Genomic DNA, 115343 nt, shown 5'->3' with positions numbered 1-115343 from the left:
GCCCTGAACATGTTGCAGGAAAAGGACCCGGAAGCGCGCCGCAAGGCGGCCATGGCGCTTGCCGAGACCTTCAAGGCCAATCTGCGCACCTTCACGCTGATTACCAATACCCTCGCCAAGGACAAGGAAATCTCCGATCGCTGGCGCGGCTTCGAGGATATCGCCGACAGCAGACACTTGGCCAACCGCGTCGAGCGCGAAGTGGTGGATGCGCTGGCAGCTGCGGTACGCGAGGCTTATCCGCGCCTCTCGCATCGCTATTATAAGATGAAGGCCAAGTGGCTCGGCATGGACCAGATGAACTTCTGGGACCGTAACGCGCCGCTGCCGGAAACGCCCAATGCGCTGATTCCGTGGACCGAGGCGAAGGAAACAGTGCTGTCGGCCTATGGCAATTTCGCGCCCGACATGGCCGCTATCGCCAAGCGTTTCTTCGATGAGGAATGGATCGATGCGCCGGTGCGCCCCGGCAAGGCGCCGGGCGCCTTCGCGCACCCGACCGTGCCGTCCGCTCACCCTTACGTCTTGGTCAACTATATGGGCAAGCCGCGCGATGTCATGACGCTGGCGCATGAACTTGGCCATGGCGTGCATCAGGTGCTCGCCGGCGGCCAGGGCGCGCTGATGTGCCAGACACCGCTGACGTTGGCCGAAACCGCCTCCGTCTTCGGTGAAATGCTCACCTTCCGCGCACTGCTCGACAAGACCACCGACAAGCGCGAGCGCAAGGCGATGCTCGCCCAGAAGGTCGAGGACATGATCAATACGGTCGTGCGCCAGATCGCCTTCTACGAATTCGAGCGCAAGCTACATACCGCCCGCAAGAATGGCGAGCTGACATCGGACGATATCGGCCAGCTGTGGCTCTCCGTGCAGGCCGAAAGCCTGGGTCCGGCGATCAGGATCTCCGAGGGCTACGAGACCTATTGGGCCTATATCCCCCACTTCATCCATTCGCCCTTCTACGTCTATGCCTATGCCTTCGGCGACTGCCTCGTGAACTCGCTCTATGCGGTCTACCGCAACGCCGAAACGGGCTTCCAGGAGAAGTATTTCGAACTGCTGAAGGTCGGCGGCACCAAGCACCACTCCGAACTCTTGAAGCCTTTCGGCCTCGATGCGACCGATCCGTCGTTCTGGAGCAAGGGCTTGTCGATGATCGAAGGGCTGATCGACGAGCTGGAAGCGTTAGATAAGGGCGCATAGAACCGATCGGCGAAGAACTGCCCAATGGCCGACGCCATACCTTACGTCCTGTTCAGGGACGACAGCACTGGACAGGTGATGATCTTTGCCGAACCGGCTGAGATCATCATTGCCCATACGCGTGCTTCGTTCTTTGATGCGCTCGACCGCATGGAAGAGGCCAAGCGGCAAGGAAAATGGCTTGCGGGCTACATGGCCTATGAGGCCGGCCATCTCTTCGAGGAAAAGCTCGCGCCCTTCACCGAGGAGAACAGGGAAACGCCCCTGCTCTGCTTCGGTGTTTTCGACGCTCCCTCTGGCGACGGTCATCCGCTTGCCCAGCCATCGCAGCGGCAGGAAAACCAGGAGTTCCTGACGGAGCCCAAAGCCGCCTGGAATTTCGAGATCTATCAGAAGCGTTTCGACAGGCTGCACCAACATCTGCGCCTCGGCGACTGCTATCAGGCGAACCTCACCATGCCGATAAGGGCACGCTGGAACGGCGATGTCCGCGCCGCCTTCTGGTCGCTGATCGATCGACAGCCAGTGAAATACGGCGCGCTCGTCGATCTCGGCGGCCCGATCATCCTGTCGCGCTCGCCGGAGCTTTTCTTTCGCACGGACGAGGATGGCTGGATCGAGACGCATCCGATGAAGGGCACGGCCAAGCGCGGCAAGGATGCCGCCGAGGACGACGCGATCGTCGCCACCATGCTCGCCGACGAGAAGACGCAGGCCGAGAACCGCATGATCGTCGACTTGCTTCGCAACGATATCTCCCGCATCACCGAAGTCGGCACGCTCGATGTGTCGAAGCTCTTTGAAATCGAGACCTATCCGACCCTGCACCAGATGGTCAGTCATGTGCAGGCCAAGCTGCTTCCGGACATGACCATTCGCGATATCCTCGCAGCCCTCTTCCCCTGCGGCTCGATCACCGGCGCACCGAAAATGCGGGCGATGGAAATCCTGCATGCGCTGGAAGATAGCCCGCGCGATGCTTATTGCGGCGCGATCGGTATGATCTCGCCTAGTGGAGCCATGCGTTTTTCAGTGGCGATCCGCACGATCACGCTTTTCGAAGACGGCCGCGCGGTGTTCAATGTCGGCGGAGGCATCGTCTTCGATTCGACAGCGGAAGCGGAATATGAAGAATGCCTCCTCAAGGCGCGCTTCGCCGTGGGGGACCGATGGATCGACCGGTAGAGGATTTCAGCCTGATAGAGACGTTGCGCTACGAGCCGGACACCGGCTTCGTGCGTTTGCGCTTGCATTTGGCCCGCCTGCAAAGGTCGGCGCGCCGTCTTGGCTTCTCCGCCCCGAAAAACGTGATCGGCGGGCTCGAGCAGGCCGTCGCAGACGCTGTCCAGCCCTTGAGGGTACGATTGACATTGGATCGCGCCGGGCAGACCGAGGTGACGACCGCGCCCTTTGTTCCCTTGCTGCCCGACACGGTCTGGCGCGTCCGCATCGCCGAAACGCGGCTCGATTCCTCCGACAAGCTGCTCCGCGTCAAGACCACCCGCCGCGGCGTCTACGAAGCGGCCCGCGCGGAATATCGGCCCGATGAGGCTGAAGAAGTCTTGCTGCTCAACGAGCATAATGAAGTGTGCGAGGGCACGATCGCCTCGATCTTCGTCGTTGATGATCCGGACACCTTGCGCACCCCGCCCATATCAGCCGGCCTGCTTGCCGGCGTCCTGCGCACGGAACTCATCTGTCAGCGCAAAGCCCGCGTTGGCCGTATCCGTCTCGATGATCTGAGAGATCGCCCTCTCTACGTCGGAAACTCCCTGCGTGGCCTTATCCGCGCACAACTCCTGTGGACCTGATTGATGTTCATTCTTTCGCTGACTTACCTCAAGGGCAATGACGAAGCCGACAAGCACATGGAGCCGCACATGGCCTGGGTCAAGGAAGGCTATGCGAAAGGCTGGTTCCTCGCATCCGGCCGCAAGGTGCCGCGCACCGGCGGCGTTATCTTCGCCCACGGAGACAAGTCCGAGCTGGAAGCCTATGTCGCTGCCGACCCGTTCACCATCCACGGCGTTGCGGCATACGACGTTCAGGAAATCACGCTGACGACGATCGTCGATGGCCTCGAACGGCTCAAGGCTGAATGAAGCGAGACGCCTGTCCGCTGCACTATTCGGCTTAGGTCAGCGAAAACTGACCTTGAAGGCAACAAACTCGTCGCATATGGCGTGTATGTTGGCCTCGACTTGACTTTGTCCGGCTAACCCTGAACAGCTCTTTATTGTGACATCAAATTATGATTAGAGCCGCTCACCCAGCGTTTTCGCGCAAACTCTGCCAGCGCTTTCGCGCAAACTCTAACTAGATTTCGTGAACCGAACGGCGCCCTGCCTTTCGAAGGAGAAAAGAATGACGAAAAACAACTATCCGGTATATGCCGAAATTACCGGCCCGATCGTAATGATCGGCTTTGGCTCCATCGGCCGTGGCACCCTGCCCCTGATCGAGCGCCATTTCAAATTCGACAAGAGCCGGATGGTCGTCATCGACCCACGTGAAGAGCCAGCCGATATGGAAATCCTGGCAAAGCACGGCGTCCGCCACATCAAGGAACACGTCACCAAGGAAAACTACAAGGATCTGCTGAAGCCGCTCCTGACGGAAGGCGGCGGCCAGGGCTTCTGCGTCAACCTTTCGGTCGACACCGGCTCGCTCGACCTCGTCAAGCTGTGCCGCAAGCTCGACGTGCTCTACATCGACACCGTCGTCGAGCCGTGGCTCGGCTTCTATTTCGACAAGAGCATGAAGAATGCCGACCGCACCAACTATGCCCTGCGCGAAACCATGCGCAAGGAAAAGGAAAAGAACCCGGGCGGCACGACCGCCGTTTCCACCTGCGGCGCAAACCCGGGTATGGTTTCCTGGTTCGTCAAGCAGGCGCTCGTCAATCTCGCCAAGGATATTGGCCTGAAATTCGAAGAGCCGGATCAGCATGACCGCGAAGGCTGGGCCAAGCTGATGAAGAAGGTCGGCGTCAAGGGCGTTCACATCGCTGAGCGCGACACCCAGCGCACCAAGCATCCGAAGCCGCTCAACGTCTTCTGGAACACCTGGTCTGTCGAAGGCTTCATCTCCGAAGGTCTGCAGCCGGCCGAGCTCGGCTGGGGCACCCACGAAAACTGGATGCCGAAGAACGCCAAGAAGCACAAGAAGGGCTGCAAGGCCGCCATCTATCTGGAGCAGCCGGGCGCCAACACCCGCGTTCGCACCTGGTGCCCGACGCCGGGCCCGCAATACGGCTTCCTGGTCACGCACAATGAGTCGATCTCGATCGCCGACTTCTTCACGGTTCGCGACAAGGACGGCGAAGTCACCTTCCGCCCGACCTGCCACTATGCCTACCATCCCGCCAACGACGCCGTGCTCTCGCTGCACGAAATGTTCGGCAATGGCGGCACCCCGCAGCCGGTCCATCACGTTCTTGACGAACACGAGCTGGAAGACGGTGTCGACGAACTCGGCGTGCTGCTCTACGGCCACGACAAGAACGCCTACTGGTACGGTTCGCGCCTGTCTCTCGAAGAGACCCGCCGCATCGCTCCCTACCAGAACGCAACCGGTCTGCAGGTGACCTCGGCCGTGCTCGCCGGCATGGTCTGGGCGCTCGAAAACCCGAAGGCCGGCATCGTCGAAGCCGACGAGATCGACTACAAGCGCTGCCTCGAAGTTCAGCTGCCCTACCTCGGTCCGGTTGAAGGCCACTACACCGACTGGACGCCGCTCGACGGCCGTCCGGGCCTCTTCCCGGAAGATATCGACACCAAGGATCCCTGGCAGTTCCGCAACATCCTGGTTCGCTAACGCAATCGCGTCTGCGAAACACGATTCTCGAATGCCCGCACAGGTCGTGCGGGCATTTTTGTTACGCATGCCAGATAAATCAAACGGATGGCGTCTCAAGTCTTGCTTTAGCCCGATAGCCGCGCCATCTTTCTCGCAACCGATATAACTTTCGTCCGCCCTTTTTCGCGGGAGCCATTTATGCAGATCAGAACCGCTATTGCCCTCGTTGCTGCCGCGGCAGCCCTGTCCGCCTGCGTCGATTTCGGCGGATCGAGGCCGCCTCCGATGACGATGAACCCCGGCACTCAGCCCCGGACGAATTCGGTTGAAGGCAGTTGGGCGGATTCCAACGGCCTGAGCTCGACCTTCTCGGCCGGCCGGTTCGAGACGCACACGACCGATGGCACGAACCAGCAGATGGCATCCGGAACATACACGACCGATGCATCCGGTGTCGTCCAGATCAACCTCTATTCGAACATCAAGCGCACCAGCTCCAAGGTCAATTGCTTCATGGCAAACCCGAGCCAGCTGAACTGCACGTCCGAAACGGGCGGTCACTTCTCCCTCAACCGCCAGGGCTGATCGGACACGGAGGACGGATAAGACGCGATGCGCGGCGTATTCGTCCTTTACATGACTCTGATCGCAGCATTGCCTGTCGCCATCATGGCCGTGGCAATCCCTGTGAACAGCTATCGAGCTCAGGGATTCGACGCACTCGATTGTGATGGGCCGATCGGCGTGCTCTTCTTTGCCTTACCCGCTCTTGTGATTTATGGCGCTGGCGCGATCCTGCTTTACCGGGATCGCACCCGGCGCTTTCATAGGCTCGCAGCCGTCTGCTGCACGATCGTCTTCTGCTGTGTTGGCTGGAATGCCGCGTCGGCATTGCGGGAATCCTACGCAACCGCCTCGATCGAAGCATGCGCTTGATCTGATTGTTCATTCCGGCGCTTTGCAAAATCCTAATAAAGCCAAAACCTTTCCCTTGCGCTTGCTCCGTCATGATGAAAACATCCGCGCGGGGGACCGCCAGGGGCATGGGCGGGCCGGATTGCAATGATGAACAGGAGAGACAGATGAAGCAGCCGTTCGCAGTAGGTCTTTTGGCCGCCGCAGCCTTGGCGCTCAGCACCAGCGCCGCCTTCGCGGACTATCAGCTCAACATCCTGCACTTCAACGACTTCCATTCGCGCGTCGAGTCGATCAACAAGTTCGATGCCACCTGCTCGGCGGCCGAAGAAGCCAAGAACGAATGCTTCGGTGGAGCGGCGCGGCTGAAGGCAGCCATCGATCAGCGCCGGGTCGCGCTGGCCGGCCAGAACGTACTCGTTCTCGATGCCGGCGACAACTTTCAGGGTTCTCTGTTCTACACCACCTACAAGGGTGCAGCCGAAGTCGAATTCCTCAACGACATGAAGATCGACGCCATGACCATCGGCAATCACGAGTTCGACGATGGCGAAGGTCCGCTTGCGGCCTTTCTCGACAAGGCGCAGTTTCCCGTCGTCACAGCAAATCTCGTGGTCGATGATCAGTCCAAGATCGGCAACCGCATCAAGAAATCGGTAGTGCTCGATATCGGCGGCCAGAAGATCGGCATTGTCGGCGCCGTGACGACCGAAACGCCGGAGCTCGCCTCCCCCGGTCCACATGTGAAGATCACCGACGATGCCGCCGCCATCAGCGCCGAGGTGGACGCACTGAAATCGCAGGGCGTCAACAAGATCATCGCACTGACCCATGTCGGCTATCCTCGTGATGTCGAAAAGATCGCCAAGATCGCCGGCGTCAGTGTCGTCGTCGGCGGTCATTCGCATACGCTCCTGTCGAATACCGACCCGAAGGCAGCCGGCCCCTATCCGACGATGGTCGACAATCCAGCAGGCTATAAGGTGCCGGTCGTTCAGGCCGCGTCCTACAGCAAATATCTCGGCGATCTCGTCGTTACCTTCGATGACAAGGGCGCTGTCAAGGATGCCACGGGCAACCCGATCCTGCTCGATTCGTCCATTAAGCCCGATCCGGCGATCGCAGCGCGCGTGCAGGAAATGGCCAAGCCGATCGAGGAATTGCGCAAGAAGGTCATCGGCCGCTCGCAAGGCCCGATCGAGGGCGCGAGAGAGATTTGCCGCGTGCAGGAATGCTCGATGGGCAATCTCGTTGCCGACGCCATGCTCGACCGCACCAAGGCGCAGGGCATCAACATCGCGATCCAGAATGGTGGTGGCCTGCGCGCCTCGATTGCCGCCGGCGATGTCACCATGGGCGATGTGCTCACAGTGTTGCCCTTCCAGAATACGGTCGCCACCTTCCAGCTGACCGGCGCGAATGTGAAAGCCGCGCTCGAAAACGGTCTCAGCCAGATCGATGAGGGCGCCGGTCGCTTTCCTCAGGTCGCGGGCCTGAAATACAGCTTCGACAAATCGAAGCCGGCAGGCAGCAGGCTGGTCTCCGTCGATGTGCAGGAGGGCACGGAGTACAAGCCGCTCGACCCGGAAAAAACCTACGGGGTCGTCAGCAACAACTACATGCGCGCCGGCGGTGACGGCTACACCGTCTTCGCAAAGGACAGCACCAATGCCTATGACTTCGGCCCCAATCTGGAATCGGTGGTGTCCGACTATCTCGTTTCGCACAACCCCTACACACCCTACACCGACGGTCGCATAGTCCAGGTCGGAGCGGCACAACCCACTACCCAGCCGCATGCTGAGCCGGCAAAACCGGCAGATGCCAAGCCTGAGGCGACGACCGAGCAGAAGCCCGCACCTGCAGGCACCGACAGTACCACCACGCAGTCCAACACCACGTCGGCAACGTCATCCCCACCCGTGATTGCGCCACCCACCACGACCATGCCGGTCAATCCGATGCCAACGCCATCGACCTCGGGCAATTCGGACCAGACACAGTCGGCGCCCGCTACCAAGGCCCCGGCAAACGAGACGCCCGCAGCCTCGGCGCCGGAGACAACCGCTCCGACAACGACCGCCCCCGCGGCAACGGCACCGGCCGCGACTGAATCCGCAAAAGCAAAGCCGGAAGAAAAAGCCAGCGAGCCGCCAAAGACACCCACAACGCATGTCGTTATCGCCGGCGACACGCTCTGGGATCTCGCCAAGACCTATTACGGCGATGCCCGGAATTGGCGCAGACTTCTAGCCGCCAACCGCAATATCAAGCCGCATTATCTGCCGGTTGGTGAAAAGTTGAGGATTCCGGCCAAGTAAAGACCATTTGTCTCGCATTACCCAGCCGGCCCGGGCTTCCCCGGACCGGCTTTTGTTCCTATGTGATGTGCTTCGTATCTTGAAAGGAATTCGTTCGATGACCGCAGACCTGACCACGCTTGCCCCCGATCACCCCAGCGTGAAATACGGCAAGGTCGGTGTGCTGCTCATCAATCTCGGCACGCCTGATGGCACCGACTACACCTCGATGCGGCGCTATCTGAAAGAATTTCTGACCGACCGACGCGTCATCGAGTGGTCGCGCTGGAAGTGGTATCCGATCCTGTTCGGCATCGTGCTCAACACGCGTCCGGGGAAAGTCGGCAAAGCCTATGCGACGATCTGGAACAAGGAAAAGGACGAAAGCTACCTGCGGACCTACACGCGCAACCAGGCCGAGCTGATGGCGGAGCGGCTGCGCGATCTGCCGAACGTCAAGGTCGATTGGGCCATGCGTTATGGTCAGCCCTCGATCGCAGACCGCATCCAGGCACTGAAGGACGACGGTTGCGAGCGCATCGTGCTCTTCCCGCTCTATCCGCAATATGCGGCAGCGACGACGGCGACCGTCAATGACAAAGCTTTCGACAAGCTGCAGAAGATGCGCTGGCAGCCGGCGATCCGCACCGTGCCGCAATATCACGATGACGAAACCTATATCGAAGCGCTGGCCAATTCCGTCACCCGCCATCTCTCGACGCTCGACTGGCAGCCGGAAAAGATCCTTGCCTCGTTTCACGGCATTCCGATGTCATATTTCAAACAGGGCGATCCCTACTACTGTTTCTGTCAAAAGACCGGCCGGCTGCTGCGCGAGAAGCTTGGCCTCTCGGAGGATCAATTCATGGTCACGTTCCAGTCCCGTTTCGGGCCGGAAGAGTGGCTGCAGCCCTATACCGACAAAACGGTGGAGCAGCTGGCCAAGGATGGCACCAAGCGCATCGCCGTGCTCAATCCCGGCTTCGTCTCCGATTGCCTGGAAACGCTTGAGGAAATCGCCGAGCAGGCGGCAGAATCTTTTCACCACAACGGCGGCGACAAATTCACCCACATTCCCTGTCTGAACGACAGCGACGATGGCATGAACGTGCTGGAAAAGGTCGTGCGTCGAGAGTTGCTCGGTTGGGCGTGAACGGTCGCCGGGATCAGTCCCGGCGATGAACGCTACTGCAACTGTGGCTTCTTGAGGAAGCTGCCACGATCGGCGGATTTGACACGCAGCCAGGCCTCGCGGCCGTTGCGCAGCACCCGCATCGGGATCTCGGCGCCGGCGGGGCCGCTCTCCCAGATCTTCCGATAGAAATCGGCAAGCCCATCCACCTCCGCATCGCGGATTTCCGAGATGACGTCACCCCGACGCAAGCCGGCTTGAGCCGCAGGACCACCCTCGGTGACGCTCATGACGACGACCTCGCCATTGCTTTCGGCCGAAAAGGCACCGAGCCAGGGCCGCGGCGGCTTGTCGACCCGACCGCGCTTGATCAGATCGTCGAGAATGGGCAGCAGCAGGTTGATCGGCACGACCATATTGATGTCGGCGCCTTCGCCATTCTGGGTCGCCATCTGCAAATGCAGCGACCCGACACCCAGAAGCTTGCCATCCTCATCCACCAGCGCCGCGCCACCCCAGGAAGGATGCGCCGGCGCTACGAAAATCGCCTCGTCGAGCAGATATTCCCAATAGCCGGCGAACTCCTGTTTGGCGACGATCTTTCCCTCCACGACCTGGCCGATGCCATCGGCGATCGCGACGGGATCGCCGATTTCCGCCTTCTCCGCATCGCCGAACTCGATGGCGGGCACGTCCAGAGGGCCAAGCGACTGCACGAGGCCGAACCCCGTTTCCTGATCATAGGCCAGAGCGTGTCCCGGCACGACCCGGCCGCTGCTCGTCGTCAGCCAGACTTCCTCTGCTTCCGTAATGAGATAGCCGATGGTCAGCACCAGCCCGTTTCCCTTGATGACGACGCCATTGCCTTCCCTGCGCGTCCCAAGCGTCGATGCCGTGAAGGCATCTTCGGGAACTGAGGCGTGCACGGCCACGATCGACCGCAATGTCCTATCGATATTCATTGTTTCATCCTGACAATGCGCGATGGCTCGGCTCGAAATGCCGCAGGGCAGCGGAGCCGGAAATTCTTATAGTAAGGTATGAAGATCAACTGCCGGACGCAAGGGCCGCACAGCGATTGATTGACCTGCTCATTGTATTTCCAGGAGCGCAACGGACTTTCAGACGACCCATTCCTCCCTTGCTGAGAACATGCTAACCCACCACATCTGATTGAGCGGCCGTTCTGCGTATTCGAGCGAAACGCGGGCAATGCGGTGGTGGTGTGGGACGCAAGAACCGTGTCGCGGGAAGTGTCGATGGAGGAATTCATGGTAGTCGGTGGTTTCAGCATCTTCGTGGTCGCCCTGGTGGTTCTGGTCATCCTGGTGCTGTTTGCAGGGATCAAGACGGTGCCACAGGGATACCGTTACACCGTCCAGCGTTTCGGCCGCTATATCCGCACCCTGGAGCCCGGCCTGAACCTGATCGTGCCGTTCATCGAGACGATCGGCATGCGCATGAATGTGATGGAGCAGGTCCTGGCCGTGCCGACGCAGGAAGTCATCACCAAGGACAATGCCAGCATCTCCGCCGATGCCGTGGCCTTCTTCCAGGTGCTGAATGCCGCGCAGGCCGCCTACCAGATCACCAATCTCGAAAGCGCGATCCTCAATCTCACCAAGACGAACATCCGTTCAGTGATGGGTTCGATGGATCTCGACGAGCTGCTTTCCAACCGCGACGCCATCAACGAGCGGCTGCTGCGCGTCGTCGATGAAGCGGTCGAGCCCTGGGGCATCAAGGTGACGCGCGTCGAGATCAAGGATATCCAGCCGCCGAAGGATCTCGTCGACGCCATGGGGCGTCAGATGAAGGCCGAGCGTGAAAAGCGCGCGCAGGTTCTCGAAGCCGAAGGCCTGCGCAACGCGCAGATCTTGCGCGCGGAAGGCGCCAAGCAGGCAGCCGTGCTGCAGGCGGAAGGCCAGCGCGAGGCCGCTTTCCGTAACGCCGAAGCCCGCGAACGTCTGGCGGAAGCCGAAGCCAAGGCGACGCGCATGGTTTCCGAGGCCATTGCCGAAGGCAACGTGCAGGCGATCAACTATTTCGTTGCGCAAAAATACACCGAAGCTCTGACGACGATCGGCTCGGCTAACAATTCGAAGATCGTGCTGATGCCGATGGAGGCAAGCTCGCTGATCGGCTCGCTTGGCGGCATCGGCGCCATTGCTCGCGAAGTCTTCGGCGACAATGGCGACGGCAATGGCTCACCGCAATCTCCTCGCCCGCGCACCGGCACCGTCCGCACCACGCCTTCGGTCAACCCGCTGACACCGCGGGAGAGCTGAGATGTTCGACAATCTCATGGTGGAACTCGGGCCTTGGGCTTGGTGGCTGCTTGGATTGGCGCTGCTGGCCGCCGAATTGATTGTGCCGGGCGTCTTCCTTGTCTGGATCGGCCTGGGCGCCATCGTCGTCGGCGCGTTGTCGCTGCTATTTTGGGATAACGCCTTCTGGGTCTGGCAGCTGCAGGGGCTGGTCTTTGCCGCCGCCTCGGTCATCGCCATCCTGATCGGGCGCCGCTATCTCTACAACAACAACCAGGTAACCGACGAACCCTTCCTGAACCAGCGCAGTGCCAGCCTCGTCGGACGCACGGCAACGCTCGACCAGCCCATTACCGAAGGTCGGGGACGAATTCGTCTCAACGATACCTATTGGACAGTCAACGGGCCGGACCTGCCGATCGGCACCCGCGTCAAGGTCGTGTCCAGCAACGGTCGCGAACTGACGGTCGAGCCCGTCTGATCAGGCGACGCCGATCCGCAGCAGATCGTGGAAATGGACGATGCCGATCGGACGACGGGCTTCGTCGACGACGATCAGCGCCGAAATATTATGACGGTTGAGAACCGCCATCGCGCTGGTGGCGAGCGTGGTTTCCTTCACGGTCTTCGGATTGCGCGTCATCATCTCGTCGACCCGCATCTCGGCGAGGCTGGTGCCCAGATTTCGAGCAATATCGCCATCCGTGACGATGCCGCAAAGGCAGCCGTCGTCATCGATGACACCGACGCAGCCGAACCGCATCTCCGCGAGCGTCATGACGGCTTCCCGCATGCCCGTACCAAGCTTGACCAGGGGAACCCGGTCGCCCTTATGCATAATATCGGTAACGTGAGAGAGGCTGGCGCCCAGCTTGCCGCCGGGATGGAAGGTGCGGAAATCCTCGGCGGTAAAACCACGCGCCTCGAGCAGGGCAACGGTCAGCGCATCGCCGATCGCAAGCTGCAGAAGCGTCGAGGTGGTCGGCGCCAGTCCATGCGGGCAGGCTTCCTGTTCCTTGGGAAGCAGCAGGACGACATCGGACTCGCGCGCAAGCGTCGAGCTTTCGCCAGAGGTGATGGCGATCATCGGGATGGAAAAACGACGGGAATAGCTGATGATGCCACGCAGCTCGGCACTCTCGCCACCCCAGGATATGGCGACGATGACATCATCCTGCGTGATCATACCGAGATCGCCGTGATTGGCTTCGACGGGATGCACGAAAAAGGACGGTGTTCCGGTTGAGGCCAGGCTAGCCGCGAGCTTGTTGCCGATATGGCCGCTTTTGCCGACGCCGGTAATGATCACCCGACCGCTGATATCGCCGATGATCTCGACAGCGCGGCTGAAAGGGCCGGCCAGACCGCTGGCCAATGCACGCTCCAGCGCCTCAAGGCCCCGTCTTTCCGTCTCGATCGTCCGCATCGCGGATTCGATCGCCCCGTTCTCGATCAGTCTGACAGCTCTCTTGTTCATCAGCGAGGCCTAACGCTTTTCTACAAATCTGTCCACCAAAGATCGACTTATGCAGCCAGCACCAGCCTATGACCTGCTGCGATAATATTCTCGATCCCGGCCATGCTGCAGCCCTTTGGCAACCAAGCGTTAACCACACGGCTTTACACTTGAGTAAGGATTTAGCGCATTTCCAGTAAGGTCAGATAAAGACAAAATGAGCATCGGCAAGAACAAGGCGGGTAACACGACCCTCCGGCTGACGGCATGGGCGACATCCGCCGCGCTGGGCTGGAGCGTCCTACTCGCCGTTCCGATGTCAGCAAACGCGCAATCATTGCGACCAGAACAGACCCTTGACGATCCGCTTGCCACGCCGGGTGCAACGACCGATCCGGACGCGACACCCGCCGCGACCGATGCGCAACAAGCCACGCCTGCCGCAAACCAGACATCGACAAGCGATACGGATGCGCAGCCGAACATGCGTCTGCGCCTGGGCGGTGTCGATCCGACGACCACCGGCTCGACGCTCGATGACGACATGCGCCGCGTCAACCTGCCGCAAACCACCGTCGATGGCCTGAGAACGCGCCAGCATCCGGATCGTGAGGATGCCCAGGGCATTCCGCTCGGAACATTCACGCTGCGTCCATCCGTCAATCAGTCGATCAATATCGAGCGCGATCGCACCGGCTCCGTCGAAGACAACCGCTCTTTCCTGCAAACCGATTTCCGCAGCACCCTAACATCGGATTGGGATCGCCACGCGCTGACGATTACCGGCGAAGGCGTCTGGCAGCGGAACATCAGCGGCACGGGCGAAGAGAAGCCAACGATCAACCTCAATGCCGACCTGCGGCTTGATCTGCCTGCCAACACCACGGCTCATGTCCTTGCCGGCTACCAATTCTACCGCGAAGACACTAGCGACCCGAACGCGATCGCAGGCGCCTCGAAGCAATCGGCCGTCAATCAATTCACGACGGGTCTCTCGCTGGAGCGCGATTTCGGCGTGCTGCGCGGCAGCACGGCCGTTGCCCTGACGCGAACCGTCTACTCCGATGCGGTGCTTTCTGACGGAACGCAGGTCACACTTAGCGATCGTGACCAAACGGCAGGCACGTGGCGCGGCCGCATCGGCTACGAGCTGTCGCCGGCGATCATTCCTTTCGTGGAAGTCGACCTCGGCCGTGCTGTCTATGACGAGACGCGCGACAGCAATGGATATGCCCGCTCGAACCAAAGCTATGGCGGCAAGGGCGGCATCGAGCTCGATCTCGGCGAGAAGCTCAAGGGCGAAATCGGCCTCGGCTACCAGCATACGGAATTCGACGATGCCCGCCTCGGCTCGATCGATTCGCCGACGATCGACGGCAATCTCGCATGGTCTCCGCAGCGCGGCACCGATGTCAGCATCGGTCTTTCGACCACGGTGCAGCCATCGACGACACCGGGCCTCAGCGGCTACAGCGCCTACCAGCTCACGAGCACCATCAGCCACCAGCTTCGCGACGACCTGACCGCGAAGTTCACCGGCGGAACGATCTGGCGCGATTACCCGTCAAACAGCAGCGCTTCCGACGAAACGGAATATGATGCGGCCCTCGGATTGATCTGGGGCGTCAATCGCTATGTCGACCTGACGGGCAATGTCGGCTACCAGCTGACCACCCGAAAAACCGGCGACGACACACGCCAGCTGCAGGCCGGCGTCGGCTTGACCGTAAAGCGGTAATTATCAAGCAAGCAACATGGGCACGACCAAAGGCCAAGCGCCCCCTGAAACGAAACAAGGCCCGGCATAAGCCAGGCCTTGAAAAACTGCGCGAAAATTCGAGAGCCTATTTCAGGGCTGCGACCAGCGCCTTCAACTCGTTCTCGATCGTCGGGCGGATATCCGCGCGCGCCAGCGAGAACGCGACGTTGGCGAGGATGAAGCCATCCTTGGCGCCACAGTCGAACGTCTGGCCCTGGAAGTGATAACCAGCAAAGTCCTGCTTCTGCGCCAGCTTCAACATGCCGTCGGTCAGCTGGATTTCGTTACCGGCACCGCGCTCCTGGCTTTCCAGGATGCGGAAGATTTCAGGCTGCAGGATGTAGCGGCCATTGATGAAGAAGTTGGACGGAGCCGTGCCCTTGGCAGGCTTTTCGACCATTTCCGTGATGCGGAAGCCGTTGCCGATCGTCTCACCGACGCCGACGATACCGTACTTGTGGGTCTGATCCGGCGCGCACTCCTCGACAGCGATGACGTTGCCGCCGCTATGTTCGTAAAGCTCGATCATGCCCTTCATGCAGCCCTTTTCGGCGCTCATGACCATATCGGGCAGAAGAAGCGCGAAGGGCTCGTCGCCGACGATTTCGCGGGCGCACCAGACGGCGTGTCCGAGACCGAGCGGCTCCTGTTGACGCGTGAAGCTCGCGGTGCCGGCCTTCGGCAAAAGACCGTTCAACAGCGACAGTTCAGCATTCTTGTTGCGCTGACGCAGCGTATGCTCAAGTTCGAACTGAATGTCGAAATAGTCTTCGATGACGTGCTTGCTGCGACCCGTGACGAACACGAAATGCTCGATGCCGGCTTCCATCGCCTCGTCGACGACATACTGGATGACCGGCTTGTCCACGACGGTCAGCATCTCCTTCGGCACCGCCTTGGTCGCCGGCAAGAACCGCGTCCCTAGACCTGCGACTGGAAATACTGCCTTACGAACCTTCTTATGCTGTCCCACTCATACCTCCTGGGTATCAAATCGCTGGCACCAGGCCATTCTAATGGTCACTAGATTAAATTTGCTACTGTTTTGCAAATAATGACTGGCAGCCGCTTCCATGGTAAAGAATTTGTTGACTTCATTCCCGTAGTGTCACGCATGGGCGAGCGCTATCCGCGTCGCCGCACCGAAATCCAACACTTGATGGACAAGGATGTAGATGACTCCAAACCGCAAAAACTCCCTTCGTGGTCTCGCTCTGGCGCTCGCGCTCAGTGCCTTCGCGGGACTCGCTCCCGTTAACGCCAATGCTGACCCTGGGTTCCAGAAATGGATTGCGGGCTTCTACACGACTGCCGCCAAGAGCGGCATTACGCAATCGACCTATCGCAATGCATTTGCCGGCGTGACGGACCCCGACCCCACGGTCCTTGAAAAGGCGCAGTACCAACCGGAATTCAAGTCCCAGATCTGGGATTACCTCGACTCCCGTGTGAATCCATATACCGTGGAAATTGGCCGGAAGATGGCCGTCAAATACGGCTCCACGCTGCGCACGCTCGAGCAGCACTTCGGCGTCGACCGCAATATCATGCTCGCCATCTGGTCGATGGAATCGAATTACGGCGCGGTTCTCGCCAAGAACGACCGCCTTCACTACGTGCCCCGCGCGCTGGCCACACTTGCCTATGCTGACCCGAAACGGGCCAACTATGCCAAGAAGCAGCTCATCGCAGCGCTGAAGATCCTGCAGAAGGGCGATATCTCGCGCAAGGACCTGAATGGCTCCTGGGCCGGCGCCATGGGTCACACGCAGTTTATTCCTAGCAGTTACCTGCTCTATGCCGTCGATGCCGATGGCACCGGCCATGCCGATATCTGGAATTCCATTCCGGACGCCTTGGCCACGACAGCCAATCTGCTTGCCAAGAACGGATGGGATACCGGGCGCACCTGGGGCTACGAAGTCGTCGTTCCGCCCGGCGGCGGAGCCCAGGCCGGCAAGACCCACACGATCGCGCAGTGGGCAGCGCTCGGCTTCGTGCGCCCCAATGGCAAGGGCTTTCGCATGACCTCCGACCGCGCCCAGCTGAAGATGCTCGGCGGCCCTGACGGCCCGGGCTTCCTGATGACGGGCAACTTCTTCACCGTGAAGCGCTACAACGCCTCCGACAGCTATGCCCTGGCAGTCGGCTTGCTTGCGGATCAGATTGCCGGCTATGGCGGCATGCAGCAGTCATGGCCGCGCCCAAGCGGCGCGCTCGACGTCAAACAGAAGTTCGAGCTGCAGACGCGCCTGAAGGAACTCGGCTATTATGACGGCGTCGTCGACGGCAACTTCGGATCGGGCTCGAAGGCTGCGATATCGGCGGTTCAGCAGCGCATGGGCCTGGACGCGGATGGCGAACCGTCGATGAACCTGCTCAAGGCGTTGCGCAAGTAGGCGGCCGCACCAACGAAGCCTGGCCGCCGGGCGAACTTGCCTGCGGCCATGGGATCGTGAGCGAAAAGAAGCGATGACAAAACCACCTGCGCGCACGTTCACGGCAACAATGAAGGCTCTTGCAACGGCCTTCATTGCCTGCGTTATGACGTTCGGCTGGCTGCTGCAACCGGCCGAAGCGCAGGAACGGCCGCGCCGGACGTTGTTCGACATGCTGTTCGGCAACCGCGAGCCCGATTATCCCGATCAGTCTTCCGAGCAACCGCCGCCCCGCCGAAAAGTGCAGCCCCGCAAACGGCCGACACCGCCGCCACGCCAGCCCGTCGTTCAACCCGACACGCCGCCGCCGGCGGAAAAACTGCAGGACGCCAAGACAATCCTCGTCGTTGGCGATTTTCTGGCTAGCGGTCTTGCGACCGGGCTGGAAGACGCATTTTCCACCTCCCCCGGCGTCGTCATTCAATCGCGCGGCAACGTCGCCTCGGGCCTCGTCCGGCAGGATTACTACAACTGGCCGCAGCAACTGACCGGCATGATGGACCAGCTGAAACCGGCCATGGTCGTCGTGATGATCGGCGCCAATGATCGCCAGCAGATCATCGGTGATGGCCTTAACGAGAAATACGGCACCGACCCGTGGTTCCTTGCTTACGAGGAACGTGTGCAGCAAATCGCCAAGCTGGTGACGAGCCGCCATATCCCGCTGCTCTGGGTCGGCCTGCCGTCCTTCGGCTCGGACCAACTGACAGCCAGCGCCGTCAAGCTCAATCAGATCTATCAAAGCCAGACGACGAGCGTCGGCGGCGAATTCATCGACATATGGGACGGCTTTACCGATCAGAACGGCGAATTCATTGTCACCGGCTCCGATATCAACGGCCAGCAGGTACGGCTCAGAACCGCCGACGGCGTCAATTTCACCGCGGCGGGCAAGCGCAAGGTCGCCTTTTATCTCGAAAAGCCCGCACGGAGATTGCTGGGCGACCAAGCAAGTCCTGATATCACTCGCCTGGATACCGGCAATCCACTGCCGGCGCAGCAGGCGAGCCTGCCCGGCGCGGAGCCGGAAAAAATCACCCGGACACCGCCAATCAGCCTGTCCGACCCGGATCTCGACGGCGGCGCCCAGCTTCTGGGCGGCGCGCCCGCCCCGGCCGCGACCGCGCCTTCGCCACGCGATCTTCTGGTCGAAAAAGGCCAGATGGATCCGGCGCCCACCGGCCGCGTGGACGACTATCGACTGCCGAAGACCGCGACACCCTGATAGCCGTGAGCTCAAGCCGGCACCGGCGTTTGACAAGACGGCGTTGCGCTCCTAGAAAAACGGCATGATCACCAACCGCGCAGATCATATGGATCATGACCGCACCTGCCTGCAGGTTGCGATTTCGCGCGCTTTCTCCGGCCGAGGTCTCCGCGTCCAGTCGTGACGGCCGGAGGCGTTGATGCGTCCGGCAGCGGCTGGACGTAAAGCCCTTCCCCCCAAATATCAACGTTGCCCATGGAGAATGGCACGTGCTCAATATCTATAACGTCAATTCGCTCGTTCATTGGGAAGAGCGGGACATCCGGCTGCGGGACGATCTCACTCGCTTCTTCTCGGACGAGGTCCGCAGCTTCCTGCGATCCGTCAATCCGGCCTGGGATGTTCGCAGGGTTGAAGCTCCGACCCTGATGCCACGCAACCTCGTCTCAGATGCTTATTCCAATGAAGACATATGGGTCCAGGGACAACTGTCGGAGACGGATACTGAACTGGTACTGCGGCCGGAGACCACGCCCTCGACCTACATCTATATGCAGCATCTTCTGGGCAATCACTCCAGAACACGCCTGCCATTGTGCGTCTGGCAGGCCGGCAAATCCTATCGCCGCGAGCAGGAACAGGCGACCAAGCATGTCAGGCTCAAGGAATTCTGGCAGCTCGAGTTCCAATGCGCTTTTACCGCCGATAGCGGTAATGATTACCATGCGGCATGCCTGGAGCCGGTTCGTCGCATGATCGGATCGGTCGTTCATTTGCCCACAAGAGTGGTTCCCTCGGATCGCCTGCCTGCTTATTCCGAGGTCACAATGGACATCGAGGTCGAAAATGGCGACAAATGGATGGAGGTCTGCTCGATCTCGAAACGTACGGATTTCCCGCAGCGCTATCGCAGCCAGGCGAAGAAGGGACCGGCGATAGATCATGACGTCACGGTGCTCGAGATCGCTATCGGGCTCGACCGCTGCATCTATAACTGGACCATCGCCGCCAGCAGATAAAAGAAAGGCCGGGTTCATGACGAACCCGGCCTTTCCAAAAGAATATACGTTTGGGCTTAGCGCGGCAGAACCGTCGAGCCCATCAAGGTCTCGTCGATGGCGCGCGCAGCTTGACGTCCCTCACGGATCGCCCAGACGACAAGTGACTGGCCACGGCGGACGTCGCCGGCGGTCCACAGCTTGTCGACCGAGGTCTTGTAGTCCTTTTCGTTGGCAACGACGTTCGTCGAGCCGCGGCGATCCGTATTCAGCGTCAGCTTGCCGTCGAGCTCCTTGAGCACGCTGTCGGTGAACGGGCCGCGGAAGCCGATGGCGATGAAGGCGAGATCAGCGCGGATGACGAATTCCGTGCCGGCGATCGGCTTGCGGCGATCGTCGACTTCGCAGCACTTCACGCCGGTCAGCATGCCGTCTTCGCCGATGAACTCGAGCGTTGCGACCTGGAATTCGCGAACCGCACCCTCGGCCTGCGACGAGGAGGTGCGCATCTTCGTTGCCCAGAAAGGCCAGACGGCCAGCTTGTCTTCCTTTTCCGGCGGCTGCGGACGGATGTCGAGCTGGGTAACCTTCACGGCACCCTGGCGGAATGCCGTGCCGACGCAGTCGGACGCGGTATCGCCGCCGCCGACGACGACGATATGCTTGCCGCCGGCAAGGATCGGGTCGGCCGGCCAGCCGACGCTGTCGATGCTTTCGCGGCCGACGCGGCGGTTCTGCTGAACGAGATACGGCATGGCGTCGTGAACGCCGGCAAGGTCGACGCCGGGAATGCCGGCTTCGCGCGGAGTTTCCGAACCGCCGCAATAAAGCACGGCATCATGGTCGGCCAGAAGCTGCTCGATTTTGACGTCGACGCCGACATTGACGCCATAATGGAAGGTGACGCCTTCGCCCTTCATCTGCTCGACACGGCGGTCGATGAAGTTCTTCTCCATCTTGAAGTCCGGAATGCCATAGCGCAGCAGGCCGCCGGCCTTGCTCTCGCGCTCGTAGACATGAACTTCATGACCGGCGCGGCCGAGCTGCTGCGCTGCCGCCATGCCGGCTGGGCCGGAACCGATGATCGCGACCTTCTTGCCGGTGTGCACGGTTGCCGGCTGCGGCCGGATGAAGCCGAGCTCATACGCCTTGTCTGCAATCGCCTGTTCGACAGTCTTGATGGCGACCGGCGCATCCTCCAGGTTCAGCGTGCAGGCCTCCTCGCAAGGTGCGGGGCAGACGCGGCCGGTGAATTCCGGGAAGTTGTTGGTCGAATGAAGGTTGCGGATCGCCTCTTCCCAGTTGTTGTTATAGACGAGGTCGTTCCAATCCGGGATCTGGTTGTGCACCGGGCAGCCGGTCGGGCCGTGGCAATAGGGAATGCCACAGTCCATGCAGCGAGCTGCCTGCTTCTGCACTTCCGGGTCCGACATGGGGATCGTGAATTCACGGAAATGCCGGATGCGATCCGACGCGGGCTGATACTTGCCGACCTGACGGTCGATTTCCAAGAAACCTGTTACCTTGCCCATGCTTTCGTTTCCTCACTCAAAAAGTGGAGCTCATGGCTCCCGTGCCTGAGGGTTATCTCGATGTCCCCGTGCGGCACTCTAAATCAAATCCGATTCCGCTATTCGACAGTTGCGATCGCCATGGCGGCAGCCGCAATGCGAGGCGAAACCCTCGACTGGCCAAAGCAGGGGCGGATTACTCCGCCGCCACGCTCATGCGGCTACGCTCCATTTCCTCAAGGGCGCGGCGGTATTCGACCGGCATGACCTTGCGGAATTTCGGGCGATAGTCTGCCCAGTGATCGAGGATCTCCTTGGCTCGCGTCGAGCCCGTATAGTGGAAATGGTTCGAAATCAGCTGGAAGAGACGCTCTTCATCGTGACGCGTCATGTCATCCGAGACGTCGACACGTCCCTTGTGCATGATGTCGCCGCCGTGATGATGCAGCTTCTCCAGCAGTTCGTCCTCTTCGGGAACCGGTTCCAGTTCGACCATGGCCATGTTGCAGCGACGGGCGAAATCGCCCTTCTCGTCGAGTACATATGCCACGCCACCCGACATGCCGGCTGCGAAGTTGCGGCCGGTTTCGCCGAGAACGACGACAACGCCGCCGGTCATGTACTCGCAACCATGGTCGCCAACGCCTTCGACGACGGCGATCGCGCCGGAGTTTCTGACCGCGAAGCGCTCGCCCGCGACACCGCGGAAGTAGCACTCGCCCTCGGTCGCACCATAAAGCACGGTGTTGCCGACGATGATCGAATTCTCAGCGACGATCTTCGAATTCTCCGGCGGACGGATGATGATGCGGCCGCCCGAAAGACCCTTGCCGACATAGTCGTTACCATCGCCGACAAGGTTGAAGGTAATGCCCCGCGCCAGGAACGCCGCGAACGACTGACCGGCGGTTCCCTTCAGGGTGACGCTGATCGTGTCATCCTTCAGGCCGCGATGGCCGTATCGCTTGGCAACTGCGCCCGAAAGCATGGCGCCGGCCGAACGGTCGACGTTCTTGATATCGACTTCGAAGGCCACCGGCGTTTTGGAAGCAAGCGCCGGCTCCGCCTTCTCGATCATCTTGCGGTCGAGAATGTCGTCGATCGGATGCTTCTGCACGGTCGTCCAGTAGGTCTCTTCCTTTGGCGCATCGACCTTGTGGAAGATACGGCTGAAATCGAGCCCCTTGGCCTTCCAGTGCGCGAGCATCTCGTCCTTTTCCAGAAGCTCGGAAGCGCCGATGATGTCGTCCAGCTTGGCAGCGCCGAGCGAAGCGAGGATCTCGCGTACTTCTTCGGCCACGAAGAAGAAGTAGTTGATGACATGCTCCGGCGTGCCCTTGAAGCGCTTGCGCAGGACCGGATCCTGGGTGGCGACGCCAACCGGACAGGTGTTGAGATGGCATTTGCGCATCATGATGCAGCCTGCCGCGATCAGCGGTGCGGTGGCAAAGCCGAACTCGTCAGCGCCCAGCAGCGCACCGACAATGACGTCGCGACCGGTCTTCAGACCGCCGTCGACCTGCAGGGCGATGCGAGAACGCAGTCCGTTCAGCACCAGCGTCTGCTGCGTCTCGGCAAGACCGATTTCCCAAGGCGAACCGGCATGCTTCAGCGAGGTCAGCGGCGACGCGCCTGTACCACCATCATAGCCCGAAACGGTGATGTGATCGGCGCGCGCCTTGGCGACGCCGGCGGCAACCGTGCCGACGCCGACTTCCGAGACGAGCTTGACCGAGACATCAGAGGTCGGGTTGACGTTCTTCAGGTCGTAGATCAGCTGCGCCAGATCTTCGATCGAATAGATGTCATGGTGCGGCGGCGGCGAAATCAGGCCGACGCCCGGCGTGGAATGCCGGGTCTTGGCAACGGTCGCGTCGACCTTGTGGCCGGGCAGCTGACCGCCTTCACCGGGCTTGGCGCCCTGCGCGACCTTGATCTGCAGCACGTCGGCATTGACCAGATATTCGGTCGTGACGCCGAAGCGGCCCGAGGCGATCTGCTTGATGGCGGAGCGTTCCGGATTTGCCGAACCGTCGAAGAGCGGCATGTAGCGGTCGGATTCTTCGCCGCCTTCGCCGGTGTTCGACTTGCCGCCGATGCGGTTCATGGCGATCGCCAGCGTCGTATGCGCCTCGCGGCTGATGGAGCCGAAGGACATGGCGCCGGTCGAGAAGCGCTTGACGATATCGGCGGCCGGTTCGACTTCATCGATCGAGATCGGCTTGCGGCCGAGCGCTTCCGCGCCCTTGATCGTGAAGAGACCACGGATGGTGTTCATCCGAAGCGACGATTCATTGACCATTTCGGCGAATTCGCGATAGCGATCTTCGGCATTGCCGCGCACGGCGTGCTGAAGCGCCGCTACGGCATCCGGCGTCCAGGCGTGGCTCTCGCCACGCATGCGGAAGGCATATTCGCCACCGATGTCGAGATTGCTCGTCAGCAGCGGGTCGCGCCCGAAGGCGGACTTGTGGCGAGCAACAGTCTCTTCGGCGATGGTGTCGAGACCGATACCTTCGATCATCGTCGCGGTGCCGAAGAAGTACTTGTCGACCAGTTCCTGCTGCAGGCCGATCGCATCGAAGATCTGCGCGCCGCAATAGGACTGATAGGTCGAGATGCCCATCTTCGACATGACCTTGAGGATGCCCTTACCCACGGCCTTGATGTAGCGGTAGACGACCTCGGTCGCGTCCACTTCCTTCGGGAACTCGCCGCGCTGATGCATGTCGAGCAGCGTATCGAAGGCGAGATACGGGTTGATCGCTTCCGCGCCATAACCTGCCAGCAGGCAGAAATGATGCACTTCGCGCGGCTCGCCGGTTTCTACCACGATGCCGACCGAGGTACGCAGGCCCTTGCGGATCAGGTGATGGTGCACGGCCGCCGTCGCCAGCAGCGCCGGGATCGCGATGCGGTCCGGTCCGATCTGACGGTCGGACAGCACGATGATGTTGTAGCCGCCGCGAACGGCCGCTTCCGCACGCTCGCAGAGACGATCGAGCATTTCCGGCATGCCTTCGGCACCGCGTTCGACATCATAGGTGAAGTCGAGCGTCTTGGTGTCGAAGCGGTCTTCGGTATGACCGATCGAGCGGATCTTTTCGAGGTCGCCGTTGGTCAGGATCGGCTGGCGCACTTCCAGACGCTTGGCGTTGGCCATGCCGGTATGATCGAGCAGGTTCGGGCGCGGGCCGATGAACGAGACAAGGCTCATGACGAGCTCTTCGCGGATCGGGTCGATCGGCGGGTTCGTCACCTGCGCGAAGTTCTGCTTGAAGTAGGTGTAAAGCAGCTTCTGCTTGTCGGACATGGCCGAGATCGGCGTATCCGTGCCCATGGAACCGACAGCCTCCTGCCCGGTCGTCGCCATCGGCGACATCAGCAGCTTGGTGTCTTCGGTCGTGTAGCCGAAAGCCTGCTGGCGGTCGAGCAGCGATACGTCGCGACGCAGCGCGCGCGGTACTACCGGCTTCAGGTCTTCAAGGATCAGCTGCGTGCGGTTCAGCCAGCTGCGATAGGGATGCTTGCCAGAGAGCTCCGACTTCACCTCGTCGTCGGAGATGATGCGGCCCTTTTCCATATCGATGAGCAGCATCTTGCCCGGCTGCAGGCGCCACTTCTGGATGATCTTTTCTTCATCGACGGGCAGAACGCCGGCTTCGGACGCCATGATGATGCGATCGTCGCTGGTGACGAGATAGCGGGCCGGACGCAGGCCGTTACGATCGAGCGTCGCGCCGATCTGCTTGCCATCGGTGAAGGCAACGGCGGCCGGGCCATCCCACGGCTCCATCAGCGCTGCATGATACTCGTAGAATGCCTTGCGCTCGGCAGCCATCAGCTGATTGCCGGCCCAGGCCTCCGGGATAAGCATCATCATGGCATGCGCCAGCGAGTATCCGCCGCGCACGAGGAACTCGAGCGCGTTGTCGAAACAGGCCGTGTCCGACTGACCTTCATAGGAGATGGGCCAGAGCTTGGAGATATCGTCGCCGAACAGGGGAGACGAGACCGACGCCTGGCGCGCCGCCATCCAGTTGACGTTGCCGCGCAGCGTGTTGATTTCGCCGTTATGCGCGACCATGCGGTACGGATGCGCCAGCTTCCACGACGGGAACGTGTTGGTCGAGAAACGCTGGTGCACGAGGGCAACCGCCGTTTCGAACCGCGGATCGGACAGGTCCTTATAATAGGCGCCCACCTGATAAGCGAGGAACATGCCCTTGTAGACGATGGTCGAGCTCGACAGCGAGACCGGGTAGAAGCTGCTCTCTTCGCCTTCATATTCCGCATAGATACGGTTTGAAATCACCTTGCGCAGGGTGAAGAGACGACGCTCGAACTCCTCGTTCGTGCCGGCATCACGACCGGCGCCGATGAAGACCTGCACATGATGCGGCTCGGTGGCAGCGATATCAGGCGCCTTCGACAGCGAGGAGTTATCGACAGGCACGTCACGGAAGCCGAGCAGAACCTGGCCTTCCTCGGTAACGACCTGCTTGATGGCGGTCTTGAAGTGCTCGATCAGCGCCTCGTCGCGCGGCAGAAAGAAGTGACCGACGCCATATTCGCCGGCCTTCGGCAGGATCACGCCCTGCTTGGCCATCTCTTCGCGGAAGAAACGATCGGGGATCTGCACTAGAATGCCCGCGCCGTCACCCATCAACGGGTCGGCGCCGACGGCACCGCGATGCGTCAGGTTTTCGAGAATGAACAGGCCATCGCGCACGATCTGGTGCGACTTCTGGCCCTTCATATGCGCGACGAAGCCGACACCGCAGGCGTCATGTTCATTGCGCGGATCGTACAGGCCCTGTTTCGGCGGGATGCCGACAGCGCGTTTCGATGTTTTGGCCGTGGCGGCAGCATTCACTGCAGCGGTCTGGTCAAAACTCGTGGACGTCGTCCTGTTCGTCATCGTCTTCCCTCCGGTAAGGCCCGCGTCGCGGGCGATCCTTCGTCCCGCGCGGTCCGTTTCCGGCGCCGACGCGCGACAGCTCTGTTGCCTTGTGAAGATCCGGCCGCGAACCATGGCGCCATGTGGAGCCCGTCGTCAGCGTTCCGCGCCTTGCTATTCCACCGCCGCATCGCCCACAGCCTCGAAGGCTTGAACGGACGTGCTCCCGGTGACTATAGCTTGAAATCCCGACAGCGTCAGGACCCTCCAGCGCATCTTCGGCCTTGGTGGCCAAAATAGGACAGCAACCCTGTCCTAATTCATCAGCTCTATGCCAGAAAGCTCAGGCCTTCGCAAGAGCAAAACGGCAAAATTTCGTCAACGAAAGACGGAAGATTGCCTTTGTTGCATAAATCGAGCAATAAAGTTTCGCTACGGCGCATCATTTTATTTGTTGATTGCGTAGATCAATTTCTGTGATGGATCCTTCAAGTTCATGCACTTGATAGGTTTTTGCATTGGCATAATGTCCTGCCGATCCTATTTATCACGCCTTAACTCACTCTCTTTGATTGGTGCATTTCCATGTTCTTTGCCTCCGATAATTGGGCCGGCGCCCACTCCAAGATCGCCGAACGTCTTCTTGCCGAGTCTGGAGGCTTTGCCACCGCATACGGCTTGAGCGACCTTGACCAGCAGGTCGAAGCCAAATTCAGCGAGGTTTTCGAACGCGAGGTTGCCGTCTTCTTCGTGGCAACCGGTTCTGCCGCCAATTCTCTGTCACTGGCCAGCGTCCAGAAGCCGGGTGGCATCACCTTTTGTCATAGCGAGGCGCATGTCGCCGAAGACGAATGCGGCTCGCCGGACTTCTTCAGTTCTGCACGTCTCGCGACGGTCAAGGGATCGGCCGGCAAGATCGATCCTCAAGCGCTTGCCGCCAAGATCGCCCGCTTTCCGCAGGATGCCGTACACCACGGCCGTGCCGCCGCTGTGACAATCACGCAGGCGACGGAAATCGGCACCGTCTATTCGCTCGCGGAGATCGATGCCGTCGCCTCCGTCGCCAAGACTGCCGGCCTGCCGCTGCATATGGACGGCGCACGCTTTGCCAACGCCCTTGTCGCTCTCGGCGCGACCCCGGCCGAGATGACATGGAAGCGCGGCGTCGACATTCTGTCTTTCGGCGGCACCAAGAACGGCTGCTGGTGCGCCGAGGCGATCGTCTTCTTCGATCCGGAGAAGGCAAAGGAAATGCACTTCATCCGTAAGCGCGCCGCCCAGCTCTTCTCGAAGTCGCGCTTCATCGCCGCTCAGTTCGATGGCTATTTCCAGGATGGTCTTTGGCTCGATCTCGCCCGCCACTCCAACGGCATGGCCGACCGCCTGCGCACCGGCCTCGAGAAGGCTCCGGGTACGCGTTTGGCCTGGCCGACCACATCGAACGAAGTCTTCGCCATCATCCCGAAATCCGCGTCCAAGGCCGCCGAAGACAAGGGTGCGAAGTTCTACGAGTGGCCGATTCCGGAATCGCAGCCGGAACTGGTCGGTGAAGGCGAAACACTGATCCGCCTGGTCACCAGCTTCGCTACGACCGAGGCTGACGTGACGAACTTCCTCGCCTGCCTGGCGTAACGACATGGGAAAGCGCCGCAGCCGGCATCAGGGCCATGCGGCGCTTGCGCATTTTCGGCAGGTCAGTTCAAATTGCGGTGGATGAACATCGCCGAATTAGACAGATCGCCGCGGCTAAATGCCGGAGCACGGTGAACGATCATCGTCATCGCCATGACGCAGGCAACAAGGCCGGAAATGAAGACGGCACCATAAGTCATCGAGACGGAATTCCCCGCGCAGTTCACCAATCGTGAAGCAAGCTAGCATCGCAAGCTGACTCCGGCCTGAAGCGCGAAAGAATGCGACGAGACACGCCAAAAGGGAAACATCAGCCGGCGAAACAAGATGTTGTCCTACCCCAATGTTGCGACGATGTTTTTTAACAGCGCCACTGAGATGACCGCCATCAGGCAGCCCTCGGCCCTCTCACCTTCGCAAGGATATCGTCCGAAAGCGCCTTCACGATCAGCTGGTCTGCGCCCTTGCGCGGCACCAGCACGAATTCCACGTCTTCCAATGCCGGCAGCCAGCCGGGCGCTATTTCCGTCAAACCGGCCGGCGCCATACTTTTGGGCTGCACCAGTACGCCCATCCCGGCGCGGGTTGCCGCCATCAGACCGCTGAGGCTGCCGCAAGTGCAGACGATGCGCCACGGCATCTGCTGGCGACGCAACGCCTCCAAGGCAACCGCGCGCGTGACGCTCGGTGCCGGAAAGGCGATCAGCGGCAGCGGGCCTGCAAGCCTGCGAATACGATCCGGGTCACGCGCCAGCCAGACCAGCGGCTCGCGATAGACGAGCGTGCCCCTGACGTCGCCGAGCCGACGCTTGGCAAGCACCAGATCGAGATCGCCATTATCCTGCATTTCATAAAGCGTCCCGCTGAGCGCGACCGTCAGCTCCAGATCGACGGACGGATGCGAAAGGACGAATTCCTCCAGTACATCCGGAAGCTGGCTGGTGACGAAATCCTCGGAAACGCCGAGCCGCAGATTGCCGCGCAGGCTGTTGCCGGCGAAAAGCTGCCGCACCTCGCCTTCGATTGACAGCATCTGCCGCGCATGGCCGAGCAGCGCCTCCCCATCGCCGGTCAGCACGACACGGTGCGTATCGCGTGCCAGCAGCTTGCGCCCCAGCTCCGTTTCCAGCCGCTGTATATGCTGGCTGACGGTCGATTGCCCCAGACCGAGCCGCTCGGCTGCCAGCGTGAAGCTGCCCATCTGCTCGACGGCAACAAAGCTGCGCAATTGCGTCAGATCCAGCATTACTTATCCTATATCACGATAACTGTTATTCCTTGCATCGTGGATCACAATAGGTCTATCTGCAAGGATTATTCACTGAGACTTGTAATGCGATTGGGGTAGGCACGATGCGCCGCTTTCTTCCAGATACCTTCACCATGCTATTGGTGCTGACCGTCATCACGGCATCCTTCTTTCCGGTTCAGGGAGCGAGCGCCCGCTACTTCGGCATAGCGACCAATTTTGCCATCGGCCTGCTGTTCTTTCTGCACGGCGCGCGACTGTCGCGCGATGTGGTCATCGCCGGCATGCTGCACTGGCGCCTGCATCTCGTGATACTTTTGACGACCTTCGGCATCTTCCCGCTGCTGGTGCTGGTGATCGGCCATATTCTTCCCGAGAGCGTCCTGCCGGTATCGCTCTATACCGGCTTGCTGTTCCTGAGCGTGCTGCCCTCGACGGTGCAGTCCTCCATCGCCTTCACGTCGATTGCCGGCGGCAATGTGCCGGCCGCCATCTGCTCGGCTTCGGCATCGAACATCTTTGGCATGTTCCTCACACCATTGCTCGTCGGCGCCCTCTTCTCGGTCGGCGGTCAGGGGGGCGGTTTCTCCTGGGACGTCCTGTGGCAGATCATGCTGCAGCTGCTCGCTCCCTTCATCGCCGGTCAGCTGCTGCAGCCGTGGATCGGAAACTGGATCCGCTCGAAGAAGACGCTGCTGATGCCGGTCGATCGCGGCTCGATCCTCATGGTCGTCTATTCGGCTTTCAGCGAGGCCGTGGTCGAAGGCCTGTGGCACACGCTCTCGCTGGTCGATATCGCGACCATCATCGTCGCCAATATGGTACTTCTGGCGATGGTACTTTGCATCACTATGTTCGGCAGCCGTGCGCTTGGCTTCTCCAAGGCCGACGAGATCACCATCACCTTCTGCGGCTCGAAAAAGTCGCTGGCGAGCGGCGTGCCGATGGCAAACGTCATTTTCGCCGGCCAGGGCATCGGTGCCATCGTGCTGCCGCTCATGCTGTTCCATCAGATCCAGTTGATGACCTGCGCGGTACTCGCCCAGAAATATGCGGATGCGGCAAAGCGGCGGGAAGCAGCCAAGACGGCGGCAAAAACCAGTGAGGCGCCCAACGCAGCCTGAGACATCTGGACAAACAGGTCAAAACAAAAGCGGCGCCCCGATGGGGCGCCGCTTTTTGATCTTGGGAGGATCAAAATCGATGGCGATGTTGCATCGCCATCGATCGCATTTCTTAGTTTACGCGAGCTTCGATAGCTTTCGGAGCTTCCACCTGCTCAGCCGCGATGGAGATGCGGCGGGGCTTCATGGCTTCCGGAATGTTGCGCAGCAGATCGATGTGCAGCAAACCATTCTTCAGGGAAGCAGCCTGGACCTCGACATGGTCGGCGAGCTGGAAGCGGCGCTCGAAAGCACGCTTGGCGATGCCGCGATAGAGATATTCGCTGGCCTCGGCCGGCTCATCGCTCTTTTCGCCCTTGACGTGGAGCACGTGGGCATGAGCCTCGATGCTCAGTTCCGTTTCGTCGAAACCGGCAACGGCCATGGTGATACGGTAAGTGTTCTCACCGGTCCGCTCGATGTTGTAGGGCGGATAGGTCTGAGCCTGATCCGGCTGGGCAAGGCTGTCGAGCATGGTGAACAAACGGTCGAAACCGACGGTGGAACGATAAAGGGGAGAGAAGTCTACGTGACGCATGGAGTCCTCCTGTGAGCGACGATTGCGATTCTGATCTTGTCCCATGACCCCACTTCTGGCGGTCTCGGGACGGTTCAGCAGGCCCGTTTGGCACCCGCAGGATTGAGATGGGGATCGCTTTTCCGGAGTTCAAGACCCCGCCGGATCACTTGGATTTCGATCATGAGATCGCGTGAACCGCAGATGAATACATGGTTCGGAGATCGTTCAGACTGGTGGATCTATCAATTACACCATCGGATACACCATCATCCGATGACTGAAGTGTATCGTCCCTTCTTCTTCAGTCTTGCTCGGCCGGCGACGCGGACCTCTCTATCCCGCAAGCCGGCCCTTTTCTTTGTGAGCATCACCGCAGCAACTTCAACGACCCCGTCAGCGACTTAACCCACTTCGACGGGCCGGCTATGCCAAGGCCATCGATCACCTCGCCAGCGAGATCGCGATCCGGAAAGGCTGTTTCGTATTCCCTGTAGTCATGCAACGATCTTGCGAAGGCCGGAAATGGCACGATCGCCTGCTCGCCTTGCTGTGCGAGGGCCTTGAGCAACAGCGCCGTGATGGCCTCCGCGTCGGCCTGCAGCATCGGGACAGGCAGATTCGAGCTGATGTCGATCGTGCGCCCTTCCCTGTCACTCAATTGCCGCGCGGCAAGAGCGGGAAAGCGCGCGCCCAGCCCGATTGCAATGGCCGCAGCGGTGTTGGCGATCAACCCCAGCGGCAAAGCCGGATTGATGACGATGGCGAGACGAATATCGGGGAGCATGGAGTTCCTGTTGGATTGTCATTGCACGCCGACAAGACTATCCCCGATCCCCAGAGCACTCTTACCTTTCATTGCCCATAATTTATAAAATATGGTAGAGCCTACCTAATTTCATCATAATTGAGGCCACATATGCCCACAGCGCTTGAACCCCTAGACATGAAAATCCTCGGCGCCCTGCAGAAAGACGGCCGCCTGACGAACCAGGCGCTTTCCTCGGAGGTCGGCCTCTCGACGTCTCCCTGCTGGCGGCGTGTGCGCCAACTGGAGGAAACCGGTGTCATCCAGGGATACACGGCAACGCTGGACAGGCGTCAGATCGGCCTCGGTGTCCTCGCCTTCATCAGGGTAAAGATCGATAGCCATAGCGAAGCCGAAGCCGAAGAATTCTCGCGCGATGTCCTAAAGCTGAGCGAGGTCGTCGCCTGCTACAGCATTGCCGGCGACGCCGACTTTTTGTTGCAAGTGGTCGCCGCCGATCTCGACAGCTACGCGGATTTCGCCATGGCCGTCGTGCGGCGCCTGCCGCGCATCAAGGAGATGCAGACGACTTTCGTTTTAAAGGAAATCAAGCCCTTCAAGGGACTGCCGTTGGATGTCACGCAGCGATAAAGGCCCAGGACGTGGGAAACTGGGTACCATATGACGCTTGTCGCTGATCATGCCGAGAAAAACAAGATCTATTGGACCCAGTAACATCTCGTGCTGCCTCATAATTACCGCAACCGGAATAGTCGGCGGCGATTCCAAAGAATGTCCAAAGTATGGAACCCAGATTTTCGCGGCAGCCGGCGCGACAAATGCAGCGATAGGAATTGCTTAACCTGTCAGACAAAGGGAAGTATGTTGCGATTGCGCAAAAAAATGGAGAACATGAATGCATCATTTGAAGGAGGATGGGGAACCTCGCCGAATGCATCCCGATCTTCGTGGAGCAATAGCTAGATTTTCACTTTGGCTTGCTAATGGTTCTGTCGGATACCCACTCCTTGAGGGCATCGATTACTCTCAGGTGCTGCATGAACCTAGCGCGGTGGAAACGCTTTTCACCATTTTTACAAACAACATGGAGTTAAGCGAGGAAGGAGCCCCTTTGAATTCCCGATACTGCGAGGAGCGTGCCGCTCAATGGCTTCGTGAGTATTGTGACGCTGACTATGTAGTTGATCCACCATGGGCGGATCATGAACATGAACCGCATTGGCCACCCGTTTTAGAGAACGCACCGGACTGGCAATCTCGGTAACTATGACTCCTACGGTTTCTCAATCGAAAATTCACCAGGATGCGCCTCACACGCCTATCGGATCGGTTTGCGTGCAACGCACGCTGTGACTTTGTCAACACAGCCTCGTCAACACTTGCTTGCCGTGCATTCCCTGTGAGCCCTTTACGTTTCAAGCGAGGGGATCCTATTCTGGGAGAGTGGCGAGCCAGTTAGGGTATTGAATGTCGGCGCTTTCTTTCTCGAAGATTTCCGCATCGCTGAATGCGCTGCTCGCCGCAATCGGTCTGCTGACCGTGGCGGCACTGACGACGCCCGATATGAGCGGACAGACCAGGTTGATTCTGGAAGTCCTGCTTGCCGGTGTCTGGGCTGCCTATGTCCTCCAATTGATCGAGACGCTGTTCATGCAGCGGACCAGAGAGGCTCGTGGCAGCGCGCTCGAAACCACAGTCGATGTGCTTGCGGTTCTGGTCCCCATGGTCGCATTCCTTTTCGTCCGCGGGCGTGACCAGAGCCTCTTTTGCGCCGTCTGGCTGCTGAAGCCTCTGCGCGGCTCGACTTTTTTCCGGCTGTTAGGCAGGGTCCTGAGCAAGGAAGCGCGCAACCTGATCGGCGTCACCTCGATCTTCTGCATCGTTCTGTTCGGCGCGGCACTCGCCGCCTACATCATCGAGCGCGACGCCCAGCCCGACAAGTTCGGCAGCATCCCGCTGGCCATGTGGTGGGCGGTGGTTACGCTTTCGACGACAGGCTATGGCGACGAAATTCCGCAAAGTTTCGCCGGTCGTATACTCGCCGGGCTGGTCATGATGAGTGGCATCGGCATCTTTGCGCTCTGGGCCGGTATCCTCGCCACGGGTTTCTACGAAGAGGTTCGCCGCCAGGATTTCGTGCGCAACTGGCAGCTGGTTGCAGGCGTGCCGCTGTTCCAGAAACTCGGTTCAGGTGCACTCATCGAGATCGTCAGAGCGCTGAGACCTCGTGTCGTGCCGGCCGGCGGCATTATCTGCCGCAAGGGTGATGCCGGTGACCAGATGTATTTCATCGTCGAGGGCCGCGTCAGCGTCGCCACACCGAGCCCCGTGGAGCTCGGCACCGGCAGCTTCTTCGGCGAGATGGCGCTGATCAGCGGCGAACCGCGCTCGGCAACCGTCAGCGCGGCAACCGAAGTCTCGCTGCTGTCGCTCTATTCGTCGGATTTCCAGATGCTATCCAGCAGCAGCCCGGAAATCGCCGACATCATCCGCAGAACCGCGCTCGAACGGCGCGGTGGGACGCCGAAGACCTGATGAAGACATGTTTGGAAATGTCCTGGGCATCGGATAGTCGGGCTCAAGCACAACCAACAAACCTGTTGCAATTCCCCCAGCCTGCGCTATCCCCTAAAGGTGAGCCATTTGTCAGCGAGGCGTGACATCGTCATGGATTCGGTCCTCTATTCCACGCCAGACAATCCGGTGCCGGACAACCGCACCGAGGGTTTCTTTGAAAGCTTCGATGGGCGCAAGCTGCGCTATGCCGTATTTCGCTGCGAGCAACCGGTCGCCAAGGGCACGGTCGTTCTGCTGCAGGGCCGCAACGAATTCATCGAAAAATACTTCGAGACGATTCGCGATCTCACAGCCAAGGGGCTTTGGGTGGCAACCTTCGATCTTCGCGGTCAGGGTGGTTCAGAACGACTGCTGAAGGATCCGTTGCGCGGCCATGTCAGCCGCTTCTCCGACTATGAGCGGGATCTGACGGCTTTCCTCGACAAGATCGTCCTGCCGGATACCCGCCTGCCCTTCTTCCTGCTGGCGCATTCGACCGGCGCATTGATCGCCATGTCTGCGGCGCCGGGGCTTGGAAGCCGCATCGAACGCATGGTGCTGTCAGCACCCTTCATCGGCTTGACCGGTCACGGCGCCTCCCCAGGCCTGATCCGCTTTCTGTCCGGTGCCATCAGCACTGTCGGGCTCGGGCGGATGCAGTTCAGCAAGAAGTTCAAGGAAAGATCGTTCGCGGAGAATCCGTTGACGACCGATGAGCAGCGCTATCGGCGCAATATCGGTGTCGGCACGAGCTATCCGCAGCTTTGCCTGGGGCCGCCGACGGCTCGCTGGCTATCGCAGGCATTCCGGACGATCGAGCGCGTCAACCGACCGGAGCACCTGTTCTCTATTCCCATTCCCACGGTTCTGATCGCACCGACGCGGGATGGCGTGGTGCCCTACGCCGATCAGGAGCGGATATCCCGCTATTTCCGAGCCGCGCAGCTTGTGCCGGTTCACGGCTCGAAGCATGAGATTCTGCAGGAGCGCGACATCTATCGCAATCAGGCACTCGCGGCGATCCACGCCTTCATCCCCGGCAGCGACGCGGAAACCAATGCTTACGAGATTGAAGCCGAAGCTTGAGGAAAACGCCGGCCGGCCTTTTCCTCAAATACTTTAGCGTGAGAGGATAGCCAGAGCCTGTTCGTAAACGGCGCGGCTGCCTGCCGCGATGATCGTTCCGCCCATCTCCGGCTGGCCGCCATCCCAGGTGGTCATGATGCCACCTGCCTGCTCGACGACAGGGATAATGCCGCCAACGTCATAAGGCTTCAGCGAATTTTCGATGACGAGATCGATATGGCCGGCTGCCAGCAGCGCATAGGCATAGCAATCGCATCCGTAGCGGAAAAGCCGGGTCTGGCTTTCGATGTCGCGATATCTGGTGAGCTCCTCGCCGACAAACAGATGCGGCGATGTTGTGAAGAGAATGGCATTCGACAAAGTGCCGCAATCGCGCACCTGCAGTCGTCTCTCGCCGTCCGGACCCGAATAGGTCGAGCCATCGCCATCGGCGAAATAGCGCTCGCCGGTAAAGGGCTGGTCGATCAGGCCCATGATGGCGCGGCCGTTCTTCTGCAGGCCGATGAGTGTTCCCCAAACGGGCACGCCGGAGATGAAAGCGCGGGTGCCGTCGATCGGGTCGATCACCCATACATGTTCGCGGTCGAGCCCGACGCTGCCATGCTCTTCACCCAAAATACCATGATCGGGGAATTCCGCTTCGATCAAGGCGCGAATCGCCTCTTCTGCGGCGCGGTCGCCTTCCGTCACCGGATCGAAGCCTTTGGCTTCCTTGTTGACCACATCGATGCCGGCACGAAAGCGCGGCAGGGTTTCGGCCTTGGCCGCATCAGCCAGACGATAGAAGAACGAGCGATCGGGGAGCATGGTCAATCCGGATAGGTGGCGGGATGGCGATGTCATAACGCATATAGGCCATGAAGCAAACCGGATGATGACGCGGCGGCCGGAATGCCTGCAGATCGAGCAGATTTTCGAGATCTGCCTAATTATTTTGCAGTGCAATAAATTGCTTGACATTTGTGCAATGCGGCATCAGTATCCAGCTGCAGTCTTTCGACTGTAAATACCCTCCTTGGGTGTTTCCTCCCTAGACTTAGCCGCGCCACAAGCGCGGTTCTTTTTTGCCCAAGCGGGCGATTTTGCAGGGGGAACCCGCGCGCATCACGAGATCGCGGAGCGCACCTTCGATTTCATAAAATCGAGATCATCGAGGCTTGCTGCTTGGATGGGTAGCGTCATGAACTGGTTGATGGCCGTAAATATCATCCAGTAGGTCGGCCGCTGCCAGATTTCGGTAACGGTGGACCAGGGAATTTGGGCCGATCCCAACTCCGAGGCGACATCAAATCCCTCGTCGCGAAGAGCAAACGTCGCCTCGCGCGTCGACATTTTGCGGAATTTTCCAACCGTGTTTCGGTAATGCGCGACCCATGCGAGAACAATCATGGATGGATAGAGAAGAGCGGCAACACCGAGGACGCCAATCACCCATCCGGCGCCATCACCTGAAAGCTGCCAGGCAAACAGCAGGATTATTACAGCTTCCGCGACCCACAGACGTTTCTGATTGATGATCAGCCGCCGCCAGACAAAAGCCCTCACGGCATCGCGCACCATTTCTTCCGTATAGATGACGGTGATAATCCGATGCATCGCCCATCCACTCCGCTCAGCCTGTCGCCAGGTTTAGACTTCTCACGTCGGCCATAAGCGGATTTGCCCTGGCGTGCATCCCTTCGGCACACTCAAGGAAGACGAAGCGGTCACTCGGCCGCCAGCGCCGGATCGCCTGTGTAGGATTCCACATGCTCGGCCATACGCTTCATGAACAGCGTGATGGCAGCCGCGATCTGATCGAAATCCGGGCGCTTCTCCAGCGTCGTTTCATCGACATAGAGCGAACGGTTGACCTCGATCTGCAGAGCATGCAGCCCGCGAGAGGGGCGGCCATAGTGCTCGGTAATGAAGCCTCCGGCATAGGGCTTGTTGCGCACGGCATTGAAACCGAGCTCTTCGAGGATCTGCATCGCCGCGCGCGAAAGCTCCGCCGAAGCGCTGGTGCCGTAGCGATCGCCGAGGATGAAATCGGGACGCGCATTGCTGCCGGCAATGCGGATATTGCCGGGCATGGAGTGGCAATCGACCAGAACGCCGAAGCCGAACTTTACGTGCGTGCGCGCAATCAGACGCCGAAGCGCGGCATGATACGGCTTGTAGATGGTGTCAATCCGGTTCAGCGCGTCCTGTACGGGCACGCGCCGCGCATAGATCTCCATGTTCTCCGCAACGATCCGCGGGATCGTTCCGAGACCGCCGGCCACACGCAGCGAATTGATGTTGGCATAGGACGGAAGCGCGCCATCGAACATGCGCGGATCGAGCTCGTATGGCTCACGGTTCACATCGATGTAGGCTCGCGGAAAATTCGCGAACAACAGCGGCGCACCAAGCGAACTCGCCGCCGAAAAAAGCTCATCGACATAATGATCTTCGGAGCGGCGGATGGCGATGCCTTGGAGGCGAGACTGAGCGATGAAATCGGGGGGATAGATGCGACCACTATGAGGCGAGCTGAAGACAAACGGTATCGTTTGGGAGGCGGGCTCCAATATCTCGAAAATCTCGTAACTGCGCATTTCCGCGGACATAAACGTCTTTACCATGTCAACAACTTGTCGCAGTTGTCATGTTGCCAGTTGCATGACCGCAAGTCCATAGTAACTTGAGGGAAATGGCCTTAATCCAAAGCGTCATCTCCGAAATTTCAAAATGCCCCCTCGGTGAAAACGCAACGCGTTTTCGCAGAATCCATTTTTGCCCCGAACAAAAGCCGGATTGGCGCGTTTTGAACGGCCATTCACGGCTTGTTTACGGCGGGGCGCTAACCTAAACGCTGGACGAGTCCAACAAGACAAAGTTGATTAGCGAAAAGATGATGACCCAGAAGATACTTCTTGCCGAAGATGACAACGACATGCGTCGCTTCCTTGTGAAGGCGCTCGAAAAAGCCGGCTACAAGGTCTTGTCCTTTGACAATGGAGCAAGCGCTTACGACCGGCTGCGCGAAGAGCCGTTTTCGCTGCTTTTGACCGATATCGTCATGCCGGAAATGGATGGCATCGAGCTGGCGCGTCGCGCGACGGAACTCGATCCCGACCTGAAGGTGATGTTCATCACCGGGTTTGCCGCCGTGGCTCTGAATCCTGATTCGAAGGCGCCGAAGGATGCGAAGGTCCTTTCCAAGCCTTTCCACCTGCGCGAACTCGTCGACGAAGTGAATAAACTCCTTGCCGCGTAAGGCTTTCGGCGGCCTCGTCACAAAACCGAAAAAAAGCCTATTGACGGCTACCAAGGTTTTGTGATCTATGCGCCGCCATCGGATGGGCGTGTAGCTCAGCGGGAGAGCACTACGTTGACATCGTAGGGGTCACAGGTTCAATCCCTGTCACGCCCACCATCCTAATTAGCTGAAAAGCAAGGCCTTTCGAGAAATCGAAAGGCCTTTTCAGTTTTTACTGCCCTCAAAAGCTCCAGCCTCATTTCGGCCCGCACGCGGCGAAATGCCGATCCAACGCTGAAGCCGGTTGACGTCTATCAACGATCCAGGAAATGCCGGAAGACGGCCGTTGTCGGATAGGCGTAGGCGCCCTCGTCGATAAAGCCCTGGCGGTATAGGCAAGCTCTCAGCGCCAGCCAATACATCGTGCTGTTCGGGTCTGGCGAACCGCGATGCCAGGAATAAGCCTCGGGCTCGCAATGATTGAGAGCCCTGTCGTATTTCGCCAGGATCACCGGATCGCTATCGGCGCGAGCGCCGTGGAAGGTCTGATAATTCGAAGGCGCCTCACCTGCAGAGACGCATGCCAGGCTCAAAATCGCTCCCAGCGCAAACATCATTCTCATGTGCTTCGATCTCCAACTTGCCGCGTCTCGAAAATTCGAGCGCAAGGCGAGAATAATCGCCTTTTGGAAGATAGCCAATCACATGCTGCTGTCAGCAGAAATTGCCGAGCGCGCAAAGCCTGCGACATAAGTTCTCGGCAAAAGTCGCTTGACTTCCGACCGCGCCGTCATCCTACTGTCATATCAGCGCATCGATCATACGGGAGGACGAGATGACGGTGGTTAAGCGGCAGTTCTACAGGAACCACAAGTCCAACGGCGACGAATACATGTTTCATCTGGCGCGCGACACCGAAAGCGGTGAAGTCTATGTCATTCGCCAGGCCGACTACGTCGTCGACGGCGGCAGCGAGAAATCCATGACGCTTTACGAGTTCCTCGCCGGCGGCGGCAATCGCCAGGATGCCCTGCTGCAGCTCATCGGCTCGCTCGTGCCGGAAGCGGCCAGGGTCTGAGATCCTTACAACCCCAAGCGGTTGTTTTAAGATAGCGGCGCGCTGAAGCTACAGGCCGGCGGCGTTGTGATTTGCCGAACAATCCCCGTCGTTTTGGGCTTGCCGCCTGCGTCGGGTTGACTGCCACATTTTGATCGGCGAACCTGAAGGGGCTTGAAAGGAGCCCCTCTTATGCGATTCGCAGGCATTGCTTTTGGACTTACGGCGCTGGTCGCCACATCGGCCGCGGCCGCGGAAAATTTCCCGTCGCAGGGCGTCACGGTGGTGAGCGGAAAATGCTCCAAGCTCGTCGTTGGCAAACTTGATGCTTCCAAGGGATGTGAAGGCCAGATCGCCAGCGTGACGGGCCCGGATGGCTCGGTGACTTTCATCTTCACGTCCGGTGGCAAGATGCTTGGGTTCCAGGGCAACGGCAAAGGTATCAAGGCCGGCAACCAGAAGGGCACGGCACAGCTGCCGATCGACGCGATCTCCACGGGAGCCGGCAATAAGATGGCCGGTCGGGTGGAAGCAAAGGGCTCGTGCACGTTCTCCGATCCCTATGCAGGCAAGCCTGTCGCCATACAGTGCACGGCGAAATCGACGGAGATGAGCTTCAACGGCAGCTTCACCTCCGACGGCAAGAAACCCCGCCACAAATAAGCAGGATCGAATTCGTCACCTGCCGCGGATTAAGTCCGCGGCACGCTCTTGCGACCACCGCGGTGGGTGGCGTCTGCCGGCGCATCGCGTGACAGGTCGGCACCGTTGACATGCGCGGGAACATGAACGTCTTCATGCATGACCGGCTGGAGCGTCAGATCGACCTGATGCGGCGGCATGACCTGCGCCTGACGCAGCGTGTTCGATTTCGCCTTCTTCTGACGCTCGGTCAATGGCGGCTTCTGCACTTGCGTTTTGCGTTGGATGGGATGAGGACTCATGAAGTTTCTCCTGTCGGTCGATCGTTCAGACAGGCCAGACGATACAGGTAGGCCTGATGGGCAAACGCCACCTCCGCTGTTTGGTTCCTCAAATTTTCAATTTTCGGAAGCAACCTCTGCAACCTCCGATTCAACTCTTGACGTGCGCGGTGACTTCACTAACTATTGGATATCTCCGCGCCTTCTGACATCGGCGATGGATTGAACTTTGGTGCCGGGCCCCTCTGGCGAGAGTTTTTACGGCGCTCTCGCGATGTCGGTACCGCCTGCAGATGAGCCGGCGGACTTCTTTTCATGAACAGGTTGACCATGCTTCGCCAGCATGCCGAAAACGGTATGCGGCTGCGCGCAATTCACTCGCCTTGTCGAGAGGTGCGCCGATGACTGCGCGCACCTCCTCCAAATCCGTGCTCGGCTATTTCGGCTGGGCTTTCGCCGTCACGATTGGCGGCCTTGCGCTTGGCGGCCTGCTCGGCTGGAACGCGACCGGCACGTTCGGCGGCCTTGCCACTGCATTCTTCATCTGTGCCGTTCTCGCAGTGCTCGAGATTTCGCTCTCCTTCGACAACGCCATCGTCAACGCCAACAAGCTGAAGGAAATGACTCCCGTCTGGCAGCATCGCTTCTTGACCTGGGGCATCATCATCGCTGTCTTCGGCATGCGCATCGTCTTCCCCTTGTTGATTGTTGCCATCGCAGCCTGGATCAATCCCTGGGAGGCGCTGAAGCTCGCAGCCGCCGAGCCCGAGCAATATGCGCAGATCATGAACAATGCGCATCTGCCCATCGCCGCCTTTGGCGGCACCTTCTTGATGATGGTCGGCCTCACCTACTTCTTCAATCATGAGAAGGATGTGCACTGGATCGGCTTCCTCGAAAAACGAATGGCACGTTTCGCGACCATCAAGGGTGTCGAGATCGCCTTCGTGCTGGCCCTCGTTCTCATCTTCAGCTCGTTGCTCGATGGCGACGACTCGACGACATTCCTGCACGCCTCGGTCTATGGCCTCCTCACCTTCCTTCTCGTGGAAGTCCTCGCCGGGTTCCTGGATGCGTCGCAGAAGACAATGAGCGCGGCTGCAAAGGGTGGCTTCGGCGCCTTCCTTTACCTTGAAATTCTCGATGCCAGCTTTTCGTTCGATGGCGTCATCGGTGCTTTCGCACTCACCCAGAATCTCTTCATCATTGCCATCGGCCTTGGCATCGGCGCCATGTATGTTCGCTCGATGACGATCATGCTCGTCGAAAAGGGCACGCTTGCCCACTACCGATACCTCGAGCATGGCGCCTTTTACGCCATCCTGATCCTTTCGGTGATCATGTATGTGCAGACCCTGACGCACATCCCCGAGGTGATCACCGGCCTTGGCGGCGCAGCGCTCATCGGCATCTCTCTCTGGTCGTCGATCCGCTACAACAGGCGTAATGGACTTACGCCTAATTCGTCACACGCTGAACCTCACGGCCGGATGGAAAATTAGAGAAACATGCTAGCATCCTGACCATGGCAGTTAGACGCCGATGGATATCTGACGGAGGCGCCCCTTGGGCCCTTTCGTCTTGTTCGACGACGCGTTTCTGCGGGTTTTCTTTGGACTTTCCAAACCAAAGTCGCTGAATGTTTACAATGCCGACGCTTTGAAGGTGGTACTTTAACAAAAAATATCGCAATGCCGATGAAAGTTGTCGAAAGAGCAAGGGCGGAAAGCGCATTGGTTGCACGCCCTCGATAGAAACGTCCGAATGCGTGTCCAGGAGAGGGAGACTATGGCAGCAAAGATCGTTCCGGTGATCATGGCAGGCGGCAAAGGCACGCGGCTTTGGCCCCTCTCGCGCGCATCCGCTCCGAAGCAATTCATTCAATTCATCGGCGACAAAACCCTGTTTCAAAACACGTTGGAACGGGTAGCTGATCCCAAGCTCTACGAAGCGCCCATTGTCCTCACCAACGAGGAGTTTCGCTTCCTCGTCGCCGAGCAGGCCCGAGAGCTTAATCTCAAGCTCGCAGCAGTCCTGCTGGAACCTGTAGCGCGCAACACCGCGGCAGCCGTCGCCGCCGCCGCAACGCTCGTTGCCGAGCTGTTCGGCAAGGATGCGATCATGCATGTGCTCGGCTCCGATTACGAGATCGACGCGACCGAAACCTATTACAATTGCGTGCGCCTCGCCCGCGATACGGCCCTCGAAGGCAAGCTTGTCACCTTCGGCATCGCCCCGACGGAACCGGCAACGGGCTACGGCTATATCGAAAGCGGCAAGGCGCTCTCGACGGGCGCGCATGCCGTCAAGCGTTTTGTTGAAAAGCCCGCGTTGGAAAAAGCGCAGGACATGGTGGCCGCCGGCGGCTTTTACTGGAACTCCGGCATGTTCATGTTCTCCGCCTCGCAGCTTCTTTCCGAGATGAAGGAATTCGCGCCCGAGGTCGAAAAGGCCGCCGGCAAGGCTGTCTCCAAATCGACGCGCGACCTCGACTTCACGCGCCTCGACACAGACAGCTTCTCCAAGAGCCCGGATATCTCCATCGACTATGCGCTGATGGAAAAAACCGCCAACGCGGCCGTCGTCCCCTCGCCGTTCACCTGGTCCGATCTCGGCAGCTGGGATGCGGTGTGGAAGGTAGGAAAGCGCGACGAGAGCGGCAACGTTTCGACCGGGTCGGCGACGCTCGTGAACACGAAGAACTCGCTGATCATGAGCCATAGCCTTCATGTCGCTGTACAGGGGCTGGAAGACATTGCCGTCATCGCAAGCGAAGATGCCGTCTATGTCGGCCCCCTCAAGGAGAGCCAGGAAGTCGGCAAGCTCGTCAAGCTGCTCGCCAGCGAGAAGAAGACCGCCAAGCTCACCGAAACGCATCCGACCTCGTATCGCCCATGGGGCGGCTATACCTCGGTGCTGAACGGCGAGCGCTTCCAGGTGAAACGTATCTTCGTTCTGCCGGGCAAGAAGCTGTCGCTGCAGAAGCATCACCATCGTTCCGAGCACTGGATCGTCGTCAAGGGCACGGCCGAGGTGACTGTTGGCGAGAACGTGCAGATGCTGCGCGAAAACGAGTCGGTCTATATCCCGCTCGGCGAAGTGCACCGCCTGTCCAACCCGGGCAAGATCCTGCTCGAACTCATCGAGGTGCAGACCGGCTCCTATCTCGGCGAAGACGACATTATCCGCCTCGTCGACGAGTTCGGCAGAAGCTGATCGCATCTGACGCAATAGCAATTTCAAACGGCGGGCTTATGCCCGCCGCTTTCGTTTTGGCGTTGCGCCGCAGGACTTTTCGAAGCGCCGCAAGACGCCTTGCTTTCTTTCGCTGCATTGCACACACTGCCGGCGGGAACAGCAATCACCGCACAACGATGCGGGCAAGGCGAAGAGACATATGGCGATCAAGGCGAGCATTTATCATCTCACCCATTATATCTACGACAACCCTGTCCGCCTCGGCCCCCAGATCATACGCCTGAAACCCGCCTCGCATTCCAAGACCCATGTCCTCAGCCATTCGCTGAAAGTCACGCCATCAAACCATTTCGTCAATCTGCAGCAGGATCCCTACGGCAATTATCTCGCCCGCTTCGTCTTCCCCGATCCGGTCACCGAGCTGAAGATCGAGGTCGATCTCGTCGCCGATATGACCGTTTACAATCCCTTCGATTTCTTCGTCGAAGAGGAAGCCACGAAATGGCCGTTCGACTATCCGGAGACGATCCGCGAGGACCTCTCGATCTATATGAAGCCCGAGGAGCCCGGCCCCAGGCTGAAAGCCTTCCTCGCCACGCTCGACCGCTCCGAGCAGAAGACCGTCGACATGATCGTCGGCCTCAATGCGCGCCTGCAGCAGGAGATCGGCTACGTCATCCGTATGGAAGCCGGCGTGCAAACGCCCGAGGAGACGCTGGAAACGGCAAAGGGTTCCTGCCGCGACACAAGTTGGCTGCTGGTGCAGGTACTGCGTCATCTCGGTCTCGCCGCCCGTTTCGTCTCCGGCTATCTCATCCAGCTCACGCCAGACCTAAAGGCACTCGACGGCCCCTCCGGCACCGAGGTCGATTTCACCGATCTTCATGCCTGGGCGGAGGTCTATCTCCCCGGCGCCGGCTGGGTCGGCCTCGACCCGACATCCGGCCTTCTGACAGGCGAAAGCCACATTCCGCTTGCCGCCACGCCACACTACCGCAATGCAGCGCCGATCTCGGGCGGCTATTTCGGCGAGGCCAAGACCGACTTCGATTTCGACATGAAGGTCGCCCGCGTCGCCGAGCACCCGCGCATCACCAAGCCCTTTTCCGACGAAAGCTGGGACGCGCTGAACGCGCTCGGCGAAAAAGTCGACGCGATCCTAAAGGACAACGACGTGCGCCTCACCATGGGCGGCGAGCCGACGTTCGTGTCGATCGACGACTTCCAATCCGAGGAGTGGAACACGGCCGCCGTCGGCCCGACCAAGCGCGAGAAGGCTGATACGCTGATCCGTCGCCTGCGCGAACGCTTCGCACCGAACGGCTTCCTGCATTACGGTCAGGGCAAATGGTATCCCGGCGAAAGCCTGCCGCGCTGGACCTTCTCGCTCTACTGGCGGCGCGATGGCCTGCCGATCTGGTCGAATCCGGATCTGATCGCCAATGAGGGCCGCGACTATAGCGTCACCCAAGACGATGCCGGTCGCCTGCTGACGGCGATTGCCGGCGAACTCGACATCGACCCGGAATACGTGGCCCCCGCTTTCGAAGATCCGGCCGAATGGCTGGTCAAGGAAGCGAACCTGCCCGACAATGTCGATCCCTCCAATTCGAAGCTGAAAGATCCGGAGGAGCGATCGCGTATGGCTCGCGTCTTCGAGCGCGGCCTGACCAGCCCGACGGGCTATGTCCTGCCCATACAGGCATGGAATGCACGGGCCAGCGGCCGGCGCTGGGCGAGCGAGAAATGGCGCACGCGCCGCGGCCGCATCTTCCTGACGCCAGGCGACAGCCCGGTTGGTTATCGCCTGCCGCTGAATTCGCTCAACTGGCTACCGCCATCGCAATACCCCTACATCAACCCGATGGATCCGACGATTCCGCGTGAAGCCTTGCCTGATTATGGTGAGGACAAGGGCCGACCGTTGCAGGCGGCCCATTTCCAGCCCTTCACTGGCCAGCAGCCGACGATACAGCAATCCGCCGACGAGATCGGCGGCTATGTGCGCACCGCCATCAGCGTCGAGCCGCGCGACGGGCGCCTTTGCATCTTCATGCCGCCGACCGTCAGCATCGAGGACTATCTCGATCTCGTCGCCTCTGCCGAACGCGCAGCAGCGGCCCTCAATTTGCCTGTACATATCGAAGGTTATGCGCCGCCGCAGGACGAACGCATCAATGTCATCCGCGTCGCCCCTGATCCAGGCGTGATCGAGGTGAATATCCATCCGGCATCGAGCTGGAAGGAAGCCGTCGATATCACCACCACGGTTTACGACGAGGCGCGCGAGAGCCGCCTCGGCACGGACAAATTCATGATCGACGGCCGCCACACCGGAACCGGTGGTGGCAATCACGTCGTGGTCGGCGGCCGCAATACCATGGACAGCCCGTTCCTGCGCCGTCCCGACCTGCTGAAGAGCCTGGTGCTGCATTGGCAGCGCCATCCCTCGCTCTCCTATCTCTTTTCCGGCATGTTCATCGGTCCCACAAGCCAGGCGCCGCGCATCGACGAGGCCCGTCATGACAGCCTCTACGAGCTGGAAATCGCATTGGCCCAGGTACCAGCGCCGGGTCGGGGATTGCAGCCGCTTCCATGGCTCGTGGATCGCCTCTTCCGCAATCTTCTGACCGACGTGACAGGCAACACGCACCGCTCCGAAATCTGCATCGACAAGCTGTTTTCGCCGGATGGCCCGACGGGGCGGCTCGGTCTCGTCGAATTCCGCGGCTTCGAAATGCCGCCGAACGCCCGCATGAGCCTTGCCCAACAATTGCTGGTGCGCGCGCTGATCGCCCGTTTCTGGCGTAACCCGATTGATGGCCGGTTCGTTCGCTGGGGCACGACGCTACACGACCGTTTCATGCTGCCGCATTACATCTGGCATGATTTTCTCGACGTTCTCTCGGACCTTCGCGAAAACGGCTTCGACTTGCGGCCAGAATGGTTCCAGGCGCAGCTCGAATTCCGCTTCCCCTTCTGCGGCGAAGTCGAATACGAAGGCAGCAAGCTGGAGCTGCGTCAAGCGCTGGAGCCATGGCATGTCATGGGTGAGGAAGGTGCGATCGGCGGCACCGTGCGCTACGTCGATTCGTCGGTCGAGCGACTGCAGGTCCGCTTCGAAACATCCAACCCGTCCCGCTACACGGTGACCTGCAATGGCCGTCCCGTACCACTCACGCCGACAGGCATGGCGGGCGTCTCGGTCGCCGGCGTGCGCTACAAGGCATGGCACCCAGCCTCGGGTCTGCACCCTGTTCTGCCCATCGACACGCCGCTGACCTTCGATATCTACGATAGCTGGTCGCAGCGCTCGATCGGCGGCTGCATCTATCATGTTGCGCATCCCGGCGGCCGCAACTACGACACCTTCCCCGTCAATGGCAACGAGGCAGAGGCGCGACGTCTTGCGCGTTTCGAGCCTTGGGGGCATACAGCAGGTGGCTACGCCGTAAAACCGGAGACCGCATCGGTGGAATTTCCACTGACGCTGGATCTCAGGCGCCCGGCGGGAATTTGAGACGGAACTGTGCATGGCTAGAAAACCGGCGACGGAACGGCGGGATGAGATAACGACCGGCATCGAGACGGAGCCGGCCTTTGCCTATCGCCCCCTGCCCGGCGTTGCCGACGAAATGGTCGACAACAAAGGCGCCGTGCGCCCGGTATGGCAGAACCTCCTCTCAGCGCTGTCGCGCATGACGGAACAGGAGCTGACGGAGCGCTTCGCCCGCGCCGACCGTTACTTGCGCGATGCGGGCGTTTTCTATCGGGCCTACGGCACGACCGGCGTCAGCGAACGTGGCTGGCCGATCTCGCACATTCCGGTGCTGATCGATGAACAGGAGTGGCAATCGCTTTCGGAAGGCTTGCGTCAACGCGCCGACCTGCTCGAAGCGATCATCGCCGACATCTATGGTGATAGCCGGCTGGTGAGCGAGGGGCTGTTGCCCCCTGCCTTGATCGCAACCAATCCGGAATTCCTGCGCCCCCTCGTCGGTGTGAAACCGGCAAGCGGCCACCATCTGCATTTCCTTGCCTTCGAAGTCGGCCGTGGGCCTGATGGAAACTGGTGGGTGCTGGCCGACCGCACGCAGGCGCCGTCGGGCGCCGGCTTTGCGCTCGAAACCCGTGTGGCCACCACACGCGCCTTTTCCGATATATATGCGGAAACCAAGGTCCACCGTCTCGCCTCCTTTTTCGGCGCGTTCCGCGATGCGCTGTTCGGCGGCAAGCGCGGGACGGAGGGGCGCGTCGCCGTTCTGACGCCCGGCCCCGCCAACGAGACCTATTACGAACACGCCTATATCGCCCGCTATCTCGGCTTCATGTTGCTTGAGGGCGAGGATATCACCGTCGTCAACGATCAGTTGATGGTGCGCACCGTGGCAGGCCTCAGGCCGATCAGCGTGCTCTGGCGTCGCCTCGATGCCGCTTATGCCGATCCGCTTGAACTCAACCAGCAATCCCATATCGGCACGCCGGGCATGGTGGAGGCTTTGCGAGCGCAGACGGTGACCATCGTCAATGCTCTCGGCTCCGGCATTCTCGAGACGCGCGCCTTGCTCGCCTTCATGCCGACCATCTGCCGGCATCTGCGTGGTGAGGAACTGAAACTGCCGTCGATCGCGACCTGGTGGTGCGGCCAGAAGAGCGAGCGCGAGCACGTTGCCGCCAATATCGAGAAGATGGTCATCGGGCCTGCCTATTCCCGCATGCCCTTCTTCGACGACAACGGCCAGTCCGTGCTGGGCTCGACATTGCGAAGCACCGCCCGCGATTCGATTGCTGACTGGCTGGCGACCGAAGGTCAGAAACTGGTCGGCCAGGAGGTCGTCACGCTGTCGACCACGCCGGCGTGGGTCAACGGCAAGCTGACGCCACGGCCAATGAGCCTGCGCGTCTTTGCCGCCCGCACGGAAAATGGCTGGCAGATCATGCCCGGTGGTTTCGCCCGTATCGGCAGCGGCGACGATGTCGCGGCCATCGCCATGCAATCCGGCGGCTCGGCTGCCGATGTCTGGATCGTATCGGACAAGCCGGTGGAAGCCCACACGCTGCTGCCGACGGAAGAAAGCTTCACCCGCAACATGCCGGGCAGCCTGCCAAGCCGTGCGGCCGACAACCTCTTCTGGCTCGGCCGCTATATCGAGCGCGCGGAAGGTGCCTTGCGCATCCTGCGTGCATGGCATGGCCGTTTCGCCGAAGCGGCAGATCCGAAGCAGCCTTTGCTTGCCGATGTCAGCGCCTATCTCGCCACCATCGATATCGATACCAAGCAGGCGGTGCCGGAAAACCTGCTGCGCAACATCGAGAGCGCCGTCTATTCAGCGAGCAATATCCGCGATCGCTTTTCTCCGGACGGCTGGCTGGCGCTGAACGATCTCGCCAAGACCGCGCGCCGCTTCAAGGAGCGCGTCAAGCACGGCGATGACGCCAGCCATGCCATGACGATCCTCTTGCGCAAGCTCGCGGGTTTTGCCGGCCTGGTGCACGAAAACATGTACCGCTTCACCGGCTGGCGCTTCCTGTCGCTCGGTCGCTACATCGAACGCGGCCTGCACATGACACGTCTGCTCGGCCACATGTCCGGCCCGGATGCGCCGGATGGCGCACTCGACATGCTGCTCGAGATCGGCGACAGCGTCATGACCCATCGTCGCCGGTACAACGTCAATACGGCTCGCCTGACCGTGACGGACCTTCTCGCACTCGATCCCCTCAACCCGCGCTCGATCCTCTTCCAAATGAACGAGATCCACCGCGAGGTCGAGCAATTGCCGAATGCCTATGTCAACGGCCAGATGTCGCCTTTCTTCCGCGAGGCCATGCGGCTGCATTCGGGGCTGGCTGTCATGACGCCGGAAACGATGACCGTCGAGGTCTATCAGCAGCTGGCGCGCGAACTGGAGCGCCTATCCGACCTGCTGGCACGCACCTATCTCGGATGACGTGATGCTTTACGATCTTTCTCTGCACATGGGTTATCTGTATGACGCACCGGCCAGCGGCGCCCGGCACATATTGCGGGTGATGCCGCTTTCGCTGCCCAACCGGCAACGGCTGATCGCCGGCTCGGTCAAGATAACGCCGGGTCCGGACGAGCAATCGAACTTCACCGACTTCTTCCAGCACCCCGCAACCTCGATTTTGGTGCGTGATCCGCACGAAAAGCTGGATATCCGGATGCAGGCGCGCGTTCAGGTGGAAAGTCAGCCCGTCACCGCAGACTTTTCGCCGGTGCTCACCAGACTTCCCGACGAGATCAGCGATTGCTGGTCGATTGACGCCTCATCGCCGCATCATTTTCTCGGCAGCAGCCCTCGCCTCCCAGAGACGGCAGAAATTGCCGACTACGCGCGGCAGTGGAAAACGACGAACCTGACGACCATGCAGATTGCCCACGCCGTCTGCGCCCAGATTCACAAGGATTTTGTCTACGATCCGAAGGCCACGACCGTCGACACGACACCCAGGGAAGCACTCCGCCTCAAGCGTGGCGTCTGCCAGGATTTTTCGCATGTGATGATCATCGCATTGCGCAGCCTCGGCATTCCTGCCGGTTATGTCAGCGGCTTCCTGCGCACCATCCCGCCGCCCGGCAAGGAACGCCTTGAAGGCGCCGACGCCATGCATGCCTGGGTGCGCATCTGGTGCGGGGAAACGGCAGGCTGGATCGAGCTGGACCCGACAAACAACATTCCGGCCAGCACCGATCATATCGTCGTGGCCTATGGTCGCGATTACTCCGATGTTGCTCCGGTCATCGGCGTCTTGAAAGGTTATGGCAACCAAAAGACGGTGCAAGCCGTAGATGTCATTCCTCTAATATAATATAAACCAAGTCAAAACGAGACCAATACGACGGTTTGCTAAAAATCGAACTGACGCTTAAACGGTTGACTCATATTTATCATCGATAGTCCTGCAATCTTGAGTATTCACCCTTCTCCAGCAGGCGGACATGATGATCTCCGGTTCGGATATACTTCGTTCCTTCAAAAAAATTCTAAGCGACAAAGCTGGAAACTTCGGCATCATGACAGCGTTGGCGATACCCGTTCTGGCCGCCGCCAGCGGCGTGGCGATCGATGTCACCAACATGTCGCTGATGCGCAGCCAGCTGCAGGAAGCCTCCGACGCCGCCGCCCTCGCGACCGCAACCGCGCTCGCCAACGGCACCGCCACAACGTCGAATGCTCAGGATCTCGCCAATAATTTTGTGCTTGGCCAGATGGCGAATTACATCGGCAACGATGCCAACGCCACCGCTGCCCTCAAGGCTGGAACTTCGACCACCGTCACGTCAGCCGCCAACTCTTCCGGCGGCACGAGCTATTCCGTCGCCGTCAAGGCATCCTACAACATGCCGGTCAACGGCATGAGCAAGCTGCTGGGGCTGCAGACGATGGCGATTGCCGCCACGAGCTCGACGACCAGCGGCACAGCCATTCAAAAGAGCGCGCTGTCGATGGAAATCGCGCTCGACAAATCGGGTTCGATGCTACTGAACACGGAAGTCGTCGACACCACCCAGAACAGCTGCATCCAGTACTACACAGACGGCGTCTACCTGTATCAGTATAAAAACCCCATCAGCCCCTGCTACATCAAGAAAATCGCCGCGCTGAAAACGGCCGTCGGCAATCTTCTCGATCAGCTCGATGCGGCCGACCCCAAGTCGCAATATGTGCGGACCGCCGCCATTGCCTGGAGCAGCCAGGTGGATAGCTCCAGCAACCTCGATTGGGGAACCAAATCTACACGCAGCAACGTTGTCAGCGGTTTGAATGCCAATGGCGGCACCGAGTCGAGTGCGCCGATGACGCTTGCCTATAATAGCGTAAACTCGACCGGCGAGGCGACGGAGCAGGGAAAGAAGGGCAATGCGACCTTCCAGAAATTCATCGTTCTGATGACGGACGGCGAAAACAACGCCACGAGTTCGGACCAGAAAACGCTGGACACCTGCAAGGCTGCAAAAGCCGCGGGCGTGCAGATCTACACGGTGGCCTTCATGGCTCCGACTCGCGGTCAGTCCCTGCTGCTTAGCTGCGCCTCGAGCCCATCCAACTATTTCGATGTGCAACAGATGTCGGATCTTGTTGCCGCCTTCAAGACGATTGGCGCCCAGGCATCGAAGCAATTGACGCTGCTCAAGAAATAAGCATGTCGCCAGCGACAACCCGGCAACCATGAATACACACCAAAGAAAAAAGCCGCGCGAAACGAGTATCGCGCGGCTTTTTCGTGTCTTCAATCGTCGGATAAGAGCCCGAAACATTATCGGAATCAAGTCTTTTCCCACGATTGGGAATTGTTTGGCCGCTATTTTCGCATCTGCGCAACTCGAATGTTGCAACTGCTTTACATCAGTGCGTAAACTGCTAGTGAAACGGATAGGCAGTTTGATTTATTCAGGCATAACACTCTGAATATAAAACACAAATGGCGAGACTTGATAGTATGAATAACCTGACGAAGGCCGATCTTCCCGTTCCGCCGCCCCGCAGCTCCCGTCCTGAAATCCTTGCGGAGGAAATCATCGAGCGCCTGACCTATCGCATCGGCAAGGATGCGAAAGTGGCCAAGCCGCACGACTGGTTGACCGCGACGATCCTCGTTATTCGCGACCGTGTCATCGACCGATGGATGGAATCGACCCGCAAGGCCTATGAGACCGGCGCCAAGCGCGTCTACTATCTATCGCTGGAGTTCCTGATCGGTCGCCTGATGCGCGATGCCGTGTCAAATCTCGGCCTGATGGAAGAGATCACCAACGCACTTGCCTCGCTCGGCGTCGACGTCCGCGTCATTGCCGGTCTCGAGCCTGATGCCGCTCTCGGCAACGGCGGCCTTGGCCGTCTCGCTGCCTGTTTCATGGAATCCATGGCGACCGTCGACGTACCGGCTTACGGCTACGGCATCCGCTATGTTCACGGCCTCTTCCGCCAGCAGATGGCCGATGGATGGCAGGTGGAATTGCCGGAAACGTGGCTCGCCCACGGCAATCCCTGGGAGTTCGAGCGTCAGGAAAGCGCTTATGAAATCGGTTTCGGCGGCGGTGTCGAGACAGTGGCGAGCACCGACGATCAGCCGCGCTATGTATGGAAGCCGGCCGAGCGCGTCATTGCCGCAGCCTTCGATACACCCGTCGTCGGCTGGCGCGGCAAGCGCGTCAACACGCTGCGTCTCTGGTCGGCACAGCCGATCGACCCGATCCTGCTCGACGCCTTCAATGCCGGTGACCACATCGGTGCGCTGCGCGAAAGCAACAAGGCCGAAAGCCTGACCCGCGTCCTCTACCCTGCCGACGCAACCCCCGCCGGTCAGGAACTGCGCCTGCGCCAGGAATTCTTCTTCTCGTCGGCCTCGCTCCAGGACATCCTGCGCCGCCATCTGCAGCAATATGATGATCTCGGCAATCTCGCCGACAAGGTCGCGATCCAGCTGAACGATACGCACCCGGCCGTCTCGGTCGCCGAGATGATGCGTTTGCTGGTTGACGTTCACGGCATGAACTTCGACAAGGCCTGGGACATCACCCGCAACACCTTCGGCTACACCAATCATACGCTGCTGCCGGAAGCGCTCGAAAGCTGGCCGGTGCCGCTGTTCGAACGTCTCCTGCCGCGCCACATGCAGATCATCTACGCGATCAATGCGAAGATCCTCGTGGAAGCCCGCAAGGCCCGCAACTTCAACGATGCGGAAATCCGCTCGATTTCCCTGATCGACGAAAACGGCGACCGCCGCGTGCGCATGGGCAACCTTGCTTTTGTCGGATCGCACTCGATCAACGGCGTCTCGGCGCTGCACACGGATCTGATGAAGGTCACGGTCTTTGCCGACCTGCACAAGCTCTATCCGGACCGCATCAACAACAAGACGAACGGTATCACGCCGCGTCGCTGGCTGATGCAGTGCAATCCGGGTCTGACCAACCTTGTCCGCGAAACCATCGGCGATGCGTTCCTCGACGATGCAGAGCAGCTGAAGCCGCTGGATCAGTTTGCCCGCGACAGCGCCTTCCAGGAGAAGTTCGCTGCCGTGAAGCGTGCCAACAAGGTGCAGCTCTCCAATCTCGTCGCCAGCCGGATGGGCATCAAGCTCGACCCGAGCGCGATGTTCGATATTCAGATCAAGCGCATTCACGAATACAAGCGCCAGCTTCTGAACATCATCGAAACGGTGGCGCTTTATGATCAGATCCGCTCGCATCCCGAGCTAGACTGGCAGCCGCGCGTGAAGCTCTTCGCCGGCAAGGCGGCACCGAGCTATCACAACGCCAAGCTCATCATCAAACTGATCAACGACGTTGCGCGCGTCATCAACAACGACCCCTCGGTGCGCGGCCTGCTGAAGGTCGTTTTCGTGCCGAACTACAACGTCTCGCTGGCGGAAGTCATGGTTCCGGCCGCGGACCTTTCCGAACAGATTTCGACCGCCGGCATGGAAGCCTCCGGCACCGGCAACATGAAGTTCGGCCTCAACGGCGCTCTGACCATCGGCACGCTCGATGGCGCCAATGTCGAGATGCGCGACAATGTCGGCGAGGACAACATCATCATCTTCGGTCTCAAGGCCGATGAAGTGGCCAGCCTCCGCAGCGACGGACACAATCCCCGCGCGGTCATCGAACAGTCGCGCGAGCTGTCGCAGGCGCTGAATGCCATCAACTCGGGCGTCTTCTCTCCCGACGACCGCAATCGCTATTCCGGCCTGATCGAGGGTATCTACAGCCATGACTGGTTCATGGTCGCAGCTGACTTCGACGCCTATGCCTCGGCGCAGCGCGAGGTCGATATTCTCTGGTCCAATCCGTCCGAATGGTACGCGAAGACGATCAACAATACCGCACGCATGGGCTGGTTCTCGTCCGATCGGACGATCCGCCAATATGCCAAGGAAATTTGGAGAGCCGGATGAAGAAGCCGAAAAGACCCGCTGACAGCACAAGCTTGAGGGACATTTCGGCAGACGACATTGCTGCAATTCTCGCAGGCACCCATTCGGATCCCTTCGCCGTCCTTGGCGTACATCGGGTGGATGAGGGGTTTGTGGCCCGTTGCTTTATTCTGGGCGCTGAAGCCGTTACCGCAACGGCTTTGGACGGCACCGTCATCGGCGAGCTGGATTGCCTGGACACAGCAGGCTTCTTTGCCGGCGATGTAAAACTGACCAAGCAGCAGCCGGTGCGCTATCGCGCCCGGCGCGGCGATGCCGAATGGGCGGTGACAGACCCTTATAGCTTCGGGCCCGTGCTTGGGCCGATGGACGATTATTTCGCCCGCCAGGGAACGCACCTTCGCCTATTCGACAAGATGGGCGCACATCCCATCAAGCACGAGGGTGTCCAGGGCTTCCATTTCGCCGTCTGGGCACCGAATGCGCAACGCGTATCGGTCGTCGGCGACTTCAACAATTGGGACGGCAGGCGACATGTCATGCGCCTGCGCTCGGATTCGGGCATCTGGGAAATCTTCGCACCGGATGTTCCGGCAGGCGTCGCCTACAAGTTCGAAATCCGCGGCCAGGACGGCGTGTTGCTGCCCTTGAAGGCAGATCCTTTTGCTCGCCGAAGCGAGCTGCGCCCCAAAACCGCTTCGGTGACAACAAACGAGCTGAGCCAGGTGTGGGAGGATGCGGCCCACCGCGAGCATTGGGCAAGTGTCGATCAACGCCGCCAGCCCATCAGCATCTACGAGGTACACGCCGGCTCATGGCAGCGCCGGGACGATGGCTCGATGCTATCCTGGGACGAATTGGCCTCGCGCCTGATCCCCTACTGCTCCGACATGGGCTTCACCCATATCGAATTCCTGCCGATCACCGAGCACCCCTACGACCCGTCCTGGGGTTATCAGACCACCGGCCTTTATGCGCCGACTGCCCGCTTCGGCGAACCGGAAGGATTTGCCCGCTTCGTCAACGGCTGCCACAAGGTCGGCATCGGCGTCATCCTCGATTGGGTGCCCGCACATTTTCCGACCGACGAGCATGGTCTTCGCTGGTTCGACGGCACGGCGCTCTACGAACATGAAGACCCGCGCAAGGGGTTCCATCCCGATTGGAACACGGCGATCTACAATTTCGGCCGGACAGAGGTTCTCGCCTATCTGCAGAACAATGCGCTTTACTGGGCCGAAAAATATCATCTGGACGGTTTGCGCGTCGATGCCGTCGCTTCCATGCTCTATCTGGATTACTCGCGCAAGCACGGCGAATGGATCCCCAACGAATATGGCGGCAATGAAAATCTCGAGGCGGTTCGTTTCCTCCAGTCGATGAACGCGCGAGTCTATGGCGCCCATCCGGGTGTCATGACCATTGCCGAAGAGTCCACCTCCTGGCCGAAAGTCTCGCAGCCTGTCCATGAAGGCGGCCTCGGCTTCGGCTTCAAGTGGAACATGGGCTTCATGCACGACACGCTGAGCTACCTCTCCCGCGAGGCCGTGCATCGCAAGTATCATCACAATGAATTGACCTTCGGCCTCATCTACGCGTTTTCGGAGAATTTCGTCCTGCCGCTCTCCCACGATGAAGTCGTGCACGGCAAGGGATCGCTGATTGCCAAGATGGCCGGCGACGACTGGCAGAAATTCGCCAACCTGCGCGCCTACTATGCCTTCATGTGGGGTTATCCCGGCAAGAAGCTTTTGTTCATGGGTCAGGAATTCGCCCAATGGAGCGAGTGGAGCGAAGAGCGGGCCCTGGACTGGAATCTGCTGCAATATCGGATGCATGAGGGCATGCGTCGCCTCGTGCGCGACCTCAACTTCACCTATCGCAGCAAGCCGGCGCTGCACGCTCGGGACTGCGAAGGCGAAGGCTTCGAATGGCTTGTCGTCGATGATTTCGAGAACTCGGTCTTCGCCTGGCTGCGCAAGGCGCCGGGCGAAAAACCGGTTGCGGTCATCACCAATTTTACGCCAGTCTATCGTGAGAACTATACCTTGCGCTTGCCTGCTGAGGGGCGGTGGCGCGAGATACTGAATACCGATGCCGATATCTACGGCGGCAGCGGAAAGGGGAACGGCGGGCGTGTTCAGGCCGTTAATGCTGGTGGCGGCATACAAGCGACAATAACGCTGCCGCCGTTGGCGACCATCATGCTCGAACCGGAATTTTGATATTATTACCGACAGGGAGGAATAAAATGGTAGAAAAACGCTTCCAGCCTCTGGCACGCGATGCCATGGCCTACGTTCTTGCTGGCGGTCGAGGCAGTCGGTTGAAGGAGCTCACCGATCGTCGTGCTAAGCCGGCCGTCTACTTCGGCGGCAAAACCCGCATCATCGATTTTGCCCTGTCGAATGCGCTCAATTCCGGTATCCGTCGAATCGGCGTCGCCACCCAGTACAAGGCGCACTCGCTGATCCGTCACATGCAGCGCGGCTGGAACTTCTTCCGGCCCGAGCGAAACGAAAGCTTCGACATCCTGCCGGCCTCGCAGCGCGTGTCGGAAACGCAATGGTATGAAGGCACGGCCGACGCCGTCTACCAGAACATCGATATCATCGAGCCTTATGGCCCGGAATACATGGTCATCCTGGCCGGCGACCACATCTACAAGATGGACTACGAATGGATGCTGCAGCAGCACGTCGATTCGGGCGCCCAGGTGACGATCGGTTGCCTCGAAGTGCCGCGCATGGAAGCCGTCGGCTTCGGTGTCATGCATGTCGACGAAAAGGACCAGATCATCGATTTCGTCGAGAAGCCGGCCGATCCGCCAGGCATCCCCGGTAATCCGGAGCTTGCTCTTGCCTCGATGGGCATCTACGTCTTCCACACGAAGTTCCTGATCGAATGCCTGAAGCGCGATGCGGCCGATCCGAACTCCAGCCGCGACTTCGGCAAGGACATCATTCCCTATATCGTCAAGAACGGCAAAGCGGTCGCCCATCGCTTCACGCAATCCTGCGTCCGCTCGGATTTCGAGCGCGAGGCCTACTGGCGCGACGTCGGGACGATCGATGCCTACTGGCAGGCCAATATCGACCTGACTGCGGTGGTGCCGGAACTCGATATCTACGACAAATCCTGGCCGATCTGGACCTATGCCGAAATCAGCCCGCCGGCGAAGTTCGTTCACGACGATGAGGACCGGCGCGGTTCTGCGGTTTCCTCCGTGGTTGCCGGCGATTGCATCATCTCAGGCGCCAGCCTCTACAACAGCCTTCTGTTCACGGGTGTCCGCGCCAACTCCTACTCCAAACTGGAGGGAGCCGTGGTGCTGCCGAGCGTGAAGATCGGTCGCCGCGCGCAGCTGAAGAACGTCGTCATCGACCACGGCGTCACCATTCCGGAAGGCTTGGTGGTCGGTGAGGATCCGGAACTGGATGCCAAGCGCTGGCGCCGCACGGAAAGCGGCATCTGCCTGATCACACAATCGATGATAGACAAGCTGGATTTGTAACCTATGAAGGTTCTCTCGGTTTCGTCCGAAGTCTTCCCCCTGATCAAGACAGGGGGCCTCGCCGATGTTGCAGGCGCCCTGCCTATTGCATTGAAGCCCTTCGGGGTCGAAACGAAAACGCTGATTCCGGGTTATCCCGCGGTGATGAAGGTCATCCGGGATCACGTCATCCGCCTCGAGTTCGCAGATCTTCTCGGTGAGAAGGCCAGCGTGCTGGAAGTGGAGCATGGCGGCATCTCCTTCCTCGTGCTCGACGCACCGGCCTATTACAACCGCACGGGCGGCCCCTATGTCGACGCCACGGGCAAGGACTATCCCGATAACTGGCGCCGTTTCGCCGCCCTTTCATTGGCCGGCGCCGAAATTGCGGCTGGCCGCCTGCCGGGTTGGCAACCCGATCTGGTGCATGCGCATGATTGGCAATCCGCCATGGTTCCGGTCTACATGCGTTATTATGCGACGCCGGAACTTCCGAGCGTGCTCACGATCCACAATATTGCGTTTCAGGGTCAGTTCGGCGCGGACATCTTTCCCGGTCTTCGCCTGCCGGCGCATGCCTTTTCGGTCGAGGGCATCGAATATTATGGCGATGTCGGCTTTCTAAAGGGCGGCCTGCAAACCGCCCATGCATTGACCACCGTCAGCCCTTCCTACGCGGAGGAAATTCTGACGCCGGAATTCGGCATGGGTCTGGAAGGCGTGATCGCCAGCAGGGCCTCGAGCCTGCATGGCATCGTCAACGGCATCGATGACGACATCTGGAACCCGGCAACCGACCCGATGATCGCGAAAACCTACGGCGCAGCGAGCCTCAAGGATCGCGCCGTCAACCGTCACCGAATCGTCGAGCATTTCGGCCTCGACGACGACGATGGCCCGATCTTCTGCGCCGTCAGCCGCCTGACATGGCAAAAGGGCATGGACCTTCTGGCAGGCGTTGCCGGCGAGATCGTGCGGATGGGCGGCAAGCTCGCTGTGCTCGGTGCGGGCGACGCTGCGCTGGAAGGCGCGCTGTTCGCCGCAGCCGGCCGCTATCGCGGCCGCGTCGGCGTGTCGGCCGGCTATAACGAACCCATGTCGCACCTGCTTCAGGCCGGCAGCGACGGCATTATCATTCCATCGCGCTTCGAACCCTGTGGCCTCACCCAGCTTTATGGCCTACGTTACGGCTGCCTGCCGATCGTTGCGCGTACCGGCGGGCTGAACGACACCATTATCGACGCCAACCACGCCGCCCTGCAGGCCAAAGTCGCCACTGGCATTCAGTTTTCGCCCGTCACCGCCGATGGGCTGCTGCAGGCTATGCGCCGGGCCATGCATCTTTTCCAGGATCGAAAGGTCTGGACGCAGATGCAAAAGCAGGGCATGAAATCCGACGTATCCTGGGGCAGGAGCGCAGAACGCTACGCCGCTCTCTACTCCAGTCTAGTCTCGAGAGGCGCTTAACCCGATGATTAAAACCGTATCCACCACCCCCTACGCGGATCAGAAACCCGGCACCTCCGGCCTGCGAAAGAAGGTTCCCGTATTCCAGCAGCCGAATTATGCGGAAAACTTCATCCAGTCGATTTTTGATTCGCTCGAGGGCTATCAGGGCAAGACCCTGGTGATCGGCGGCGACGGCCGTTACTACAATCGCGAAGTCATCCAGAAGGCCATCAAGATGGCCGCGGCAAACGGCTTCGGCAAGGTGATGGTCGGCAAGGGCGGCATCCTCTCGACGCCCGCAGCCTCCAACATCATCCGCAAGTACAAGGCCTTCGGCGGCATCATCCTGTCTGCCAGCCACAACCCCGGCGGCCCGACGGAAGATTTCGGCATCAAGTACAATATCGGCAACGGCGGCCCGGCCCCGGAAAAGATCACAGACGCCATCTACGAGCGTTCGAAGAGCATCGAAAGCTACAAGATCGCCGACTTCCCGGACATCAATCTCGATCGCATCGCCCGTGAAGATGTCGGCGGGATGATCGTTTCGGTCATCGATCCGGTCGAAGACTATGCGGCGTTGATGGAAGAGCTGTTCGATTTCGGCGCGATCCGTAACCTGATCAGCCTCGGCTTCCGCCTCAATTTCGATGCCATGAGCGCCGTCACCGGCCCCTATGCCAAGGAAATCTTCGAAATTCGCCTCGGCGCGCCGGACGGTTCCGTGCGCAACTTCCTGCCGCTGCCTGATTTCGGCGGGCACCACCCCGACCCCAATCTCGTTTATTGCAAAGAGCTCTACGACGAGATGATGGGCGACGATGCGCCCGATTTCGGCGCTGCATCGGACGGCGACGGTGACCGTAACCTCATTATCGGCAAGGGCATCTATGTCACGCCGTCGGACAGCCTGGCGATCCTGGCGGCCAACGCCAATCTGGCCCCGGGTTACTCGCACGGCATCGTCGGCATCGCTCGCTCCATGCCGACGAGCGGCGCGGCCGACCGCGTTGCCGAAAAGCGTGGCATCGGCATCTATGAAACGCCGACCGGCTGGAAATTCTTCGGCAATCTGCTCGATGCCGGCATGGCGACGATCTGCGGCGAGGAAAGTTCCGGCACCGGCTCCAACCACGTCCGCGAAAAGGACGGTCTTTGGGCCGTGCTGCTCTGGCTGAACATCCTTGCCGTGCGTGGCGAAAGCGTCAACGATATCGTCACCCAGCATTGGGCCACCTATGGCCGCAACTACTATTCTCGCCATGACTATGAAGGCGTCGACACCGATGCCGCCAACGGCCTGATTTCGGCGCTTCGCGAAAAGCTGCCGACGCTGCCCGGCAGCAAGTTCGGCGACCTCACCGTGTCCGCCGCCGACGACTTTGCCTATCACGACCCGGTCGACAAATCCGTCAGCCAGCATCAGGGCATTCGCATCATGTTCGAGGGCGGCTCCCGCGTCGTCTTCCGTCTGTCGGGCACCGGCACGACGGGCGCGACCTTGCGCGTTTACATCGAAAGATACGAGGCCGATTCGACCCGGCACAATATCGAGACGCAGGAAGCGCTCGCCGACCTGATCAAGGCAGCGCAGGATATCGCCGATATCAGTGGCCGCACCGGCCGCGATGCTCCCACAGTCATTACCTGAACCAACGATCCAAGCTCTTTCTTCCCGCTTCTGCGGGAAGAAAGATTGCCTGAGCCGCAAAGCAAAGCAGGGCTGGCCGCACAAGGGTCGCCTTTCGTTCAATGCGGCCGCATGATCTGCCGAACGCTCCGCTCCTCATCCGAGCCTTGTCAGCGGAGAGAGGACGCCATCCCCAGCGAGAAGGCCCGCGAGACATGTCAGAGCCGACAAGCCGTTCCCTTGGCGCCACCCTCACCGAAGCCGGCGTTGAATTTGCGGTCTGGTCCACACACGCCGAAAAGATCGAGCTGTGTGTCTTCGATGCCGAGGGCAGGAAGGAAATCGTGCGCCTCCCATTGACGCGCGATGGCGACGAGCACCGTCTCTTCGTCAAGGGCGCAAAGCCGGGTATGCGCTATGGACTGCGTGCCCACGGCACATACGACCCTGATCGCGGCCTCTGGTTTGATCCATCGAAACTGTTGGTCGATCCCTACGCGACCGAGATCGATCGACCTTTTCAATATGATCCTCGCCTGGGAATGGCCGGCGAAGACACTTGTGATCTCATGCCGAAGGCGATCGTCGCTTGCGATGTCGCCGTTCCACCAGCCAAGCCTTTGTTTCAGCCTGGTGGCCTGGTTTACGAAATCGCGGTGAGGCCATTCACCATGCTGCATCCGGATGTGCCGGAAAGGCAGCGTGGGACGGTGGGCGCTCTTGCGCATCCCTCGGTCATCGCGCATCTCAAGCGGCTGCATGTGGATGCGGTCGAGCTCATGCCGATTACCGCCTGGATCGACGAGCGGCATCTGCCGCCACTCGGCTTGACCAACGGCTGGGGCTATAATCCGGTGGGCTTCATGGCGCTCGATCCGCGTCTGGTGCCCGGCGGCATCAAGGAATTGCGCGAGACGGTCGCAGCTCTTCATGCCGAGGGGATCGCTATTATTCTCGATCTGGTCTTCAACCATACCGGCGAAAGCGATCGGCACGGGCCTACACTTTCCCTGCGCGGCCTCGACAATCCCACCTATTTTCGCCACCTGCCCGATCAGCCCGGCACGCTGGTCAACGATACAGGCACAGGCAATACGGTCGCCTGCGACCAGCCGGCAACACGCCGTCTCATCATCGACAGCCTTCGCCATTTCGTCGAGCATGCCGGCATCGACGGCTTCCGCTTCGATCTCGCAACGATCATCGGTCGCACCGGCAATGGTTTCGATCGCGATAGCGGGACATTGCGCGCCATGTTGACGGATGAAGTCCTGAGAGACCGCGTGATGATCGCCGAACCATGGGACATCGGCCCGGGCGGCTATCAGCTGGGAAATTTGCCGGCCCCGTTCCTCGAATGGAACGATCGCGCCCGCGATGACTTGCGCCACTTCTGGCGCGGTGACAACAGGGTCGGCGATCTCGCAACAATCCTTGCAGGCTCGTCCTCCATCTTTGGCCGCGAGGGACGCCCGCAGACGCGTAGCGTCAATTTCCTGGCCGCTCATGACGGTTTCACGCTGATGGATCTCGTCTCATATGCCGGCAAGCACAACGAAGCCAACGGAGAAGAGAACCGCGACGGCCACAACGAGAATTTCTCCTGGAACAATGGTGTCGAGGGCAAGACGGAAGACCGGGCGATCCAGGACAGGCGACGCACCGACATTAAAGCGCTGCTTTCCACGCTCTTTGCAACACGCGGCACGATCATGCTCACGGCCGGCGACGAAGGCGGCCGCAGCCAGCAGGGCAACAACAATGCCTATTGCCAGGACAATGCGATCACTTGGGTGGATTGGTCGAGCCTCGACGAGGCGTTGATCGGCCATACGGCATGGCTTGCCGGGCTGCGCCGTCGTTTCAGTGCTTTCGGCGATATGGAATTCTTTCAAGGCAATGGTGACGTGGTGTGGTTCTCCGCTGCGGGCGAGCCGATGACCGTCGCGGACTGGGAAGCCCAGAACGCCGGGCTGCTCGGCATGGCGATCACCACAAGGGATCGCGACAACAACCGTTCGACACGCCTCGCCATCGTCTTCAATCGCCACGCCGCTGACGCCGATGTTACACTGCCACATTCCGATCAGCACGGATGGTCTCTGCTGACTCCGGCCGAGGAAACGCCACCCCTCAAACGGTTCAGGCTTACAGCACGCTCTGTCAGTTTCCTTCTCGAGACCTGATCGCGGTTGAACTTTCTGTTTCGATTCGCCAGAAAGGGTCATTGACCCTTGAGCCAATTCCAGCGCGATCAACATCGCAGCTCCGTTGAAATTGCTCTGACTGACGAGGATGGAAATGCCCGGCGATATCTCGCTTGTAGACATCATGAAGCTTGTGGGAACGGAGATCGGCATCTCCGACTGGATCGACGTCAATCAAACGATGATCGATACCTTCGCCGATGCGACGCACGACCACCAGTTCATCCATGTCGATCCAGAGCGCGCCAAAGCGGAAACATCCTATGGGGGAACCATCGCCCACGGCTTTCTGACGCTGTCGCTGCTCTCGGCGCTGAATTACAGCGCACTGCCGAAAATCCGCGAACAGACCATGGGCATCAACTACGGTTTCGAAAAGATCCGCTTCATGTCACCGGTGAAGTGTGGCGCACGCGTCCGCGGTCGCTTCAATCTCGCCGAAACGCGACTGCGCGGCGCCAATATGCTGATGCTGACCTATGACGTGACGGTCGAAATCGAGAATGAGCGCAAACCGGCGCTGACGGCAACCTGGACGACGATATCGCAGTTCGATCCCAAGGATCGGCCCGAGGAGGCTTAGGTTTTTTTTGGATCACGAGACTTTTTTCTGAAAGACAGAATGGCAAACGCGATCGCTGCGAGCGAAATGTAGACTATATAAAAACCGAGATTCGGCTTTCCATACAGAAAACTCAGAGAATATTCCTTTCGAAGAATCGACTCTATTGTTCGTAAGAGCAGCTGCCCGAAACTGAACCACAGGGCGAAAACGCACATATAGTCTATACTGAGATATTCGCTTCGCACCGCAGGTTGTGAGGTTTCCGGCTGCATCCCTATGCCGGTCCATGTCTTGGAATCAACTTCAAGGCTTTGCTTGTTCGAACCCATGAACATGACCTTTTTCGTCGCGCATTGCGACGCGCTGATTGAGGCCTGACGTTGTGAAAAGCAGCCGCCACTACAAGCAGTATGCGACCGAAATTGGCGGCAAGCAAGATCAATTGCCGCCAACTATCGGCGTGATGCGCCGAGCTGATCTTTATCTCAGCTTTGCTCTCAAAAACCTGTAGACCCTAACGGCCCGCATCCTCTGCGCCTTCTGCAAGCAGGCCGAAGGCATAGTCGGAAAAGGAACGCCACACTTCGACGCGGAATGTCTCCTCGTCGAGCCGCAGAAGCACGACTTCCGCCTTGCCGAGCAGCGTGCGCGAGCAGGCACCGACGGGAAATGCCCCCAACGAAACATCCTGCGGGCAGCCGGCGGCAAGCGTCGCTTCCGCGCCAGGGCCGGAGACGATGACCGCGGTATTGCGATGCGAGACATCGGTCGCCGCGTGCAGCACGCCGGAAGATCCGGCAATGCCGATCAGATCTGCGCCGTTTTCATCGATGACGAGCCATTCATCCGGGCCGAGCCACAGTGCATGACGGCCATTGGCGCTGGCCGAGGTCTTCGGTCGGGTCGGCAGTTGCAGGCCGAGCGCCTGCGAAAGACCGCCGACGGAATCGCCAGGCGCACGCAGTGAAATGCGGCTTGCTGGAGCAGCCGGCGTCAGCCGGACGGTCGAGGAACCGCCATGGCGGCCTGCGAGCGGCAGTTTGCGGGTAGCGAGATCAGCCATTGATCCGGCCTCCTTCCTTGTCAAAGAACACCAGATCCGTCACCTCGACTGATATCGTCTTGTCGGGCATCGGCACGTAAAGCGTCTTGCCCATGCGCTCGCGTCCGCCGGCAACCAGCGCAAAGGCAATGGATCGGCCGAGATTTTCGGACCAATAGGCCGATGTGACATGACCAAGCATGGTCATCGGCTTCTGCTCGTTCGGATCGGCGACGATCTGCGCCCCCTCTTCCAGAACCACCTTCGGATCGCGGGTAACGAGACCGACGAGCTGCTTGCGACCTTCCTTGACGAGATCCGGGCGCTTCAGGCCGCGGATACCGACAAAATCGGTCTTCTTCTTCGACACAGCCCACGAAAGACCGGCATCGTCGGGCGTCACCGTACCATCGGTATCCTGGCCGACGATAATGTAGCCCTTCTCGGCGCGCAGCACGTGCATGGTCTCTGTGCCGTAGGCGCAAGCACCCAGCGGCTCGGCGCGCGCCCAGATGGCTTCCAAGACGGACTGGCCATAATCGGCCGGCACGTTGATTTCATAGCCGACTTCACCGGTGAAGGAGACGCGGAACAACCGTGCCGGCACACCGCAGACCTTGCACTCGGCCACGCTCATATGCGGGAACGCCTCGTTGGACAGATCCTGGCCCTCGACGAGCGGCTCGACGATCTCGCGCGCCTTCGGACCCTGCACCGCGATAACAGCCCACTGCTCGGTGGTCGACGTCAGCCACACCTTCAGATGCGGGAATTCGGTCTGCAGATAGTCTTCCATGTGGTGCAGAACGCGCGGCGCGCCGCCGGTCGTGGTGGTCACATGGAAGCGATCTTCGGCCAGACGTCCAACAACGCCGTCGTCGTAAACGAAGCCATCCTCGCGGGTCATGATGCCGTAACGGCAGCGGCCCGGCTTCAGCGTATCCCAGGCATTCGTATAGAGCAGGTTCAGGAACTCGGCCGCATCCGGTCCGACAACCTCGATCTTGCCGAGCGTCGAGGCATCGAACACGCCGGCCACTTCGCGGGCCGTGCGGCACTCGCGATTGACGGCGTCATGCATCGTTTCGCCGGCGCGCGGATAGAACCAGGCGCGCTTCCAGTTGCCGACGTCTTCGAAGATCGCGCCATGCGCCTCTTCCCAGGCATGTAGCGGCGTCTTGCGGGCGGGATCGAAAAGGGGCCCACGCGAATGGCTGATCAGCGTGCCGTATGTGACGGGCGTATAAGGCGCACGGAAAGTGGTAAGACCGACCTGCGGAATATCTTTGCCCAGCATTTCAGCGGCAATCGCCAGCCCGTGCATGTTGGATAGCTTGCCCTGATCGGACGCCATGCCGTTGGTGGTGAAGCGCTTGATATGCTCGATGGAATGCATGCCCTCGCGCACGGCGAGGCGAATATCCTTGGCGCAGACGTCGTGCTGGAAATCGACGAAGGCCTTGGCATTCGTGTCCGGTCCGGCGCCTTCGGCCGCACCGATCATGCCGCCGGTCCATTCGAACGCTTGCTCGGCATGGAGTTGGATCTTCTCGCCGCCATTGGTGCTGCCGGTGGCGCGCGCCATCAGTTCGCCGGCCGCCAGTGATTCCTCGATTGCCGCCTGCAGCCCGTCCGTGCCGTTGCACGCACCGACCGAAAGGCAATCCTGCACATAGGTGCCCGGCAGGAAGCGCTGCTTTTCGGTGTCGAATTTCAGCTTGCCGCGCGACTGCGAGAACAGGTGAACGGACGGCGTCCAGCCGGACGAAACCAGGAGGGCATCAATCGCAATCTTGCGCGTGGCGGAGCTGCCGTTGCGCGAAACAGTCATGGAGGAGACGCGCAGCTTGCCGGCCGTATCAACGACGGCATAGTCGGTCATGACCTCGATGCCGAGCCGCTTTGCCTCGGCCAGAACCGCCTCGCCCGGACGGGCACGGCTGTCGACGATGGCAACGACGGAAACACCGGCGCGCTTCAGATCGAAGGCGGCTTCATAGGCAGAATCATGCGCCGTATAGACGCCGATCTTCGCGCCGACGGCGACGCCGTAATGGTTGAGATAGGCGCGTGCCGCAGACGCCAGCATGATGCCCGGGCGGTCGTTGTTCGGAAACACCATATGGCGCTCGATGGCGCCCGTCGCCAGGATGGCTCGCTTGGCGCGGACCTGCCACAGCCGTTCGCGCGGCAGATCGCGGCCCGGCTTTGCCAGATGGTCCGTGACACGCTCGGCAAGGCCGAAGAAATTGTGATTGTAGTAGCCGAAGGCCGTTGTGCGGGTCAGCACCTGAACATTCGGCATCGCCTCGAGCTTCGCGACAACAGCCTGCGCCCAGTCATAGCCTTCGACACCGTCGATCTTGACGCCGGTATCGAAGCGCAGCGCGCCCCCGACATCAGGCTGCTCGTCGCAGAGGATAACCTTGGCGCCGGTTTCGGCAGCGGCAAGTGCCGCCGAAAGACCAGCAATGCCGGCACCGACGACGAGCACGTCGCAATGGGCATAGCGGCCGGCATAGTGATCCGGATCTTCTTCCGTCGGCGCGACGCCGAGGCCCGCAGCACGGCGGATGAGCGGCTCATAAATATGCTTCCAGGCGGCCTTCGGCCACATGAAGGTCTTGTAGTAAAAGCCAGCGGCAAAGAAGGACGACATCAGATTGTTGACGCCGCCGATATCGAAAGCGAGCGACGGCCAGCGGTTCTGCGACTGCGCCTTCATGCCATCGAAGACTTCCTGCACGCTGGCGCGCACATTCGGCTGGCGCCGCGCAGCATCGCGGGAGATATCGAGCAGCGCATTCGGCTCTTCGGCTCCGGCCGAAAGAATGCCGCGCGGGCGGTGATATTTGAAGGATCGGCCGACGAGATGAATGCCGTTGGCAAGCAGCGCCGAGGCGACGCTATCGCCTTCGAGCGCGGTATAGCTCTTGCCGTCAAAAGTGAAGCGAGCGGTTCTGGCCGGCGTCAGACGTCCCTTGCCCGCGATACGATTGGCGCCGCTCATTCAGCAAATCCCTCTGTTTGTGCCGTCTGTTCTTGTTCGTTCTGTTGCTGGACCGCCGGCTCTGAAGCGCCGGGTTTCAGTGTCGCAGGATCCGGTCTCGGCTCGCCGGCCTTGTACGTCCGGTAGAACTGATCGCTCACCGTGTCGCGCGCCGCATTGAAGAAGCGGCCGCAGCCATGGATATGCCGCCAGCGCTCGAAGATCAGACCCTTCGGATTGTCGCGCAGGAAGAAATATTCCTCGAACTCCTCGTCCGAGATCCCGGCAATATTGGCCGGCCGCACGATATGCGCGTCGCCGGCATTGCGGAATTCGAGTTCCGAACGCTCTTCCTCGCAATAGGGGCAGTAAATCAGCAGCATCGTTTTCTACCTGTGTTAAAGCTCGGAGCCCGAAAGGTTTGTACCGGGAGGCTGCGTGCAGAGCCGCCGTCCCATGGTGACGAAAGGTGTTATGCGCGTCAGCAGCGCCTCAAGCGATCCGTAGGGTTTCAGCACGTTGCTCATCCCCATATTGACCATAGCCATGGCGAGCAGATCCGTATCGAGGACGAAGGCTCTCGTTGCCTCGGGCTTCTGCTCCGGCACGAAATAGACCGCCGGCTTGTTCAGCACCTTGGCGCATATCAGCGTTCCGCTATCGGCTTCAAAGGGCCATTCGGCCTCATCCTTGGCCTTGTGGATCACTTGCATGCGAAAATCCTCGGCTCCTGGAAAGAGATCGTTGATTTCGGTCACGACCGTTTCTGCCGGCAATGAAAGCCCTGCCGCCAGAAAGATCCCAACCGCCGCCAACATCAGTGCGCGACGGCAGCCGCTGCCGCCTCATCGATCAGACGACCGGTACGGAAGCGATCGAGCGTCAGGCCGGCATTGAATCGATGCGGCTCGTCGCGGGCGATGAGATGCGCAAAGAGATTGGCCGAACCAGGCGTCGCCTTGAAACCACCCGTGCCCCAGCCGCAGTTGACGTAGAGCCCCGGCACCGGCGTCTTCGACTGGATGGCCGAACGATCCGGCGTGTTATCGACGATACCGCCCCAGGAGCGCATCATCTTCACGCGCCGGAACATCGGGAAGAGCTCGCAGATCGCATCCAGCGTATGGGTGATGATCTGCAGACCGCCGGTCTGGCTGTAGGAATTGTATTGGTCCGTGCCGGCGCCGATGACGAGCTCGCCCTTGTCGGACTGCGAGATATAGGCATGCACCGTGTTCGACATGACGACGCAGGGGAAGATCGGCTTGAGCGGCTCGGAGACCAGCGCCTGCAGCGGGCTCGATTGCAGCGGCACGCGCACGCCGGCCATCTGCATGACGACCGTGGTATGGCCCGCCGCGGACACGCCGACCTTCTTGGCGCCGATGAAACCCTTGCTCGTTTCGACACCCGTCACGCGGCCATCAGGCCCGCGGCGAATGCCGGTCACTTCGCAATTCTGGATGATATGGACGCCGCGATCGGAAGCAGCGCGGGCAAAGCCCCAGGCGACCGCATCGTGACGCGCCGTGCCGCCGCGACGCTGCAGAGCAGCGCCGTTGATCGGATAGCGCGCGGTGCTGGAAATATCCAGCGGCGGACAATAGGCCTTCGCCTGTTCCGGCGTCAGCCATTCATTGTCGATGCCGTAAAGGCGGTTGGCATGGATATGCCGCTTGAAGGACTGCTGGTCGTGCACATTGTGCGACAGCATCATCACGCCGCGCGGCGAATACATGACGTTGTAATTGAGATCCTGAGACAGCCCCTCCCAGAGCTTCATCGAATGCTCGTAGATGTGCATGCTCTCTTCATAGAGATAGTTCGAGCGGATGATGGTCGTGTTGCGGCCGGTATTGCCGCCGCCGAGCCACCCCTTTTCGATGACGGCGACATTGGTGATGCCGTGTTCCTTGGCGAGGTAATAGGCCGCACCCAGGCCATGACCGCCGGCGCCGACGATGATGACGTCATACTCCTTGCGTGGCTCCGGCGAGGTCCATTGAGCCTCCCAGCCCTTGTGAGCCCGCATCGCTTCCCGTGCCACGGCAAAAACCGAGTATTTACGCATTCGCCCTCAACTCCTTCAGGCAAGACGCCCTTCTTCTGGGTCATACAGATCGCAAATCAAAAACCGACACAACGGCTCTTTTGCGACGCATTAGGGACCGTCTTTCGACACGGTTAAAAAGAACCATCGGACCGCAAGGCTGAACCACTTGCGGCGTTAGCGCCCGCATGAGCAAATTCAGCTGTCTGGTGAACAAACCACAGTGTTGCGCCACGCGTAAAAAGAAGACACGCCGCAAGCAGATAAGACACCGTCGCCAGAATTAGGAAAACGAGTTCCCTAGCGGTCCCGTAAGCATGACCTCTCTCGGTGAGCATACCGAAGCCGCAACCAATGATGAACATCATCGCAAATTGCGCGCCAAGTGTCATCCAGCGCGCCCAGTTCACCCGTCTGCGAGCAACCAGCCAAACCCAGAAGATTTGGATACAAAGAAATGCGATTTGCAAAATTATATAGGCGAGCGGTGCTTCCGAAAAATGCTTGGCCCCCACCTTATCCCAATTCACCAAAAGGTTTAAAAAAATGAGCGCCATGCCAGCGTATGTGAGGCGCTTATAGTACTGTACGCTCGCCGGCATGTTCTGATCGTTCATAATATCCCCTTACTGCGTCCTATTTGCGCCGCAGGTGACAAACCTTCACCCGGCCACCATGGCCATCCCCGCGCCAGACGCATCCTTCGTTGCGCGGCTTCTGGTTGTAAAGATAAATTCTTGCACGGTGCCTGCTATCGAACGTTTGGTTCGAAAAATCGTGTCCGCCGATGCGGACATTCTTGCCGAAACGCACCTCGCCGGCCATGGCGGCCTCAAGAGCAGCCAGAACCATAAGGGCAAGCATGAGCGCGACAAGTAGCCTTCCGGCAGCAACGAAATTGATTGCTTTCATAAAGCGCTTCCCTTTTCGGCCTTTAGTTGCTGCGGGAATCAGGCAGCAGCATCTGTTGCATGATCATGAATCGGAATTTTTGCACAGGCATGTCTGTTCGAAAACGGACGAAATGAAGTTCATCTCTCATAGCCGTCGCAAGGCAACCAAGGCCTTGCGGCTCTTTTCAACACTCGACAACTAGCTTTTTCCTCTGCAAACTCACGATCTGGCTAGACTTTGAGAAACCGATCTGTTATCTCGCCTAACCAATCGCAAGGCTGCGGCTTCGCGAACGTTATTTTTTTGCCTCCTGGCGCTGCTGTTGCCGCTGGCATCAACCAAACCAAAGGAACGTGATTCTCGTGCAGGTACTTGTCCGCGATAACAATGTCGACCAGGCTCTCCGCGCTCTCAAGAAGAAGATGCAGCGCGAAGGTATTTTCCGCGAAATGAAGATGCGCGACTACTATGAAAAGCCGTCGCAGAAGCGTGCTCGCGAAAAGGCTGAAGCTGTTCGTCGCGTTCGCAAGCTTGCTCGCAAGCGCGCACAGCGCGAAGGCCTCGTTGCCAAGTAATCGCCGTTTTTTCGACGTTTTCAGATGCATGTGTGGCGGGGGCGAGTCGTTCGCCGCCGCCTTTTTTGATTTATTCTCTGGGCAAATCGGATTAAATCAGAACAGCCTGATATGACGCATGGGGAAAGCGACCCGATAATGGCAATGACGACTTCCGTAAAGTTCCGCACTTCGAACCTGTCCTTATTCGTTTCGAAGCGCGCTGCGGTGCTGCCTGCTTTGGCGATGCTTGCCGCAATCAGCCTTTCCAGCTGCCAGACTGCTTCCACCGATAACGTGATCCAGATCGACAAGGCGCAAGGGTCTTCGGAAAATATCGCCTCGCTGACCTCGGTCATCAATTCCAATCCGCAGGATCCGGAAGGCTACAACGTTCGCGGCACGGCCTATGGTCGCGGCGGTGACTTCAACCGTGCGCTCGGCGACTTCAATCAGGCCATTCAGCTTAATCCGAAGTTTTACCAGGCCTATGCCAACCGCGCGCTTATCTACCGCAACATGGGCAAGCTGCCTGAAGCCATCGCGGACTACAATGCAGCATTGCAGATCAACGGCAGCTACGACGTCGCCTATATCGGCCGTGGTAATCTCTACCGCCAGGCCGGCCGCGACAACGATGCTTTCAACGATTATTCCAAGGCGATCAGCCTCGGCACAACGGACGGCCGCGCCTATAACGGCCGTGGCGTGATCTTCCAGAAGCGCAATCAGCAGGACAAGGCGATCGACGACTTCTCGAAGGCAATCTCGCTGTCGCCGAACTCGCCGGAGCCGTACAACAGCCGCGGCATCTCCTATCTCGCGCAGAACGACGACGACAACGCTTTTGCCGATTTCAACCACGCGATCGACCTGAACAACAAGGTCGCCGAATCCTGGGCGAACCAGGCGTTCGTGTACGAGCGCAAGGGTGACAAGGTGAAAGCCCGTCGCTCCTATCAGCACGCCGTCAATCTCGATCCAAACTACCAGCCGGCCAGAGACGGCCTGGCTCGCGTAGGCGCCGGCTCCTCATAGCGCCAGCATATTGATGTGACGTCCCGCCGCCGGCAGCCCCCTGTCCGGCGGCTTTTATTTGCATGGTCGAGCGCCTAGGTGCGTCGCGATATAAAGGATTGGCTTCCTGCACTTCCAGTTTTTGACTTTACGCATATCGTCATCGCCAAACCGCTGAACATTTTCAGCGCGACATGATTTAGTCTTGCCATTCCCCCAAGCAAACGAGACAGCCACATGCCCTCCCCGCAGAAAATCATCGTCATTGGCGCCGGCATCATCGGCGCGTCCATCGCTTGGCATCTTCAGCACAAAGGCGCGTCGGTGATGGTGATCGCGCAAAAGATCGGCGGCGAGGCAACACCGAATTCTTTCGCCTGGATCAACGCAAGCTGGGGCAATCCGGAATTCTATTTCCGCCTCAGACATCGCTCCATGCGCGAATGGTCGAGATTGGCGGCAGAGTTGCCGGATTTGCCGCTCGCCTGGTGCGGCGGATTGTGCTGGGATCTTTCGGAAACGGAGCTCGATGCCTATGCCGCGCAGCATCACGGTTGGGGCTATGGCCTGCAGCCGGTCAATCGCGCCACGAGCATCATGACCGAACCCAATCTCGCCTTTCCGCCGGATTATGCCCTGCACATTGCCGAGGAAGGGGCGGTCGAACCTGTCGCTGCAGCCGAGCTGTTGTTGAAGGATGCGCAGCGCCTTGGCGCGACGGTGCTGTCCGGTCTGGAGGTTCGCCGCCTGCTGACAGAAAACGGGAAGGTCGTCGGCGTCGAAACCAGTGACGGGATGACACGCGCCGATTACGTCGTACTGGCCGCCGGCACCGCGACACCAGATCTAGCCGCCACCGCCGGTATCGATGTTCCCCTCGAACTGCCACCGCCGCCAGGCCTCATCGTCCACTCCCGCCCGGCACCGAAACTCCTGAACGGTTTGGTGATGGCGCCGGGCCTGCATATGCGGCAGACGGCGGATGGACGCATCATTGCCGGCGGCGACTTCGGCGGCAAAGACCCAGGCGACAATCCACAGAAAGCCGCCGATGAACTCTTCGCAAAAGTCAAAGCGGCCCTGAAGGCTGGCGAAGCGCTGGAACTCGATTTTTACACCATCGGCTATCGCCCGACGCCGGAGGACGGGATGCCCGTCATCGGTCACGCGGATCAGGCGCCCGGTCTTTATATCGCGGTCCTCCATTCAGGAGTCACCCTGGCACCGCTGGTCGGTTTGCTGGCCGCGCAGGAGATTGTCGACGGCGATACTTCCCCGGACCTGGCACCCTTCCGCCTGTCACGCTTCGCGGGCACCACCAGATAAAAGGGAATATCGCAACTCTGAGGATGCATGACGGCAGTCGTAAGCATACGGGATCGCTAATGATTTCATGAGTAGTGACTTTTCTGATGTTGCAAGGCAATTTACCGAGCCCTAACATGGGCGCTTAGAGGGTAAGCAGCTTGGATCTAAGCAAGGGGGCGCTTGGCATGATGACCAGAACCAATGTTTTCGCGTTTGCCAGCGCATCCGCTCGTCATGGAGCTACGATCGGTTGATCGCACCATGAGGAAGCCGCATTTCCCGAAAGCGTCGATTGGGGCCTATCTCATCGCCATCGCCTTGGCGATTGCGTTGCCTATTCTTGCCTTCGTCGCGTTGCTTCTCGTGCAGCTCGAGGACAACGAACGCGATGCCTTGAAGGGCGACACGGTGCAGGACGCCCAGGCTCTGGCCCGCGTTATCGACCGGCAGCTGCAGGACATGGCGACGACGCTGCGTCTCCTGTCGTCATCACCGGAACTCGAGCACAACGATATCGCCACCTTCTTCGCCCGCACGGAAACGGTGCTGCGAACGGATTCGCTCTTCGTCCTGTTGATGAACAAGGATGGCACGCTGCGCCTCAACACGCGTTGGCCGCTCGGTCAGCCGCTCGGCAAGACCGGCAATCCCACAGCACTTCAATCGGCACTCGATTCCGGGCGTATAGAAGCGTCCGATGTCTTCCGTGGCGCGAACACGCATCGATGGGTTTATAACGTCACCCTGCCGCTGGATCATTCTTCGGCCGGGGCGGCGCTCGCAATCACACAGGATGCGGACGAGCTTGCCAAGCTTGTCACGACGCAGGCGCTCCCGCCGGGCTGGTCTGCCGCCATACTCGACAAATCAGGCCATGTGATCGCTGCCGGCGGACCGACCAGGCATGTGCCCGGCGACCCGTTCGACAAAGAGATCCTCTCGAAACTGATCGCCTCGAGCGGCGTTTATCAGGATGAAAAGATCCTGCCGCACTCGCTGCTTGGCTATGCACAAATCTCCGGATGGTCATGGAAAGCCGTCGTGTGGGGGCCGGTCGCGTCAGCGCAAGCATCCCTGATGAGTACCTGGCGCTTCCTGATCTATGGCGGCGTCACGCTGCTGATGATCGCTCTGATTGCCGTCTATGCCCTGGCACGGCAGGTGCGCACCACGATACAGGACATTGCCGGCATGGCTGACCGCATGGGTCGGGGCGAGATCGTCGCACCGATCGACACCAGCGTCATCGAAGCCAATCAGGTCGCCGTCGCTCTTTCCAATGCCTCGTTCGATCGCAGCGTCACGGAAGACCGGCTGCATTTCGTCATGCACGAGCTGGTTCACCGCACCAAGAACCTGCTGGCGCTCGCACAGGCGATGACCCGGCAGCTTGCGCGGCAAACCGACAGTGTGGACACATTCCAGCGCGCCGTCGCCGACCGCCTCGAGGGGCTGGCGCGATCGATCGAAGTCTTGACGAGCGAACAATGGTCGGGCGTTTCGCTGCGCCGGGTAATCGACATCCATCTGGCCACCTTCCTGCAGGCGCCACAACACCTCGACGTTGTCGGCACCGATTTCTTGCTGAAGCCGGAAGCCGTTCAAAACCTGGGGCTTGTCCTGCATGAACTGGCGACAAACTCGGTGAAATACGGCGCCCTTTCGGCACCCGAAGGCAAAATCGTCATCGAATGGAAAAATGAAGCCAGCGAGGCCGGAACGATGATCCGCTTCACCTGGACGGAAAGCGGCGGTCCACCGGTCAAGCCGCCCACGGTAACCGGGTTCGGCACGACCGTGACCAAGGCTCACGCCGCCGCTTCCTTCAGCGGCAATGTCGAGATCGACTTCCGCCCGGGCGGCCTTGTCTGGATGTTGGTCGCGCCGCGCAACATCATGGAGCGCGAGCGCACATAGGCGCCGGCGTCGCTCTCATCGATTGGTTAGAAGCATGCTCACTCGTTCATCGCCTTGACGATTTCCTCGGTCACCTTCTTGGCGTCGCCCAGCAGCATCATCGTTCCGTCCTTGTAGAACAGCGTGTTGTCGATGCCCGCGTAGCCGGAGCCGAGCGAACGCTTGACGAAGAGGCAGGTCTTGGCCTTGTCGACATCGAGGATCGGCATGCCGTAGATCGGCGATGTCTTGTCATCGCGCGCCGCCGGATTGGTGACGTCGTTGGCGCCGATGACATAAGCGACATCGGCTTGCGCAAACTCCGAATTGATATCCTCGAGCTCGAAGACCTCGTCATACGGCACGTTGGCTTCCGCCAGCAGCACGTTCATGTGACCGGGCATGCGGCCGGCGACGGGATGGATGGCGTATTTTACCTCGACACCATGTGCCTTCAGCCTGTCCGCCATTTCGCGCAGCGCATGCTGAGCCTGCGCCACCGCCATGCCGTAGCCCGGCACGATGATAACCTTGGACGCATTCGCCATCAGATAGGCGGCATCCTCGGCCGAGCCGAGCTTGACCGTCTTGTCGGAATTGTCAGCAGCGCCACCTGTCGTCTCGCCGCCGAAACCGCCGAGGATGACGGAAATGAAGGACCGGTTCATGCCCTTGCACATGATGTAGGACAGGATCGCGCCCGAAGAACCCACAAGCGCGCCGGTAATGATCAGCGCGAGATTGCCGAGCGTGAACCCGATGCCGGCGGCAGCCCAACCGGAATAGGAATTCAGCATCGACACGACGACCGGCATGTCGGCGCCGCCGATCGGCACGATCAACAGCACGCCGAGCGCCAGCGAGAGCGCGACGACGGCCCAGAAGGCGAAATGGCTTTCGCTCACGGCAAGGTTGATGATGAAGAGCACGATCAGAACGAGCAGGGCGGCATTGATGACGTGACGGTTCGGCAGCATGATCGGCTTGCCGGACATGCGCCCATCGAGCTTCAGGAAGGCGATGATCGAGCCGGTAAACGTCAACGCGCCGATGGCAACGCCGATCGCCATTTCAATGCGGGCTTCGGTATGGATATGGCCGATATCGCCGATGCCGAAAGACGATGGCGTATAGAGCGCCGAGGCGGCCACAAGCACGGCTGCAAGACCGACGAGCGAATGGAATCCCGCCACGAGTTGCGGCATTGATGTCATCGGAATGACGCGCGCGATGTAAGCGCCCGCCCCGCCGCCGATGGCCAGACCGAGAACGATCAGCACAAAGCCGGCGAAGGACGGCGTTGCCAGCACCAGCGTGGTGACAATGGCAATGGCCATCCCCACCATGCCGTAGAGATTGCCGCGCCGGCTTGTTGCCGGATGCGACAGGCCGCGCAGCGCCAGAATGAACAGCACACCGGAAACGAGATAGAGGAAAGCCGCGATATTGCTCAGCATGCCGCCCTCACTTGTCTTTCTTCTTGTACATCGCCAGCATTCGCTGGGTGACAAGGAAACCGCCGACGATATTGACCGAAACGAGCACCAACGCCACGAAGCCGAAGCCCGTGGCGAGGCCGCTTGCCGAAATTCCAACCGCGAGCAACGCGCCGACGACGATGACGGAGGAAATGGCGTTCGTCACCGCCATCAGCGGCGTGTGCAGGGCCGGCGTCACTGACCAGACGACATAATAGCCGACGAAAATGGCGAGCACGAAGATTGCCAGCTGGAAAACAAAGGGATCGACCGCTCCGCCCGTCGCCGCGCTGACGGCCTCCGGAGCCTGTGCGGCAGCGGTGCGGACGGCGGTCACGGCATCGTTCAGTTGCTGGAGTGCCTGGTCCATTGCTTGACTGGCCATCTTACAGATCTCCCTTGCTGACCGTCGGCTGATCGGGGTCGACGAAATTCGGGTGCACGACTTCGCCGCCATCGGTCAGCATCGTCGCCTTGATCAGCTCGTCGGCACGATTGAGGCCGAGGCTCTTGCTGTCCTTGTCGACCATCGTTTCCAGGAAGGTGACGAGGTTCTTCGCATAGAGAGCAGACGCGCTGGCCGCGATGCGGCCGGCCATGTTCGGATATCCGATCACCCGCACGCCTTCGACATCGGCAATCCTACCGTACTCCGCCCCCTCGATATTGCCGCCACGCTCGACGGCGAGATCCACGGCAACGGCGCCGGGGCGCATCGCCTTCAGCATGTCGCGGACGACAAGCCTTGGTGCGGGACGCCCTGGTATCAGCGCGGTGGTGATGATGATGTCCTGCTTGGCGATGTGATCGGCAACGAGCGCGGCCTGCTTGGCCTGATACTCTCTGGACATTTCCTTGGCATAGCCACCGGCAGTTTCGGCGGCCTTGAATTCTTCGTCTTCGACGGCAATGAACTTGGCCCCGAGCGAGGCGACCTGCTCCTTGGCGGCGGGGCGCACATCGGTTGCCGACACCAGCGCACCCAGGCGTCTTGCCGTTGCGATCGCCTGCAAGCCGGCAACGCCCGCCCCCATGACGAAGACCTTTGCGGCCGGCACCGTGCCCGCCGCAGTCATCATCATCGGCAAGGCGCGATCATAGACGGCGGCGGCCTCGATGACGGCCTGATAACCCGCCAGGTTCGCCTGCGACGACAGCACGTCCATGGATTGAGCCCGCGTGATGCGCGGCATCAGCTCCATGGCAAAGCTCGTCAAACCGGCACGCGCCATTTCGGCAAGAGCCGCCTCGTTGCCATAGGGATCCATGATGGCAATGACGATGGCGCCGCTTTTGTAGCCGGAGATTTCCTTGGTGGTCGGCCGCCTGACCTTGAGGACGACATCGGCTGCTTTCGCATCCTTGACCGTCCCTATACGGGCACCCAGCGCTTCATATTCCGCATCCGGAATGCGCGATGCTGTTCCAGCGCCAGCTTCGATGACGACATCGAAGCCGAAACTTCTCATCTTCTTCACGCTTTCGGCAGATGCCGCGACGCGCGTCTCTTCCCCCGCGCTTTCCTTGGCGACGAAAACCAGATTGCCCAATGACAACACCTCGCATCAAACGGCAGCTCCGCAGGATACGGCAGCGCCATCACCTGCGAAATCAGGCCGGAATTTCAGGAAAGGCGCGGGCGGAAAGCCCGACGTGGTTCAGCGGACGAGAAAAGCGCCAATGAAAGCCAGGACCACGAAAATGATGAAGCCGCCGAAGAGACCGGCATGACCGAAAAAGCCAGCCGCCATCCCGATGAGAAGTGCAGCGATAATAGCCGATCCGACCCGCGAGACCAGGAGAAAGCCGTTATAGGTCTTCTCGTGCTCCTTATAATCCATGGAAGCGCCGGTTTCGATCGGTCCGGTATTGTGTTCGGCCATGAAAATTCTCCCCTCTCTCCTCTCCCCCGATGATCTTTTGGCAGACCAGCGGCGGGAGTTCGTCCTCAAAAGCCGCGGCATCCGATCCGGATATGCCGCAGCCAAACTTCCTCTACCGAGGGGTTACACAAAGCGAGGAAAAATGCAATGCACGACAAGGTCGCACCGGCGCGCAACCTAGCCGAACTCCCCGCGAATCTCGCGCCGACCACCGCTGGCCAGCCTTGCGGTCGGCAAAATGGTCAACGGAGCCGAACCGGTCTGTTCGCCGCGGGCAAACATCATGCGCCGTTCGTATGGCTCGGAATCGAAGAACGGATAGCGCTCCATCAGCTTGCCGCGGATTTCTTTCGAGCGGGACGCCAATAGCGTCAACTCGAAGCCATAGGTCTTGGTCATGCGCGGCGGCACCACGACGTCGGCATAAAAGACCCGCTTGTAGAAAGCGGCATGGGCCGGACGAATATGCTGCATCACCCGATCCGTATTGAAATAGATCGCACCGACGATCGCCGGTCGCAGCGTGAGATAAGGCAAGGCCGGCAATTCCAGCTCGAGATCCGGATCAACCGCAAAGCGCGCCGGGTCGATCAATGTCATGCCGGCATCGAGAAAGGCGTGAATCTCATCCGGAAAGATACCTGTCGACTGGCACACCCGATGGTCCGGCGTCACATGGTGTATCCGCACCGTGCTGACCAGCTCTTCATAATAATAGACCCCAAAGACATAGGCCTGCCTGTCGAAGTCGATGTCATCGATAAGGTTCTTGGCCGCCACGGGCAGCACGGAGCGCGCCTTGTAGGCCTTGTAGCGTAGCCGCGCGACATCCTCCATGTCCTCGCTGCTCTCGATCCGGCGATATTCTACGTGATCGAGCACCTCCATCAGCTTGCCGGCAAAGCTGTTTTTCAAAGCACCCACATGATTCATGGTTAACGTTCCGTTAATTTCAACGGAACACTAATGGTATTAACGAAAGTGCCGATCAATCTTTGTTTTGCTTTTTGTTAACTAATCGTTCACTAAGGTTAATTTTTCTAGCGAATACCGGTATAATTTTTGAAGTTTCGAAAGTGCTCAACACTTGGTCTCCGAGAAGACGTAAACGCGGCTCCGGCAATCTTGCCGGCTGAACGCAGACGAGACAGCACCGCCATCCGCTCAACGCGGCGGCTTATCCAAATCAATTGATGAATTTGAAGACGTTTTGTGAGGCGCGGCTAGAGCCATTCCAGGAAAAGTGCGCAGCGGTTTTCCGTCCGGAATTGCGCGAGAACAAAGAGATAGAGCGGTTCGGGGATTCCGTGAAAAGCTGAACCGCTCTAAAGCCGGCGGCTGTCAGGCGACGTGGTCCTGCCGCAGTCCCGCCTGCCGGCGGTTTAGATTGTCGATCATGCCGACGACCTGCTCCCGGGATACGGGAGCGGAGAAAACATAGCCCTGTATAATGTCGGCCAGGTTCTTTTCCACGACAAGCGCGAGCTGCTCGAGCGTCTCGACGCCTTCGATCACGATGTGCAGGCTGAGCGCCCGCGAGAGATCGACGATGCCGCACAGCAGCTTGAAACGACGGCTGTCCGTCGTGATGTCCCGCACGAACGAGCGATCGATCTTGACGACATCGACCGGCAACGTATCGAGATAGCTGAGGCTGGAAAAGCCGGTGCCGAAATCGTCGATCGCGATCGTGATGCCCTTGGTGCGCAAATCGGCAAGAATGGAGCGCACCGTCGCCACTTCATCCATCAGGCAGCTTTCGGTGACTTCCAGATGGAGCCGCGACGGCTCCAGGCCCGAAGCCTCCAGCGCATCCATGACGACCTTGACGATATCGGCGCTGCGCAGATCCTGCGCAGACAGATTGACCGAAACGGCAACCGACGCGGGCCACGCCGCGCAATCGCGGCAAGCCTGGTTGATCATGAAGCGGGTAATGCCACTGACGATGCCCATCTCTTCGGCAATCTGGACGAAGATATTGGGCGGAATGGATCCTTTTTCCGGATGAATCCAGCGTGCGAGCGCCTCGCAGCAATCGATGCGCGCTCCGTCTGGTGTGAACATCGGCTGGTAGACGGCCTGCAGATTGCCGGCTTCGACCGCCTCGCGCAGGTCATCCTTCAGTTTCTGGCGCTCGACATAGCGCGCGTCCATTTCCTGCTCGAAGGCGCTGCAGCCGCCCTTCATGCGCGACTTCGTATCGAAGAGCGAGAGATCGACCTTGATCTGCCACTCTTCCGGGCGGAACTCGCGGCTCGACATGGTGACGTAACCGGCGCTGAACGAGATTCTGAAGCTGTTACCATCAACCTCGTACAAACCGGCCATCGCCGCATGCAGCGCGCGTATACGGTCGTTGATATCCGGCTCATGGCCGTCATTCGGGAAAAACAGCACGAACTGATCGCCGACAAGACGTGCGGCGAGCGCGGTGGTTCCAGCAGCTTCCTTCAGCCTATCGGCGATCGCCACGAGCAACCGATCCCCGGTGACATGGCCCTTGGTATCGTTGACGTGCTTGAAATCATCGACATCGAGCACCAGAATTCCGATCTGGCTTTCGCGCGTGCGGGCTGCAAGCTTCTCCTTGACCAGCTCGACGAAGTATTCGCGGTTCGGCAAGCCGGTGAGCGGATCGTAGCGCACCATATGAAGGATCTTGCGCTCGGCGCGGATACGCACGGTCACATCTTCGAAAATCAGGATGACGACGCCATCGGCGCGGCGGCTGGCGGAAAACTCCAGAAACTGATCCTCGTTGAACTGAATCAGTGTGCGAGAAAGCGTGCCGCTGACAAGCTGCGCCATCTGCCGCTGAATAAGCCCCGGCAGCGAACCATCGATGAAAGCGTTGCGCGCGCCATAGCGCAACACGACGTCGAATTCGCAATCCTTGAGCTGCTCCTGATGCGAAAAATTCAGCAGTTCGCAAGCCTTGCGGTTGACCACGAGGATGCGGTTGTTCGCATCGAGCATGAACAGGCCATGCGTCATATTGTTGAGCGCAGTGTCGAATCGATCCGCGATCTGCGAGATTTCGCGTGATGCGATGACGTTTTTATAGAGAAATTCGCGCACGCCATTCGCCATCGCACGCGTCGTCAGCCCGAACGGGATCAGCATGATGGAGACAACGGCCTTATAGAGCTGCTGCGACATCAGGCAGGCGATGATGATCGGCAGGCAGCAGGCGAGTGTCTGCAGATCGATCGCCTTCTGGGAACCGTAGTTACGACCGACGATGGACACCATGGATGCCATCGTTACCGCGATGCAGATGAACTCCGCCAGCGGATCCTGCACCATGAGGATGGCGTAACCGCTACCGATGCCGAGGATCGAGGCGGTTGCCGCCGCACCGATCACATAGCGTGTCTCCCAATGAGCGATGTCCGCGCGGTTGAACCCGTGCTTGTCCGCCATGTCGAAAAGCCGGAATGAATACATTCTCAGGGCAAAGACGACGGCGAAAGCCAGACAGAGGGCGAGATAGATATTCGCGCGCGTGCTCAGAAAAACGATGACATACGTCAGGATATGAACAGCCACACCCGTAAAAAGCGTTTTACGGTTTCCGAAAAGCGAACTGACGAACGACAGATAAACATCTGTCGGTACCGTGTCCGGGCTTGGAGGCTTCATTCAGAGTTCCCCTGATGCGGCGGAGACCCTAGTGTAAACGTTTTAAAAATTGATTGCTCAATTAGCACGCATCCCGACAGATTTTCCAATTATGTCGGTGACTTACGTCGAATTTAGGTCGCAAAACGCATCGTATTCGTGCAATGACTGCAAGTCAATTCTACCAGCAATATAGTATCCAGCCCGCTAACCAACGCAACCAAACATCAGGAAAATCTTATAAGTACTGTTTCAGAGCTTCCCGGCTCGTTGCTGAATCATCATGAACGTATCAAATGTATACTCGGAGAGCTGCATCCACAGGTAGGCGTCCTTCTTGTAGGCAACCTGATCTTCGTAGATGCGCTTGAAGTAATCATTGGATTTGGACAGGTCCGTATAGAGTTTGCCGGCCGCCTGAAAACACGCCTCCATGATTTCCTGACTGAACGGCCTCAGTGTCACGCCCTGTTGGCTGATATCCTTCAGCGCCTGAGGATTTTTCACGTCGTACTTCGCCAGCATGTTGGTATTGGCGAAAGCGCAGGCGTCGCTGAGGATCGTCTGATAATTCTTCGGCAGCGCATTCCACTTGTCCAGATTGAAGAAGGCATGCACCACGGCGCCGCCCTCCCACCAGCCCGGATAATAATAATATTTGGCGATCTTCTGCAGACCGAGCTTCAGGTCGTCATAAGGGCCGACCCATTCGACCGCGTCGACCACACCCTTGTCCAGCGCATCATAGACCCCGTTCGCAGCGACATCCTGCTGCGGCACCACGCCAATCTTCTCGATCACCGTCCCGGCAAGCCCGGCGATGCGCATCTTTACGCCCTTAAGATCGTCGAGCGTATTGATTTCCTTGCGGAACCAGCCGCCCATCTGCGCGCCGGTATTGCCGGCAGGCAGGCCGAATATGCCCTGCGTGGCATAGAACTCATTCATCAGCTTGTTGCCGTTACCCTGGTAGAACCAGGCATTGCTCAGCCGGGCATTCAGGCCGAAGGGCAGCGTCGTGCCGATGGCGTAAGTGGGATCCTTGTCCGAAAAATAATAGGAACAGGTGTGCGCGGCATCAACCGTACCGGCGCTGACGGCATCGGCGGCCTGAGCGGCCGGCACGATTTCGCCTGCCTCGTAGGTCTGGATGACAAAATTGCCGTTCGTTGCGTCCGAGACGCGTGAGGCTATATCCTCAGCGCCGCCATAGATCGTATCCAGGCTCTTCGGGAAAGACGAGGTCATCTTCCAGGTAATCTTCGGCGATTCCTGCGCAAGAGCCGGGCTTGCAAGCGCGGAAGCGGCAGCACCCGCGCCAACGGCCCCTGCCCGCCTGATAAAGGAACGGCGATCCATCGAATTCTCCCACAAGGACGGCTTTGCTGGGAAGCGGCGCGCTTCCCCACTGGCGCTAGCGATGGAGCTAACCACGCCGCACACGGTCTTTCAAGTTTGCTCTTGCATCGCATTATGGCGATTCCTGTACATCCGCGTGACGAGCGGAAACAAACCCCGGTGTGAAACCACTCCGCGTTGCCGGATGGGCCCGATTCGCGTAGATTGAGGGTAGGCACAAATCGCCCTCGGATTGACATCTTCGTCATCCAGGGATCCCAGCGACCAGCAGTTTTGCACCTTCCGGAGCCTCGAATGTCCAGACCGATCATCGCAATCCCCGCCGACGTCCGCGAGTTCGACGGCACGAGCTGGCATGCGGTGCAGCTGCAATATGTCCGCGCCGCCGTGAAGGCCGCGGGGCTGTTGGCGTTGATCGTGCCGGCACTCGAAGAAGACAACGATGCCGATGCCATCCTCGACCGTGTCGACGGATTGCTCGTTTCCGGCTCGGCCTCCAACGTTCACCCGTCTCTCTACGGTAAGGACGCGCGCGACAGCGACGGTCCCTTCGATCCGGCGCGCGACGCGACCTCCCTGCCGCTCATCCGTCGCGCCATCGACCGCGCCATCCCGATGCTCGCCATCTGCCGTGGCATTCAGGAACTCAATGTTGCGCTTGGAGGAACGCTCGCCAGTGAAATCCAGGACCAGCCGGGCATATGGGATCACCGCAAGCCGGCCAATGTCGATCGCGACACGATGTATTCGATCCGCCAGAGCGTCTTCGTCAAGGAAGGTTCCTGTATCGCCCGCGTCGTCGGCCCGGGAGAGGTGCGCGTCAACTCGCTGCACCGCCAGGCGATCGCCGATACCGCACCGAGGCTGCAGGTGGAGGCATTGGCCGAGGACGGGACGATCGAGGCCGTTTCCGTGATCGGCGCAAAAGCTTTTGCCGTCGGCGTGCAATGGCATCCGGAATACTGGGCAGAAACGGATTCGCCGTCACGCAAGCTGTTCGTCGCTTTCGGCGAAGCCGTGCGTGATTATGCGTCCGGAAAAGAGCGGCTCGAGGCCGCTCAATAGGCTATCGGTGCTTTTCCGTAGAAGATCCGCCGGCCAATGACCGTTGCTCAGCCGCGCGGCTTCACCGGCGTTTCCGGCACGGGCGTCACCGGACGGCCCTTGGCGAACCACTCGATGATATTGTCGGAGACGAGATCGGCCATCGCGTCGCGCGTCGGCATCGATGCGGATGCGACGTGCGGCAGCAACGAAACGTTGGGCAGCGAAAGGTAGCCCGCCGGGACATTGGGCTCGTCATAGAAGACGTCCAGGCCGGCAGCTCCCAGCGTGCCATTGCCAAGCGCGGCGATCAAGGCATCGTCATCGACGGACCAGCCACGACCGACATTGATGAAAACTCCCTTCGGTCCGAGCGCCGACAGGATTTCCGCATTGATGACTTTGTGGGTCTCGGCCGTTTTCGGCACGATGGAAATCAGCGTGTCCACCGACTGCGCCATCTCCTTGAGCGTCGGATAGTAATCGTAAGGCAGGGAATCGCGGGGAGAGCGTGTGTGGTATCCGATCTTGACCTTGAACGGCTCCAGACGCCTTGCGATCTCAAGGCCGATGCGGCCGAGACCATAGATGCCGACTCGACGGCCCTTCATTGAAAACGGCGAGAGCGGAAACGAGCCATCCTTGGCCCAGCGTCCGTCGCGCAGCCAGCTTTCCGCCTTCGGAAACTGCCGCAACGTATTCAGCAGCAACGCAATCGCCGTATCCGCGACCTCATCGTTCAGAACATCCGGCGTGTTGGTGACGACAATGCCTTTGGAAGCGGCATGTTTCACGTCGATGCCGTCATAGCCGACACCGAAATTCGCAATCACTTCCAGATGAGGGAACGCATCGATCCATTCGGTATTGAAACCGCCCGCAACGGCAACGCCGCGGATGCGCGCCGCAGTCTCCGCATCGACCTTCGGGCCGCCATCGCGATCGAGGGAAACGACATCGAACTGCTTTTCGAGCCTTTCCAGAACACGCGGATGTATCTTCCCCGGAACGAGGACTGCAATGCGGTTGTCGGACATAGATCTTTCCTCTTGAGATAAGGTTCGGCGTGACTACAGGCGCGCCTTGTACGGCGCCGTCGATTGGCGGATGCGCATTTCCGGCTTGATAAGATGAATACCATCCGGCTCATGGCTTCCCGCCAGCCTATCCAAAAGCGCGCGCGCTGCAAGCCTTCCAACCTCGGCCTGACCGTTCCAGACCGTGGTTAGCGCCGGCGTCGCGATCGCCGCCTCTTCCAGATCGTCATAGCCGGTGACCGAAATGTCGCGCCCTGGCACGAGCCCGGCGCGGGAAATGCCGTTCATCAGACCGATGGCGACCAGATCGTTCCAGCAAACGGCGGCCGTCGGCTTCTGCGGCAACGACAGGAAATGCACCGCCGCCTCAAAGCCACCCTGCTTGGAGCGTGCACCGGGAATGCGCAATTCGGGATCGACCTCGATCCCCGCCTTGCGCAGCGCGTTGACATAGCCCTGATAACGATCGCGACCGGTCGACGTCTGGTCCGTGCCGCCGATCATCGCAATGGTGCGGTGCCCAAGGCTGATGAGGTGGTTGGTGGCCAGCGAGATGCCGTAGCTGTCGTCGCCTCGAAACGTTGGCAGATCCAGAGCCTCGATCTGTCGCGCCACAAGGATGGCCGGCATGCCGTTTTCTTCCGCGAGTTCGAAATCCTCCGGCGGCGTTCCGATCGCCGGCGACATAATCACGCCGTCACCGCCAAGTTGCAGCAGCGTCTCGATGAAGGTTCTCTGCTTCTCGACCGAATCGTAGTGATTGGAAAGAATGAAGGTATGGCGGCTGCGGTCGAGTTCGCTCTCGATCGCCTTCAGAATTTCCCCGTAGAAGGGGTTCATGATGTCGTGCACGACGACACCGATGATGCCCGACCGCGATGTTCTCAAACTGGCGGCGCGGCGATTGTAGATATAACCCAGCGCGCGCGCCTGATCCTTGATCTTCTCGCGCGTATTGATCGCGACGAGCGGGCTGTCGCGTAAGGCCAGAGATACGGTTGCCGTTGAAATACCGAGCGTTTCCGCAATAGTCGAAAGCTTAATCTTTTGCGCCACGCGCACCCTCCCCGTGAAACGCAGCCGTAAACATATTCCGTTCGTGTTATGAATCCGGAATTTAAAATATTTAATTAAAAGCTTTAATCACGTCGCGCAACACGAATTCTTTGAGGAATCTCAGATTTCCTCATCATCCTCTTCGTCATCGCCGGCCTGCAGATTGCTCTCGATCGTCTTGAGCAAGCGCACGAGCGAACGAATGTCTTTTTCGGAGAAGCCGCGCGTCGCCAATTCATCGCAACTGGCGGCCGAACTTTCGATTTCGCTGACGCTGTTGCGTCCCGCCTCGGTGAGATAAACCTTGGTCAGGCGGGCATCTTCCGCATCCGGACGGCGCTCGACGAAGCCCTGGGCTTCCATGCGTCCGATCGTGCGGGTCATCGTCGGCGCCTTGACGCCGAGCTTCTGCGCCAGAGAACCGGCGGGAAGGCCGTCGGTTGCCGCCAGGGCGAGAATGACACCATCCTGCCCGGCATACAGGCCGCTCGCCGTCAGGCTGCGGGTCATCACCGTGCGCATCGATCGGGCCGCCTGGGTCAATGCCGGCGACAGATCGGCAAGCGTGTAGTCACGGTGATCCTTCTTCTTACCTGACTTACTTTTCTTCCCGACCTTGTTCTTCTTACCCATCGTGATTCCGTTGACCTTTTCGCCGATGCGCCATCACGCTATGACATTGCGCAGGTTATTGACATAAACAAGAGGCACACCCTCAGATGGCGCATCCTTTGCCATGTTTCGATGACAATGATGAAACATTGACGACTAACGACCGCAAAGAATGGATTGTGGTGCTGCCACTTGGCGCCTATGAGCAACACGGTCCGCATTTGCCGTTCGAAACCGATACGCTGATCGCCGAGGGAATCGTTTCACGCCTCAAGGTTGCTTTGCCTGCGAACCTCCCGGTCACGTTTCTCGCGGCGGAGCCGGTCGGCTACTCCATCGAGCATATCGATATCGCCGGCTCGAAAACCCTGGCTTTCGACGAGGCTGTTCATCGCTGGCTCGGCATTGCCGAAAGGTTGAATGGGCTCGGCATCCGCAAATTCGTGATGCTCAACGCCCACGGCGGCAACTCGCCGCTCATGACCATCGTCGCCACGGAGGCGCGCGTGCGCTTCAACATGCTGGCCGTCGCGACCAGCTGGACCCGATTTGGCGTGCCGGACGGGGTGATCGCGCCCGACGACAAGGCCATCGACATTCACGGCGGCGATATCGAGACATCGGTCATGCTCGCTCTTCATCCCGACAAGGTGGACATGTCGAAGGCGGCACATTTCCCCTCGCGCCAATCCGACTTCATCAAGAGTTTCAGGCATCTGCGCGCCTATGGCCCGCATGCCTTCGGCTGGAAGATGTCGGATCTCAGCGCGCAAGGCGTCGCCGGCAATGCGAGCGCTGCAACGGCGGAAAAGGGCGAGAAACTGATCGCGCATTCGGTCAAAGGCCTCGTCGAGCTCCTCGAAGATGTCGACAAATACGATCCGGCGACCCTTGACTGACCATCGATCGTTTTGGCCAGCTGCAAACCAATGTGATCTTATAACATATAAAAGCCTTTGAACTGGCGTCGCCAACTCCTTATATGAAACGCGAAACTTGTCCGCTCCCCGGGGCAACCTTCCTTATTTCGAGGCTCCCATGACCGAAACAGCCACGCAAAAGCCCACTCCCGTCACCGTTCTCACCGGCTACCTCGGCGCCGGCAAAACGACGCTGCTCAATCGCATTCTCTCTGAAAACCACGGCAAGAAATACGCCGTCATCGTCAACGAATTCGGCGAGATCGGCATCGACAACGACCTGATCGTCGAGTCGGACGAAGAAATCTACGAAATGAACAACGGTTGCGTCTGCTGCACCGTTCGCGGCGACCTGATCCGCGTCGTCGAAGGCCTGATGCGCCGCCCCGGCCGCTTTGACGGCATCATCGTCGAAACCACCGGCTTGGCCGATCCGGTTCCCGTCGCCCAGACCTTCTTCATGGATGACGATGTCCGCGCCAAGACCGAACTTGACGCCGTGGTCGCGCTCGTCGACGCCAAGCATCTGCCGCTGCGCCTCAAGGACAGCCGTGAAGCCGAAGACCAGATCGCCTTTGCCGATGTCGTCGTCATCAACAAGACCGATCTCGTCTCGCCGGAAGAACTGGCCCAGATCGAGGACGTCGTCCGCGCCATCAACCCGGCTGCGCGCATCTACAAGACCACCCGTTCCGGTGTCGATCTCGCTCGCGTGCTGAACCAGGGCGCCTTCAATCTGGAACGTGCCCTCGAAAACGATCCGCACTTCCTCGAGCATGGCCACGAGGATCATGTCTGCGGTCCGGATTGCGATCATCATCATCACGACCATGATCACGATCACCACCACCATCATCATGACCACGATCATGATCATCACCACCATGACCACGATCATCACGGTCACGACCACCATCATCATGCGCCGTCGCCAATCCATGACGTCACCGTTCAGTCGGTTTCGCTGCGTGGCGGCGAGATGAATGCCGAGCGCTTCTTCCCCTGGATCCAGAAGGTCACGCAGACCCAAGGGCCGAATATCCTGCGCCTCAAGGGCATCATCGCCTTCAAGGACGATCCAGAGCGCTACGTCGTTCAAGGTGTTCACATGATCATCGAAGGCGATCATCAGCGCCCCTGGAAGGACGGCGAAAAGCATGAGAGCCGCCTTGTATTCATCGGCCGCGAACTGGACCGCGAAAAGCTGGAAGCAAGCTTCAAGGCGTGCGAGGCGTCTGCCTGATGCCGACTGTTGCTCCGCTTGATATCGACGGCCATGTTCTGGCCGTCGAATTTTTAGGTGATACCCCCTTCTTCGCCAGCGCCGCCGGCGCCGTTCATCGCCTCGAAGGCGGCGAGAAGATCACCGAAGCCCACAAGGGAATGCTGACCTGCATCCGCGACCCCTATAGCGAGAGCCTGATTTCGGGCGGCGAGGACGGCAAGGTGCTGCGGATTGCAGCCGACGGCAGCGCGACGACGCTTGCCGAAGCACCCCGCAAATGGATCAGCCAGCTTGCCGCCGGTCCGCAGGGCGCCGTCGCCTATTCCTATGGCAAGAGCACCTTCGTGCGTCTTGCCGACGGCACGACGAAGGAGTTTGTCGAGGAGCGCACGGTCGAAGGCATCGGCTTCGCGCCCAAGGGCCTGCGGATCGCCGTCGCCCGCTATAACGGCGTGTCGCTGCATTGGGTCGGCATGAGCGCCCAGCCCATCAACCTCGAATGGAAAGGCGCCCATACGAGCGTCACCTTCTCGCCGGACGGCCAGTTCATCGTGACGACCATGCAGGAAAACGCCCTGCACGGCTGGAAGCTGGACACCAAACCGGGCGCCGAAGCCAGACACATGCGCATGACCGGCTATCCCGCCAAGGTGAAATCGCTCTCCTGGTCCAACAAGGGCAAGTGGCTCGCCTCTTCGGGCGCCCCGGCAGCAATCGTCTGGCCCTTCCAGGGCAAGGATGGACCGATGGGCAAGGCGCCGCTCGAACTCGGCTCGCGCGCCAATATCATGGCGACCTCGGTCAAGTTCCATCCCGCCGAGGATATCCTCGCCATCGGCTTCATCGACGGCATGATCCTCGCGGTCCGCTTGGGCGATGCCAAGGAAGCGCTTCTGCGCCGCCCCGGCAAGGGTGCGATCACCTCGATGAGCTGGAGCAAGTCCGGCAAGCTGCTTGCCTTCGCCTCAGAAACCGGCGATTGCGGCGTCGTCGACGTCTCCGGTTAATTAGAAAGACAGGACCATGTCTCAGTCAGGACCGGCGGTTGCCGAGAATGTCCCTGCTCCAGCTGAAAACGTCTGGGACGTGATCCGTTGCGAAGCTGCCGAACTGGCGACCCGCGAAGCGACGCTCGCGCCGCTGCTGCGGGCGCAGCTGCTCGCCGGCGGCTCCGACGCCGAAAGCCTTGCCAGCATATTGGCTGCACGGCTCTGCGTCGTCAGGATCGAGCATGGCGACATGCTGTCGCTGCTGTCGGACGTGCTGACACGATATCCCGCAATCCTTCAAGCGACGGAAGCGGATCTCGTCGCGGTGCGAACCCGCGACCCCGCCTGCACCACTTATCTGCATGCGCTGCTGAACCTGAAGGGTTTTCACGCCCTGCAGACGCATCGCATTGCCCATGCGCTCTGGGCCGAAGGCCGCACGGAGATCGCCAGCTGGCTCTCCAACCTTGTTTCGCTGGTCTTCGGGCCGGATATTCATCCGGCTGCCAGGATCGGCACTTCGATCATGCTCGACCACGGCTCGGGCATCGTCATCGGCGAAACCGCCGTCATCGAGGATGAAGTGTCGATCCTGCAGAACGTCACGCTCGGCGGCACCGGCAAGGAAAGCGGCGACCGGCATCCAAAGATCCGCCACGGCGTCATGATCGGTGCCGGTGCCAAAATCCTCGGCAACATCGAAATCGGCGCCTTCAGCAAGGTTGCCGCCGGCAGCGTCGTGGTGAAGCCCGTTCCACCGCATTGCACCGTCGCCGGCGTCCCGGCCACTGTGGTCCGCATCCATCGTGCCGATGAAATCCCAGCTGAAACGATGGATCAGAACATCTAATCTATGAAATGAGAAAGGCCTTCGCCCGAAAGGCGAAGGCTTGATGTGTCTCAGGCAGCCTTTGAGACCGACGGCTGAGCCAGCTTGCGACCGCTGGCAACGATCATGCCCACGGCACTGTCGAGCCAGCCTTCCTTGAGCTCGAGCGCGAGAAAGCGATCGCGCTGGAACGGGCCCGGCATGACGAGATGGCGGGTCTTGGAAGCAAAGAAGCCGAAGCGCTCATAGTAAGGCGCATCGCCGACGAGCAGGATTGCACCGTGGTCGCGCTTCTTGGCTTCCATGATGGCGGCGCGCATCAGCGCCGAGCCGATGCCCTTGCCTTCATAGGCGGGATCGATCGCGAGCGGACCGAGCAACAAAGCATCGACGGGCCGCGTTTCGCGATCAACACCGGCTTCGACGTTCCACAGGCGAACCGTGCCGATAACGTGGCCGGCACGATCGCGCGCGACCAACGCCAGACCTTCGGCGGGAACGCGACCGGTGCGGAGCTTCTCCGACGATTTCTTGCGGCGCTGAGGCCCCATGGCGCGATCCAGCAGATTTTCGCGCGCGACGACATCGCCTGCATTTTCCAGGTCGAGGGTGAAAGTGGACGGCGCAAAGAATGCGCGGACAGAATCAAGAACAGCGGCCATCTCGGCCTCCCGTGCCCAATACCGTTATCAGCGGTGGTGACGAATTATTGTGAGGGTGCCGCCCCGACTGGCTACGGGGGCGGCGATATCGAACTCAGATAATATAAGCCTTCAGGGGGTCGAAACCGTTGAAGGCTACAGCCGAGTAGGTCGTGGTATAGGCGCCGGTGCCTTCGATCAGGACCTCGTCGCCGATGGTGAGCGACACCGGCAGCGGATAGAGGTTCTTCTCATAGAGCACGTCGGCCGAATCGCAGGTCGGGCCGGCAATAACGCAGGGCTCCATCTCGTCACCGTCACGCTCCGTGCGGATCGGATAGCGGATCGCCTCGTCCATGGTTTCGGCGAGACCGCCGAACTTGCCGATGTCGAGGAACACCCAGCGAGCATCGTCATTGTCCGACTTCTTCGAAATCAGAACGACTTCAGCCTTGATCACGCCGGCATTGCCGACCATGCCGCGACCCGGTTCGATGATCGTGTGCGGGATCTGGTTGCCGAAATGAGCACGCAGGGACGCAAAGATCGCCTTGCCATAGGCTTCAGCCGACGGAATGTCGCGCAGATACTTGGTCGGGAAACCGCCGCCCATGTTGACCATCTGCAGGTGAATGCCCTGCTTGGCAAGCGAGACGAAGACGCGCTTGGCATCGGCCAGAGCAGAATCCCAGGCATCGACCTTGGTCATCTGCGAGCCGACGTGGAAAGACACGCCATAGGATTCCAGACCCAGCTGGTGAGCGTAGACGAGAACGTCGACGGCCATCTGCGGGACGCAGCCGAACTTGCGCGACAGCGGCCATTCGGCGCCTTCGCCATCGGTCAGAACGCGGCAGAACACACGGGCGCCGGGAGCGGCACGCGAAATCTTTTCGACTTCCTCATGGCTGTCGACGGCGAAGAGGTTGATACCGTGTGCGTGTGCACGAGCGATATCGCGCTCCTTCTTGATCGTGTTGCCGTAGGAGATGCGGTCGGCGGTCGCGCCGGCATCGAGCGCCATTTCGATTTCGGCGACGGACGCGCAATCGAAGTTGGAGCCGAGGCTTGCGAGCAGGCGCAGCACTTCCGGAGCCGGGTTTGCCTTGACGGCATAATAGATGGCGCTATCCGGCATGGAATGACGGAAGGCATGAAAATTGTCGCGCACGACGTCGAGATCGACCACCAGGCAAGGACCGTCCGGACGTCGGGTAGCGAGGAAATCGCGAATACGTTGCGTGGTCATGTCATTCCCTTTCAAATTCCAAAAGCTCCGGGAAAGACCCAGAGGACAAAGGGCAACGCTCATTCGCTTTGGGACCAGCCGGTGGAGACCCCGGTACCGTGCAAATGCGCGAAGCGCGGATGATGAACGAGTGCCGCAAGCGGCGCTAATTCGCTTTGTCTGCCATGGATTGGAGGGAGTATCCCAACCGCACTTCCGGCAATGAAGGTGTGCCTCTTCAGTATCCCCAGCTGATGGAAAGCCGGGAGAGAACAAAAAGGCCCGCACCGTCGTTGCTTCAGATGTCCTCGCATTTTCCGGTTGGCCGGAATAGCGACTGGAGGGGTTAATTCCAGGTACCTTACCGATTTTCTCACCACATCGAGGATCGGCGGACACCCATGGGCACGTGCGACTTTGGGCTGATCGGGAAATAAGAATATTCGCCGACATAATCAAGAAAATTTTTCGCCCATGCCCCAAAAAAATAATTGAACAAATCAACGCGTTTTGTTCAACATCCGGAAACAGTTAACGGGGGGCTTCGTCGTGGATACTTTAACCCGGATTCGCGCCTTTATCGACGTGGTGGAAGCCGAGGGATTTTCGGCAGCCGCGCGCAAGACCGGGCGCTCCAAGGCGCTGCTGTCCAAATATGTCCGCGAGCTGGAAGACGAGCTCGGCGCCCTGCTCCTCAACCGCACCACCCGTCAGTTTTCCATGACTGAGGCCGGGCATACCTATTATCGCACCGCTTCAGACATCCTGAAGGAGATTGACAACCTTGCCGACCTCGTGCGCGAAAACAACCAGCAGCTCAAGGGACGCCTGCGCATATCGGTGCCCCGCACCTTCGTCGATGCCGATGTCGGGCAGTCGCTGATCGATTTCGCCCGTGAGAATCCGGATCTCGCTCTCGAGATTGCAGCCGACGATCGCTTCGTCGATCTGATCGAAGAGGGCTTCGATGTCGCGGTTCGCATCACCAAGCTGGAAGATTCCGGCATGATCGCCCGCAAAATCTCGGATTTCCGCGTTCATCTCTGCGCCACCGAGGATTTTCTCGAGCGCTATCCGGCGCTGCAGCACCCGACCGACCTGACGCGCGTGCCCTTCATCATCGACAGCAACAACCGCACGCAAGGCAACATTCGCTTCGTCGACGCCGACAGCACCACCTTCAACGTCGCCATCAACGGCACGCTGGAGGTCAACAGCCCGCATGCGACCCTACGCGCGGCTTTGGCCGGGCTCGGCATCGCCGTCGTCCCGGATTTCATCGGCCGCAAGGCGATCGAGAGCGGCCAGCTGCTGACCCTGTTCAACGATTATCTTCCGACCGATCGCGGCATCTATGCGGTCTACCCGCACCGCCGCTACCTTCCTGCCAAGGTCCGTATCTTTGTGGACTACCTGCACAACTGGTTCCGCAAGAACGGCTGAGGCCCGGCCGGTCCCAATTCCGTCTCATTTTCTGACCAGAAATCGAAGTGAATCAATGCTCGCGAAACATATCGGACGCATGAAAAAATCCGCGATTGCCTATGCGCTTGCCCTGACGGGCGGCCTTCTGCTTGCGCCGCCCATCGCATCGGCGCATCCGCATATTTTCGTGGAAGCAAGGCTCGAGGTACTGGCCGGACCGGATGGCAATGTACAGGAGCTGCGCAATGTCTGGCGCTTCGACGAGGTGTTTTCCTCCTCGGTGCTGATGGACTTCGACAAGAACACCAATCTGAAGCTCGATCCGGACGAGCTGAAGGAAGTCGGCAAGACGGTTCGGGATTCGCTGGCCGAATATGATTATTATACGAACCTGACGCTCAACGGCAAAAACATCAAGGTGAATAAGCCCGATGTCATCAATGTCGACTACCGGGACGGTCAGCTTCTAATGTTCTTCGCGGTCAAGCCGTCCGAGCCGATGCCACTGATCAAGGGAAACAAGTTGAGCTTCGGCATTTACGATCCGACGCTCTATACCTCGATCGACTTCCCCACCGACAACGAGCTGGTGACAGAAGGCACTGCCTTCAAAAGCTGCTCGCAGAAGGTGGTTCGCCCCAATCCGGATGAGGTTATTGCCGAAAACAGGTCGACATTGACGGATGCCTTCTTCAACGACCCGACGGGAACGACCATGTCGAAGCTTTTCGCAACGCGGATAGACGTCGAATGCTGATTTCGAAATTAGGAAAGCTCGCGCCGGCCGCCGCACTCGCCATTCTGGCGGTCGCAGGTGTTGCGCATGCCGCAGGGTCTCCGCTTGGCATAGGCACGGCGGAGCCGAGCTTTCAGCCGATGGGCGGACCGCTTGCTCCGATCTTTCTTTACGTGAACTACGAGCAACAGGCCTTTTATAGAGCACTGACGAAATCCATCGAAGCCATGCGTCAGGACCCCTGGCAGCTCTGGACTCTGATCGGCCTTTCCTTCGCATACGGCATCTTTCACGCCGCCGGCCCCGGCCACGGCAAGGCGGTGATTTCTTCCTATATGGTTGCCAACGAGATCGAGCTGAAACGCGGCATCGGCATTTCCTTCGTCTCGGCGCTGATCCAGGGCCTCGTTGCCGTCCTTGTCGTCGGCGCCGCCTATTTCGTGCTGCGCGGCTCGGGCATCACCATGACGATGGCCACCAATGCGATGGAGATCGCCAGCTTCGTCATGGTCATCCTGTTCGGCGGCTGGCTATTGTTCCGCAAGCTGCGTGCCATGCTGCAGAGCCGGGCACAGCGCCGCGAACTTCAGCTTGCGACATCGGCCGGGCCGATCAGCATGTCGCTGTTCGAAGGCGCTGCGACGGGCACGGATTCGGTCAGAGGCTTCTCGCGCAGCAGCTTCTCCGCGATGCCTGCCGCTGATGGCTACCAGTGCTACGATCCCGCCCATTCGAGCGGCGATGGAGCTTATTGCGAAGCATGCGGTCATGCACATCTTCCAGACCCGAAAATGCTGTCGAACGAAAAGTTCAGCGCCCGCGAAGCCTGGTCAGCCATCATCGCCGTTGGTTTGCGCCCCTGCTCCGGTGCGCTGCTGGTCATGACCTTTTCGATGCTGAACGGGCTCTATCTCGGCGGCCTCTTGTCCGTGCTCGCCATGTCGATCGGCACGGCGCTGACCGTTTCGCTGCTCGCCATCATCGCCGTGTTTGCGAAGGGCACAGCCGTTCGATTTACCGGTCAGGGCTCCAGGCTCTCGACATGGGTCAGCAACGGCATCGAGATTTTCGGCGCCGTGCTGGTGATCTTGATGGGGATTATTCTGCTGGGCGCTTCGCTGCAGAACTGACGGCTGCTTAAGAGCCACTGCGCCGCTGGTAACGCGCCCTCAGCCAGAAAACCAGGAAGAAGGCGAGGATGACCAGAACGCCAAAACCGGTGCCGAGCCAGGGCGAAATGCCGCCAAGCCAGACGATGACATTCGGCATCAGATAAAGCAGGGCTGTCGCAACCACCAGAATGATGCCGGCGGCAATGGCCGCCGAGCGGCTGTCGCTTTTCTTGTCCATCAAATCGCCGATCCTCAGCCCGCCGTGAAATCTTCCGGCGAAGGCTTAGGCCAGCCGCCTGCGAAAGGCAACGGGCCTGGAGCGGTTCAGATTTTCGCGGAAGTTCCGAACCGCTCTATCTCTTTATTGTCAGGCCGTTTCGAAGCGAAAAATGCCTCGCCTTTTTCCTGGGTTGCTCAGGCCTTCAAAGTTGGACTTTGGCGCCGGCAACCGTTGCCTCGATATGATCGACCAGCGCATCGGCCAGGCCCAGTCGGCCCGCGAGCAGATCGAGATAGCCGCGCTCGGCCCGGGAATCCGGCTCGATTGCAAGGCGCGAAGCCGTATAGACCTGCACTCGCTGCTCTTCGGTCTGCGCCGCCGCGACAATAGCGTCGAGATCCACGGGATTGGCAAGCTCTCGCTGGAAGAAGGCCTCCGCCTCGGATCCAACGCCAGCCTCCTGCACCTTGCCTAGAATACGCTGACGCTCGGTGTCGTCGATGTGACCGTCGGCACGCGCCGCCGCGATCATCGCCCGCACGAGGGACAGCGTAAAATCGTTGCTGGTCGCGGCCGGTGCAGTGCTGAAGCCGGAATCCGTCGGCGGCGGCAGGAATTGCGGCTGGGCCTGCGGGGCCGATTCCGGCGATGGCTGCGGCTGATTGCCGTCGCGATAATTCTTGTAGGCCTGATAGCCAAGCCCGGCGATGGCGGCAAGGCCGCCGAGCGTCAGGGCGTTTCCGGCGATCTGCCGCCCGGTCTTGGTGCCGAGCAGTACACCCGCGATAGCGCTGGTGGCCATCGGATTGTCTCTGGCCAGATTGATGGCCTGGGTCGCCTTGTCTTTCACAGTTCCTTGCATTCCTGGAACCTGCGACCCCAGGAATTGGTCAAGAAGCTTGCGGGCGTCGATCATGTAGATGGTCCTCCGTCCTTGTGATGGTGAAAAGGAGATAGGAAGCGCAACCGCAAATACCAATCCGCACAATGCAAAAAGGCGCCCGTGTTACCACGAGCGCCTTCAAAAATCGAATTGCGGATATGCCTCAGCCCTTCAGAGCCGCAGCCTCCGAAGCAAGCTTGGTAATCCCTGCCCAGTCACCGGCGGCCACCAGCTCCTTCGGCGCGACCCATGAACCGCCGACGCAGATGACGTTCGGCAAAGACAGGTAATCATGCGCGTTCTTCAACGACACGCCGCCGGTCGGGCAAAATACCGTCCCGGCAAGCGGCGAGGACAAAGCCTTGAGGTAGGCTGCGCCGCCAGCCTGTTCGGCCGGGAAGAACTTCAGCACCGTATAGCCTTCTTCGCGAAGCGCCATGACTTCGCTTGCGGTCGCAGCACCCGGCAGAAGCGGCACATGCGAGGAGCGCGCGGCATCGAGCAGTTCCTGCGTGGCGCCCGGGCTGACGATGAACTTCGAACCAGCTTCGACGGCTGCATCCCAATGCTTGACGTTCAGGATCGTACCGGCACCGACTTCGGCGCCTTCGACCTCTTCCGCCACGGCACGGATCGCATCCAGCGCGCCGGCGGTGCGCAGCGTGATTTCGATCGCCTTCAGACCGCCCGCAACGAGCGCGCGGGCAAGCGGCACGGCCGATTTCGCATCGTCGACGATCAGCACGGGTACGACCGGCTGCAGTTTCAGGATGGAAAGAAGCTTTTCGGTTTTCTCGCCCATGGTCGGAGACTCCCTTTAAAACGATTGAAATCCGGCCTTCGAATAGCCTTCCCGAAGGTGCTTGTCGAGACAAAAGCTCGCTTTAAATACGACGGGTAGGAAATCGCGGCAACTTGATATAGTGTACTTCAATCTGTGCCGGTGGAGCATGTCAAACGCATGGCAAAAGAGATCGAGCGAAAGTTTCTGGTGCGCGGCGATCATTGGCGTGATTTCGTCTCCGAGAAGCTGATCCTGAAGCAGGGTTATATCGCTTCCATGGACGGTCGTTCCGTAAGGGTGCGGCTGACAAACGAGACGAAAGCGACCTTGACGATCAAGATCGGCAAGCGGATGACCAGGGATGAATTCGAGTATGAGATCCCCGTCGACGAGGCGGAGGAGCTGCTTGGAACGGCCATTGGTCTCGTTATAGAAAAAACCCGCCACAAGGTTCCATTCAAGGGATTTACCTGGGAAGTCGATGTCTTCCGCGGCACGCATCGCGGCCTCGTGATCGCCGAAGTGGAGATGGAGGACGAGAGCGACAATCCGGAACTGCCGGACTGGATCGGCCGGGAAGTGACCGGCGAACATCGCTATTCCAACCAGGCGCTCGCGACCCAGTTCGAACAGGAATACGATGAGCTATCGCATACGGCCTGATCGGGCCCTTGATGACGAGGTGCGTCAGGTCGCCGCGCATCAACTCGGCAAAGCGATAGATGCATTGACGGATCGGCCGCAGGGCTTGCACGAAGCCGTGCATGCATGCCGCAAGAACATCAAGCGCGTGCGCGCGCTTTATCGGCTGATCGCGCCGATCGCACGGGATTTTCAGCAACAGGAGAATGAGCGGCTTCGGAACATGGCGCGGACGCTTTCCGCCGTTCGCGATGCGACTGCGCTCATCGAGATCAGCCATTATCTGCAGTCGACGGCGACTTCGGCGGAGGAACTGCATGCCCTCATCCGCGTTGGTGACCTGCTGACCGCAAGGCGGGACAGATTGGCGGAAGCGGAAACCGATCTCGAAGACAAGGCACGGGCAGCGGTTGCGACATGCCACAATGCGATCGACGCCTTGAAGGATGTCTCATTCGACTGCGGGCGGCGCAATACGGCTCGCCTCTTCCAGAAAAGCTGGCGCAAGAACGCCCGCAAAGCGATCGAGGCGCGGTCCGCATGCCATTCGGAAGCAGCCCACATCGAGAGTTTTCATGATTTGCGCAAGCGCAGCCAGGATTACTGGATGCATCATATGCTGTTGCGCGAGGTCTGGCCGGCTGCAATGCATGCCAAGCAGCTGGAGGCCAAGGCATTGGTCGACGCCCTCGGCCGCTATCTCGACATGTCGATATTGTCTGACGTCGCCGACCAGGAGCCGCACCTCTTCGAGAAAAGCGATGACCATGCCCGTTTGCTGGAGGCGATTATATCCCGGCAACAGACAGCCCGCGAGGAGGCGCTTCACCGGGCGCATTGGGTTTTCGTCGACAAGCCGCAACACGAAGCACGAACCATCAGGCACCTCTGGCTGGAAGCAGCCAATTGAGGCGATTACCGGCGCTATTCCCGGTGACGCAGGGGTCGCGCATAAATCCCGATTGCCTGAAGACGCACAAAATTGTATTTCCCCGCCATGACCGACATTCTTTCCAGCTCACGGCATGAGGCGACCGGCGCATTCCTCGTTGCGGCGCTTTATCATTTCGTTTCTTTCCCGCGCTTCGAAAGCGTGCAGGAGCCTTTGTTTGCGCTCTGCGAGGCCAATGGCGTCAAGGGCACGCTGCTGCTTGCCCATGAAGGCATCAATGGGACGATCGCCGGCACGGATGCAGCCATCGGCGCCGTTCTTTCTTTCCTGCGGGCACAGCCGGAATTTTCCGGTCTGGAGCACAAGGAAAGCCGCGCTTCGAAAATGCCCTTCGTGCGCATGAAAGTGAAGCTCAAGAAAGAGATCGTCACCATGGGCGTCGAGGATATCGACCCCACCAGGGTTGTCGGCACCTACGTCGCGCCGAAGGACTGGAATGCTTTGATCTCCGATCCCGACACCATCGTCATCGACACCCGCAACGATTACGAAACGGCGATCGGCGTCTTCAAGGGCGCGGTCGATCCGAAGACCAAGACCTTCCGCGAATTTCCGGATTGGGTACGTGACCATACCGGCCTGCACAACAAGCCGAAGATCGCCATGTATTGCACCGGCGGCATCCGCTGCGAAAAGGCGACAGCCTTCATGAAGCAGCAGGGCTTCGACGAGGTCTATCACCTCAAGGGCGGCATCCTGAAATATCTCGAGGAAGTGCCTGCGGAAGAAAGCCTGTGGGAAGGCGCCTGTTTCGTGTTCGACGAGCGCGTCTCGGTCGAGCATGGCCTGAAAGAGGGCAACCACAAGCTCTGCCACGCCTGCCGCAGTCCGATCACGGCGGAAGAGGTGACGTCGCCCTATTACGAGGCCGGCGTGTCTTGCAGTCATTGCTATCACGACCGCAGCGAGGAAGACCGCGAACGTTATCGCGAGCGGCAGCGCCAGATCGCGCTGGCCCGCAAGCGCGGGCAACAGCACATCGGCTGACGGCTTGATAGTCTGACGCCCTCAGGCGGCCGCGCCTTGCTCCTGATTGAGTACGGCCGCCATCTGCGCCGCAAAGCGCTTGGTGATCTCGGCCTCGGGCATAGGCTTTCCATAGAAATAGCCCTGCAGCTCATCGCAGCCGAATTCCTGCAACGCCCTGCCCTGCTCTTCGATTTCAATGCCTTCGGCGGTGACCGGAATGTCGAGCGAGCGCGCCAGCGCCACCGTTGCCCGCACCATTTCGCAGGCGCGGCTGTCCTCCAGCACATCCATCGTCAGCGAACGATCGATCTTGATGCGATCGAAGCCGAATTGGCGCAGATAGCCGATGGATGAGAAGCCGGAGCCGAAATCGTCCAGGGCCACCTTGACGCCGAGCATCTTCAGCCGCTCGATCGACTGCCGGGTGCGCTCGGGATTCTGGATGATATAGCCCTCGGTGATTTCCAGGGTCACACGCTCCGCCGCGATCTCCGTGCGGGTCAGGACGCTGCGAACGTAGTCGGCAAAGGCCGGGTTGCGGAATTGCCCCGGCGACACATTGACCGCTACCCGCAGATCGGGCCATTGCTGTGCCGCTTCGCAGGCCTTGCGCAGCACGAGCAGCCCGAGCGCCTCGATCAGGCCGCTGGTTTCGGCCACCGGAATGAAGACTTCAGGTGAAATTGGCCCATGCCCCGGACGGTTCCAGCGCACAAGCGCCTCCACTCCCGTCATCTCGCAACTCGATGCGTCGACGAGCGGCTGATAGGCGAGCGTCAATTCCTCGGCCTCGATTGCGCGGCGCAGATCGAGCTCCAGCTCGTTGCGCTCCTCGCGATGGGCATCCATCGCCGTCTCGTAGCACGTCATGCGGGCGCGGCCCGCCTCCTTCGCCTTATACATGGCAAGATCGGCGCGGCGAACCAACTCCTCGCGATCGATGCGCCCTTCGGGAGAGCTCGCAATGCCGATGCTGGCGCCGACAACCACCACCCGGCGGCCGATTTCCAACGGCTCCGAGAGAAAATCCAGAATCTGCTCGGCAAGCCTCAGCGCCGGCGCATCGTTGAGTTCCTTGGTCGGGAAGACGATCGCGAATTCGTCACCTCCAAGCCGGGCCAAAGTCGCCTGCGGTGGAACCAGCACCCTGAGACCGGCGGCAACGGCACGAATGAGCTGATCGCCCGTGCCATGCCCATAGGCGTCGTTAATTTCCTTGAAGCCGTCGAGGTCAAGATAGAGAAGCAGCACATTGCTGCCGTCGGCACGCGCATGCTCGACCAGGCGATCGACATCGTGCCGCAGCCCCTCGCGATTGAGAAGCCCGCTGAGGCGATCGCGCAACGAGCTTTGCCGCGCAACGACTTCTTCCGCCCGCAGCCGACGTCCTGCCAGCAGGCCCAGAATCAACAGCACGATGAAAAACAGGCCGACGAGACCGAGCGCACCCACAACGATCGGGCGCACCTGCTGATAGCTGATATCGCCGGGGGCGCGTGAATTCCAGACCAGCCGCCCCAAAGGCTTACCGAGCGGATCGACGATCGAGACGGCATAGCGGGCGACAGTGTCCGCCGGCACCAGCTTCAGACCGCTGATGACATAGGTGTTGGACAGCAGCTTGATCCGGGCGGCATCGAGATAGCGCACGAGGATCAGGTAACGTCGCTTGCCTTCCGGCACCGGAATACGCCCGGATCGCTCGCGAATGGTCGCAACGCCGATAGCTGCAATACCATCGCGGGTCATGATATAGCCGCTTGCCTCGGGTACCCCGGTCCCGGGGGTGTTGCGCACCTGATTGACCAGAACCCACATCGTGCTGCCGAGAACGTCCTCGACATTCTCCTTCATCACGTCGCCGTCGTGATAGGCTATGATCGGCGTATTGTTGTCATCGACGATAAGAGCGGTGTCGAAAAGCGCGCCGTTCGAGGATATGTCACCGTAATTGCCGGCGATCCAAGTCTTCTCATCCTCACCATAGACGCTTTTTGCGGCATCGTTGCGTGCGGAGTGATCGTGCAGCGTTGCCTCGAGCTGACCGTTGAAGGTCTTGAGGGCACCAACTGTCGTTTCCCACGAGCGCTCGTCATCCAGCCTGTTGGAATAATTCGCCACACGGCCGATTGCCGTCAGCACCATCAGGGTGACGACGGCCACAACCACGGCAAAAGAAATCAAAACGGCCGTCACGATGGAATGACGACCGACTTGTTTGCCTTGCCGCAGAGACTTGAATACTGCTCCCAACGCCTTTTTCTCCTTGGCGTGAAAGTCTGCCGTCAGGTCTTCAATAAACGGTTAAGGCGAGCCGGAGATTCCTACAGGAAAGAGTTGTATATCCACCACTGGAGGCGGAATTCATGCCGTTTCGCGGATCGCATCGGCAAAGCGGCCAAGGGCGGCACGCAGCACGCCATCTTCGCGCGCTTGCGTCAGAATGGATGCCTGAGCTTCGTCGGGCTTGCCGGCAATCGGCAATCGCAGAAATGCTTCGTCCACAATGCGCAGCGACATCGTCTGCAGCACGTCGGTCAGCAGCGCCAGCGCGAGATCGCCACGATGGGAAGCATGGGCAAACATCAGCGGCTTGAAAGGGATTTCGTCGCGCGACACCAGCCAGTCCAGGGCATTCTTGAAGCCGCCGGGTATGCCATGCGCATATTCCGGGCACGACACGATCAGGCCATCGGCGCTGCCGATCTCGGCCGCAAATTTCTCGACCACAGGCGGTGTTTTCTCGCCTTCATTGTCCGGATTGAAAATCGGCAGATCACCGATCAGATCCGAAATTGTGATGCTGATATCGTGCGGCGCGGCAAGCTGCAACGCCTTGAGCAGCCTGCGGCTGGTCGAAGCCTGTCGCTGACTGCCGCAAATCGCATAAAGAGAAATCGGGCGCTGGATCATGCCCGATATCTATCAGGCCGCATCGATTCGGACACGGCCTGAAATTTCGTCCGACAGCTGCCGGTCAGGCCTGCTTGTGATTCCCCCGCGGGAACTGCGAGGCAAGCTGTCTATACCATTTGCCGCTCTTCTTGACGGTGCGCACCTGGGTTTCGTAATCGACGTGAACGAGGCCGAAGCGCATGCGATAGCCTTCCGCCCATTCGAAATTGTCCATCAGGCTCCAGGCGAAGTAGCCGCGCATCGGATAACCGTCCTTGATGAGATCGGCGACGATACCGAGATGTTCGGCGTAATAGTCGAGGCGCGGCTGGTCATCGACCTCGCCGTTGACGACGCCCATGTTGTAGCAGGCGCCATTCTCGGTGATGTAGCACTCCGGCAGATCGTAACGCTTGTTGAGGTCTTCAACGACATGCTTCAGGCCCGGTGCATAGATCTCCCAGCCGATATCCGTCTTCACATCGCTTGCGGGCGGGGCTTCTTTCGTCCAAGGAAAATCGCCGGTCTTGGAAGCATCATCGAACACGCGATCCGGCTTGTAGTAGTTCAGCCCCCACCAATCGAGCTTCTGGTTGATGGTCTTGAGATCGCCATCCTCGATCTTGGGCATGCGATCGCCAAGCGCCTCGACGAACTCCTTCGGATACTCGCCCTTGAAGATCGGATCGAAGAAGGCGCCGTTGTGGAACTGATGGGCACGCTCCACAGCCGCCAGATCCTCGGGGCGATCAGAGCCCGGCAGAATGGAAGACGCATTGAGCACGATGCCGACAGGCACCTTTGGCGCAACCGAGCGGATCGCCTCGACGCCGAGACCATGCGCGAGGTTCATGTAATGCATGGCATAGAGCGCCGCCTGCATGTTGCGCTCACCGGGGGCATGAATGCCGTAGAGATGGCTGAGCCAGACGATGCACCAGGGCTCGTTGAAGGTGGCGACCGAATCCAGACGATCGCCGAGGCGGGCCATCACGGTTTTCGCATAGCGCTGGAAGGCGTGTGCGGTCGAGCGCGCCGTCCAGCCGCCTTCGCCGGCAAGCATCAGCGGCAGATCCCAATGATAAAGCGTAGCAAAGGTCTTGATGCCACGGGCCTTGCAGCCGTCGACCAGACGATCGTAGAAATCCAGACCTGCTTCGTTCACCGGGCCTGTGCCTTCGGGAATGATGCGCGGCCAGGCGATCGAGAAGCGATAGGCTTCGACGCCCATGTCCTTGATCAGATCGAGATCCTGCTCAAGCCGGTTGTAGTGATCGCAAGCGACATCGCCGTTATTCCGCTGATAGACGCGGCCCGGCATGTTGGCGAAAGCATCCCAGATGGATGGCTTGCGGCCATCGGCCTTGGTGGCACCTTCAATCTGGAAGGCGGCGGTGGCAACACCGAACGTAAAATCGCCGGGGAAGCGATCGGCAAGAAGCTTTGGATCGATCATGATGAAAATCCCGTCTGTTTTGGCTTCGTTGGCTGCGGTTTAACCAAGCTGCGTCTCAAAGTACAGTACCGGCACCGGAAAACTGCAACGTTACAGGTGCCGACAAATCAGGGTGCAAAAGGACATCCCAGAAATTTCGCTGCATCTTCGCACGGCTGGATAACATCAATGTCAACAGTCGTGACTTGTCTTCCGGGCGCGGATCAATTGAGGGTAGCAATCAAACTTGACAACGAAAGGATACAAATGCTCCCTGCGCTTCACGCTCTTCACCCTCATCTGCTGAGCCTCCTGCGCATCGTCGCATCGCTCGTGCTCTTCAGCTACGGAACACAGAAAGCGCTGCATTTTCCAGCCGCCGAGAATGTGCCGGCTGTCGGATCTCTGTCGTGGATCGCAGGCTTGCTTGAGCTGACATTGGGCTTTCTCGTGCTGATCGGCTTCCAGACGCGCATCGCGTCGTTCATCCTGTCAGGCCTGATGGCATTCGCCTATTTCCTGCGCCATGCGCCGCAGAGCTTCTACCCAGCGCAGAATGGCGGCACATCGGCCATCCTCTTCTGCTTCATCTTCCTGTTTCTCGTTGCCGCCGGCAGCGGCCCCTTGAGCGTCGATGCGCTGACGAAGCGCCGGCAGAACCTGGCTGCCTGATCAAAAAGCCCGAGGCGGTTTTACCGCCTCTGGCCTCGTAGAGATTAAAGCTTGACCCAGGCGCCGTTGCGCTTGGAGGAAGCGACGCAGGCTTCGACGAAAGCCACGCCCTTCACACCGTCATCGACGGTCGGATAGATCACAGCCGGATCGACCGCCACGCCTTTCTTGCGGGCGTGGATGGCACGAGCGGCTTCCGTGTAGATCGTGGCGAAGGCTTCCAGATAGCCTTCCGGATGACCCGACGGAACACGCGAGACGCGCGCCGCAGCAGCGCCGGAGCCGGCGCCATTGCGGGTGATCAGCCGCTTCTGATCGCCGAACGGCGTGTACCACAGATAGTTCGGATCGGCCTGCGTCCACTCGATACCGCCCTTGGTGCCGTAGACGCGAAGCTTGAGACCATTTTCGTGACCCGGCGCCACCTGGCTGCACCAGAGCATGCCCTTGGCCGGCTTTTCCGTGCCCTTGGCCTTGAAGCGCAGCAGAACATGGCCGTTATCGTCGAGACGACGTCCCTCAACGAAGCTGTCGAGATCTGCGGCAAGGCTGTCGAGTTCGAGGCCGGTGACGAAGGACGCAAGGTTATAGGCATGCGTGCCGATATCGCCCGTCGAACCGCCGGCGCCGGATTGGGCCGGGTCGGTGCGCCATGCGGCCTGCTTCTGGCCGGACTGCTCGATATTCTCGGTCAGCCAGTCCTGCGGATATTCCGCCTGGACGATGCGGATATCGCCGAGCTCGCCATTGGCGATCATCTCGCGCGCCTGACGGATCATCGGATAGCCGGTGTAGTTGTGCGTGAGGATGAAGAGAGCGCCGCTTTCATCGGCCACCTTCTTCAGCTTCTTGGCGTCGGCGAGATTGGAGGTCAGTGGCTTGTCGCAGATGACGTGGATGCCGCGACGCAGGAATTCCTTGGCGGCGTCATAATGGACATGGTTCGGCGTCACGATCGAAACCGCTTCAATGCCGTTCTTCAGCTTGGCTTCGCGGATTGCCATGTCGCGATAGCTGGAGTAGGTGCGCGAGGGATCGAGACCGAGATCGCGGCCGGATGCCACAGCCTTTTCCGGCGAAGACGAGAGCGCGCCGGCAACGAGATCGAACTGGTCGTCAATGCGTGCAGCAATACGATGCACCGCGCCGATGAATGCGCCGGCGCCGCCGCCGACCATGCCAAGCCGAATGCGCGGCTCGCGCGTCTGTTCCGATGATCCTTCGATTGCCATTTTGTCCTCCTGAATGAATTGAATTGTGTGGATGCGACCGCTTGGCGCGATCGTCCCCTCTCCCGCCTGCGGGGAGAGGACTAGGGTGAGGGGCGACCGCCGGTCCGACACACCGTGCCGTCGCGATGAATATCGAGAAGGCCCTTCATCCGTCCTCTCGCGATTTCGCTCCGCTCGCCCGTTCGAGTCCGCTTCCTCCCCGCATATGCGGGGAGGAAGCGCTCGGATTAAAGCCCAAGCATGCGGCGGTTTGCCGCCTGGTCCGTGCCGCTACCGGCAAAATCGTCGAACGCCTTTTCCGTGACGCGGATGATATGCGCCTTGACGAATTCGGAGCCTTCGCGAGCACCGTCTTCAGGATGCTTCAGCGCGCATTCCCATTCGACCACGGCCCAGCCGTCGAAGTTGTTGGCGGTCATCTTCGAGAAGACGGCACCGAAATCAACCTGGCCGTCGCCAAGCGAACGGAAGCGGCCGGCACGCTCGACCCAACCCTGATAACCACCGTAGACGCCCTGACGCCCGGTCGGATTGAACTCCGCATCCTTGACGTGGAACATCTTGATGCGGTCCTTGTAGATGTCGATGTTGTCGAGATAATCGAGGCACTGCAGGACATAGTGCGAGGGATCGTAGAGCATGTTGGCGCGCGGATGGTTCTTCACGCGCTCCAGGAACATCTCGAAAGTGATGCCGTCATGCAGGTCTTCGCCCGGATGGATCTCATAGCAGACGTCGACGCCGTTTTCGTCGGCATGATTGAGGATCGGTGTCCAGCGACGGGCAAGCTCTTCGAAGGCGGTTTCAACGAGGCCGGCCGGACGCTGCGGCCAAGGATAGACGAAGGGCCAGGCGAGCGCACCGGAGAAGGTCGCATGCGCCTTGATGCCGAGATGCTTGGAAGCGGTGAGCGCCATCTTCACCTGCTCGACCGCCCATTCCTGGCGCGCCTTCGGATTCCCGCGCACTTCCGGCGCCGCAAAGCCGTCGAAGGCTTCGTCATAGGCGGGATGCACGGCAACGAGCTGGCCCTGGAGGTGAGTGGAAAGCTCGGTGACCTCGACGCCGTTGGCGCGAGCGACACCGGCGAATTCGTCGCAATAATCCTTGGAGGAAGCCGCCTTCTTCAGATCGATGAGCTGGCTTGCCCAGGTCGGAACCTGCACACCGACATAGCCGGCGTCGGCAGCCCATTTTGTGATCGAATCCCACGAGTTGAACGGCGCCGTGTCACCGGCGAACTGGCCAAGAAACAGGCCTGGCCCCTTGATCGTCTTCATCTGTAATTCCTCCCAAATTGCGTTCTGTAAACGTTTCCGATGCCTTTCGGACCCAAATCCAAGGCGGCTTTGATGCCGTAACCTCAAAAACTATAGGGTCTTCAGGATGAAAGTCGAATGCCTTGCGAGCTAACCACGCTCAGCCGCTGACGGCAAGAGGTACGTGCCGCAAAAATTACTCCGGTCTCTAAAACCGGGCGGCAAACGCATAAAAAACGCCCGCCGAAACCGGCGGGCGCATCTGTCCGAATCCGTGGATCAGAACGGTGAATCGGCGAAGTAGAAGTCCTTCGCATTGTCCTTCGTGACCAGCGTCGCGTCGAGGATGTAGTTACCGCGAACCGGGATCTGGTTGTAGAAGTTGGCAGCCGTCAGCTCCATGGCCGTGCCGACCATTGCCGGCGGATAGAGCACGTCGACCGGGATCAGCTTGTCGCCGTCCATGACCTTCTTGATCATGTCCTTCGAGCCGGCGCCGGCGACGACGTATTGAATGTCGGTGCGCTTGGCCTGCTCGATCGCCTGCAGCACGCCGACGGCCATGTCGTCATCCTGGCACCAGACCACATCGATCTTCGGGAACTTCGTCAGATAGTCCTGCATGACCTTGAACGCATCGTCGCGGCTCCAGTTGCCGTACTGACGATCGAGAACTTTGACGTTCGAGCCGGCAATCCCCTTGTCGAAGCCGTCCTGGCGCTGCTGGTCGATCGGGATCGGCAGACCGCGGATGACGACGACCTGAGCGTCCGGCGTGTTCTTCTTGATGTATTCGCCGGCCGTCTGGCCAAGCGCCGGGTTGTTGCCGGCGACGTAAAGGTCACGGACGGAATTGTCGTTGCTGCTCGGCGCACGGTCGACCAGCGTCACGAACTTGCCCTTGTCCTTGACTTCCTTGATGGCGTTGACGAGCGGATCCGGATCCGACGGCAGGATCACGAGCGCATCGATACCCTGTGTTTCGAGATCCTGTACGGCGTTTGCCTGGCTGGCAGCGTCAGGCGACGTCTTGACGATGACGTTCAGGCCCGGATGCTCCGCCATCAGCAATTTGGCGACGCGCTCGGCATGGAACACCACGCCCGAAGTCCAGCCATGGTCGGCGGCCGGAATGGACACGCCGATCGTCACCTTCTTGTCCGCGGCATGAACCGTGCCCGCCAGAGCCGCCATCGCGACCGCCAATCCCAATAGTCTTTTACGCATGTTCTTCCTCCCAGATAGAGACAGGGCGTTGTCGTTCAGGACCGGGCGCCCCCTGACCCGGTTATTCATGATTTGCGAGCAAGCGAGCGCTGGACCAGCATGGCGATAATGATGATCGCACCCTGGATGGCACTCAGGAGATACTCGCTGATAAAATTGGAAAGCAGCATGATGTTGCCGACCAGCTCGAGAATGAAAGCCCCGCAGATCGTACCCCACACCCTGCCCGCGCCACCCTTCAGCGCCGTACCGCCAACAACCACGGCGGTGATTGCCTGCAGCTCCCACAGAATGCCCGTCTGGGCTGAGGTGGAGCCGAGACGCGGCACGTAGAGAAGCACAGCGATGGAAACGCAAAGCCCCTGGATGATAAAGGCGATGGTGCGGACGCGATTGACCGCCACGCCGGAATAGCGCGCAACGTCGCGATTGGAACCGACGGCGATGACATGCCGCCCGTAGCGCGTGCGGTAAAGAATGAAGGCCGCGACGATGGTAACGGCGATAATGATTGCGATCGGAATCGGCACGCCCAATATCGAGCCGTAATAAGCCGGCTTGTAGAGCGCCTGCACATCGGCCGAGCGCAGGGTTATCGCCCCACCCTGAGACAACCAGGTCGTCAAGCCGCGGTACACGCCCATCGTCCCCAATGTCGCGATGAAAGGCTCGATCTTGCCCATGGTGGTGATCAGACCGTTCGCCAGGCCACATAGGACACCGGCCACGATCGAGAACAACACAGCGGCGGCCAGCATCAGAGCTGGGTCCGCGATAACCCCCGAATTTATGAAGAGGATCATCAGGCTTGCCACGAAGGCAACCATCGCACCGACCGACAGATCGAGATCGCCCGCCGAGATCACGAAGGTGGCGCCAACGGCGATAATCGCGATATAGGCACATCGCGTCGCGACGTTGGTGAGATTGGTGATGCCGATGAAGTTCGGGTTGACCAATGCGCCCACGATGAGAAGCAGCACCAGCGCCGCAAACGGCGCAACCGCTCGCAGATCGACATCCCGCCAGGAACGTCCACGTCGACCCGTCTTACCGCTGCCGTCTTCGCCCACGCTCATAACCAAAACCAACCTCCCGTCCCATGACTGCTGGGAATTCGCCCTGCCCTGCGCCGCCTTTTCAGGCGGCAGTCTTCTTCTTCAGACCCGCCGCATAACGCATGATTTCCTGTTCGGAGATCTCGTCGCCCTCGAGCACGCCGACGATCCGGCCCTCGCGCATCACTGCGATACGGGTGCAGAGCCCGATCACTTCAGGCATTTCCGAAGAGACCACGATGATCGAATGACCGTCCCGCGCCAACGCCGAAATGAAATGATAGATCTGCTGCTTCGTGCCGACATCGATACCACGCGTCGGCTCATCGATGATGATGATCTGCGGCTCGGTCTCCATGACTTTCGCCAGAAGCAGCTTTTGCTGATTGCCACCGGACATGCGGCCGGCAACGATGTTTCCGTCCCGCACACGGATATCGAAGCGCCTGCGCGCCCGCGACAGCGCATTGGCTTCGCTTGAAGCGCTGAGATAACCGAACTTGCCGTGCCGATCGAGCGACTGAAGAGTGAGATTGACGGCCATGCCCGAATTCAAAAGCAAGCCTTTGGATTTGCGATCCTTGGTCATATAGGCAAGCCCGGCATCGATGGCCGCATGCACATCATGGGCGGGGACCGCCTGACCGTTGGCGATGACATCGCCGGATACCCGCGAGCGCAGACCGACGATCGCCTCCATCAGCTCGGTGCGGCCGGAACCGATCATTCCGGAAAAGCCCAGGATCTCGCCCTTGCGCAGCTCGAAGCTCGCATCATGGACGTAGCCGGTCGAAACGGAGCTGACGCTGAGCACCACTTGCTCGTCGATGTCGGGCTCGTTCTTGGCCGGATAGAGGCTCGAGAGCTCACGCCCCACCATCAGCTGAGCGATCGACTCGCCATCGAGCAACGATGTCGGCGACGTCTTCACCCACTGCCCGTCACGCAGCACCGTCACCCGATCCGTCAGCTCCATGACTTCATCGAGCTTGTGGGAAACGAAGACGAAGCTCGTTCCCTGGTCGCGCAGTTTGCGAACCTGCTTGAAGAGGAAATTGGTCTCTTCACGCGAGAGAACTGCGGTCGGCTCATCCATGAAGACGATGCGCGCATCGCGGCTGATCGCCTTGGCGATTTCCACCATCTGCTTGTCGGCAATGGACAGCGAGCTGATGAGTGCATTTTCGTCGACATGCGAGCCGAGCAGATCGAGCACACGCCGCGTTTCCGTGCGCATATGCTTGCGATCGAGAACACCGAAACGGGTAATTTCACGCCCGAGAAACAGGCTCTCGGTGACGGTCAGGTGCTCTGCGAGATTGAATTCCTGATGGATGATGACGATCCCGAGCGCTTCCGCAGCGCCGTTCGGGGGCAGCTTCACAGCATGGCCATCGAGAAGGATTTCACCTGAGGTCGGCTGCTCGAAACCGGAAAGAACCTTGACGAGGGTCGACTTGCCGGCGCCGTTTTCGCCCATGAGCGCATGGACCTCGCCGGCCTTCAAATCGAAGTTGACGCCGAACAGCACCTGCACGCCGTTGAAGGACTTCGATATGCCTCTCGCAGACAGCACAATTGCACCGTCGACGGCTTCCGAACTCATTGAATCCTCCCTGCGGTCCCACCCGCTTTCCATGCTGTGTAAACCTTTACATATCCGGTGTAAAGGTTTACATCGTTGGATATCATACAATTTTTCACGGTTACCTTTGACCTCCACGTAAGTCTGTGTAGTCTCCGCTGCCAGACGAGACCCAAGGCAGAGCGCAGTGTCGAATTCCACGCCCGCAACTATCGAAGACGTCGCCCGAATTGCCAATGTTTCGATAGCAACGGTTTCGCGGGCAATCCATACCCCGGAGAAGGTCGCCAACTCGACGCGGCTGAAGGTGAACCAGGCGATTGCCGTCACCGGTTATACGACCAATGCCATGGCGCGCAGCCTCAGGCTCGGCCGCTCCAACATGATTCTGGTCGTCGCGCCCGATATCGGCGACCCCAATTTCTCCAATATTCTCATCGGCCTGGAAAACGAAGCGCGCTCGCATGGCTACGGCGTACTCATCGGCCATACGCAAAACGATGCGCAGCGCGGGCTGGAGTACCTAAAGTTCCTGAACTCGAACCAGGCGGCGGGGCTGATCCTCTTCACCGGCATCCTGCCGTTCGGCCATCAAACGATGACGGCGCGGCTTCCGCCAAGTGTCGGCGTTTTCGAACCGGTCTTCAATGGTGGCATTCCCTATGTCGGCGTCGATGACATCGCCGGCGCGCGCAAGGCGATCGACCTGTTGATTGCCGAAGGTCATCGCAAGATCGCCTTCGTCGGCGATTCTCGCACCCGCCTCGCCTATAGCCGCCGACGGATAGGCTACGAAGCAGGGCTGGACGCAGCTGGTATCGGCTCTGAACTTCGCATGGTCCTCGAAGGCGACGGCACCATCGAGAGCGGTCGGCTTGCCGTCGAACAGCTCTTCATGCGCGACACGCTCCCGACCGCCTTCATGTGCGTCAACGACCAGACGGCAATCGGCGTCATGATCGCGCTGAAGACACGCGGTTACGACATTCCCGAGGATTTTTCGGTGACGGGATTCGACGACGTTCCGCAAGCCGTGTTCATGACGCCGTCGCTGACGACGATCCGGCAGCCGCGCACCGCCATCGGCAAGCATGCGATGGCGCTCCTGCTTGAGCTGCTTTCAGACGGCGAACCCGCCGAGACGGAGATTCTGCTGCGGCCAGATCTGGTGGTGCGAAACACGGTTTCCGCACCATCGCGCCTTCGCCGCTAGGGATTTTTGAAGATGCCGCTTGGTCGGATCATTCTTTATGTCTGCGATGTCGAAGCGACCATCGGCTTTTACGCAAGATATTTTGGCTTTGAGCCTCACCGGGAGGAAGGCGATCGGATTGTCGAACTGCGTGCTTCGGATGGCGGCGCCAACCTGATGGTTCATCCAGCGGCCAAGTCGCAGAAAATGGGGCAGTCGCTTGTGAAGCTGGTGTTCGATGTCGAAGATGTCGAAGCATTCCGCGCGCGGTGCTTGGAAGAAGGTCTTGAATTCGGCCCTGTCCATCAAGCCGACGGCTATATCTTTGCCAATGCCAAGGATCCCAGCGGAAATTCCGTATCCATTTCCAGCCGTGCCTTCAGGCAGACGTCGGGAGGCGATGCAGCACCGCCTCCCGATCCTGTCGATCAAACGTAACGATTGACGATGTTTTCGAGCAGCTCCTGCTTGCCGGACTTCGGCTGCGGGTTGACGTCCTTCGTTTCGACCCATTGCGCGATCTGGTCGAGCGAATATTCGCCGCGCAGCAGCTTCTGGCCTTCGGCGGAATCCCAGCCGGCGTAGCGGTCGGCGAGCGGCTTGGAGAGCGCCTTGTCCTCGATCATCTTGGCAGCAGCCTTCAGGCCGCGAGCGCAGCAATCCATGCCGCCGATATGGCCGATGAGCAGATCTTCCGGATCGAGCGACTGACGACGCAGCTTGGCGTCGAAGTTCGTGCCGCCGGACTTGAAGCCGCCACCTGCTAGAACCTGATAGTAGGCCAGCGTCATTTCCGGAACGTTGTTCGGGAACTGGTCTGTATCCCAGCCGGACTGGTAATCGTTGCGGTTCATGTCGATGGAGCCGAATACGCCGAGCGCGTTGGCAAGCGCCAGCTCATGCTCGAAGGAATGGCCGGCGAGGATCGCATGGCCCTGCTCGATGTTGAGCTTCACTTCGTTTTCGAGGCCGTACTTCTTCAGGAAGCCGTAAACCGTGGCGACATCGTAATCATACTGATGCTTGGTCGGCTCCTGCGGCTTCGGCTCGATCAGGACGGTGCCCTTGAAGCCGATCTTGTGCTTGTATTCGACGACGAGATTGAGGAAACGGCCCATCTGGTCCATTTCGCGCTTCAGGTCGGTGTTGAGCAGCGTCTCATAACCTTCGCGGCCGCCCCAGAGAACGTAGTTTTCGCCGCCGAGCTTGTGGGTCGCGTCCATGCAGGTCTTCACGGTCGCAGCCGAGAAGGCGAAGACGTCCGGATCCGGATTGGTCGCAGCGCCAGACATGAAGCGGCGGTTGGAGAAGAGGTTCGCCGTGCCCCAGAGAAGCTTGACGCCCGTTTCGGCCTGCTTCTGCGCGAAATAGTCGACGATCTCGTTGAGGTTCTTGGTGTTCTCGGCGAAATTCTTGCCTTCCGGACGCACGTCGGCATCGTGGAAGCAATAATAGGGCGCGCCGAGCAGGGTGAAGAATTCGAAGGCGACGTCAGCCTTCAGCTTGGCGGCTTCCATCGTCTCGTTGAACCAGGGGCGAAGGAAGGTCTGACCGCCGAAGGGATCGCCGCCCGGCCAGGTAAACGTGTGCCAGTAGGCAACGGCGAAACGCAGATGGTCTTCCATGCGCTTGCCGGCGACGACTTCGTCCTTGTTGTAATGGCGGAAGGCGAGCGGATTGGTGCTATCCGGGCCTTCGTACTTCACCTTGCTGATGTCACCAAAAAATCCGGTGCTCATGTCTTGTCTCCTCAGGTTGGTATTTCAGTATTGCTTGTTCGTGTTGTGCGGTGCGGCCCCTCACCCTGGCCCTCTCCTCGCTTGCGGGGAGAGGGGACGACCTCTCTATCCTCGCGCGCTTCAGAGATGGGAGGCACGG

99 protein-coding genes and 1 tRNA gene (1 of these 100 cut by a window edge) are annotated in these 115343 nt (G+C 59.8%); 55 read left to right on the top strand and 45 right to left on the bottom strand.

The window, feature by feature from the left end; genetic code table 11:
* From HGP17_RS22675 to hemH, 9 genes are all read left to right on the top strand, one after another.
* On the top strand, positions 1-1206 hold the 3' portion of the coding sequence (locus HGP17_RS22675; protein WP_168812714.1) for a M3 family oligoendopeptidase. It extends 642 nt beyond the left edge of the window; only the last 1206 of its 1848 coding nucleotides appear in the window; its start codon lies beyond the left edge, outside the window; it ends in the stop codon at positions 1204-1206.
* Between the two features lie 24 nt (positions 1207-1230).
* Positions 1231-2391 (top strand): aminodeoxychorismate synthase component I, encoded by a 1161-nt coding sequence (locus HGP17_RS22670; protein WP_168812713.1) that lies wholly within the window; start codon positions 1231-1233, stop codon positions 2389-2391.
* On the top strand, positions 2376-3017 hold the full coding sequence (locus HGP17_RS22665; protein WP_168812712.1) for an aminotransferase class IV family protein: 642 nt from the start codon (positions 2376-2378) through the stop codon (positions 3015-3017). The genes HGP17_RS22670 and HGP17_RS22665 overlap by 16 nt, the downstream gene beginning before the upstream one ends.
* A 3-nt stretch (positions 3018-3020) precedes the next feature.
* Positions 3021-3308, top strand: coding sequence for a YciI family protein (locus HGP17_RS22660; protein ID WP_168812711.1), 288 nt, complete (start codon positions 3021-3023; stop codon positions 3306-3308).
* A gap of 262 nt (positions 3309-3570) precedes the next feature.
* On the top strand, positions 3571-5022 hold the full coding sequence (locus HGP17_RS22655) for a homospermidine synthase (RefSeq protein WP_168812710.1): 1452 nt from the start codon (positions 3571-3573) through the stop codon (positions 5020-5022).
* Positions 5023-5202: 180 nt separating this feature from the next.
* Entirely contained in the window at positions 5203-5589 is a 387-nt protein-coding gene (locus HGP17_RS22650) for a hypothetical protein (RefSeq protein ID WP_168812709.1), read from the top strand.
* A 27-nt stretch (positions 5590-5616) separates the two neighbouring features.
* Entirely contained in the window at positions 5617-5940 is a 324-nt protein-coding gene (locus tag HGP17_RS22645) for a hypothetical protein (RefSeq protein WP_168812708.1), read from the top strand.
* Positions 5941-6086: 146 nt separating this feature from the next.
* Entirely contained in the window at positions 6087-8240 is a 2154-nt protein-coding gene (locus HGP17_RS22640; protein ID WP_168812707.1) for a 5'-nucleotidase C-terminal domain-containing protein, read from the top strand.
* A gap of 97 nt (positions 8241-8337) precedes the next feature.
* The gene (gene hemH, locus HGP17_RS22635; protein WP_168812706.1) at positions 8338-9372 is read left to right on the top strand and encodes a ferrochelatase; all 1035 of its coding nucleotides are present in this window, start codon (positions 8338-8340) and stop codon (positions 9370-9372) included.
* Between the two features lie 32 nt (positions 9373-9404).
* On the opposite strand, the gene HGP17_RS22630 is transcribed toward hemH, so the two are convergent.
* Positions 9405-10313 (bottom strand): S1C family serine protease, encoded by a 909-nt coding sequence (locus HGP17_RS22630; RefSeq protein ID WP_168812705.1) that lies wholly within the window; start codon positions 10311-10313, stop codon positions 9405-9407.
* Between the two features lie 309 nt (positions 10314-10622).
* Between HGP17_RS22630 and HGP17_RS22625 the strand changes: the two genes are divergently transcribed.
* Positions 10623-11639 carry an SPFH domain-containing protein gene (locus HGP17_RS22625; RefSeq protein ID WP_168812704.1) on the top strand — a complete coding sequence of 339 codons (1017 nt, stop codon included), beginning with the start codon at positions 10623-10625 and terminating at the stop codon, positions 11637-11639.
* A gap of 1 nt (position 11640) precedes the next feature.
* Positions 11641-12099 carry an NfeD family protein gene (locus HGP17_RS22620; RefSeq protein WP_168812703.1) on the top strand — a complete coding sequence of 153 codons (459 nt, stop codon included), beginning with the start codon at positions 11641-11643 and terminating at the stop codon, positions 12097-12099.
* Here HGP17_RS22620 and HGP17_RS22615 read toward each other — a convergent pair whose 3' ends face one another.
* Entirely contained in the window at positions 12100-13095 is a 996-nt protein-coding gene (locus HGP17_RS22615) for a KpsF/GutQ family sugar-phosphate isomerase (protein WP_168812702.1), read from the bottom strand. It lies immediately after the preceding gene.
* Positions 13096-13291: 196 nt separating this feature from the next.
* On the opposite strand from HGP17_RS22615, the gene HGP17_RS22610 reads away from it, so the two are divergent.
* Positions 13292-14812, top strand: coding sequence for an outer membrane beta-barrel protein (locus HGP17_RS22610; RefSeq protein WP_168812701.1), 1521 nt, complete (start codon positions 13292-13294; stop codon positions 14810-14812).
* Positions 14813-14918: 106 nt separating this feature from the next.
* On the opposite strand, the gene galU is transcribed toward HGP17_RS22610, so the two are convergent.
* Entirely contained in the window at positions 14919-15806 is an 888-nt protein-coding gene (gene galU, locus HGP17_RS22605; RefSeq protein WP_168812700.1) for a UTP--glucose-1-phosphate uridylyltransferase GalU, read from the bottom strand.
* A 202-nt stretch (positions 15807-16008) separates the two neighbouring features.
* On the opposite strand from galU, the gene HGP17_RS22600 reads away from it, so the two are divergent.
* From HGP17_RS22600 to HGP17_RS22590, 3 genes are all read left to right on the top strand, one after another.
* The gene (locus HGP17_RS22600; protein ID WP_168812699.1) at positions 16009-17232 is read left to right on the top strand and encodes a lytic murein transglycosylase; all 1224 of its coding nucleotides are present in this window, start codon (positions 16009-16011) and stop codon (positions 17230-17232) included.
* Positions 17233-17305: 73 nt separating this feature from the next.
* Positions 17306-18496 carry a DUF459 domain-containing protein gene (locus HGP17_RS22595; RefSeq protein WP_168812698.1) on the top strand — a complete coding sequence of 397 codons (1191 nt, stop codon included), beginning with the start codon at positions 17306-17308 and terminating at the stop codon, positions 18494-18496.
* 251 nt (positions 18497-18747) lie between these two features.
* Entirely contained in the window at positions 18748-19497 is a 750-nt protein-coding gene (locus HGP17_RS22590) for an aminoacyl--tRNA ligase-related protein (protein WP_168812697.1), read from the top strand.
* A 56-nt stretch (positions 19498-19553) separates the two neighbouring features.
* Here the strand turns inward: HGP17_RS22590 and HGP17_RS22585 are convergent, their stop codons facing one another.
* Together HGP17_RS22585 and gltB are read right to left on the bottom strand one after the other, a co-directional pair.
* Positions 19554-21008: a glutamate synthase subunit beta gene (locus tag HGP17_RS22585; RefSeq protein ID WP_168812696.1), complete on the bottom strand. Its 1455-nt coding sequence runs from the start codon at positions 21006-21008 to the stop codon at positions 19554-19556.
* A gap of 175 nt (positions 21009-21183) precedes the next feature.
* Complete coding sequence (gltB, locus tag HGP17_RS22580; RefSeq protein ID WP_168812695.1) at positions 21184-25908, bottom strand: glutamate synthase large subunit; 4725 nt, start codon at positions 25906-25908, stop codon at positions 21184-21186.
* Between the two features lie 564 nt (positions 25909-26472).
* Here gltB and HGP17_RS22575 point away from each other — a divergent pair.
* A complete protein-coding gene (locus HGP17_RS22575) occupies positions 26473-27519 on the top strand; it encodes a low specificity L-threonine aldolase (protein ID WP_168812694.1) in 1047 nt (348 codons plus the stop codon).
* Positions 27520-27581: 62 nt separating this feature from the next.
* On the opposite strand, the gene HGP17_RS22570 is transcribed toward HGP17_RS22575, so the two are convergent.
* Complete coding sequence (locus tag HGP17_RS22570; RefSeq protein ID WP_168812693.1) at positions 27582-27719, bottom strand: hypothetical protein; 138 nt, start codon at positions 27717-27719, stop codon at positions 27582-27584.
* A 188-nt stretch (positions 27720-27907) separates the two neighbouring features.
* Positions 27908-28765: a LysR family transcriptional regulator gene (locus tag HGP17_RS22565; protein ID WP_168812692.1), complete on the bottom strand. Its 858-nt coding sequence runs from the start codon at positions 28763-28765 to the stop codon at positions 27908-27910.
* A 107-nt stretch (positions 28766-28872) separates the two neighbouring features.
* Between HGP17_RS22565 and HGP17_RS22560 the strand changes: the two genes are divergently transcribed.
* On the top strand, positions 28873-29892 hold the full coding sequence (locus HGP17_RS22560) for a bile acid:sodium symporter family protein (protein WP_168812691.1): 1020 nt from the start codon (positions 28873-28875) through the stop codon (positions 29890-29892).
* 112 nt (positions 29893-30004) lie between these two features.
* On the opposite strand, the gene HGP17_RS22555 is transcribed toward HGP17_RS22560, so the two are convergent.
* Both HGP17_RS22555 and HGP17_RS22550 read right to left on the bottom strand, forming a co-directional pair.
* Entirely contained in the window at positions 30005-30469 is a 465-nt protein-coding gene (locus HGP17_RS22555) for an Hsp20 family protein (protein ID WP_168812690.1), read from the bottom strand.
* A gap of 349 nt (positions 30470-30818) precedes the next feature.
* Positions 30819-31235 carry a DUF2000 domain-containing protein gene (locus HGP17_RS22550; RefSeq protein WP_168812689.1) on the bottom strand — a complete coding sequence of 139 codons (417 nt, stop codon included), beginning with the start codon at positions 31233-31235 and terminating at the stop codon, positions 30819-30821.
* A 132-nt stretch (positions 31236-31367) separates the two neighbouring features.
* On the opposite strand from HGP17_RS22550, the gene HGP17_RS22545 reads away from it, so the two are divergent.
* The 3 genes from HGP17_RS22545 (at position 31368) to HGP17_RS22535 (ending at position 34859) form a co-directional block, all read left to right on the top strand.
* Entirely contained in the window at positions 31368-31847 is a 480-nt protein-coding gene (locus HGP17_RS22545) for an Lrp/AsnC family transcriptional regulator (protein ID WP_168812688.1), read from the top strand.
* Between the two features lie 837 nt (positions 31848-32684).
* Positions 32685-33752 (top strand): cyclic nucleotide-gated ion channel, encoded by a 1068-nt coding sequence (locus HGP17_RS22540; RefSeq protein WP_168812687.1) that lies wholly within the window; start codon positions 32685-32687, stop codon positions 33750-33752.
* 132 nt (positions 33753-33884) lie between these two features.
* Positions 33885-34859, top strand: a complete 975-nt coding sequence (locus tag HGP17_RS22535) for an alpha/beta hydrolase (RefSeq protein ID WP_168812889.1) — start codon at positions 33885-33887, stop codon at positions 34857-34859.
* A gap of 33 nt (positions 34860-34892) precedes the next feature.
* On the opposite strand, the gene hisN is transcribed toward HGP17_RS22535, so the two are convergent.
* From hisN to HGP17_RS22520, 3 genes are all read right to left on the bottom strand, one after another.
* Positions 34893-35666, bottom strand: coding sequence for a histidinol-phosphatase (gene hisN, locus HGP17_RS22530; protein ID WP_168812686.1), 774 nt, complete (start codon positions 35664-35666; stop codon positions 34893-34895).
* Positions 35667-35963: 297 nt separating this feature from the next.
* Positions 35964-36455 carry a YcxB family protein gene (locus HGP17_RS22525; RefSeq protein WP_168812685.1) on the bottom strand — a complete coding sequence of 164 codons (492 nt, stop codon included), beginning with the start codon at positions 36453-36455 and terminating at the stop codon, positions 35964-35966.
* Positions 36456-36565: 110 nt separating this feature from the next.
* Positions 36566-37465 carry an N-formylglutamate amidohydrolase gene (locus HGP17_RS22520; RefSeq protein WP_246704174.1) on the bottom strand — a complete coding sequence of 300 codons (900 nt, stop codon included), beginning with the start codon at positions 37463-37465 and terminating at the stop codon, positions 36566-36568.
* A 272-nt stretch (positions 37466-37737) separates the two neighbouring features.
* Here HGP17_RS22520 and cpdR1 point away from each other — a divergent pair, with 272 nt between their 5' ends.
* Both cpdR1 and HGP17_RS22510 read left to right on the top strand, forming a co-directional pair.
* Positions 37738-38100: a response regulator CpdR1 gene (gene cpdR1, locus HGP17_RS22515; protein ID WP_004117561.1), complete on the top strand. Its 363-nt coding sequence runs from the start codon at positions 37738-37740 to the stop codon at positions 38098-38100.
* A gap of 84 nt (positions 38101-38184) precedes the next feature.
* Positions 38185-38259: transfer RNA gene (locus tag HGP17_RS22510), tRNA-Val, on the top strand.
* Positions 38260-38396: 137 nt separating this feature from the next.
* On the opposite strand, the gene HGP17_RS22505 is transcribed toward HGP17_RS22510, so the two are convergent.
* On the bottom strand, positions 38397-38705 hold the full coding sequence (locus HGP17_RS22505; protein WP_168812684.1) for a hypothetical protein: 309 nt from the start codon (positions 38703-38705) through the stop codon (positions 38397-38399).
* A 212-nt stretch (positions 38706-38917) separates the two neighbouring features.
* Here HGP17_RS22505 and HGP17_RS22500 point away from each other — a divergent pair, with 212 nt between their 5' ends.
* A complete protein-coding gene (locus HGP17_RS22500) occupies positions 38918-39160 on the top strand; it encodes a hypothetical protein (RefSeq protein WP_168812683.1) in 243 nt (80 codons plus the stop codon).
* 171 nt (positions 39161-39331) lie between these two features.
* Entirely contained in the window at positions 39332-39802 is a 471-nt protein-coding gene (locus HGP17_RS22495; protein ID WP_168812682.1) for a hypothetical protein, read from the top strand.
* A 29-nt stretch (positions 39803-39831) separates the two neighbouring features.
* Here the strand turns inward: HGP17_RS22495 and HGP17_RS22490 are convergent, their stop codons facing one another.
* The gene (locus HGP17_RS22490) at positions 39832-40083 is read right to left on the bottom strand and encodes a hypothetical protein (protein WP_168812681.1); all 252 of its coding nucleotides are present in this window, start codon (positions 40081-40083) and stop codon (positions 39832-39834) included.
* 380 nt (positions 40084-40463) lie between these two features.
* Here HGP17_RS22490 and HGP17_RS22485 point away from each other — a divergent pair, with 380 nt between their 5' ends.
* The 13 genes from HGP17_RS22485 to HGP17_RS22425 all read left to right on the top strand — a co-directional run bounded on the left by HGP17_RS22485 (position 40464) and on the right by HGP17_RS22425 (position 63530).
* Positions 40464-41564: a DUF475 domain-containing protein gene (locus tag HGP17_RS22485; RefSeq protein ID WP_168812680.1), complete on the top strand. Its 1101-nt coding sequence runs from the start codon at positions 40464-40466 to the stop codon at positions 41562-41564.
* A gap of 286 nt (positions 41565-41850) precedes the next feature.
* Positions 41851-43278 (top strand): mannose-1-phosphate guanylyltransferase/mannose-6-phosphate isomerase, encoded by a 1428-nt coding sequence (locus HGP17_RS22480; protein WP_168812679.1) that lies wholly within the window; start codon positions 41851-41853, stop codon positions 43276-43278.
* Between the two features lie 181 nt (positions 43279-43459).
* Positions 43460-46780, top strand: coding sequence for a transglutaminase family protein (locus HGP17_RS22475; protein ID WP_168812678.1), 3321 nt, complete (start codon positions 43460-43462; stop codon positions 46778-46780).
* Positions 46781-46793: 13 nt separating this feature from the next.
* Positions 46794-49211, top strand: coding sequence for a circularly permuted type 2 ATP-grasp protein (locus HGP17_RS22470; protein ID WP_168812677.1), 2418 nt, complete (start codon positions 46794-46796; stop codon positions 49209-49211).
* 4 nt (positions 49212-49215) lie between these two features.
* Entirely contained in the window at positions 49216-50094 is an 879-nt protein-coding gene (locus HGP17_RS22465; protein ID WP_168812676.1) for a transglutaminase family protein, read from the top strand.
* Positions 50095-50224: 130 nt separating this feature from the next.
* Complete coding sequence (locus HGP17_RS22460) at positions 50225-51427, top strand: TadE/TadG family type IV pilus assembly protein (protein WP_348648983.1); 1203 nt, start codon at positions 50225-50227, stop codon at positions 51425-51427.
* A gap of 299 nt (positions 51428-51726) precedes the next feature.
* Entirely contained in the window at positions 51727-54189 is a 2463-nt protein-coding gene (locus tag HGP17_RS22455) for a glycogen/starch/alpha-glucan phosphorylase (RefSeq protein ID WP_168812675.1), read from the top strand.
* Positions 54186-56393 (top strand): 1,4-alpha-glucan branching protein GlgB, encoded by a 2208-nt coding sequence (glgB, locus tag HGP17_RS22450; protein WP_168812674.1) that lies wholly within the window; start codon positions 54186-54188, stop codon positions 56391-56393. Before HGP17_RS22455 ends, glgB begins: the two co-directional genes overlap by 4 nt.
* 26 nt (positions 56394-56419) lie before the next feature.
* The gene (glgC, locus tag HGP17_RS22445) at positions 56420-57682 is read left to right on the top strand and encodes a glucose-1-phosphate adenylyltransferase (RefSeq protein WP_168812673.1); all 1263 of its coding nucleotides are present in this window, start codon (positions 56420-56422) and stop codon (positions 57680-57682) included.
* 3 nt (positions 57683-57685) lie between these two features.
* The gene (glgA, locus tag HGP17_RS22440; RefSeq protein WP_168812672.1) at positions 57686-59128 is read left to right on the top strand and encodes a glycogen synthase GlgA; all 1443 of its coding nucleotides are present in this window, start codon (positions 57686-57688) and stop codon (positions 59126-59128) included.
* A gap of 4 nt (positions 59129-59132) precedes the next feature.
* A complete protein-coding gene (locus HGP17_RS22435; RefSeq protein ID WP_168812671.1) occupies positions 59133-60761 on the top strand; it encodes an alpha-D-glucose phosphate-specific phosphoglucomutase in 1629 nt (542 codons plus the stop codon).
* Positions 60762-60955: 194 nt separating this feature from the next.
* The gene (gene glgX / locus HGP17_RS22430) at positions 60956-62926 is read left to right on the top strand and encodes a glycogen debranching protein GlgX (RefSeq protein ID WP_168812670.1); all 1971 of its coding nucleotides are present in this window, start codon (positions 60956-60958) and stop codon (positions 62924-62926) included.
* A 115-nt stretch (positions 62927-63041) separates the two neighbouring features.
* Entirely contained in the window at positions 63042-63530 is a 489-nt protein-coding gene (locus HGP17_RS22425; protein WP_168812669.1) for a MaoC family dehydratase, read from the top strand.
* Between the two features lie 496 nt (positions 63531-64026).
* On the opposite strand, the gene HGP17_RS22420 is transcribed toward HGP17_RS22425, so the two are convergent.
* The 7 genes from HGP17_RS22420 to HGP17_RS22390 all read right to left on the bottom strand — a co-directional run bounded on the left by HGP17_RS22420 (position 64027) and on the right by HGP17_RS22390 (position 70505).
* Positions 64027-64575 carry a sarcosine oxidase subunit gamma gene (locus HGP17_RS22420; protein ID WP_168812668.1) on the bottom strand — a complete coding sequence of 183 codons (549 nt, stop codon included), beginning with the start codon at positions 64573-64575 and terminating at the stop codon, positions 64027-64029.
* The gene (locus HGP17_RS22415) at positions 64568-67564 is read right to left on the bottom strand and encodes a sarcosine oxidase subunit alpha (protein ID WP_168812667.1); all 2997 of its coding nucleotides are present in this window, start codon (positions 67562-67564) and stop codon (positions 64568-64570) included. The genes HGP17_RS22420 and HGP17_RS22415 overlap by 8 nt, the downstream gene beginning before the upstream one ends.
* Positions 67561-67926, bottom strand: coding sequence for a sarcosine oxidase subunit delta (locus HGP17_RS22410; protein ID WP_168812666.1), 366 nt, complete (start codon positions 67924-67926; stop codon positions 67561-67563). The genes HGP17_RS22415 and HGP17_RS22410 overlap by 4 nt, the downstream gene beginning before the upstream one ends.
* A 15-nt stretch (positions 67927-67941) precedes the next feature.
* Positions 67942-68256: a hypothetical protein gene (locus tag HGP17_RS22405; protein WP_246704180.1), complete on the bottom strand. Its 315-nt coding sequence runs from the start codon at positions 68254-68256 to the stop codon at positions 67942-67944.
* Positions 68257-68360: 104 nt separating this feature from the next.
* Complete coding sequence (locus HGP17_RS22400; RefSeq protein WP_168812665.1) at positions 68361-69614, bottom strand: sarcosine oxidase subunit beta family protein; 1254 nt, start codon at positions 69612-69614, stop codon at positions 68361-68363.
* Between the two features lie 113 nt (positions 69615-69727).
* Positions 69728-70210, bottom strand: a complete 483-nt coding sequence (locus HGP17_RS22395; protein WP_168812664.1) for a hypothetical protein — start codon at positions 70208-70210, stop codon at positions 69728-69730.
* 19 nt (positions 70211-70229) lie between these two features.
* A complete protein-coding gene (locus tag HGP17_RS22390; protein WP_168812663.1) occupies positions 70230-70505 on the bottom strand; it encodes a hypothetical protein in 276 nt (91 codons plus the stop codon).
* 344 nt (positions 70506-70849) lie between these two features.
* Here HGP17_RS22390 and rpsU point away from each other — a divergent pair, with 344 nt between their 5' ends.
* The 4 genes from rpsU to HGP17_RS22370 all read left to right on the top strand — a co-directional run bounded on the left by rpsU (position 70850) and on the right by HGP17_RS22370 (position 75283).
* Positions 70850-71062, top strand: a complete 213-nt coding sequence (gene rpsU / locus HGP17_RS22385) for a 30S ribosomal protein S21 (protein ID WP_004117638.1) — start codon at positions 70850-70852, stop codon at positions 71060-71062.
* A 138-nt stretch (positions 71063-71200) separates the two neighbouring features.
* The gene (locus HGP17_RS22380) at positions 71201-72079 is read left to right on the top strand and encodes a tetratricopeptide repeat protein (protein WP_168812662.1); all 879 of its coding nucleotides are present in this window, start codon (positions 71201-71203) and stop codon (positions 72077-72079) included.
* Positions 72080-72295: 216 nt separating this feature from the next.
* Positions 72296-73384 (top strand): FAD-binding oxidoreductase, encoded by a 1089-nt coding sequence (locus HGP17_RS22375; RefSeq protein WP_168812661.1) that lies wholly within the window; start codon positions 72296-72298, stop codon positions 73382-73384.
* Between the two features lie 243 nt (positions 73385-73627).
* On the top strand, positions 73628-75283 hold the full coding sequence (locus HGP17_RS22370; protein WP_168812660.1) for a sensor histidine kinase: 1656 nt from the start codon (positions 73628-73630) through the stop codon (positions 75281-75283).
* 38 nt (positions 75284-75321) lie between these two features.
* Here the strand turns inward: HGP17_RS22370 and HGP17_RS22365 are convergent, their stop codons facing one another.
* The 7 genes from HGP17_RS22365 to HGP17_RS22335 all read right to left on the bottom strand — a co-directional run bounded on the left by HGP17_RS22365 (position 75322) and on the right by HGP17_RS22335 (position 83606).
* Positions 75322-76716 carry an NAD(P)(+) transhydrogenase (Re/Si-specific) subunit beta gene (locus HGP17_RS22365; RefSeq protein ID WP_168812885.1) on the bottom strand — a complete coding sequence of 465 codons (1395 nt, stop codon included), beginning with the start codon at positions 76714-76716 and terminating at the stop codon, positions 75322-75324.
* A gap of 10 nt (positions 76717-76726) precedes the next feature.
* Positions 76727-77125 (bottom strand): NAD(P) transhydrogenase subunit alpha, encoded by a 399-nt coding sequence (locus HGP17_RS22360; protein WP_168812659.1) that lies wholly within the window; start codon positions 77123-77125, stop codon positions 76727-76729.
* A gap of 1 nt (position 77126) precedes the next feature.
* Positions 77127-78290, bottom strand: coding sequence for a Re/Si-specific NAD(P)(+) transhydrogenase subunit alpha (locus HGP17_RS22355; RefSeq protein WP_168812658.1), 1164 nt, complete (start codon positions 78288-78290; stop codon positions 77127-77129).
* A 108-nt stretch (positions 78291-78398) separates the two neighbouring features.
* Positions 78399-78623, bottom strand: coding sequence for an aa3-type cytochrome c oxidase subunit IV (locus HGP17_RS22350; RefSeq protein ID WP_168812657.1), 225 nt, complete (start codon positions 78621-78623; stop codon positions 78399-78401).
* 177 nt (positions 78624-78800) lie between these two features.
* Positions 78801-79556 carry a hypothetical protein gene (locus HGP17_RS22345; RefSeq protein ID WP_168812656.1) on the bottom strand — a complete coding sequence of 252 codons (756 nt, stop codon included), beginning with the start codon at positions 79554-79556 and terminating at the stop codon, positions 78801-78803.
* A 408-nt stretch (positions 79557-79964) separates the two neighbouring features.
* Positions 79965-82268, bottom strand: coding sequence for an EAL domain-containing protein (locus HGP17_RS22340; protein ID WP_168812655.1), 2304 nt, complete (start codon positions 82266-82268; stop codon positions 79965-79967).
* Between the two features lie 231 nt (positions 82269-82499).
* Positions 82500-83606: a TRAP transporter substrate-binding protein gene (locus HGP17_RS22335; protein ID WP_168812654.1), complete on the bottom strand. Its 1107-nt coding sequence runs from the start codon at positions 83604-83606 to the stop codon at positions 82500-82502.
* A 294-nt stretch (positions 83607-83900) separates the two neighbouring features.
* Here HGP17_RS22335 and HGP17_RS22330 point away from each other — a divergent pair, with 294 nt between their 5' ends.
* On the top strand, positions 83901-84671 hold the full coding sequence (locus tag HGP17_RS22330) for a gamma-glutamyl-gamma-aminobutyrate hydrolase family protein (protein WP_168812653.1): 771 nt from the start codon (positions 83901-83903) through the stop codon (positions 84669-84671).
* A 47-nt stretch (positions 84672-84718) separates the two neighbouring features.
* Here HGP17_RS22330 and HGP17_RS22325 read toward each other — a convergent pair whose 3' ends face one another.
* From HGP17_RS22325 to HGP17_RS22315, 3 genes are all read right to left on the bottom strand, one after another.
* The gene (locus HGP17_RS22325; protein WP_168812652.1) at positions 84719-85687 is read right to left on the bottom strand and encodes a 2-hydroxyacid dehydrogenase; all 969 of its coding nucleotides are present in this window, start codon (positions 85685-85687) and stop codon (positions 84719-84721) included.
* A gap of 33 nt (positions 85688-85720) precedes the next feature.
* A complete protein-coding gene (locus HGP17_RS22320) occupies positions 85721-86743 on the bottom strand; it encodes a LacI family DNA-binding transcriptional regulator (RefSeq protein ID WP_168812651.1) in 1023 nt (340 codons plus the stop codon).
* 120 nt (positions 86744-86863) lie between these two features.
* Positions 86864-87376 (bottom strand): MarR family winged helix-turn-helix transcriptional regulator, encoded by a 513-nt coding sequence (locus tag HGP17_RS22315; protein ID WP_168812650.1) that lies wholly within the window; start codon positions 87374-87376, stop codon positions 86864-86866.
* An 86-nt stretch (positions 87377-87462) separates the two neighbouring features.
* Here HGP17_RS22315 and HGP17_RS22310 point away from each other — a divergent pair, with 86 nt between their 5' ends.
* From HGP17_RS22310 to cysE, 4 genes are all read left to right on the top strand, one after another.
* Entirely contained in the window at positions 87463-88254 is a 792-nt protein-coding gene (locus HGP17_RS22310; protein WP_168812649.1) for a creatininase family protein, read from the top strand.
* Positions 88255-88393: 139 nt separating this feature from the next.
* A complete protein-coding gene (locus HGP17_RS22305; RefSeq protein WP_168812648.1) occupies positions 88394-89518 on the top strand; it encodes a GTP-binding protein in 1125 nt (374 codons plus the stop codon).
* Complete coding sequence (locus HGP17_RS22300; protein WP_168812647.1) at positions 89518-90507, top strand: WD40 repeat domain-containing protein; 990 nt, start codon at positions 89518-89520, stop codon at positions 90505-90507. The genes HGP17_RS22305 and HGP17_RS22300 overlap by 1 nt, the downstream gene beginning before the upstream one ends.
* A gap of 16 nt (positions 90508-90523) precedes the next feature.
* The gene (gene cysE, locus HGP17_RS22295) at positions 90524-91339 is read left to right on the top strand and encodes a serine O-acetyltransferase (RefSeq protein ID WP_168812646.1); all 816 of its coding nucleotides are present in this window, start codon (positions 90524-90526) and stop codon (positions 91337-91339) included.
* Positions 91340-91389: 50 nt separating this feature from the next.
* On the opposite strand, the gene HGP17_RS22290 is transcribed toward cysE, so the two are convergent.
* Positions 91390-91980 carry an N-acetyltransferase gene (locus tag HGP17_RS22290; RefSeq protein WP_168812645.1) on the bottom strand — a complete coding sequence of 197 codons (591 nt, stop codon included), beginning with the start codon at positions 91978-91980 and terminating at the stop codon, positions 91390-91392.
* Between the two features lie 94 nt (positions 91981-92074).
* Positions 92075-93208, bottom strand: coding sequence for an ornithine/lysine decarboxylase (odc2, locus tag HGP17_RS22285; RefSeq protein ID WP_168812644.1), 1134 nt, complete (start codon positions 93206-93208; stop codon positions 92075-92077).
* 528 nt (positions 93209-93736) lie between these two features.
* On the opposite strand from odc2, the gene HGP17_RS22280 reads away from it, so the two are divergent.
* From HGP17_RS22280 to HGP17_RS22270, 3 genes are read left to right on the top strand one after another with little or no spacing between them, the layout of a single operon-like run.
* Positions 93737-94630, top strand: coding sequence for a LysR family transcriptional regulator (locus tag HGP17_RS22280; RefSeq protein ID WP_168812643.1), 894 nt, complete (start codon positions 93737-93739; stop codon positions 94628-94630).
* A 55-nt stretch (positions 94631-94685) separates the two neighbouring features.
* The gene (locus HGP17_RS22275; RefSeq protein WP_168812642.1) at positions 94686-95369 is read left to right on the top strand and encodes a DUF1007 family protein; all 684 of its coding nucleotides are present in this window, start codon (positions 94686-94688) and stop codon (positions 95367-95369) included.
* A complete protein-coding gene (locus tag HGP17_RS22270) occupies positions 95363-96478 on the top strand; it encodes a nickel/cobalt transporter (protein WP_168812641.1) in 1116 nt (371 codons plus the stop codon). Before HGP17_RS22275 ends, HGP17_RS22270 begins: the two co-directional genes overlap by 7 nt.
* A 7-nt stretch (positions 96479-96485) precedes the next feature.
* Here the strand turns inward: HGP17_RS22270 and HGP17_RS22265 are convergent, their stop codons facing one another.
* The 3 genes from HGP17_RS22265 to HGP17_RS22255 form a co-directional block, all read right to left on the bottom strand.
* Positions 96486-96701 carry a hypothetical protein gene (locus HGP17_RS22265; RefSeq protein ID WP_205926085.1) on the bottom strand — a complete coding sequence of 72 codons (216 nt, stop codon included), beginning with the start codon at positions 96699-96701 and terminating at the stop codon, positions 96486-96488.
* A gap of 181 nt (positions 96702-96882) precedes the next feature.
* Entirely contained in the window at positions 96883-97596 is a 714-nt protein-coding gene (locus HGP17_RS22260; RefSeq protein ID WP_168812639.1) for a tellurite resistance TerB family protein, read from the bottom strand.
* Between the two features lie 130 nt (positions 97597-97726).
* On the bottom strand, positions 97727-98365 hold the full coding sequence (locus HGP17_RS22255; protein ID WP_168812638.1) for a 2-dehydro-3-deoxy-phosphogluconate aldolase: 639 nt from the start codon (positions 98363-98365) through the stop codon (positions 97727-97729).
* 159 nt (positions 98366-98524) lie between these two features.
* Between HGP17_RS22255 and HGP17_RS22250 the strand changes: the two genes are divergently transcribed.
* The 3 genes from HGP17_RS22250 (at position 98525) to HGP17_RS22240 (ending at position 100928) form a co-directional block, all read left to right on the top strand.
* Complete coding sequence (locus HGP17_RS22250; RefSeq protein WP_168812637.1) at positions 98525-99010, top strand: CYTH domain-containing protein; 486 nt, start codon at positions 98525-98527, stop codon at positions 99008-99010.
* Positions 98988-99899 (top strand): CHAD domain-containing protein, encoded by a 912-nt coding sequence (locus tag HGP17_RS22245; RefSeq protein ID WP_168812636.1) that lies wholly within the window; start codon positions 98988-98990, stop codon positions 99897-99899. Before HGP17_RS22250 ends, HGP17_RS22245 begins: the two co-directional genes overlap by 23 nt.
* A gap of 87 nt (positions 99900-99986) precedes the next feature.
* Positions 99987-100928: a rhodanese-related sulfurtransferase gene (locus HGP17_RS22240; RefSeq protein ID WP_168812635.1), complete on the top strand. Its 942-nt coding sequence runs from the start codon at positions 99987-99989 to the stop codon at positions 100926-100928.
* A gap of 21 nt (positions 100929-100949) precedes the next feature.
* Here the strand turns inward: HGP17_RS22240 and HGP17_RS22235 are convergent, their stop codons facing one another.
* The 3 genes from HGP17_RS22235 to HGP17_RS22225 all read right to left on the bottom strand — a co-directional run bounded on the left by HGP17_RS22235 (position 100950) and on the right by HGP17_RS22225 (position 105261).
* On the bottom strand, positions 100950-103163 hold the full coding sequence (locus tag HGP17_RS22235) for an EAL domain-containing protein (protein ID WP_168812634.1): 2214 nt from the start codon (positions 103161-103163) through the stop codon (positions 100950-100952).
* A gap of 111 nt (positions 103164-103274) precedes the next feature.
* Positions 103275-103823 carry an NADPH-dependent FMN reductase gene (locus HGP17_RS22230; RefSeq protein WP_205926084.1) on the bottom strand — a complete coding sequence of 183 codons (549 nt, stop codon included), beginning with the start codon at positions 103821-103823 and terminating at the stop codon, positions 103275-103277.
* A gap of 64 nt (positions 103824-103887) precedes the next feature.
* Positions 103888-105261, bottom strand: a complete 1374-nt coding sequence (locus tag HGP17_RS22225) for a GH1 family beta-glucosidase (RefSeq protein ID WP_168812633.1) — start codon at positions 105259-105261, stop codon at positions 103888-103890.
* A 246-nt stretch (positions 105262-105507) separates the two neighbouring features.
* On the opposite strand from HGP17_RS22225, the gene HGP17_RS22220 reads away from it, so the two are divergent.
* On the top strand, positions 105508-105912 hold the full coding sequence (locus HGP17_RS22220; protein WP_168812632.1) for a DoxX family protein: 405 nt from the start codon (positions 105508-105510) through the stop codon (positions 105910-105912).
* 44 nt (positions 105913-105956) lie between these two features.
* On the opposite strand, the gene HGP17_RS22215 is transcribed toward HGP17_RS22220, so the two are convergent.
* The 5 genes from HGP17_RS22215 to HGP17_RS22195 form a co-directional block, all read right to left on the bottom strand.
* Complete coding sequence (locus HGP17_RS22215) at positions 105957-107144, bottom strand: Gfo/Idh/MocA family oxidoreductase (protein WP_168812631.1); 1188 nt, start codon at positions 107142-107144, stop codon at positions 105957-105959.
* A 227-nt stretch (positions 107145-107371) separates the two neighbouring features.
* Entirely contained in the window at positions 107372-108424 is a 1053-nt protein-coding gene (locus HGP17_RS22210) for a sugar phosphate isomerase/epimerase (RefSeq protein ID WP_168812630.1), read from the bottom strand.
* Between the two features lie 258 nt (positions 108425-108682).
* A complete protein-coding gene (locus tag HGP17_RS22205) occupies positions 108683-109630 on the bottom strand; it encodes a substrate-binding domain-containing protein (RefSeq protein WP_168812629.1) in 948 nt (315 codons plus the stop codon).
* Positions 109631-109695: 65 nt separating this feature from the next.
* Complete coding sequence (locus HGP17_RS22200; protein ID WP_168812883.1) at positions 109696-110709, bottom strand: ABC transporter permease; 1014 nt, start codon at positions 110707-110709, stop codon at positions 109696-109698.
* A gap of 61 nt (positions 110710-110770) precedes the next feature.
* A complete protein-coding gene (locus HGP17_RS22195) occupies positions 110771-112294 on the bottom strand; it encodes a sugar ABC transporter ATP-binding protein (RefSeq protein ID WP_168812628.1) in 1524 nt (507 codons plus the stop codon).
* Between the two features lie 166 nt (positions 112295-112460).
* Between HGP17_RS22195 and HGP17_RS22190 the strand changes: the two genes are divergently transcribed.
* Both HGP17_RS22190 and HGP17_RS22185 read left to right on the top strand, forming a co-directional pair.
* Positions 112461-113486, top strand: a complete 1026-nt coding sequence (locus HGP17_RS22190; RefSeq protein WP_168812627.1) for a LacI family DNA-binding transcriptional regulator — start codon at positions 112461-112463, stop codon at positions 113484-113486.
* Between the two features lie 12 nt (positions 113487-113498).
* Entirely contained in the window at positions 113499-113903 is a 405-nt protein-coding gene (locus HGP17_RS22185; RefSeq protein ID WP_168812626.1) for a VOC family protein, read from the top strand.
* On the opposite strand, the gene xylA is transcribed toward HGP17_RS22185, so the two are convergent.
* On the bottom strand, positions 113894-115204 hold the full coding sequence (gene xylA / locus HGP17_RS22180) for a xylose isomerase (RefSeq protein WP_168812625.1): 1311 nt from the start codon (positions 115202-115204) through the stop codon (positions 113894-113896). The genes HGP17_RS22185 and xylA overlap by 10 nt on opposite strands.
* Between the last annotated feature and the right edge of the window lie 139 nt (positions 115205-115343).

Origin of the sequence: Rhizobium sp. P38BS-XIX, from assembly GCF_012641435.1 — a bacterium.
GTDB lineage: Bacteria > Pseudomonadota > Alphaproteobacteria > Rhizobiales > Rhizobiaceae > Rhizobium.
The sequence above is the reverse complement of the archived record's forward strand: the minus strand, read 5'-3'. Positions and strand labels throughout refer to the sequence as shown.

Excerpts from the sequence above, each read along its gene's own strand:
- HGP17_RS22455 (WP_168812675.1), top strand. The coding sequence starts at position 51,727 with ATGAATAACCTGACGAAGGCCGATCTTCCCGTTCCGCCGCCCCGCAGC.
- HGP17_RS22425 (WP_168812669.1), top strand. The coding sequence starts at position 63,042 with ATGCCCGGCGATATCTCGCTTGTAGACATCATGAAGCTTGTGGGAACG.
- HGP17_RS22480 (WP_168812679.1), top strand. The coding sequence starts at position 41,851 with ATGGCAGCAAAGATCGTTCCGGTGATCATGGCAGGCGGCAAAGGCACG.
- HGP17_RS22405 (WP_246704180.1), bottom strand. The coding sequence starts at position 68,256 with ATGCAAGTGATCCACAAGGCCAAGGATGAGGCCGAATGGCCCTTTGAA.
- HGP17_RS22240 (WP_168812635.1), top strand. The coding sequence starts at position 99,987 with ATGACCGACATTCTTTCCAGCTCACGGCATGAGGCGACCGGCGCATTC.
- HGP17_RS22245 (WP_168812636.1), top strand. The coding sequence starts at position 98,988 with ATGAGCTATCGCATACGGCCTGATCGGGCCCTTGATGACGAGGTGCGT.
- hisN (WP_168812686.1), bottom strand. The coding sequence starts at position 35,666 with ATGCTCCCCGATCGCTCGTTCTTCTATCGTCTGGCTGATGCGGCCAAG.
- HGP17_RS22390 (WP_168812663.1), bottom strand. The coding sequence starts at position 70,505 with ATGAAAGCAATCAATTTCGTTGCTGCCGGAAGGCTACTTGTCGCGCTC.
- glgC (WP_168812673.1), top strand. The coding sequence starts at position 56,420 with ATGGTAGAAAAACGCTTCCAGCCTCTGGCACGCGATGCCATGGCCTAC.
- HGP17_RS22560 (WP_168812691.1), top strand. The coding sequence starts at position 28,873 with ATGCGCCGCTTTCTTCCAGATACCTTCACCATGCTATTGGTGCTGACC.
- HGP17_RS22340 (WP_168812655.1), bottom strand. The coding sequence starts at position 82,268 with ATGAAGCCTCCAAGCCCGGACACGGTACCGACAGATGTTTATCTGTCG.
- gltB (WP_168812695.1), bottom strand. The coding sequence starts at position 25,908 with ATGACGAACAGGACGACGTCCACGAGTTTTGACCAGACCGCTGCAGTG.
- HGP17_RS22600 (WP_168812699.1), top strand. The coding sequence starts at position 16,009 with ATGACTCCAAACCGCAAAAACTCCCTTCGTGGTCTCGCTCTGGCGCTC.
- HGP17_RS22475 (WP_168812678.1), top strand. The coding sequence starts at position 43,460 with ATGGCGATCAAGGCGAGCATTTATCATCTCACCCATTATATCTACGAC.
- HGP17_RS22435 (WP_168812671.1), top strand. The coding sequence starts at position 59,133 with ATGATTAAAACCGTATCCACCACCCCCTACGCGGATCAGAAACCCGGC.
- HGP17_RS22420 (WP_168812668.1), bottom strand. The coding sequence starts at position 64,575 with ATGGCTGATCTCGCTACCCGCAAACTGCCGCTCGCAGGCCGCCATGGC.
- HGP17_RS22380 (WP_168812662.1), top strand. The coding sequence starts at position 71,201 with ATGGCAATGACGACTTCCGTAAAGTTCCGCACTTCGAACCTGTCCTTA.
- HGP17_RS22485 (WP_168812680.1), top strand. The coding sequence starts at position 40,464 with ATGACTGCGCGCACCTCCTCCAAATCCGTGCTCGGCTATTTCGGCTGG.
- HGP17_RS22185 (WP_168812626.1), top strand. The coding sequence starts at position 113,499 with ATGCCGCTTGGTCGGATCATTCTTTATGTCTGCGATGTCGAAGCGACC.
- HGP17_RS22665 (WP_168812712.1), top strand. The coding sequence starts at position 2,376 with ATGGATCGACCGGTAGAGGATTTCAGCCTGATAGAGACGTTGCGCTAC.
- HGP17_RS22230 (WP_205926084.1), bottom strand. The coding sequence starts at position 103,823 with ATGATCCAGCGCCCGATTTCTCTTTATGCGATTTGCGGCAGTCAGCGA.
- HGP17_RS22585 (WP_168812696.1), bottom strand. The coding sequence starts at position 21,008 with ATGGGCAAGGTAACAGGTTTCTTGGAAATCGACCGTCAGGTCGGCAAG.
- HGP17_RS22215 (WP_168812631.1), bottom strand. The coding sequence starts at position 107,144 with ATGGCAATCGAAGGATCATCGGAACAGACGCGCGAGCCGCGCATTCGG.
- HGP17_RS22410 (WP_168812666.1), bottom strand. The coding sequence starts at position 67,926 with ATGCTGCTGATTTACTGCCCCTATTGCGAGGAAGAGCGTTCGGAACTC.
- HGP17_RS22195 (WP_168812628.1), bottom strand. The coding sequence starts at position 112,294 with ATGAGTTCGGAAGCCGTCGACGGTGCAATTGTGCTGTCTGCGAGAGGC.
- HGP17_RS22470 (WP_168812677.1), top strand. The coding sequence starts at position 46,794 with ATGGCTAGAAAACCGGCGACGGAACGGCGGGATGAGATAACGACCGGC.
- HGP17_RS22620 (WP_168812703.1), top strand. The coding sequence starts at position 11,641 with ATGTTCGACAATCTCATGGTGGAACTCGGGCCTTGGGCTTGGTGGCTG.
- HGP17_RS22505 (WP_168812684.1), bottom strand. The coding sequence starts at position 38,705 with ATGAGAATGATGTTTGCGCTGGGAGCGATTTTGAGCCTGGCATGCGTC.
- HGP17_RS22460 (WP_348648983.1), top strand. The coding sequence starts at position 50,225 with ATGATGATCTCCGGTTCGGATATACTTCGTTCCTTCAAAAAAATTCTA.
- HGP17_RS22595 (WP_168812698.1), top strand. The coding sequence starts at position 17,306 with ATGACAAAACCACCTGCGCGCACGTTCACGGCAACAATGAAGGCTCTT.
- HGP17_RS22345 (WP_168812656.1), bottom strand. The coding sequence starts at position 79,556 with ATGAATCATGTGGGTGCTTTGAAAAACAGCTTTGCCGGCAAGCTGATG.
- odc2 (WP_168812644.1), bottom strand. The coding sequence starts at position 93,208 with ATGACCACGCAACGTATTCGCGATTTCCTCGCTACCCGACGTCCGGAC.
- HGP17_RS22525 (WP_168812685.1), bottom strand. The coding sequence starts at position 36,455 with ATGCATCGGATTATCACCGTCATCTATACGGAAGAAATGGTGCGCGAT.
- HGP17_RS22395 (WP_168812664.1), bottom strand. The coding sequence starts at position 70,210 with ATGAACGATCAGAACATGCCGGCGAGCGTACAGTACTATAAGCGCCTC.
- HGP17_RS22535 (WP_168812889.1), top strand. The coding sequence starts at position 33,885 with ATGGATTCGGTCCTCTATTCCACGCCAGACAATCCGGTGCCGGACAAC.
- HGP17_RS22205 (WP_168812629.1), bottom strand. The coding sequence starts at position 109,630 with ATGCGTAAAAGACTATTGGGATTGGCGGTCGCGATGGCGGCTCTGGCG.
- HGP17_RS22300 (WP_168812647.1), top strand. The coding sequence starts at position 89,518 with ATGCCGACTGTTGCTCCGCTTGATATCGACGGCCATGTTCTGGCCGTC.
- HGP17_RS22520 (WP_246704174.1), bottom strand. The coding sequence starts at position 37,465 with ATGGTAAAGACGTTTATGTCCGCGGAAATGCGCAGTTACGAGATTTTC.
- HGP17_RS22310 (WP_168812649.1), top strand. The coding sequence starts at position 87,463 with ATGGCGCATCCTTTGCCATGTTTCGATGACAATGATGAAACATTGACG.
- HGP17_RS22575 (WP_168812694.1), top strand. The coding sequence starts at position 26,473 with ATGTTCTTTGCCTCCGATAATTGGGCCGGCGCCCACTCCAAGATCGCC.
- HGP17_RS22465 (WP_168812676.1), top strand. The coding sequence starts at position 49,216 with ATGCTTTACGATCTTTCTCTGCACATGGGTTATCTGTATGACGCACCG.
- HGP17_RS22270 (WP_168812641.1), top strand. The coding sequence starts at position 95,363 with ATGCTGATTTCGAAATTAGGAAAGCTCGCGCCGGCCGCCGCACTCGCC.
- HGP17_RS22640 (WP_168812707.1), top strand. The coding sequence starts at position 6,087 with ATGAAGCAGCCGTTCGCAGTAGGTCTTTTGGCCGCCGCAGCCTTGGCG.
- glgB (WP_168812674.1), top strand. The coding sequence starts at position 54,186 with ATGAAGAAGCCGAAAAGACCCGCTGACAGCACAAGCTTGAGGGACATT.
- HGP17_RS22225 (WP_168812633.1), bottom strand. The coding sequence starts at position 105,261 with ATGATCGATCCAAAGCTTCTTGCCGATCGCTTCCCCGGCGATTTTACG.
- HGP17_RS22315 (WP_168812650.1), bottom strand. The coding sequence starts at position 87,376 with ATGGGTAAGAAGAACAAGGTCGGGAAGAAAAGTAAGTCAGGTAAGAAG.
- HGP17_RS22495 (WP_168812682.1), top strand. The coding sequence starts at position 39,332 with ATGCGATTCGCAGGCATTGCTTTTGGACTTACGGCGCTGGTCGCCACA.
- HGP17_RS22370 (WP_168812660.1), top strand. The coding sequence starts at position 73,628 with ATGAGGAAGCCGCATTTCCCGAAAGCGTCGATTGGGGCCTATCTCATC.
- HGP17_RS22670 (WP_168812713.1), top strand. The coding sequence starts at position 1,231 with ATGGCCGACGCCATACCTTACGTCCTGTTCAGGGACGACAGCACTGGA.
- HGP17_RS22655 (WP_168812710.1), top strand. The coding sequence starts at position 3,571 with ATGACGAAAAACAACTATCCGGTATATGCCGAAATTACCGGCCCGATC.
- HGP17_RS22650 (WP_168812709.1), top strand. The coding sequence starts at position 5,203 with ATGCAGATCAGAACCGCTATTGCCCTCGTTGCTGCCGCGGCAGCCCTG.
- HGP17_RS22325 (WP_168812652.1), bottom strand. The coding sequence starts at position 85,687 with ATGTCCGACAACCGCATTGCAGTCCTCGTTCCGGGGAAGATACATCCG.
- HGP17_RS22615 (WP_168812702.1), bottom strand. The coding sequence starts at position 13,095 with ATGAACAAGAGAGCTGTCAGACTGATCGAGAACGGGGCGATCGAATCC.
- HGP17_RS22335 (WP_168812654.1), bottom strand. The coding sequence starts at position 83,606 with ATGGATCGCCGTTCCTTTATCAGGCGGGCAGGGGCCGTTGGCGCGGGT.
- HGP17_RS22260 (WP_168812639.1), bottom strand. The coding sequence starts at position 97,596 with ATGATCGACGCCCGCAAGCTTCTTGACCAATTCCTGGGGTCGCAGGTT.
- HGP17_RS22545 (WP_168812688.1), top strand. The coding sequence starts at position 31,368 with ATGCCCACAGCGCTTGAACCCCTAGACATGAAAATCCTCGGCGCCCTG.
- glgX (WP_168812670.1), top strand. The coding sequence starts at position 60,956 with ATGTCAGAGCCGACAAGCCGTTCCCTTGGCGCCACCCTCACCGAAGCC.
- HGP17_RS22375 (WP_168812661.1), top strand. The coding sequence starts at position 72,296 with ATGCCCTCCCCGCAGAAAATCATCGTCATTGGCGCCGGCATCATCGGC.
- HGP17_RS22305 (WP_168812648.1), top strand. The coding sequence starts at position 88,394 with ATGACCGAAACAGCCACGCAAAAGCCCACTCCCGTCACCGTTCTCACC.
- HGP17_RS22255 (WP_168812638.1), bottom strand. The coding sequence starts at position 98,365 with ATGGGCGAGAAAACCGAAAAGCTTCTTTCCATCCTGAAACTGCAGCCG.
- HGP17_RS22290 (WP_168812645.1), bottom strand. The coding sequence starts at position 91,980 with ATGGCCGCTGTTCTTGATTCTGTCCGCGCATTCTTTGCGCCGTCCACT.
- HGP17_RS22610 (WP_168812701.1), top strand. The coding sequence starts at position 13,292 with ATGAGCATCGGCAAGAACAAGGCGGGTAACACGACCCTCCGGCTGACG.
- HGP17_RS22200 (WP_168812883.1), bottom strand. The coding sequence starts at position 110,709 with ATGAGCGTGGGCGAAGACGGCAGCGGTAAGACGGGTCGACGTGGACGT.
- HGP17_RS22400 (WP_168812665.1), bottom strand. The coding sequence starts at position 69,614 with ATGCGTAAATACTCGGTTTTTGCCGTGGCACGGGAAGCGATGCGGGCT.
- HGP17_RS22660 (WP_168812711.1), top strand. The coding sequence starts at position 3,021 with ATGTTCATTCTTTCGCTGACTTACCTCAAGGGCAATGACGAAGCCGAC.
- cysE (WP_168812646.1), top strand. The coding sequence starts at position 90,524 with ATGTCTCAGTCAGGACCGGCGGTTGCCGAGAATGTCCCTGCTCCAGCT.
- HGP17_RS22490 (WP_168812681.1), bottom strand. The coding sequence starts at position 40,083 with ATGAGTCCTCATCCCATCCAACGCAAAACGCAAGTGCAGAAGCCGCCA.
- xylA (WP_168812625.1), bottom strand. The coding sequence starts at position 115,204 with ATGAGCACCGGATTTTTTGGTGACATCAGCAAGGTGAAGTACGAAGGC.
- HGP17_RS22555 (WP_168812690.1), bottom strand. The coding sequence starts at position 30,469 with ATGCGTCACGTAGACTTCTCTCCCCTTTATCGTTCCACCGTCGGTTTC.
- HGP17_RS22275 (WP_168812642.1), top strand. The coding sequence starts at position 94,686 with ATGCTCGCGAAACATATCGGACGCATGAAAAAATCCGCGATTGCCTAT.
- HGP17_RS22415 (WP_168812667.1), bottom strand. The coding sequence starts at position 67,564 with ATGAGCGGCGCCAATCGTATCGCGGGCAAGGGACGTCTGACGCCGGCC.
- HGP17_RS22630 (WP_168812705.1), bottom strand. The coding sequence starts at position 10,313 with ATGAATATCGATAGGACATTGCGGTCGATCGTGGCCGTGCACGCCTCA.
- HGP17_RS22570 (WP_168812693.1), bottom strand. The coding sequence starts at position 27,719 with ATGACTTATGGTGCCGTCTTCATTTCCGGCCTTGTTGCCTGCGTCATG.
- HGP17_RS22330 (WP_168812653.1), top strand. The coding sequence starts at position 83,901 with ATGTCCAGACCGATCATCGCAATCCCCGCCGACGTCCGCGAGTTCGAC.
- HGP17_RS22550 (WP_168812689.1), bottom strand. The coding sequence starts at position 31,235 with ATGCTCCCCGATATTCGTCTCGCCATCGTCATCAATCCGGCTTTGCCG.
- HGP17_RS22625 (WP_168812704.1), top strand. The coding sequence starts at position 10,623 with ATGGTAGTCGGTGGTTTCAGCATCTTCGTGGTCGCCCTGGTGGTTCTG.
- glgA (WP_168812672.1), top strand. The coding sequence starts at position 57,686 with ATGAAGGTTCTCTCGGTTTCGTCCGAAGTCTTCCCCCTGATCAAGACA.
- HGP17_RS22565 (WP_168812692.1), bottom strand. The coding sequence starts at position 28,765 with ATGCTGGATCTGACGCAATTGCGCAGCTTTGTTGCCGTCGAGCAGATG.
- cpdR1 (WP_004117561.1), top strand. The coding sequence starts at position 37,738 with ATGACCCAGAAGATACTTCTTGCCGAAGATGACAACGACATGCGTCGC.
- HGP17_RS22220 (WP_168812632.1), top strand. The coding sequence starts at position 105,508 with ATGCTCCCTGCGCTTCACGCTCTTCACCCTCATCTGCTGAGCCTCCTG.
- HGP17_RS22250 (WP_168812637.1), top strand. The coding sequence starts at position 98,525 with ATGGCAAAAGAGATCGAGCGAAAGTTTCTGGTGCGCGGCGATCATTGG.
- HGP17_RS22645 (WP_168812708.1), top strand. The coding sequence starts at position 5,617 with ATGCGCGGCGTATTCGTCCTTTACATGACTCTGATCGCAGCATTGCCT.
- HGP17_RS22540 (WP_168812687.1), top strand. The coding sequence starts at position 32,685 with ATGTCGGCGCTTTCTTTCTCGAAGATTTCCGCATCGCTGAATGCGCTG.
- hemH (WP_168812706.1), top strand. The coding sequence starts at position 8,338 with ATGACCGCAGACCTGACCACGCTTGCCCCCGATCACCCCAGCGTGAAA.
- HGP17_RS22210 (WP_168812630.1), bottom strand. The coding sequence starts at position 108,424 with ATGAAGACGATCAAGGGGCCAGGCCTGTTTCTTGGCCAGTTCGCCGGT.
- HGP17_RS22350 (WP_168812657.1), bottom strand. The coding sequence starts at position 78,623 with ATGGCCGAACACAATACCGGACCGATCGAAACCGGCGCTTCCATGGAT.
- HGP17_RS22360 (WP_168812659.1), bottom strand. The coding sequence starts at position 77,125 with ATGGCCAGTCAAGCAATGGACCAGGCACTCCAGCAACTGAACGATGCC.
- HGP17_RS22500 (WP_168812683.1), top strand. The coding sequence starts at position 38,918 with ATGACGGTGGTTAAGCGGCAGTTCTACAGGAACCACAAGTCCAACGGC.